The following is a 115,343-nucleotide window of genomic DNA, read 5'->3' as shown; positions in this document are numbered from 1 at the left end:
TTCGTCGTACGGATAGATCCGTGCCTTCGGAATGGTCATGGCACCGGCGCGCTTGACGTGCGGGGTGTTCTGCTTGGAGTGGATCACACTGCGGATCGCGCGGTGCGTGAGCAGGTCCGGGTAACGGCGGATCGGCGAGGTGAAGTGGGTGTACGCCTCGTAATTCAGACCAAAGTGGCCCTGGTTGTCGGCGCTGTACACCGCCTGGCTCAGGGAGCGCAGCATCACGGTCTGGATCACATGGTAATCCGGACGGTCCTTGATGCTGGCCAGCAGTGCCTGGTAGTCCTTCGGCGTCGGGCCGTCCTTGCCTTTGTGCAGGGACAGGCCGAGCTCGCCGAGGAAGGCACGCAGTTTTTCCAGACGCTCCGGCGGCGGGCCGTCGTGCACGCGGTACAACGCAGGGATCTCGTGCTTCTTGAGGAATTCGGCGGTGGCCACGTTGGCCGCCAGCATGCATTCCTCGATCAGCTTGTGTGCGTCGTTGCGCACGGTCGGGCGGATTTCGGCGATCTTGCGCTCGGAACCGAAGACAATCCGGGTTTCCTGGGTCTCGAAATCGATCGCGCCACGCACGTGACGGGCACCCAGCAACACCTTGTACAGCGAGTACAACTGCTTGAGGTGCGGCACCACGCCAGCATATTCGGTACGCAGTGCCTTGGCTTCACTGGTCTTCGGCGTTTCCAGGATGGTGCTGACCTTGTTGTAGGTCAGGCGCGCCTGGGAGTGGATCACCGCTTCGTAGAACTGGTAGTCGGTCATTTCGCCGGTTTTGGAGATGGTCATCTCGCACACCATGGCCAAACGGTCGACTTTCGGGTTCAGCGAGCACAGTCCGTTGGACAGTTGCTCAGGCAGCATCGGAATCACGCGCTCAGGGAAATACACGGAGTTGCCGCGCACCTGGGCTTCGTTATCCAGGGCCGAGCCGATCTTCACGTAGCTGGACACGTCGGCGATCGCGACGAACAACTTCCAACCGCCGGAGAACAGGCGCAGCTTGCCGGGTTTGGCTTCGCAGTAGACCGCATCGTCGAAGTCGCGGGCATCTTCGCCGTCGATGGTAACGAACGGCAAATGGCGCAGGTCGATGCGTTTTTCTTTATCTTTCTCTTCGACTTCCGGCTTGAGCTTGGCGGCTTCCTTGAGCACAGCCTCGGGCCAGACGTGAGGAATGTCGTAGGTGCGCAGCGCAACGTCGATCTCCATGCCCGGCGCCATGTAGTTGCCGACCACTTCAACGATATCGCCCTGTGGCTGGAAGCGCGCGGTTGGCCAGTGGGTGATTTTCACCTCGACGAACTGCCCCACCTTGGCGGCGCCGTTACGGCCCGGGGTAATCAGCACTTCCTGCTGGACCTTCGGGTTATCCGGTACAACAAAACCGATACCGCCTTCTTCGAAGTAACGGCCAACGATGGACTCGTGGGCACGGGACACCACTTCGACGATCACGCCTTCACGGCGACCACGACGGTCCAGGCCGGACACGCGGGCCAGGGCCCGGTCGCCGTCGAACACCAGGCGCATTTGCGCCGGGCTCATGAACAGGTCGTCGCTGCCGTCGTCCGGAATCAGGAAGCCGAAGCCATCGCGATGGCCGGCGATGCGGCCCAGGATCAGGTCGAGCTTGTCCACCGGTGCATAGGTACCGCGCCGGGTGTAGATCAGTTGAGCGTCGCGCTCCATGGCGCGCAGACGGCGGCGCAGGGCTTCGAGCTGGTCCTCGGTGGTCAGACCGAACTCTTCGACCAACTGCTCGCGGCTAGCAGGCGAACCCCGATCGGCGAGATGCGCCAGGATCAGTTCACGGCTAGGAATAGGGTTTTCATATTTTTCCGCTTCACGAGCGGCCTCGGGATCGAGGGACTGCCAATCGGCCATTAGAGAGTTTTCACCTTGTCTATATGCGGGTTAGTTTGGCATAGGCTTAATGAAACGGGAAATTTCAAGCATCCGATAGCGTTTCCAGGGTCACTTGGCCTGCCTTTGAAGCCCCGGAAAGCACCGCCCATAAAATTTAGCGGTTTTTTTCTCCAGAGGGGTTTACAGTTAAAAAGACGCTCCGTATAGTGCGCGCCATCGACGACGCACACACGTTGCCGATACTGCCCAGATGGTGAAATTGGTAGACACGCCAGCTTCAGGTGCTGGTGACCGCAAGGTCGTGGAAGTTCGAGTCTTCTTCTGGGCACCAATTCAAGCTTCAAGGCGACTCACCTTGAAGCTCACAGAAACCCGCGAAAGCGGGTTTTTGCATTTCTGCCCTCCTGAAATACCGCCAGGCAATTACTAAAACAAAAACAGGGGTTTACAGATCAAAACGCGCTCCGTATAGTGCGCCACATCAACAGCGGCAACGCTGAAGATGCTGCCCAGATGGTGAAATTGGTAGACACGCCAGCTTCAGGTGCTGGTGACCGCAAGGTCGTGGAAGTTCGAGTCTTCTTCTGGGCACCAATTCTTGCTTCAAGGCTACGGCCTTGAACCTCACAGAAACCCGCGAAAGCGGGTTTTTGCGTTCCTGGGCCCTGGAAATATTCGAGTCGCTGAAATCGCTATCGCGAGCAAGCTCGCTCCCCCAGTGGATCTCTGTTCACTGCGATCCTTGTGGGAGCGAGCTTGCTCGCGATGAGGCCAGCCCAGCCGCGAGATCAGGCCCGGAACTGCCCCAGGCTTGCCTTCAACTGCGCAGCCAGGCTGTCGAGCACCTTGCCGCTGGCGGTGGTCTCGACCACGGCCTGGGCCGCCTTCTCGGCCTGGGCATGGATGGTTTCCACGCGCCCGCGCACCGCTTGCGCGCCCTGGGCCTGATGAGCTGCGGCCTGAGTCGCCAGGCCGATGGCCGCATGCACCTGCTCGACGGACGCCTGCACCGACTGCTGCAACCGCGCGCTGTCACGAAGCACCAGCAAGCCTTCACTGGCCTGGCGCCCGGCCTGGCCGATAGCGGCGACCGCCTCCCTGGCCCCTTGCTGCAAGGCCACGATGTGCGCCTGGATATCGCCCGTGGAGCTTTGGGTCTTGCTTGCCAACGCTCGCACTTCGTCTGCCACCACTGCAAAGCCGCGCCCGGTTTCCCCGGCCCGCGCCGCCTCGATGGCCGCGTTCAAGGCCAACAAGTTAGTCTGTTCGGCGATGCCGTGAATCACCGTCAGCACCACTTCAATCTGTTCACTCTGTTGCGCCAGCCGCTCGATCACTTTCGCCCCGGTGTCGACCTGTCCGGCCAAGGCCTCTATCAAACCGCCGACCTTGGCCGACGTACGCGTGTTTTCATCGGTGGCCTGGCGAATCTCCACCACTTGCTGCAGCGCCGCCTGCATCGCCTGACTTTCCGATTGAGCCTCGTCCGCCATTTGCGACAGCGCGCGCAGGCTCTCGGCCACCTCATCACGCTGCATCCCCGCCGCCGCATCGGCCCCGGAGTTGCGCAAGGTCATCGCTCCGATTTCCACACCGGTACGCTGGGCCACATCGCCCGCCTCGCGCACGATGGGCTGCAACTTATCCACAAACCGATTGACCGCCGAAGCCATGTCGCCAATTTCGTCCTTGCTGTTGATCTGCACGCGCTTGGTCAGGTCACCCTCACCCGCCGCGAGGTCGTTCATGGCCGCGATCAGCAGCTTCAAGCGATTGACCACCCGACGCCCCAGCACCACGGCCAGCAGCACCAGCACGCCGAAGCCCACCAGCGCCAAGCCCAGGCCGATGCGCCAGCGCAAGGTGCCCGCAGCATCCTGCACAGTGCTGGCGGTATTGGTCTGCATCTGCGTGGCCGTGGCCTGGGCCGACTCCAGGCGACCGCGCATGGCAGTGGCACTGTCGGCCGCCGCCCCCTTGAGGCTGTCACCGACCAATTGGTCGCTGCTGGCGATCAAGGCCGAAAAACGCTGGTCCAGCGCCTTCAGATCGGTTTCAACGGAAGCCGTGGAAACCCCCATCAAGACCTTGCCGATCTCCACGCCATTGGGGTTGATCGAGGCCTCGAGGTAATACACCGATGGATCGCTCTTCGCCGCGTCCAGCACCTTGTCCAGCGCCCGCTCGCCCTTGCCTTTTTCCAGCAGCGCCTTGTTGATCGGGTTTTCCCGGTTCAAGTAGCGCGTCAGGTGCTCGCCCGCGGCGTCGTCATAGATGACGAACAGCACGTTGGGATTGCGCTGGGCCCGACGGGCGAACTCAGAGAGGGTAGGTACGTCGTTATCCCACATGGCACGCGGTGCAACGGAAGCCAGGAGTTGCGCCATATCATTGGCGGAATCCCTCAGGTCTTTCTCCAATGTCCCACGCAATTGCGCCTGCTCGTCCTTCAGGCGAGCGGACAGCCCGGCATTGAGCCGCTGACGGGTATTGGAGGACAGACTGTCCAGGCTCGACGTGACTTCGCGCCCAGCCTGCTCCAGCTCGGCGGAGAGCTTCTGGCTATCCGCCCCCAGCCGCGCACCCAGGTCGGCTTCCAGCGCCGTGACGGTGCTTCGGGTCAGCGCAACGGCCACCAATACCTGCACCAAAAGGGCGATACCCAGGGTAACGAACACAGGCCGCAACAAACGGCTTTGTAACAGTGAGAGAACGGCCGACACGTGAAATCCCTCTACCAAACGCCATTAATTTGATGGCACTCGAGAAAGCGGTGCCTTAATGAAGTTGCAAAGCAAGTGTCGTGCCGCCCGACAGGCAGAAACGAAAAAGGGCCCCAGCGCGGGCCCTTTTTGTTTTACATCAAGAACTTATCAGGCAAACGGATGACGCAGAACGATGGTTTCGTTGCGGTCCGGCCCCGTCGAAATAATGTCGATCGGCGCACCGACCAACTCTTCGACACGCTTGATGTAGTTGCGGGCCGCCACTGGCAGTTCTTCCAGGGTCTTGGCGCCCACGGTCGACTCGGTCCAGCCTGGCATCTGCTCGTACACCGGCTCCAGGCCGATGTAGCTGTCGGCGTCGGTCGGCGCGTCGATGACAGCGCCGTCCTGGTTCTTGTAGCCCACACAGATGTTGATGGTCTCCAGGCCGTCCAGCACGTCCAGCTTGGTCAGGCACAGGCCCGAGATGCTATTGACGTCGATGGCGCGACGCAGGATGACGGCATCGAACCAACCGCAACGACGGGCACGGCCGGTGGTAGCGCCGAATTCGTGGCCACGCTTGGCCAGGAAGGCGCCGACGTCGTCGAACAGCTCAGTCGGGAACGGACCCGAACCCACGCGAGTGGTGTAGGCCTTGGTGATGCCCAGGATGTAGTCCAGGTACATCGGACCGAAACCCGAACCCGTGGCGATGCCGCCGGCGGTGGTGTTGGAGCTGGTGACGTACGGGTAGGTACCGTGGTCGATGTCCAGCAGCGAACCCTGGGCACCTTCGAACATGATGTCCTTGCCAGCACGACGCAGCTCGTGCAGCTCGGCAGTGACGTCGAGCATCATCGGCTTGAGCAGCTCGGCGTATTCCATGCACTCGTCCAGGGTCTTCTGGAAGTCGATGGCCGGTTCTTTGTAGTAATTGACCAGGACGAAGTTGTGGTAGTCCAGCAACTCGCCCAGCTTGGCGGCGAAACGCTCACGGTGGAACAAGTCACCGATGCGCAGGCCACGACGGGCCACCTTGTCTTCGTAGGCCGGGCCGATGCCACGACCGGTGGTGCCGATCTTCAGCTCGCCACGGGCCTTTTCACGAGCCTGGTCCAGCGCGACGTGATAAGACAGGATCAGCGGGCAGGACGGGCTGATACGCAGGCGCTCGCGCACTGGCACGCCTTTTTCTTCCAGCTTGATGATCTCCCGCAGCAAGGCATCGGGCGCCACCACCACACCGTTGCCGATCAGGCACTGTACGCCTTCGCGCAGCACGCCCGACGGAATCAGGTGCAGGACGGTTTTTTCACCGTCGATCACCAAGGTGTGACCTGCGTTGTGGCCACCCTGGTAGCGCACTACGGCGGCAGCATGTTCGGTCAGCAGATCAACGATCTTGCCTTTGCCCTCATCACCCCACTGGGTGCCCAGGACTACGACATTCTTACCCATAACACTTGTCCTCATTCGCGCAAACTTGGCGCCGGCCGCGGCCGGCGGGAAAACTCAAGAAGCCAGCGGCAATACTTGCCAAAGCCCGTTCTGCTGAATCAATTGTCGGTCGCAGTCCGCTTCACGGGCGGCGGCCAAAGGTTGCCCAGGCAAAGCCTGGACGACACGCTGACCCTCACTGCGCAACTGGCAGACTGCCTGCCAGAGTGCCGCATCCGTACTGTCAGGCATCCAGATACCGCCAGACGGTAGCTCGACTTCAGCACGCCCCAGGGTCACCAGGGTTTTCAAATCGGTAGAGAAACCGGTCGCCGGACGGGCACGACCAAAGTCGGCACCGATATCGTCGTAACGGCCGCCCTGGGCAATGGACTGGCCCACGCCCGGGACGAACACCGCGAACACGACACCGGTGTGATAGTGGTAACCGCGCAACTCGCCCAGGTCGAAATACAGCGGCAACTCGGGGAAGCGCACCGACAGACGCTCGGCAATCGCCAGCAAATCGTCCAGTGCTGCCAACACCGGGGCCGGCGCATGGGCCAGGCGCTCACGGGCAGCGGCCAATACTTCACGCCCGCCGCACAGGTCCACCAGCGCCCGCAGCATGCCCGACAGATCGGTCGGCAGGCCCTCGGTCAGGCTGATGACTTCATCGATGGCCTTGCGTTGCAGGGCATCGAACAACTGCTGCTCCACTTCGCCGGACAAACCGGCCGCACGGGCCAGGCCGCGATAGATGCCGACATGTCCCAGGTCCATGTGGACATCCGGCACATCCGCCAGTTGCAGCATGGCCAACATCAGGCTGATGACTTCGACGTCACTGCTCGGGCTGGCATCGCCATACAACTCGGCGCCCAGCTGGATCGGGCTGCGCGAAGACGACAAGGCACGCGGCTGGGCATGCAGCACGCTGCCGGCGTAGCACAGGCGGCTCGGACCTTCACGGCGCAGGGTGTGGGCGTCGATACGCGCCACCTGCGGCGTGATGTCGGCACGAAAGCCCATCTGCCGGCCCGACTGCGGGTCGATCACCTTGAAGGTGCGCAGATCCAGGTCCTGGCCCGCGCCGGTGAGCAGGGATTCCAGGTACTCGATATGGGGGGTGACGACGAACTCGTAACCCCAACTCTGGAACAGATCCAACACCTGCCGACGCGCTACTTCGATACGCGCAGCTTCCGGTGGCAGTACTTCTTCGATGCCATCTGGCAGCAGCCAGCGGTCTACCGTTGCCATTACGCCATTCCCCTATGGTCCGGGCGGCCAGCTTTCGGGCTGGCCTTGAGTGAAGCAGAAAATGCCTGCGCCAGGCGCGCAACTTGGACAAAAAACGCGCAAGAGCGACGTGACGAATGGCCCGCAATCGGCCTCGCCCAGCACTTCCCTCGATAAACCTGTCGAGTCGTTCAACCCGACGCCTGCACCTATAAACCGCAATCGAACGTGCAGACGCAAAAAAGCCGGGAATTTCCCGGCTGCCGCATCATACACACGTTTTCCCAAAGGATCACCCCGCCCGACGCTTTAGCCGCCGGGCGGAGTGTTTCAGGTCAACGTCGCATCAAGGCTTGGACTTTTCCAGGTAGTGGAAGAAGTCGCTGCTTGGGTCCAGGACCAGGACGTCGGATTTGTTCGCGAAGCTTTCACGGTAGGCGCGCAGGCTACGGTAGAACGCGTAGAACTCCTGATCCTGACCATAAGCCTTGGCGTAGATCGAAGCGGCCTGGGCATCACCATCACCACGGACCTCTTCCGATTCACGATAGGCTTCGGCCAGCAGCACGCGTCGTTGGCGATCGGCGTCGGCACGAATACCTTCCGCCAGCTCGTTACCCTTGGCGCGGTGCTCGCGGGCTTCACGCTCACGCTCGGTGCTCATGCGCTCGAACACGCTACGGTTCACTTCCTTCGGCAGGTCGATGGCCTTGACCCGGACATCGACCACTTCGATACCCAGCTCTTTTTCCGCCATGGCATTCAGCGAACGGGTGATGTCGGCCATGAGCGCATCACGCTCACCGGACACCACTTCGTGCAACGTGCGCTTACCGAACTGGTCACGCAGGCCCGATTCCAGACGACGGGACAGACGCTCGTCGGCGATCTGCTTCAGGCCCGAGGTCGCAGTGTAGAAACGCTCGGCATCCTTCACGCGCCACTTAGCGTAGGCATCCACCATCACGGCTTTCTTTTCCAGCGTCAGGAAGCGTTGCGTCGGCGCATCCAGCGTCATCAGGCGAGCGTCGAACTTGCGCACCTTGTTGACGTACGGCACCTTCACATGCAGCCCCGGCTGGACATCCGCCTGGACCACGCGACCGAATTGCAGCAACACCGCGCGCTCGGTCTGAGCCACGATGTAGAAGCAGTTCCAGGCAGCGATCGCCACGACGACACCGACAATAAGGGCGATCAGCGATTTATTGCTCATCAGCGACTCTCCCTGGTACGTGCTTGCTGTTGTTGCAGGTCCACCGCACGGGCATTGCCTTCATTATTGCTGGCCGCCGCCGCGCCGGTCGACGGCGTGCTGGTGTTGCGACCGCTCTCGACCATCTTGTCCAATGGCAGGTACAGCAGGTTGCTCTGGCCGTTCTTGTTGCCGGTCACGAGGACCTTGCTGGTGTTGCTGAAGACTTCCTGCATGGTGTCCAGGTACAGACGCTCACGGGTGACTTCAGGGGCCTTGCGATATTCGGCCACCAGCTTGGTGAAGCGATCGGCCTCACCCTTGGCACGGGAGACCACTTCATCGCGGTAACCGTTGGCATCCTCGATGATGCGCTGGGCCTGGCCGCGGGCTTCCGGCACGACGCCGTTGGCATAGGTTTCGGCCTGGTTGCGCGAACGCTGCTCGTCTTCACGGGCACGGATAACGTCATCGAAGGCTTCCTGGACTTCACGCGGTGCCGCTGCGCTCTGGACGTTGACCTGGGTGACGGTGATACCGGTGCGATAGGTATCGAGGAACCGCTGCAGGCGCTCCTTGATTTCGCTGGCCATCAGTTCACGACCTTCGGTCAGCACCTGGTCCATGGCGGTGGAACCCACCACATGGCGCAAGGCACTTTCGGTCGCGTGCTGCAGGCTGATTTCCGGCTGGTCGACGTTCAGCACGAAGTCCTGCAGGTTGGTGATCTTATACTGCACGGTCAGCGGCACTTCGACGATGTTCTCGTCTTCGGTCAGCATCTGGCCCTGCTTCGTGTACGCCCGCTCACGCGTGACGTTCTCCATGAACTTCTGGTCGATCGGCGGGAAATAGATGTTCAGGCCTGGCCCAACCGTCTCGTAGTACTTGCCGAAGCGCAGCACCACGGCCTGCTCCTGCTCGTCCACGACATAGACCGCGCTGTACAGCCAGACAGCCGCCAACACAACGAGGCCGATGCCGAGCAGGCCGAAACCGCCGCCCTTGCCCGGACGACCGCCGCCCTCGTCACCGCGTTTTTTACCACCACCGAACAAACCGTTCAGGCTTTCCTGCAGCTTTCGGAAGGCCTCGTCGAGATCCGGCGGCCCCTTGCGGTCGCCGTTGTTACGACGCTTGCCACCCCAAGGATCCTGATTATTCGAGTTGCCACCCGGCTCATTCCAAGCCATAGCGCTCTCCATCTGATAAAGCAAAGACGCACCCACGGCGCGCCGACCAATGCTACAGAATGCCTGACACAGCTTTCTCAGGCTTTTATTGCAAAGTGTGTTGCTCGATGAATTCCATCGGTTGCAGCCCTTCGCGGCTGACCAGCCGATTGAGCTCCGCCCGAGGCAGGCGAACAGCCAGCAGGCAGACGCCTTCGTCGTCGTGTTCTTCTTTTTGCACGGCCCCCAGCTCAAAGAACTGGGCTCGCAGCCGGGCGAAACGTTGCGGCAACTTCAGGGTGCCAACAAACAGATCGTTGCCCAACAGCTCGGCCACGGCCTGCTTGAGCAGGTCCAGGCCGGTGCCATCACGGGCCGACAGCCAGACCCGTTGCGGCTTGCCATCGGCATCGCGCTGGATCTGCGGCTCCACGCCTTCGAGCAAATCGAGTTTGTTGTATACCTCGAGGATCGGCAAGTCCTGGGCCCCGATCTCGCCCAGCACCACCATCACCTGCTCGATCTGCAGCATCCGGTCCGGCTCGGCGGCATCGATCACATGCAGCAGCAGGTCGGAGTTGCTCGACTCTTCGAGCGTAGCCCGGAAAGCCTCGACCAGCTTATGCGGCAGGTGACGGATGAAGCCCACGGTGTCGGCCAGCACGATCGGCCCCAGGTCATCCAGGTCGAGCCGGCGCAGAGTCGGGTCGAGCGTGGCGAACAATTGGTCGGCGGCGTAGACGTCGGATTGGGTGACGTTATTGAACAGGGTCGATTTGCCGGCGTTGGTATAACCCACCAGTGAAACCGTCGGGATATCCGCGCGCTTGCGGCCGCGTCGCGACTGCTCGCGCTGGCTGCGGACCTTTTCCAACCGCCCCTTGATCTGGCGCAGGCGAACCCGCAACAGGCGTCGGTCGGTTTCCAGCTGGGTTTCACCCGGGCCGCGCAGGCCGATACCGCCTTTCTGCCGCTCAAGGTGAGTCCAGCCGCGAACCAGCCGCGTACTCATGTGCTCAAGCTGGGCCAGTTCGACCTGGAGCTTGCCTTCATGGGTGCGGGCGCGCTGGGCGAAGATATCGAGGATCAGCCCCGTGCGGTCGATCACGCGACACTCGAAGACACGTTCGAGGTTACGCTCCTGACTGGGCGTGAGAATGTGATTGAAAATCACCAGATCGACCTGCTCGGCCTTGACCAGGTCGCGCAACTCCTCGACCTTGCCACTGCCGATCAGGAACTTGGCGGTTGGCCGATGACGCGGCACGTTGAAAAACGCGACGGTCTCGGCGCCGGCCGAAAGTGCCAATTCCTGAAACTCCTGCGGATCTTCGCGCGCCTCAGGGTCCTGTCCATCCAAGTGAACGAGAATGGCTCGCTCACCACCACCGTGGCGCTCAAAGAACAAAGGAGGCTCCTATCAGGCGTTACCCGGTTCAGCGTCACCGCCTTCGGATTCGGTTGCGCTAGGCAGACGAATTGGACGAACCGGCACCACTGTAGAGATCGCGTGCTTGTAGACCATCTGGCTGACGGTGTTTTTCAGAAGGATGACGAACTGGTCGAAAGACTCGATCGTGCCTTGCAGTTTGATCCCGTTGACCAGATAGATGGACACCCCAACTTTCTCTTTACGTAAAGTGTTCAAGTAAGGGTCTTGTAGCGAATGCCCTTTTGACATGTGCCGCACTCCTTTAAGGATCAATAATAAAAATCGGAATCAGATGGCTTGGGCCGTCACACCCCCAAGGATAGACGGCAATTGCAAGGACTCAGCTCAATATGGAGATGGTCCCGAGGTATTTCAAGGCGCGTGGCAGATTGTCGCAATCGAGACTGTCGAGCCAATGCAGGTCAGTCCAGCTGCGCAGCCAGGTGAACTGGCGTTTCGCCAATTGGCGCGTGGCTATGATCCCACGCTCCTGCATCTCGGCTGACGTCAGCTTGCCGTCCAGGTAATCCCAGACCTGTCGATAACCTACCGCACGTATAGACGGCAACCCGGCATGCAGGTCACTTCGCTCACGCAGGGCTACGACCTCGTCTATGAACCCCTGTTCCAACATTAATGTGAATCTTTGTTCAATTCGCCGATGCAGCACTTGCCGGTTCGCCGGGGCGATGGCCAGATTCGCGACAGTATAGGGCAATTGTTGCAGTCCCGAAGCGGCTGCTTCAGTACTTTGCGCAGATTGTCGCTGGCGCAGGGCGGTCATGCTCTGGCCGCTGACCCGATAAACCTCAAGCGCCCGACTGAGCCGCTGCGGATCGTTGGGGTGAATACGCGCCGCCGATTCTGGGTCGATGACAGCCAATTGCTCGTGCAGGACCTGCCAGCCAAGGCGCGCGGCCTCTTCTTCGATCTGCGCGCGCACTGCGGGATCGGCCGCCGGCATGTCCGCCAGCCCGTCGACCAAGGCCTTGTAATACAGCATCGTGCCGCCCACCAGCAGGGGAATCTTGCCCCGCGCCGTGATCTCGGCCATGGCCTGGAGCGCGTCACGCCGGAAATCGGCCGCCGAATAAGCCTCGGCCGGGTCCAGGATATCGATCAGGCGGTGGGGAAACTCAGCCAGCAGTTCTTTTGACGGCTTGGCGGTGCCGATGTCCATGCCCCGGTAAACCAGGGCCGAATCGACGCTGATCAACTCGCAGGGCAGGACCTTGGTCAATTCGATGGCCAGGTCGGTCTTGCCGGCGGCGGTCGGCCCCATCAGGAAAATCGCGGGTGGCAACGGGCTCATCAACGACCGCGCAGGAACAGTTTGTCCAAGTCGTCCAGGCCCAATTGGGTCCAGGTCGGCCGGCCGTGGTTGCATTGACCGCTGCGTTCGGTGTTTTCCATGTCCCGCAGCAGGCCGTTCATTTCCGGCAGGGCCAGGCGCCGATTGGCGCGGATCGCGCCGTGGCAGGCCATGGTGCCGAGCAGTTCGTTCAGGTGCGCCTGGATCCGATCGCTGGTGCCGTATTCCATCAAGTCCGCGAGCACGTCGCTGACCAGGCGATTGGCCTCGGCCTGTTTCAACAACGCCGGGATCTGACGGATCGCCAGGGTTTCCGGGCCCAGGCGCTGCAATTCGAAGCCCAGGCGCTGGAACCAGGCCACATGCTCTTCAGCGCAATCGGCTTCGCGCTGGCTGACGGCCAGGGACTCGGGCACCAACAGCGGCTGGCCGCTCAGGCCTTCGCTGGCCATGGCGATTTTCAGCCGCTCGTACATGATCCGCTCATGGGCGGCGTGCATGTCCACCAGCACCAGGCCCTGGGCATTTTCCGAGAGGATATAGATGCCTTTGAGTTGCGCCAGGGCATAGCCCAGCGGTGGGATATCGCCCTGGCCGTCGGGCATGGCGGGCGCGCCGGCTTCCGGCAACGGCTTGAAGAACTCGCGATAGGCCGCCTGGGCCTCGGCTGCCGGCACATTGGATTGTGGGCGCGGGGTGTATTGATACTGATAGCCACTGCCAGCGCCGCTGCCGGCCGTGTTGTAGCTCGGCTGAGGCTGGGGTTGCTCCAGCAAGGCATTGGCCGCCAGACGCATTTCGCCCTGGGGGCCGAATTCGCCCGCCTCCAGCCCCGTTGGCCGGACCATGCCAGCCACTGCCGCCGGAGCCGCCAGTTGATCTTCCGGACGCACATCGCCCAGGGCGCGGTGCAGGGTGCCATAAAGGAAATCGTGGACCATGCGCCCGTCACGGAAACGCACCTCGTGCTTGGTCGGGTGCACGTTGACATCCACCACCGCCGGATCGACTTCGAAAAACAGCACGAAGGTCGGATGCCGGCCATTGAACAGCACATCGCGATAGGCCTGGCGCACCGCGTGGGCCACCAGCTTGTCGCGCACCGCCCGGCCGTTTACGTAGAAATACTGCAAATCCGCCTGGCTGCGGGAGAACGTTGGCAAACCGACCCAGCCCCACAAGTGCAGGCCGTTGCGCTCCACTTCGATGGGCAGGGCCTGCTCCAGGAAACCGGCACCGCACACCGCGCCCACGCGGCGGGCGCGGGCGGCGTCATCATGGGCCTCATGCAGGCTGAGAATGGTCTTGCCGTTGTGGCGCAAATGGAAGGCCACGTCAAAACGGGCCAGGGCCAGGCGCTTGATGACTTCTTGCAGATGGTCGAACTCAGTCTTCTCGGCCTTGAGAAACTTGCGCCGGGCCGGGGTGTTGAAAAACAGATCGCGCACTTCCACCGAGGTGCCCACCGGATGGGCCGCGGGCTGGACGCGAGACGCCATGTCGCGGCCCTCGGTCTCGACCTGCCAGGCTTGCTCGGCGTCGCGGGTGCGGGAGGTGAGGGTCAGGCGCGACACCGAGCTGATGGACGCCAGCGCCTCGCCCCGGAACCCCAGGCTCATGACCCGCTCAAGGTCTTCCAGGTCGCGGATCTTGCTGGTGGCGTGACGCGCCAGGGCCAAGGGCAGGTCGTCGGAGGAGATACCACCACCGTCATCGCGCACCCGCAGCAACTTGACGCCGCCCTGCTCGACATCCACGTCGATGCGCCTGGCCCCGGAGTCGAGGCTGTTTTCCAGCAGCTCCTTGATGACCGACGCCGGACGCTCGACCACTTCACCGGCGGCGATCTGGTTCGCCAGCCGAGGGCTGAGCAGTTCGATGCGGGCGGTGCCGCCGATCACTTCGTCACTCATTGCTGGGCCGCCACTTCATTGCCCGGAATGGTCAGGGTCTGGCCGATCTTGAGTTCATCGCTTTTGAGATTGTTGGCGCTGCGCAAGGTGGCGGGCGACACCTGGTAGCGCACGGCAATCATCGCCAGGGTTTCGCCAGGGTTGACCCGGTGATCCCGTGGCCCCTGGGCGATCTTGCCGGAATCCCGCAGCCAGGCGATGTAGGTGCCCGGTGGTGGGTTCTGCTGGAAGAACTGCCGCACGCCGCTGCTGATGGAGCGCGCCAAGGCCTGCTGGTGGCTCGACGTCGACAGCTTCGAGGCTTCGTTGGCGTTGGAAATGAACCCGGTTTCCACCAGGATCGACGGGATGTCCGGCGACTTGAGCACCATGAACCCGGCCTGTTCGACGCGCCGCTTGTGCAGCGGCGTGACGCGACCGATGTTGCTCAGGACCTTCTGGCCGACGTTCAGGCTGGAGGTCAACGAGGCCGTCATGGACAAATCGAGCAGTACACCGGCAAGCATCCGGTCCTTGTCATCGAGACTGACGTTGCCGGCACCGCCGATCAGGTCGGAACGGTTTTCGGTGTCGGCCAGCCAGCGGGCGGTCTCGGACGTCGCGCCGCGGTCGGACAGTGCGAACACCGAGGCCCCGAACGCCGCCTTCGAAGGCGCGGCGTCGGCGTGAATGGAGACGAACAGGTCGGCGCCTTTCTTGCGGGCGATTTCGGTGCGGCCACGCAAGGGAATGAAGTAGTCGCCGGTGCGGGTCAGTTCGGCGCGGAAGCCTTTCATCCCGTTCACCTGGCGTTGCAATTCACGGGCGATGGACAGCACCACGTCTTTTTCACGTTGCCCGCGCGAGCCTGAGGCCCCCGGATCCTCGCCCCCATGACCGGCGTCGATCACCACGATGATGTCGCGCTTGCCGGCCGGGGCCGGTGGCAGCTTGAGCGCCGGCTCGGTCGGGGTCACCGGCACCGCTGGCACCGTGGCAACCTTGGTCGGCGGCGGTGGTGGCGGGTCGGCATCGGCCGGGTTGTCGAACAGGTCCACCACCAGCCGGTTGCCATACTGGGCGTTGGGGGGCAGGGTGAAGCTTTTCGGGGTCACGGTTTTTTTCAGGTCGATGACCACCCGCAGGTCGGTCGGCGTACGCTGGGCCGAGCGCATGGCGGTGATCGGCGTGTTGGCGGTGGCGACGTTCAGTGGCGCCCCCAGGGACGCACCGTTGATGTCGATCACCAGGCGATCCGGGGCGGTCAGGGTGAATACGCTGTGCTGCACCGGACCGGTCAGGTCAAACACCAGCCGTGTGTTGTCCGGCGCCCGCCAGAGGCGAACGCTGTTGACCTTTGTCTCGGCCACAGCATCGACGGCCAGTGCCGTAAGCAACAGTCCTACGACAGCAACCACCGCGCGAAAGCGCATACCAAACCCCATCATCAATTAGTTTTCCAATGCCAAAGCGGCACACCACGACTCACCACGGGAGCCTTGCGGCGTCAGTTTCAGCGAACGCCCGCCGTTCTGCGCGCCAATGGTAATGGTCAGGTCGGGCTTTGGCAAAAAGCCTGCACCCTTCTGGGGCCATTCGATCAGGCACAAAGCGTCATCTTCGAAATAATCGCGGATACCGAGGAATTCCAGTTCTTCAGGATCCACCAGTCGATACAGGTCGAAATGGAAGGCGCGAATGTCACCGAGCTCATAGGGCTCGACCAGGGTGAACGTCGGGCTCTTGACTGAACCGACGTGCCCGAGGCCGCGGATGATGCCACGGGACAAGGTGGTTTTCCCCGCGCCGAGGTCGCCTTCGAGAAAAATCAGGCCGTGGCCGGCGGTGATCTGCGCGATGCGGGCGCCAAATTGTGTCATGGCTTGTTCGTCCGCCACGTACAGGGTTACTTCAGACACGGTGAATGCTCCTCCAACAACTGACGAATGGCCGGGATCAGGTCGGTCGCAGCCAACCCCCGGCCCGAGCGACCAACCTGGGCACCGGCACTGGCGTGCAGCCAGACCGCCAGGCACGCAGCCTCGAAGCCTTCCATGCCTTGGGCCAGCAAGGCCCCGACCACGCCGGCCAGCACATCCCCCAGACCGGCGCTGGCCATGGCCGGATGGCCCTGGCTGCAAACCGCCAGGCGGCCGTCCGGGCTGGCAATCAGGCTGCCGGCGCCCTTGAGTATGACGGTGGCAGTGTATTTCTGGCTCAAGGCATGGGCCGCCGCCGGGCGATCGGCCTGTACCTGGGCAATGGACATTCCCAGCAGCCGCGCCGCCTCGCCCGGGTGTGGGGTGATGACGCAATGCTCAGGCAAAGGGACATCGCCGCCGCTCAGCAGGTTCAGCGCATCGGCGTCCCACACTTGCGGCAGTGGCGCACTGGCCGCCGCCGACAAGAGGCTGCGCCCCCAGGCAGCCTGACCCAGGCCCGGCCCGATCACCAGCACGCTGACCTGTTGGAGCAAGCCCATCAATTGGTTCGCCGAATGGGTGCCCTGCACCATCACTTCCGGCAAACGCGTCAGCGCGGCGGATACATGCTCGTTGCGGGTCGCCAGCGAAACCATGCCCGCCCCGCAGCGCAGGGCGCTTTCGGCACTCATCTGGATCGCGCCACCGAAGCCTCGATCCCCACCGATCAACAGCACGTGACCGAACTTGCCTTTGTGGGAGGTGGCGGCGCGAGGTGCCAGATGCGGCAGATTGTGGGGCAGGAGCAGTCGAGCACTGGCCGGTGCTGCTTCAACCATATCCGGATCGGCGTGCAGGTCATTGAACACCAACTCACCCACCCGGTCCCCTGCCTCGCCGGTGAACAGCCCCAGCTTCAAGCCAATGAAGGTCACGGTCAGGTCGGCCGCCACCGCTGTGCCCAGTACCCGGCCGGTGTCGGCACACAACCCCGAGGGAATATCCACCGCCGCGACCGGCAGGCCGCTGACGTTGATCGTATCGATGGCCCGCGCATAGGGCTCACGCACGTCGCCAGTCAGGCCCGTGCCAAGCAATGCGTCCAGCAGCACGCCACGCAACTCGGCTTCATCCGACCATGACTCCATCGGCACGCCCACCGCCACGGCCTCGGCGTGGGCATTGGCAGCGTCTCCCTGCAATCGCCGGGGCTCGCCCACTGTCAGTACCCGCACCGACCAGCCGCCGCGCCGGGCCAGGGTCGCGACCAGATAGCCATCGCCGGCGTTGTTGCCGTGACCGGCCAGCACGGTCAGCTCCCGGGCCTCAGGCCAGCGTCGGACGATCGCTCGCCACGTGGCACGGGCAGCGCGCTGCATCAATTCGAAACCGGCGGTGCCTGCCGCGATCAGTCGTGCGTCGAGGGCCCGGACCTGCGCGGCGCTGTACAGCGCGTCGGGAAAATCATCTTTAGTGTGCGGCATGCGTCTTCGGGCTCCGATGTCTGGCAGAATTATACGCATCTCAGCTCTGGTTTCTCTCGCCTCATGCCTGCCATTCCCACAGACCTCCCCGCCCTCGCCCAATCCATCAAGGAATGGGGCCGCGAGCTGGGTTTCCAACAGGTCGGCATCAGCGGCCTGGACCTGGCCGAGCATGAACAACACTTGCAACGCTGGCTCGACGCCGGCTACCACGGCGAAATGGACTACATGGGCGCCCATGGCAGCAAACGCTCGCACCCCGAGGAACTGGTGCCGGGCACGTTGCGGGTGGTGTCCCTGCGCATGGACTACCTGCCGGGCGACACACAAATGGCGCAATTGCTCGGCCAACCGGAAAAAGCCTACGTCTCGCGTTATGCGTTGGGCCGCGATTACCACAAATTGATCCGTAAACGCGTGCAGCAATTGGCGGAAAAAATCCAGGCGGTCATCGGCCCCTTTGGCTATCGCGCCTTCGTCGACAGCGCGCCGGTGCTGGAAAAAGCCATCGCCGAACAGGCCGGCCTGGGCTGGATCGGTAAAAACACCTTGGTATTGAACCGCAAGGCCGGCAGCTATTTCTTCCTGAGCGAGCTGTTCGTCGACCTGCCGCTGCCCATCGACCCACCCCACGGCACCGAGCATTGCGGAAAATGCACAGCGTGCCTGGACATTTGCCCGACGAATGCCTTCGTCGGGCCCTACGTGCTCGATGCTCGCCGCTGCATTTCCTACCTGACCATCGAGCTGAAAAGCGCCATCCCCGAAGAGCTGCGGCCACTGATCGGTAATCGGGTGTTCGGCTGCGACGATTGCCAGATCGTCTGCCCGTGGAACCGCTTCGCCCGTCCGTCCGGGGAAAGCGACTTCAAGCCGCGGCACAACCTGGACAATGCCGGGTTGGCGGAGCTGTTCATGTGGGACGAGGACACATTTCTCAGCAGCACCGAAGGTTCACCACTTCGCCGCGCCGGTTACGAGCGCTGGCTGCGCAACCTGGCAGTGGGCCTGGGCAATGCGCCCTCAACGATTCCCGTGCTGCAAGCGCTGGAGGCCCGGCGCGACTACCCGTCGGAACTGGTGCGCGAGCACGTGGCGTGGGCGTTGCGCCAACACGCCGAGCGTCAGACCTCGTCGTTGTAGACGAACTTCGGCATTTCCCAGTGGAAGCGTATCGCCAGGAGCCGCAGCAGGAAGCCGCCGAACAAGGTGATGAGGATCGCCTGTTCGTTCGGCAGTTGCAGGAAGACACACAGCAGGTAACACCACGCCGCGGCGAACGAGACGCTGGCGTAAAGTTCGCGACGGAAGATCAGCGGAATATCGTTGCAGAAGATGTCCCGGAGGATGCCGCCGAACACCCCGGTGATCACCCCGCTGACCGACGCCACCAGCATGCCATGGCCCATTTCCAGGGCCGTCATGCAGCCGATCAGGGTAAAGGCCACCAGGCCCACGGCGTCGAGCACCAGGAACAGCGAGCGCAAATGGCGCATCCAGCGCGCCAGGAACACCGTCAGCATCGCTGCCGCCGTGGTCAGCACCAGGTACTCCGGGTGCTTGACCCAGGTGAGCGGATAATGACCCAGCAGCACGTCGCGCACCGAGCCGCCACCCAGGGCAGTGACGCAAGCGATCAGCACCACGCCGAACCAGTCCATGCCCCGCCGCCCGGCAGACAGGGCGCCAGTCATGGCTTCAGCGGTGATGGCGATCAGATAAAGCATCAGCAACATGATGGCGGTCCGTACGGGAAGGCGCGCAGTCTAGCCAGTTTGGGCAAGCACCAAAAGAGGGCAGTTCCGACATGCCCAACACAGAACCCGTGGCGAGGGGATTTATCCCCGCTGGGCTGCGCAGCAGCCCCTGACACGCTTGACCCAGCGACCTGACACACGGGGTATCAGGTTTTTGGGGCTGCTACGCAGCCCAACGGGGATAAATCCCCTCGCCACAAGAGCGCCGTGCGCTTCAATCAGAACTTGATGAAATGCTTGCGGTAATGCTGCAACTCGGCGATGGACTCGCGGATGTCGTCCAGGGCCAGGTGGCTGCCGCCTTTCTGGAAGCTGTCGCGCACTTCGGGCGCCCAGCGGGCAGCCAGCTCCTTGAGGGTGGAGACGTCCAGGTTACGGTAGTGGAAGTAGCTTTCCAGGGATTTCATGTGGGTATAAAGGAAGCGACGGTCCTGGCAGATGCTGTTGCCGCAGATCGGCGACTTGCCCTTGGGCACCCACTGTTCCAGGAAAGCGAGGGTCTGGGCCTCGGCTTCGGCCATGCTGACCTTGCTCTCGCGCACGCGCTGGGTCAGGCCCGAGCCGCCATGCTGGCGAGTGTTCCACTCGTCCATGCCCGCCAGGATCTCGTCGCTGTGGTGGATCGCGATCACCGGGCCTTCGGCCAGGGTGTTGAGGTCGCTGTCGGTGACGATGGTGGCCATTTCGATGATGACGTCGGTGTCAGGGTTCAGACCGGTCATTTCCAGGTCGATCCAGATCAGGTTCTGCGGGTTTTGCATAGGGAAGCTCCTCGGCGTAGCCACGCAGTTTAGCTTAGGCAGCCCCTTGGGCGTGCTAAACTCGCCGCCGTTTTACCCTATTCGCTGCATTTCTTCATACGGAACACCCATGGCCAAACGCCAACTCAATCGTCGTCAGAACTGGCGCATCGAAAAGATCCAGGGCGAGCGCGCCGCCCGCGCCGCCAAACGCGAATCCAGTGCTGTCGAAGCCCTGGAGGGTGGCGACCTGGGGCCTGAACAGACCGGCCTGGTGATCGCCCACTTCGGCGTGCAGGTCGAGGTCGAAGCCCAGGAAGGCGAACTGGCCGGACAGGTGTTCCGCTGCCACTTGCGCGCCAACCTGCCGGCGCTGGTGACGGGCGACCAGGTGGTCTGGCGTGCCGGCAACCAGGGCATCGGCGTGATCGTCGCGCAATTGCCGCGCCACACCGAGCTGTGCCGTCCGGACAGCCGCGGCCAGCTCAAGCCCGTGGCCGCCAACGTCGACATGATCGTCATCGTGTTCGCCCCGTTGCCCGAGCCCCACGCCAACCTGATCGACCGCTACCTGGTGGCCGCCGAACATGCCGGCATCCGTCCGCTGTTGCTGCTCAACAAATTCGACCTGATCGACGAACACAACGCCCCGGCGCTGAACGCCCTGCTGTCGGTCTATCGGGACCTGGGTTATCCGGTGCTGGAAGTCTCGGCCCATCACGGAAACGGCATGGAACAATTGCAGCGGCAGCTGGACGGGCGCATCAGCGTGTTCGTCGGCCAGTCAGGCGTCGGCAAGTCTTCGCTGGTCAACAGCCTGCTGCCGGAAGTCGAGACCCGCGTAGGGCCGTTGTCCGAGCTGTCCGGCCAGGGCACCCACACCACCACCACGGCGCGGCTGTTCCACTTCCCTGGCGGCGGTGAATTGATCGACTCACCGGGGATCCGAGAGTTCGGCCTGGGCCACGTCAGCCGGAGCGATGTCGAAGCCGGGTTCATCGAGTTCAACGAGCTGATCGGCACCTGCCGCTTCCGCGACTGCAAGCACGACCGCGAACCCGGTTGCGCCCTGCTCAAGGCGCTGGAAGAAGGTCGCGTGCATCAACAACGAATGAACAGCTACCGCTCGATCATCGCCAGCTTGCCGGAAAGCAGTTACTGACCCGCATTTGTGGCGAGGGGATTTATCCCCGCTGGGGCGCGAAGCGCCCCTTTGTATTCCATCCCGAGTATCAGATGAAAAGAGGGGCTGCAGCGCAACCCAGCGGGGATAAATCCCCTCGCCACAGGTTTGCGCTCGCCAGTCAGATCACTGAGCCGGCGGCGCGGCCGGTGTTGGCGCGGCATCGTCGAACAGGTTAAGCCGTTCGCGCAGCTCATGGGCCGGCACGGGTTGCTGGTCTGCGGGCAACGCATTCGGATCGACCGCCGCCCCAGGTGCGTCGGATGGAGCGGGGACTTCACCCGGCGCGCCCTCGCCCGGGGCCGGATCGGGCGCCGGATCGTCGGTTTGTGAGCCCTCGATGGCTTTCTGCGCCTTCTTGGTCAACACCACGATATCGATGCGCCGGTTGACCGGGTTGAATGGGTCCTTGCGGTCGAACAGCGCAGAAGACGCATAACCGACCACCCGTGCCACCTGCTCGTCCGGGTAGCTGCCGGCCACCAGGGCGCGACGGGCCGCGTTGGCGCGGTTGGCGGACAACTCCCAGTTACCGTAGTCACCCTTGCCGATGTAGGGCTTGGCATCGGTATGACCACTGATGCTGATCTTGTTCGGAACGGCCTTGATGGTGTCGGCCATGGCCAGCAGGATGTCTTCGAAATACGGCTTCAGGCGCGCGCTGCCAGAGTCGAACATCGGCCGGTTCTCGGCGTCCATGATCTGGATGCGCAAGCCGTTCGGCGTGATTTCGAACAGGATCTGGTCCTTGAATTTCTGCAGTTGCGGATTCTCTTCGACCTTGTTCTGCAATTCCTGCAACAGCAACTCCAGGCGCTCGCGCTCGACCTGCTCGGCCATGCCCTCGACTTGCTCGGAATCCACCGTCACCTTGTCGGGCTGGGGCTGGGACTTCACCTCGGGGTTGAGGGTGTTTTCCGGCGCCAGGGTCGGCGAACCGCCCAGGTCGATGATGTAGGGCGTGCCGCTTTCGGAAAAGCCGACCGGGTCCTTGAAGTAACCGGCGATGGCAATTTTCTGTTCCGGGGTTGCTGTGGACAGCAGCCACAGCACCAGGAAGAACGCCATCATCGCCGTTGCGAAGTCGGCGAAGGCAATTTTCCAGGCACCGCCATGGTGCCCGCCGGCAATGCGCTTGACGCGCTTGACGATGATCGGCTGGTTATTTTCCATCTTAGCGACCGCGAACCGCTTGTTCTAGCTCGGCGAAGCTTGGACGGTGCGCCGGGTACAGGACCTTGCGACCGAACTCCACCGCCAGCGATGGCGGCATGCCCGAGGCCGAGGCCACCAGGGACGCCTTGATGGCTTCGTAGACGTTGAGTTCTTCCTTGGCATCATGGGCCAGGGAGTGGGCCAGCGGACCGAAGAAACCGTACGCTGCCAAAATACCGAAGAAAGTACCCACCAGTGCCGCGCCAACGTGCAGGCCGATGGACTTCTGGTCGCCATCGCCCAGGGACGCCATGGTCACCACGATCCCCAATACCGCCGCGACGATACCGAAGCCGGGCATGCCGTCGGCAATACCGTTGACCGCGTGGGAGGGGTGCTCCAGGTCTTCCTTGAGGCTGTACAGCTCCATGTCGAACAGGCCTTCGAGCTCATGGGGCGCCATGTTGCCGGACGACATGATGCGCAGGTAATCACAGATGAACGCCGTCATGCGGGCGTCCTTGAGAACGGCGGGATACTTGGCGAAGATCGGGCTGGCGGCGGCGTCTTCGATATCGCCTTCGATCGCCATCATGCCTTCGCGGCGGCTCTTGTTGAGGATCTCGTAGATCAGCCCCAGCACCTCGAGGTAAAAGGTGTGGCTGAAGCGCGAGCTGAACATGCCCAGGGATTTCTTGAGCACGTGCATCGTCATATAGCCAGGGTTGGCCTGCAAGAAGGCTCCGAGGGCCGCGCCGCCGATGATCAAGACCTCGAAGGGCTGGATAAGGGCGGCAATCTTGCCATGGGAAAGCACGTATCCGCCGAGTACGCTCGCGAACACGACAATGATGCCGATAATTTTAGCCATAGATAGAAAGTACTTATTTAAGTCGGGTTCAAGGTCATATTCGGAAGCTGAAAAATCTCTTCTTCTACTTATCGGCAAAACTGCGCCAGACTATAGGCTGTTCTGGCGAAAAGCCAATTTGCCCCGTTCCGGGCGTGGAGAATTCATACGATGATCACGTCCTGCCATGACTAACGAAACCAAGGTTCCAACACCGCGACCGAGCACCCTCGAAGGCTGGGTAAAGCTGCTCAATGGCGTGCACCTGCCCGTGCCCCAGGCCAGCCACGACCTGGTCTGCAAGGCCCTCGCCGACAGCCGCCGCTCATTGCGCGACATCGCCGAGCTGATGCAAGACAGCCCCGCCCTGGCCCTGAGCGTCATCCGCGAGGCCAACCACCATACCCATGGCAGCCTTGCAGAACCTGCGGAAAACCTCGAAGTCGCCATCAACCGCCTCGGCCTCAAGCGCACCGAGGAACTGCTCGCCCGCCTGCCGTCGTTGCCGGGGAACGAAATTCCCATCGCCTTGCGCCAGCTGCAATTGATCAGCCAGCACGCCACGCAACAGGCCAATGGTTTCTTTGCCAGCCGCCTGGCGCGGCTGTGGCAGGACATTCACTGGGGCAGCCTGTTGTTCCTGTCGCCGCTCTGGCCACTGGCCCTGACGCATCCACGGTTGCTGGGGGAGTGGGAGCTGCGGGTCGTCCATAAAGGCGAGCCCGCGCGCAAGGTAGAGCGCGAACTGTTCGGCGTCCGCCTGCTGGAAATCTGCCTGGCACTGGTGGAGACCTGGCGCCTGCCCATCTGGGTGGCGCAAGGTTATCGCCTGTTGCTCAATGAACGCCGCGAACTGGTGAAGGTCCTGCGTATCGCCCGGGACAGCGAACACCCGTTGCGCCAGCAGAATCGCCTGGACGACGACCCGACCCTGCGGCGCTGGCTCAACCAGCCGGCCAACACCGTGTTGCTGGCCAACGGTCTGGCCCTGGCAGCACAACAGGCCTGGGACAGCCCTCACAACGCCCGCTGGCAATACCTCACCAGTTTGTACCTGCAGATATCGATGGATGAGGTCCAGCAACAGTTGCACCAACAAGCCGCCAACAGCGCCCGTCACCACGCCATGCCGGATCTCTGGCACCCGGCCGTGGCGCTGATCTGGCCCTCGGGCAGCCGACGCATCCACCCCGGCTTGCTGCCCCCCGCCCCGCCCAGCACCCAGGACCTGAGCCGGTGGCGCCAGCAATGTTCCGCCATGCTCGTGGAACCGAGCCCCTTCCGCAATGCCATGCACCTGACCACTTCGGCACGGGACGTCCTGGTGGCCTGCGGCATGCGCCGGGTGATGATCCTGATGGCCGACCGCAGCCAGTCCAGCGTGCGCGTGCATCAGACCGCCGGCCTGCCCAGGGAAGCCGCAGCCATGAGCTTTACCATCAGCCAGAGCAAGATATTGCAACGATTGCTGGCCCAACAGGCCCAGGTTCGCCTGAACCCGGACAACAACGCGCAGTTTTCTGCGCTGCTGCCACCGGGCCTGCGCAGCCTGTTCCGCGGTGACCACCTGCTGTTGCGCTCACTGACCTGCAATGGCCGGGTGATCATGCTGGTGGCGGTGGACCAGGGCGGCGGCCCCTTCTCGGACGTCACCGTTCAAGCCTTCGGCAAAACCGTGCAATGCATCGAAAGGGCCCTGCATACCTTTACCAACCGCGGCCGCTGAACTTGCTACAATCCTTTCCCTTTGCGCCCCTGGAGACCTCACATGCCTGACTTCTCTGGCTTGCCGCTGGTGATCGAGCCGAGCGAACTGCTGCCGCGCCTCGACGCCCGCGAACTGATTCTGGTGGACCTGACCAGCGCCGCCCGCTACAGCACCGGGCATATCCCCGGCGCACGTTTTGTCGACCCCAAGCGCACCCAGCTCGGCCAGCCACCGGCGCCGGGCCTGTTGCCGGCCAAGGCCGACCTGGAAGCGCTGTTCGGCGAACTCGGGCATCACCCGGAGGCGGTCTACGTGGTCTATGACGATGAAGGCGGCGGCTGGGCCGGGCGTTTTATCTGGTTGCTGGACGTGATCGGCCACGCCAACTACCACTACCTCGACGGCGGCTTGCTGTCGTGGCTGGACGAAGGCCTGCCGGTGTCCATCGACGTCCCCGCGCCCGTCGCAGGGCCGGTCAGCCTGACGCTGCACGAAGCCCCCACCGCCACCCGCGAATACCTGCAAAGCCGTCTCGGCGCTGCGGACCTGGCCATCTGGGATGCTCGTGGCCCGCTGGAGTACTCTGGCGAGAAAGTCGTCGCAGCCCGGGGCGGACACATTCCCGGCGCGGTCAATTTCGAATGGACGGCTGGCATGGACCCGGCGCGCAACCTGCGCATCCGCCGGGACATGGCGCAAATCCTCGAACAATTGGGCATCACCCCTGACAAAGAAGTCATCACCCACTGCCAGACCCACCACCGCTCTGGCTTCACCTACCTGGTGGCCAAGGCGCTCGGTTATCCACGGGTCAAAGGCTATGCCGGTTCCTGGGGCGAATGGGGCAACCACCCCGACACCCCCATCGAGCTTTGAAGGTTCTTAAGGACAGTTAATGAAAAACCGTTTGTTCATCCTCACTCAATACCTGCTGCCCCACCACCTGCTGTCGCGGTTGGCCGGCTGCATTGCCGAATGCCGCGTGCGCTGGTTCAAGAACGCCTTCACCGCTTGGTTTGCCAAGCGCTACCAAGTGGACATGTCCCAGGCCCTGGTGGAAGACCTGACGGCCTACGAGCACTTCAACGCCTTCTTCACCCGCGCCCTGAAAGACGGCGCCCGCCCACTGGACGACACCCCGGGCGCGATCCTCAGCCCCGCCGACGGTGCCGTCAGCCAGCTCGGCCCGATCGAGCACGGCCGGGTGTTCCAAGCCAAGGGCCACAGCTTCAGCGTCCTGGAATTGCTGGGCGGTGACGCGGCCAACGCAGCACCGTTCATGGGCGGTGATTTCGCCACCATCTACCTGTCCCCCAAGGACTACCACCGTGTGCACATGCCACTGGCCGGCACCCTGCGGGAGATGGTCTACATCCCAGGACGGATTTTCTCGGTCAACCAGACCACCGCTGAAAACGTTCCCGAGCTGTTCGCCCGCAACGAGCGCGTGGCGTGCATTTTCGACACCGAGCGCGGGCCGATGGCCGTGGTGCTGGTGGGCGCGATGATCGTGGCCTCCATCGAAACCGTCTGGGCCGGGCTGGTGACGCCGCCCAAGCGTGAGCTGAAAACCTTCCGTTACGACGAAGCGGCCCGTGGGCCGATCCATCTGGAAAAAGGCGCCGAGCTGGGGCGCTTCAAGTTGGGTTCGACCGCCATCGTGCTGTTCGGCCCTGACCAGGTGAAATGGGCCGAAGACCTGGTGGCCGGCTCACCAGTGCAGATGGGCCAGGGCCTGGCACTGCCAAAGGCTGAGTAAAAGATCAAATGTGGGAGCGAGCTTGCTCGCGATGGCGATATAACAGTCACCTCGATGGCGACTGTCCTGGCGTCATCGCGAGCAAGCTCGCTCCCACAGGGTATCCAGCATAGATAGCGCACCTCCTTCGGCTACAACTGCTAGAGTTGGAACATCACGTTTATTTCCCGCCGGAGCCCGTACACGGCATGAATGAGACCAGCCCTCTCCAGTTATTGCGCGTCCTGACCCCGACACAATCACGCCTGTCGTTCTGCGATGCCACGCCACGGGACCTCAAGCGCTGGATCGCCAACCTGCCCAAGGCCAACATCGGCGAAACGGCCCGCCTGTTGTACCAGGCCCTTGGCGAACTCAACCAACTGCTCACGCCCAGCGACAATCGCCTGCAACTGCTCGAACTGTTGCGTCCCGAGGTGTATTACGTCTGCAAGCATCTGGAGCGGCACTTCCTGCAACAGGCCATCGTGCTGGATGATCGCTCGCGCAAGATCGTCAACCTGTGCCAGGCCCTGCAAACCCAACTGGCGATGGGCTACAAACAGATCGTGGCGCGTATCGCGCCCAAATACACCAAGGACCGGGCGCGCCTGCTGAGCACCGCGCTGCAACGGGCGATGCATGCCCTCAACGGCCCGCTGCTGCGTGCCAGCCAGCTGTACAGCCCTGTGCCCGAAGGACTGTGGCTTGATTTGCACCAGTTGTACCGGATCGCCTGCCTGCACCGCCTGCAACACCTGAGCGTAAGCGACGAACTGGCCAGCCAGGTTCATCAATTGAACCCTGAGCAAACCTATGTCGTCGCCCTGTTGCTGGGCGCTTCACGCAGCAATCAATTGCGCCAGAGCCAGATCGGACGACTGACCGAAGCGCTCGAATCCTGGAGCCAGTGGGTCAAGCTGGACCCCGCCACGGCTGCCGCCAGCCTGTTCGCAGTGGCTCCGCAGCTGGATGTCGGGCCACGTTACCGCGCCAAGTTCCGGGCCGAACAGCAGCCGACCTTGCAGGGCTTCGATCCGCAGCCCCTGGTGCGCGCAATCGCCACCCACCTGGAGCAACCTGCCGATCACGCGCTGCCCATCCCGGGCGGCATGAGTGTCGACACCCTGCACCACCTGCAAGCGGCCTGGGGCGAAGCGGCCGAGCGCAGCTTCCAGCGCACCGAGGGCAACGGCACGCTGACCCTGTGCGTGGGCATGAGCGCGCTGCACTACTACCTCGGCGGCGAACGTTCTTTCAACGAGATCCTGAGAAGCCCCGCCACCCGCAAGGCCCGCTTCGAGGCTTCGCCGAGCAAGACAAACGACACCTGGAAGCAGGCCTACGACGCCGCTCCCGCCGGCGACAGCGACCTGCTGCCCTATGAAGAAATCGAGTACCCGGCCAACCCGAGCGATGACGACGGCAACCAATCCGACAACCAGCATCACTTCCCCACCTACGACCTGCCGATCATCAACCACAGCCCAGGCGGTTATTGCCTCGGCTGGCCCAAGGAAGTGCCGGAACAACTGCAAGCCGGGGAGATGATCGGCATCCGCGACGCCAGCGACCAAGCCTGGAGCGTCGCCGTGGTGCGCTGGATCCGCCAAGTGCGCAACGGCGCCATGCAGATGGGCATCGAGCTGGTCGCCCCCCATGCCCAGCCTTGCGGGCTGCAACTGCTAAGGGAAGAAAACGAGCACGGCCACTACCTGCGCGGGCTGTTGCTGCCCGAGATCAGTGCCGTAGACCTGCCCCCGACCATGATCGCCCCACGCCTGCCTTTCCAGGAGGGCCAGCAGGTATTGATCAACACCAATGGCCAGGAACGCCGTGCAGGCCTGGACCGCAGGCTGACCAGCACCCACAGTTTCAATCAGTTTTCCTATCACCCGGAAGACACAGCCGGGACCGGGGATGGCGCCGACCAGGAGGGGAATTTCGATTCGTTGTGGAAGTCGCTTTGAACAGCCAGCACACAACCCTCTGTGGTGAGGGGATTTATCCCCTCACCACAGATGAATGCCTCCAAAAGGTTGCGACAGACTCGAATCAGAGCTGCCCGTCACGATCCCTGAAGCCCAGCAGGTACAACACCCCATCCAACCCCAGGGTGGAAATCGCTTGCCGGGCCGACTGCTTGACCAGCGGCTTGGCGCGGAACGCCACGCCCAGGCCCGCGATCGCCAGCATCGGCAGATCGTTGGCGCCGTCGCCCACGGCGATGGTCTGCTCCAGGCGCAGGCCTTCTTTTTCAGCCAGTTCACGCAACAGGTCGGCCTTGCGCTGGGCATCGACGATCGGCTCGACGGCCACGCCGGTCACCTTGCCGTCCACCACTTCCAATTCGTTGGCGAACACGTAGTCGATACCGAGCTTGGCCTGCAACTGCTTGGCGAAGTAGGTGAAGCCGCCGGACAGGATGGCGGTCTTGTAGCCCAGGCGCTTGAGTTCGGCGAACAGGGTTTCGGCGCCTTCGGTCAGGCGCAGGGAAGCGCCAATGGAATCCAGCACGCTGACGTCCAGCCCCTTGAGCAGCGCCAGGCGCTCCTTGAAGCTGGCACGGAAATCCAGCTCGCCGGCCATGGCCCGTTCGGTGATGGCCGAGACCTTGTCGCCCACGCCGGCTGCCTTGGCCAGTTCGTCGATGACTTCGGCTTCGATCAGCGTCGAGTCCATGTCGAACACCGCCAGGCGGCGGTTACGACGGAACAGCGAATCTTCCTGGAAGGCGATGTCGACGTTCAGTTCCTGGGCCACGCTCAGGAACTCGGCACGCAGCGCCTGGGGATCGGCCGGCTCGCCACGCACGGAAAACTCGATGCAGCCCTTGCCCTTGTCGGCAGGGGTGTCCAGCGGCATGCGCCCGGACAGGCGGTCGATATGGTCGATGTTCAAGCCATAGTGGGCGGTGATCGAGCTGACGCGCTGCAACTGTTCGGCGGTGACCTGGCGGGTCAACAGGGTCACGATGTGGCGTTTCTTGCCCTGGCCAGCCACCCAATGCCGGTAATCATCCTCGGATACCGGGGTGAAGCGCACCTGCTGGTCGAGCTTGTAGGCCGTGAACAGGATGTCCTTGAGCACGGACTTGCTGTGTTCGGCGTCCGGGATTTCAACCAGGATGCCGAACGACAGCGTGTCATGGATCACCGCCTGACCGATGTCGAGAATGTTCACACCACCCTGGGCCAGAACGCCGGTAATGGCCGCAGTCAGACCCGGACGGTCGCTGCCAGTGATGTTTATCAGGACGATTTCGCGCAAGGCGCACCCCCGCAGGTGGAAAAAAACCGCATTCTACCCACATTCAGTGACCATCGGGCACCGCCAGTGCTTTGCCGGTCATGGGGCTGTCGCTATACTGCGCGTCAATTTCACGGACAAAGAGCCGAGCTCAGTGAACCGGCCCACGCCAGTCAAAACCGACAACTTCTTCCTGCTGATCTTCCGTGCACTGCGCCACCGTCGTGTGCCGATTGCATTGCGCATTGCCAGCCATAACGTCATCCTGGTCGCCCTGGCCCTGGTCATCTATGCCGGCGTGATGGGCTTGCAGTTCAAGCAAGCGATGCACGAACAGGCCGATGCCCTGGGTGAAAGCCTGACCACCCAGACCGCCACGTCCGCCACCGAGCTGCTGGTGTCCAACGACATCCTCAGCCTCAACGTGCTGCTCAACAACCTGACCAAGAACAAGCTGGTGGCCCATGCCGCCATCTACAGCGTGGACAACCGCATCCTCGCCGAGGCCGGACAGCGGCCCAAGCCTGGGCTGCTGGGCGAGTCCGGCGGCATGTACCAGAGCAAGATCACCTTCCAGGACGTAACCGCCGGGCAACTGCGCATCAGCCTGGACATGGACCAGTTCCAGCAACCGATGACCATCAGCCTGCAAAGCATGGGCATCCTCAGTGCGATCCTGCTGGCCCTGGCACTGGCCTTGAGCCTGCGCCTGGGGCGGCACATCTCCACGCCGTTGCTGCAATTGCGCGTCTGGCTGCGGGACATCGACGAACACACGCCGGCCACCCAGCGCCAGGACGAAATCGGCGACCTGGCCCGGCAACTGCACGCCAGCTTCGCGCCGGAACCTGAGCCATTGCCGGATCCTGAAGACCTCGACTACGAGGACGACGAGGCCGAGCCGGGCTTTGAAGTGCGTAACCTGCGCGACCCGGGCTTCGACGAAAGCCAACCGATGCCCGCCGCCAGACCGGCGCCACGCCATGTGGTTCGCACGGTAGAAGACGAGGAAGACGACGATGCCTTCGCCGACCTGCGTGACGAGGCCGTCGACGGGGCGCCTCAATCGCTCGCCAAGCCTGTGGCCTCGAACCTGCCCCAGCACAGCGCCGTACTGGCCGTGCAACTGGGCGCCCAGGATCAACTGCGCCGCCTGCCCCAGGCGCGCCTGAAGGAATTGCTCGAGCGCTACCGCGACTGCCTCGACCAGGCCGCATCGCTCTATCAGGGCGAACTGCACACCCTGAACGACGGCAGCACGCTGATGCTGTTCCACACCGAGGACAGCGGCGACGACTACCTGACCAACGCCATTTGCTGCGGTGAATTGCTGCGCGCCTTGGGCCACCAGTTGCAGATCGAAGTCGCCGACAGCGGCATCACCCTGCAACTGCAATTGGGCCTGACCTTGGGCGATGGCCTGTTCGGCCTGAGCCAGATCGACCTGCTGCTGACCGAAACCGCCCAGGACGCCCTGGCGCTGTCGCAACACAGCCGCAACCTGCTGCTGGTGGAGCGCAAGATCAACGACGACGCCCTGATCCGCCAACGCGCCCGCATCCGCCCCATCGCCAGCCCCGAAGGCGCGTGCTGCGTGGAGCGCTTGATGGAGCCATACCCGTCGATGCTGGAGCGGCAATTGGCGCGGATGCATGAACGCCAGGCCTGAGTCCCAGGACATGAAATGACGAAGCCCGCAGATGAGTGATCGTCTGCGGGCTTTTTGTTGCCTTCAGCGCCGCCATCGCGAGCAAGCTCGCTCCCACAGGGGATCTCTGCAAGCCTCAGACCTGCCGTGGGAGCGAGCTTGCTCGCGATAGGGCCAGCACAGGCACCCGAGAATCCAACGGCCAGAAACGACAAAGCCCGCATCAACGCGGGCTTTGTCGTGTATCCGTTCCAACCATCAGAACCTGAACACTTCCATGTCCGTACGAATCGGCAAGGCCATGGGAATCTTGTCCTTTTCCTTTTCCACCGGTTTGGCCGGAGCAGCCGCGGGCTTGCGTGGCACTTCGGCGACAGGCGGCTGGTTGGCCAGGGGCTTGAGCGACACGGACAATTGTTCGGCCAGGCGCTGCAGGAGCACGCCCTGGGCCTGGACCTGCGCCGCGGTGGTGCCGGCATGCTGCTCCTGCAGATGAACGATGCGGTTCTCACGCACCTTGCCACGGCGGTCGATCAACCGCCATTGGGCATCGAGCACCGCCGGTTGGGCTTTACCCGAATCCAGGCGGGTAATCGACAGCAGCACCTGCACATCCGGCGTGAAACCCTGGGTTGCAGGGGCCAGCACTACACGCTGGCTGTCCAGGTGCCCGGCGACCTGGCGCAGCAGCAACTGATCGATGTCAGAGGACAGGCTGCCGGCCCAACGACCGTCCGTGGCGGCCTGCAGGCTGCCGTCCGGTTGGCGTTGCAACAAGGTTTCACGCTGCAGGTAGTCAGCGATCAGAACCGGGCCGAGCAATACGGCCATGCCTGTGCTTTGCGCAGGCTGGGCCGGGGTTCCGCTGTCCAGTTGGTACAGCGACACCGGCTGGTTCATGCTGCAGCCCGCCAGGCCAAGCAGGCCGGCGAGCCACAAAATAGGTAGGCGCAGAGCAGTCATCGTCCCGTCCAGGTGGCAGCCACAAGGCTTGCCACAGTGAAAAAATACTCGGTCAATATGAAGAACGCTCGGCTACGCCGGCGCTTGAAAGGGCCTATCATCCGTGAATATGCGCGCCGACTCCAGCGCGAAAGCAACGATCTGCGGCATTTAATCGCAGACCGAGCCCTCTAGCACGCCTAATTGAGGTTTTCGACGAGCAGTGCATCGACCCGCTGAAACCCCCTCGGAAGCTTGTTGCCCCGCCGACCACGTTCACCCTTGTAGTGCTCAAGATCGTCTGCCTTCAACGAAAGCGTGCGCTTGCCTGCCTGTAGCACAAGCGTGGCGCCTTCGGGCAACACTGCAATATCCGTGACATATTCTTCACGGCTGGCGACCCGCTCGCCGGAAATACCAATGATCTTGTTGCCCTTGCCTTTACCCAACTGCGGCAGGTCGCTGATCTTGAACACCAGCAATCGCCCTTCGGTGGTGACCGACGCCAACCAGTTGCTCTCCCGATCGGTAACCGGACGCGGCGCAATCACCTTGGCGTTGTTCGGCAGGCTCAACAACGCCTTGCCCGCCTTGTTCTTGGCTTGCAGGTCCTCACCCTTGACCACGAACCCGTAACCCGCATCCGATGCAATGACATACAACCCATTATCATCAGGCATCAGCACGCATTCAAAAGTTGCACCCGGTGGCGGCGTTAAACGACCGGTCAGCGGTTCGCCCTGGCCGCGAGCCGATGGCAAGGTATGCGCCGGCACAGAATAACTGCGTCCCGTGGAGTCGACGAACACCGCGAACTGGTTGGAACGCCCGGCTGCCAAGGCCTTGAAGCCGTCACCGGCCTTGTAGGAAAGCCCCGTCGCGTCAATATCATGACCTTTGGCGGAGCGCACCCAACCTTTTTCTGACAGCACGACAGTCACTTTCTCGTTCGGCAGCAGATCGTGCTCGCTCAGCGCCTTGGCTTCGGCGCGCTCGACGATGGGCGAACGGCGATCGTCGCCGTAGGTTTCGGCGTCCTTGAGCAGCTCGGTGCGTACCAGCTTCTTGAGCTTGGCTTCGCTGCCCAGCAAGGCTTGCAGCTTGGCCTGTTCCTTGAGGAGCTCATCCTGTTCGGCGCGCAGCTTCATCTCTTCCAACCGGGCCAACTGCCGCAGGCGGGTGTCGAGGATGTAGTCGGCCTGGATTTCACTCAGGGCAAAACGGGCGATGAGGCTGGCCTTGGGGTGCTCCTCGGTGCGGATGATGTGGATCACTTCATCCAGGTTGAGGTAGGCAATCAGCAAACCGTCCAACAGGTGCAGGCGACGCTCGACCTTGTCCAGGCGGAATTGCAGGCGCCGGCGCACGGTCTTGACCCGGAATTCCAGCCACTCCACCAGCAATGCCCGCAGGTTTTTCAACTGCGGCTTGCCGTCCAGGCCGATGATATTGACGTTGACCCGGTAGCTGGACTCCAGGTCGGTGCTGGCGAACAGGTGCTGCATCAGCGCATCGTGGTCGACCCGGCTGTTGACCGGGATGATCACGATGCGGCACGGGTTTTCGTGGTCGGATTCGTCGCGCAGGTCGGCCACTTGCGGGGCTTTCGACGGTTTTGCCTGCATCATCGCGGCAATCTGCTCCAGGACCTTGGCCCCGGAAACCTGATGCGGCAGCGCCGTGACGATGATGTCGCCGTCTTCGATGTGGTACACGGCGCGCATGCGCACCGAGCCGCGACCGGTCTCGTAGATTTTCAGCAGGTCGGCGCGCGGGGTGATGATTTCGGCTTCGGTCGGATAGTCCGGGCCCTGGATGTGCTCGCAGAGCTGCTCCACCGTGGCCTTGGGCTCGTCCAGCAGGCGCACGCACGCCGTGGCCACTTCCCGCAGGTTGTGGGGCGGCACGTCGGTGGCCATGCCCACGGCAATGCCGGTGGTGCCATTGAGAAGAATATTCGGCAAGCGTGCCGGCAACACCAGGGGTTCGTCGAGGGTGCCGTCGAAGTTCGGCCCCCAATCCGCGGTGCCCTGGCCCAGTTCGCTGAGCAGCACTTCGGAATAGCGCGACAACCGCGCCTCGGTGTAACGCATGGCCGCGAAAGACTTGGGATCGTCCGGCGCACCCCAGTTACCCTGACCGTCCACCAGCGTGTAGCGATAGCTGAACGGCTGGGCCATCAGCACCATGGCTTCATAGCAGGCCGAGTCGCCGTGGGGGTGGAACTTACCCAGCACGTCACCGACGGTACGCGCCGATTTCTTGTGCTTGGAATCAGCATCCAGCCCCAGCTCACTCATGGCATAGATGATCCGCCGCTGAACCGGCTTCAAACCGTCGCCGATGTGCGGCAAGGCACGGTCCATGATCACGTACATGGAGTAATTGAGGTAGGCATTTTCGGTGAAGTCAGCCAGCGATCGGCGTTCTACGCCGTCTAAGCTGTCTGCAAGAATGTCGCTCATGCGGGCCTCATCAGTTCGTTGTCTGGCGCAGCAGCATGGTGCCGTCGCGCTGGGTAAATTCAAGTTTGTTCAGGGCGCTCATGCCCAGCAGCACTTGCGTGCCACCCAGGCCAGGCGCCACCAGGGCACGGACATCGCGCAAGACGATGTCACCCAATTGCAACCGGTCGATGCGGGTACGGTAGCCCTCGCTCACGCCGTTGGCGGTGCTCAAGGTCACGCCGAAACCTCTTTCCAACTTGAGGCGCTCGGCCAGCTCCAGCGGAACCGCCACGTCGGTGGCACCGGTGTCGAGCATGAAATCCACCGGCTGGCCGTTGATCTGGCCGCTGGCGACAAAATGCCCCTGTCGATTGCCGACCAACTTCACCTCGATAAAACCTTCACCTTTTTGCGAGTACACCTGGGTGTTGGGATTCTGCTGGCGCTGCTCCCATTGGGCAAAAAACCGCGTCGCCAGAAACAGCGCCGCACACCAGGCCAGGATCATCAGTACCCGGCCGGCGCGCTTGCCCGGTGGCTGCGGGCTCAAGGCGAGGCGCTCCAGCCACCGTCGGGCGCGGCAAAGCGCCAGACGATCGGCCGCTGTTCACCATCGGCCCGCGAGCCATTGTTGTTGTCCAGGCCGACCCAAGCCCCCTCGGCGTCCACCACCAGTGCTTCGGCCAGCCCGAAGCGCTGGGGATAACGACGGTTGTCCTGCAACGCCTCGGCGGCGAACGACCAGCAACGCTCGACCTGAGCGGTCTGCGGGTCACGCCGGCAGATCTGATAGGCGTTGCGCTCCAGGGTAAACAGCTTGCCACCGAACAATGACAGGTCGGCGAAATCCCGTGAAACCGCTTTGGCCTTGGGGAACTGCTCGGGCTGCATCTCCAGCCCCGCTTCACTCAGCAACACGCAATTGCCATCGCAGTCCCACACCGTCTGCTGGCGCTTGATCAGCAGCAGGCCGCGGCGTTCGCGCTCGGCTGCCAACCACAGCTGGTCACCGGCCGGGTTGATCGCCAAGCCTTCGAACAATGAATTGAAATGCAGCAACATGCCGCTGGCACGGGCCTGGCGGATCAGGGTAGGGGCGATTTTCAACCACGACGCAGGGCCCGACGGCGGTACCTGCAACACCGCGGCATGGGACTCACTGACCACATAACGATTGCCGGCGCTGTCACAGCTGATGCCTTCGAAATCCAACTCGCCGCCACGCAGGAACGATGCCGCCCAGGTTCGCGACCTCAAGCCCCAGGGCAAACCGCTGTCCGGCGCCTTCGGCACTTCAATTTCAACCACTTCGGCCTGCCAGACCGGCGCCTCGGAGGGCATGAAGCGATAGATCCGGTCATCGTCACGGTCGGACACCGCCCACAGCTCGCCGCCGCACAGTGCCAGTCCAGACAGGTTGCCGCCGCGCATGCCATCGATGGCGCGCTCGGACAGCAGCTTCAATTCCGGCGCAGGCCCTGCGACTACCACCCCCGCCCACAGCCACAACGCCAGGGCGAAACCGTTGCGCATCAGGCCAGCACCTCGGCCAAGTCCCCTTTGGATTCAAGCCACGATTTGCGGTCGCCGGCACGCTTCTTCGCCAGCAACATGTCCATCATTTCCGAGGTCGCTTCGAAATCATCCAAGGTCAGTTGCACCAGGCGGCGGGTGTTCGGATCCATGGTGGTTTCACGCAGTTGCGGCGGGTTCATCTCGCCCAGGCCCTTGAATCGAGTGACCTGCGGCTTGCCGCGTTTCTTCTCGGCCACCAGGCGATCGAGGATGCCGTCGCGCTCGGCTTCGTCCAGGGCGTAGTAGATTTCCTTGCCCAGGTCGATGCGGTACAGCGGCGGCATCGCCACGTAGACGTGACCGGCGTCCACCAGCGGGCGGAAATGCTGGACGAACAAGGCGCAGAGCAACGTGGCGATGTGCAGGCCGTCGGAGTCGGCGTCGGCGAGGATGCAGATCTTGCCGTAGCGCAGCTGGCTCATGTCCTCGGCGCCCGGATCGACACCGATGGCCACCGCGATGTTATGCACTTCCTGGCTGGCCAGCACTTCGCTGCCGTCCACTTCCCAGGTGTTGAGGATCTTGCCCCGCAGCGGCAGGATCGCCTGGAACTCCTTGTCCCGCGCCTGCTTGGCCGAACCACCGGCGGAGTCACCTTCCACCAGGAACAACTCGGAACGCATCGGGTCCTGCCCGGCGCAATCGGCGAGCTTGCCCGGCAATGCCGGCCCCTGGGTGATGCGCTTGCGCTCGACTTTCTTGCTGGCCTTGAGACGCCGGCCGGCGTTGTTGATCGCCAGCTCCGCCAGGGCCAAACCGGTTTCCGGGTTGGCGTTGAGCCACAGGCTGAACGCGTCCTTGACCACCCCGGAAACAAACGCCGCCGCTTCGCGGGACGACAGGCGCTCCTTGGTCTGGCCGGAGAATTGCGGTTCCTGCATCTTCATCGACAGGACGAAGGCGATGCGTTCCCAGACGTCTTCCGGCGCCAGTTTCACGCCACGGGGCAACAGGTTGCGGAACTCGCAAAACTCGCGCATGGCATCGAGCAGGCCCTGGCGCAAGCCGTTGACGTGGGTGCCGCCCTGGGCCGTGGGGATCAGGTTGACGTAGCTTTCCTGGACGCTTTCACCGCCTTCGGGCAGCCACAACAGCGCCCAGTCCACCGCTTCCTTGTTCCCGGCCAGGCTCCCGCAGAACGGCTCGTCGGGCAGGCGTTCGAAACCGCTGACCGCGTCCACCAGGTAAGAGCGCAGGCCGTCTTCGTAATGCCATTCGACTTTCTCGCCGGAGGCCTTGTCCTCGAAACTGACCAGCAACCCCGGGCACAACACGGCCTTGGCCTTGAGCACATGCTTGAGGCGGCTGACGGAAAACTTCGGTGAATCGAAATACTTCGGGTCCGGGGCGAAATACACGCTGGTCCCGGTGTTGCGCTTGCCGACGCTGCCGACCACTTCCAGCTCCGTGGCCTTGTAGCCGTCGGCGAAGGTCATCTGGTATTCATTGCCGTCGCGCTTGACCCGCACCCGCACCTGGGTCGACAAGGCATTGACCACGGAAATACCCACCCCGTGCAGACCGCCGGAGAACTGGTAGTTCTTGTTGGAAAACTTGCCACCGGCGTGAAGCTTGGTGAGGATCAGCTCGACGCCCGACACACCCTCTTCGGGGTGAATGTCCACCGGCATGCCGCGGCCGTCATCGCTGACTTCCAGCGAATGATCGGCGTGCAGGATGACCTGCACCGACTTCGCATGCCCGGCCAAGGCTTCGTCGACACTGTTGTCGATGACTTCCTGGGCGAGGTGGTTCGGCCGACTGGTGTCGGTGTACATGCCGGGGCGCTTGCGCACCGGGTCGAGGCCCGAGAGGACTTCGATGGCGTCTGCGTTATAAGAGCTAGCGCTGGGAGTGGCCATGGGGTCTCGTCGTCAGTGTTCAATGAAAAAGGGGCGATGGGCTCACAGCGACGTGAAGTCGATCGCCTGGTACAAATCGGCGCCAATGCCGGCAAAACTCAACAGCGCCGGCAACTGCTGTGCAAACCCTTGGAAACTGTGGTCGCCGCCGGCCTGGATGCGCAAGGCACAGGCGCGGTAATACTGCTGGGCGTGGCGATAATCCAGCGTTTCGTCCCCGGTTTGCAACCATACCTGATACCGCTGCGGATCCCGGGGCGCCGGCACTTCCAGCTCGGCCAGGGCCGTGACGTGGTCGTGGGTCAATTCCCAGGTTTCGTCGGTGTACAAATTCTTCTGCGTGCCCAGGTAACCGTCGAACATCCGATGCGGGCTGACGGCAGGGTTGATCAACAGGGCCTTGAGCCCGTGGCGCTCGGCCAAGTGAGTCGCATAGTAGCCGCCGAGCGAGCTGCCGACCAGCAGCGGCCGTTCCAGTTGTGCAATCGCCTGTTCCAGCTGACCGATGGCTTGGCGGGGGTGGTGGTGCAAGGCTGGGACTTGTAGGCGGTCGCTCAGGCCCAGTTGCGCCATTACGTCGATTAGCTGGCGGGCTTTGGTCGAGGCTGGGGCGCTGTTGAAGCCGTGGATATAAAGGATCGAACCCGACATTGCCGACTCCCTGGGTGTTGGGCAAAGGCCGGAGTTTACAGGGAGTTTGTGGGGGTTTGGGGGGGATCTGTCCATACAAGACAACACAAAACCCTGTGGCGAGGGGATTTATCCCCGCTGGGGCGCGAAGCGGCCCTTGCAACCGACCCTTCTCTTATAGACCGAGTACATATCCGTTGCTGCGGTAATGGCCACTTAGGGTTCCGCTCTTACAGCGGGTCACTTTCGAAAAGCGCGAAAGTAACCAAAGCGCTTCATGCCCCACCACTCGGCACCTCGCCTAGGCTCGGTGTGCCCTCACTCCGGCATTGCTCCGTGGGCCCGCCGCGAAGGGCCATCCATGGCCCAGCGCGGCTAACCCGGCATCCATGCCGGGTTGCCCACTCCACAATGCCTGCGTTCGGCCAGCGTGGTTAACGGGGCGCCGAGATCAACGTCCACCGCGAGGCGGCCTTATAGCCGACCTGGTTCTTGGTGGGACCGCATTTCTCCTGTGGGAGCGGGCTTGCTCGCGATGGCGGTGGAACAGCTTGCATCAGCGTTGGATGTGCCGCCTTCCCGAGCAAGCTCCCACACAGTTGGATTGAAGTACAGCCGCGAGAGATAGGTCGGCTATAAGCTTGCCTTTTCGTTCCAACATTAGGTTTGTGGCAACCGGCAGTTTTTGGGGGTGCTTCGCACCCCAACGGGGATAAATCCCCTCGCCACAAGGAGTCCGGCTTTATTTCGGATCAACAACATCAAGTGCCCGATTCGCCAATAACTCACTCAGTTCGATCATCTGTTGGACACCTAAAGCAAAATGCCGGCGCGAGCCTTCCAAGTCAAAGGCCAGGTCGCTGAGCATGACGTTGGCGGAGGCTAAGGTTTCACTGAGGTTGGCAAGGAGGGTTTCGGTATCGAGCTTTTTGTTTACCGCAAACACTTGATGGGAATCCGAACGATTCGGGGTATCCGATTTTGGTTTGAGATAAAAGTCCAAAGCTCGCTTGGCTGCTTCATCAAGTTTTTGGGGGTTCTGGCTGGCTTCGGGAGGAATGGAATCGTTTTTTGTTGGCCCAGAGTTATCTTCAAACATGTTGGCGCTCCATTAGGATTGAAATAAAGCTCCTTTTTTTTCAGGTTTCCAGGCCCGTCCGCTGAATTTTCAGCGACGGAAAAAGGTTAGCGACAGCCCTTCCCACCCGGCAACCGCCAGGGCTCGTCGGAAAAATCTGCTTGAACCAGGAGGGGTGTCCGACCATTCCCACAAACCTTGGCCGGCTGTCAGGCCGCCATCGCGAGCAAGCTCGCTCCCACAATGGACCTGCTGTGCCACAAGATCTGTGTACACCAGCGATCCACTGTGGGAGCGAGCTTGCTCGCGAAAGCGGTGGGTCAGCTTGCATCAGCGTTGCATGTGCCGCCGTCTTCGCGAGCAAGCCCGCTCCCACAATTGGATCGGAGTACGACAAAAGAGCCAGGCCGGCTATAAGGCCGCCTCGCGGTGGACGTTGATCTCGGCGCCCCGTTAACCACGATGGCCGAACGCAGGCATTGTGGAGTGGGCATCCCGGCATGGATGCCGGGATAGCCGCGCTGGGCCATGGATGGCCCTTCGCGGCGGGCCCACGGAGCAATGCCTTCGTTCGGGCATGCCGAGCCTAGGCGAGGCACCGAGTGGTGGGGCAAAAGCGTTTTGCTTACTTTTGCGCTTCTCAAAAGTGAGCCGCTGTAAGAGCGGAACCCTAAGTGGCCGTTACCGCAGCAATGGATATGTACTCAATCAGACCGCCATCGCGAGCAAGCTCGCTCCCACAGTTGCGCTGAACTCAATACCCGTTGGACTCATAGTCCGGGGTAAAAGCAAACCCAACCACCCGCTCAACCCCCGTCTCCAACCGCCCATCCGGCAGGAGCCGCAACCACCGATACCCCGGCGCCTGCTCACCCACCGCAAAATCCTCACTCCCCGGCTCGAACTGAATACAGGTCGAAGGCGAAGCCAACAAACGAACCCCCTCGCGCATCCGGTCAACCTCCTGATGCACATGCCCCCACAACACCGCCCGCACCTGAGGAAACCGATCCAACACCGCAAACAGCGCCTCAGGATTACGCAACCCAATCGGCTCCATCCACACACACCCAATCGACACCGGATGATGATGCAGGCACACCAAGTGATGCCGCTCCGGCGCCTCACCCAAGGCATTGGCCAACAGAATCAACTGCTCCTCGGCCAAAAAACCCGGCACCGATCCGGGCACCGCGGAGTCCAGCATCGTCACGCGCCAGTTGCCAATGTCCACCACCGGATCGAGCAACCTGCTCTTGACCGCCGCCTCAAGCATCACCTGCGGCTCATCATGGTTGCCCGGAATCCACCGCACCGGCGCATCGATTCGCGCAGTCAGTTGCCGAAACGCCCCGTAGGATTCCAACGTGCCGTCCTGGGACAAATCGCCAGTGGCAAGCATCAGGTCGATGTTCGGCTGCTGCTTCAGGACCAGGTCAATGACCGCCCGCAAGCTGTCGCGGGTGTTCATGCCCAACAGCGAGGCGTCGGCCTCGGCGAACAGGTGGCTGTCGGACAGTTGGACCAGCAACACCGGCTCGGCGGTGGTCAGGGTGGATACGCTCGGCAAATCGCTCTCTCCCAGGCGCAATCACGCCGTTGCATGAAGCCGCAATTATGCTGGGGGATGATCGAAAGGGGAAACCCGTGAACCGGAACCGGTTCACAACTACCGAACGACTTCGAACTCGTGACCCAGCGCCAGGCAATGACTCAGCCACTCGCCCAGGAACAGGTTCAACTGGGCTTTTTCATCCGGCTGGTGCATTGACGCATTGGGATAAGGATAGATGCCGCGAAAGCGTCGCGCATGCTCGGCACTGACGACTTCGGCCATGCGCGCATCGTGATAGACCTGGACCTCCAGCTGCGGCACCGGCAGCCAGGGCAGGCTGTGCTCCTGGCGCACTTGCAGCGTGGTGGTGTAGGGGCAGGTCTGCAGCACTTCCAGGGCCAGCACCCCCAGCATCTGGTCGCCGTGGGTCACAGCGATACGCCGCGGCGCCGGATCGTTGCGCATGTCCGGCAACAAGCGCATCAGGCGGGCGTAGTTGGCCTCGCAGGCGGCCTGCAACCCCACCAAATCGACGCGATAGCGATCGCGCAGCTTGTTCAGGACCATAACCCCCTCACTTCCTCGCGGTTCAAGGCCAGCCATTGCAGGGCGATGATGCTCGGTGCATTGCAGATTTGTCCGTCGCGCACAGCTTGCAGGGCATCTTCGAAAGACCAGACCTTGACGCGGATATCTTCCGCCTCTTCCGCCAGGCCATGCAGCCCGCCCGCCCCCGTGCTGTCGCAACGCCCCAGGTACAAATGGACGAATTCATCGCTGCCGCCCGGCGATGGAAAATACTTGGTCATCGGCCAGAGCGCAGCGAAGGCAAGCCCAGCTTCCTCCTGCGCTTCACGATGAGCAACTTCTTCCGGTTGCTCGTCCTTGTCGATCAGGCCAGCCACCAGCTCCACCAGCCAGGGGTTGGTGGTCTTGCCAACGGCCCCCACGCGAAACTGCTCGATCAACACCACTTCATCGCGCTGCGGGTCGTAAGGCAGCACACACACCGCGTCATGACGCACGAACAGTTCACGGCTGATATCACGGCTCATGCCACCGGCAAACAACTCGTGGCGCAAGACGAGGCGGTCGAGCTTATAGAACCTCTTGAAGCAGGTTTCACGCTTGACGATGTCCACGGCGTTCGGCGTAGCGTTGGCGAAGTCGGTCATGACAATCCTCGTGTGCAATGGATCAGTACGAGGTTCCAACCTCGGCTTCGCGCCATCCTAACGCGCCCGTACCCTTTGATGCAGCCCCTTTCCACTCATCGGGATGGACGGCAGAAGGTGAAAGAACTCTAATGAGCTTAGTGGCGAACTGATTGTCCTGCTGGCAGTCGAAGCGGGTAACTTTTCGCCTTTCCCTGTTCCATGAAGGACGCCCATGTCGCTTTTCAAAACCGCCTCCGTGGCTGCCATTGCCCTGACCCTGGGCGCTTGCCAAAGCCTGTTCCAACCCAACTATCGCGCACCGCTGGAGACCACCCGCGATGCGTCGGAACAACTGCAGCAAGGCTGCGCCAGCGCCGATTGCCCATTGGTGAATATCGACACCCTGCGCTTTCCCGCCGAGCCAGCCCTGGACGGCATCATCGAAAAACGCCTGCTGCAAATGACCCGCGCCACCCCGGACGCCCCGGTGGCGCCGACGCTGGCCGCCTACCGCGAACAGTTTTTGCGCAACGCCGCGCCGCGCAACAGCAGCTATTTGCAGGCCAAGGTACGCGAGCAACATGACGGCCTGGTGATCATCGAATTGTCCAGCTACCTGGACACCGGCGGTGCCCATGGCACGCCGGGTCGCGGTTTCATCAACTATTCGCGCCAGCAACACAAGGTGCTGACGCTGTCGGACATGTTACTGCCGGGCCAGGAAGAAGCGTTCTGGAAAGCCGCCCAGGTCGCCCACAACAGCTGGCTGATCAGCACCAAGCTGGATCAGGAGCCCGAGTTCGTCAAACAGTGGCCGTTCCAGAAAACCCCGCACATCGCGCTGACCTACGGCGGGGTGATCCTCAAGTATGAAGTGAGCACCATCGCGCCATACGCCTTGGGCCACATCGAACTGAAGATCGCCTACCCACGCCTCAACGGCATCCTCAAGCCCGAGCTGTTCCCCGGCCGTAGCTGAAAGCCCGACCCAACAGCAGTTGCAGCAACCCTGCCAGGATCAGCGACGGCAGGGTAGCGCCGATGTCCGGGTAGACGTTGGCCAGCAGGTGATAAGTGCTCACCCCGCCCAGCCAGGCCAACAGGGCCGGCCAGCGCAACGCGGCTGACACCACTTGGCTGCTGCGCTTGCGCAGGATGAAGTGATCCACCAGGACCACACCGAACAGCGGCGCGAACACCGAGCCGATCAGCAACAGGAAGTTCTGGTATTGCGCCAACGGCGCCAAGCAAGCGATCAAGGTGCAGATGACGCCAATCGCCAAGGCCAGGTGCTCGACCTTCAATCCCGTCAGCATGCCGCTGGACACCGCCGCCGAGTGAATGTCGGCGAAGGCGTTTTCCGACTCGTCCAACAGAATCAGCAGCAGCGGAATGCCCAAGCCAGCACCTGCCAGGGCCAGCAGCAACGCGTTGACTTCACCGCTTGGCGCGAACGCCAGGGTGTAGGCCACGCCCAGGCTCATCAGCCAGAAATTGCCGATGAAAAAACCCACGGCAGTACCGCCGAAGACGTTCCTGGCGCGTTTGCCGAAGCGCGAGTAATCGGCGATCAGCGGCAACCACGACAGCGGCATCGCAATGGCGATATCGAACCCCACCGCCAGCGGCATCGAGCCGTCGCCCGCCTGGGCCCACAGCGCAACCAGATCAGCCTTGGCGAACAGGTTCCAGGTCAACCATATACACGCCGCCAGCAGCAGCCAGATGCCCCATTTGCGCAGGACCTTGCGCACGAACGTCAGCGGCCCGCTCACGGCGAGCAGGGTTGCCAAGGCGCCGAAGAACAGCGTCCACAGCAACGGGTTGGAGCCCAGGCTGCCTTCGCTGAAGGCTCGGGCACCGAGCAGGCTGGCGGCATCGCGCATGACGATGATTTCGAACGAGCCCCAGCCGATCAACTGCAGCAGGTTCAACACTGCCGGCACGCTCGCACCCTTGCCGCCGAGGCTGAGCTTGAGGGCGGCCATGGCCGACAGGCCGGTGTCGCTGCCGATCACCCCGACGGCCGCCAGCAGCAGGACGCCCACCAGCGTGCCGAGGAAAATCGCCAGCAACGAACCGCTCAGGCCCAGGCCCGGCGCGAGCAAGGCGCCCACCTGCAAGACCATCAGGCCGATGCCGAGGGAAAACCACAGGGAAAACAGATCGCGGGCGCCGAACACGCGTTTGTCCAGGGGGACCGCGGCGTCAGGGGAGTAGGTGCTGGGTTGGATGTTCAAGGATTGTTATCTCAGAAGGATACTTGTTGTTTTTTTGGCCGCTATCGCGAGCAAGCTCGCTCCCACAAGGGATCACAGGTGCACACGGATTTTGTGTCCACAGTAGATCCCCTGTGGGAGCGAGCTTGCTCGCGATGAGGGCAGTGAAAACACCGCCCCATCAGCTCACATCACACTTTCTTGTAAAGCTGACTACCTTCCTTCTTGAACCGCTCCGCCTGCTCCGCCAAGCCTTGGGCGACATCGACATCCACCGCTTCAATGCGCTGGTTGGCGGCGTACTCGCGCACTTCCTGGGTGATTTTCATCGAGCAGAATTTCGGCCCGCACATCGAGCAGAAATGCGCCACCTTGGCCGAGTCCTTCGGCAGGGTTTCGTCGTGGTACGAGCGGGCGGTGTCCGGGTCCAGGCCGAGGTTGAACTGGTCCTCCCAACGGAACTCGAAGCGCGCCTTGCTCAAGGCGTTGTCGCGGATCTGCGCGCCCGGGTGGCCCTTGGCAAGGTCGGCTGCGTGCGCGGCGATCTTATAGGTGATGATCCCGGTCTTCACGTCATCCTTGTTCGGCAGGCCCAGGTGTTCCTTCGGCGTGACGTAGCAGAGCATCGCGCAACCGAACCAACCGATCATCGCCGCACCGATACCGGAGGTGATGTGGTCGTAGCCCGGTGCGATGTCGGTGGTCAGCGGGCCGAGGGTGTAGAACGGCGCCTCGTCGCAGCATTCGAGCTGCTTGTCCATGTTCTCTTTGATCAACTGCATCGGCACATGGCCAGGGCCTTCGATCATGCATTGCACGTCGTGCTTCCAGGCGATCTTGGTCAACTCACCAAGGGTTTCCAACTCGCCGAACTGCGCCTCGTCGTTGGCGTCGGCAATCGAGCCCGGACGCAGGCCATCGCCCAGCGAGAAGCTGACGTCGTAGGCCTTCATGATTTCGCAGATGTCTTCGAAATGGGTGTAGAGGAAGTTCTCCTTGTGGTGCGCCAGGCACCACTTGGCCATGATCGAACCGCCACGGCTGACAATGCCGGTGACGCGCTTGGCAGTCATCGGTACATAGCGCAACAACACGCCGGCGTGGATGGTGAAGTAGTCGACACCCTGCTCGGCCTGCTCGATCAGCGTGTCGCGGAACAGCTCCCAGGTCAGGTCTTCGGCCACGCCGCCGACTTTTTCCAGGGCCTGGTAGATCGGCACGGTACCGATCGGCACCGGCGAGTTGCGGATGATCCACTCGCGGGTTTCGTGGATGTGCTTGCCGGTGGACAGGTCCATGACCGTGTCCGAACCCCAGCGGATGCCCCAGGTCAGCTTCGCCACTTCTTCTTCGATGGACGAACCCAGGGCGCTGTTGCCGATGTTGCCGTTGATCTTCACCAGGAAGTTACGGCCGATGATCATCGGTTCCAGTTCGGTGTGGTTGATGTTGGCCGGGATGATCGCGCGGCCCCGGGCGATTTCGTCACGCACGAATTCCGGGGTGATGACTTTCGGCACGCTGGCACCGAAGCTGTGGCCGGCGTGTTGCTGGTCCAGCAGGCCAGCGGCGCGGGCGACTTCCAGCTTCATGTTTTCGCGGATGGCGACGTATTCCATCTCGGCGGTGATGATGCCTTTGCGCGCGTAGTGCATCTGGCTGACGTTGGCACCCGGCTTGGCGCGACGCGGGTTGTTCACGTGGGCAAAGCGCAGCTTGGTCAGCTCGGGATCAGCCAGGCGTTCCTGACCGAAGTTGGAGCTCAGGCCGGCAAGACGCTCGGTGTCGCCGCGGGCTTCGATCCACGAAGAGCGCACATCGGCCAGGCCTTTGCGCACGTCGATGATCACGTTCGGGTCGGTGTAGGGACCCGAGGTGTCGTACACCACCACCGGCGCGTTGATTTCGCCGCCGAAGTCGGTGGGGGTCACGTCGAGGCTGATTTCGCGCATGGGCACGCGGATATCCGGGCGGCTGCCCTGGACATAGATTTTTTGCGAGCGGGTAAAGGGCTGAACCGATTGCTCATCGACCTTGGCCGAATCACTGAGGTTGGTCGCGTTTTTTGCTTTTGTCGTCATCACGGGCTCTCCAGACACACATCCAGGCAGTGGATTTTTGTCGGAGCGAACCTGTAACGAATGGACGCGTCCCTGCACGAAAATGCGGACGCTGTGCTTGCTGCTCGAGTGCGTTCAATAGTCGAACGACATCCCGGACGAAGCACAAGAGGACTCGCCGGGTGACGAGAAATCTTGTTCCCTACGCAGGCGTTAACCTGATCAGGTTCAACGGGATCCGAAATTATTCGATCTCAGCCTCATAGCAAGGCACCCCGACAAGAACCCGGCCAGTCTAGACACAACCACGAGAGAACGCCATCGCCTGGGCAAAAGGCGTGATGAATGGCGCATATACAGGATTGTTGCCGTGAGCAGGCGCAACTACACTCGCTACGCCGCGTTCCTTAATTGCGCACTCTCATTCGTGAACTTTCATTTTATAAAGCAGGGATAGCCTCATGCTGCGCAAACTTTCACTGGCCCTGGCCGTGTCTTGTGCGTCCAACGCAATGGCCTGGGCCGCCGAAGCGCCCTTGACCACCAAAACCGACCTGGTGAGCGTGTATCAGGAAGCGGTGGACAACAACGCCGACCTCGCCGCGGCTCGCGCCCAGTACGGCGCCCAGAAGGAAGTGGTGCCCCAGGCTCGCGCCGGGTTGTTGCCCAACCTTTCGGCCGGTGCCGATCTGAACAACACGCGTACCGAACTTGACCAGCCGGCGATGACGGCCACCCGCAGTTCCACGGTTTACCAGGCGACACTGTCCCAGCCGATTTTCCGCGCCGACCGCTGGTTCCAGCTCCAGGCGGCAAAGTCCGTCGACGAACAAGCGTCGCTGCAACTGTCAGCCACTGAACAAAACATGATCCTGCAAAGCGCCGAGAGCTACTTCAACGTGCTGCGCAGCCAGGACAACCTGGCCTCGACCAAGGCCGAGGAAGCCGCGTTCAAGCGCCAGCTCGACCAGTCCAACGAACGTTTCGACGTAGGCCTGTCGGACAAGACGGATGTGCTGCAATCCCAGGCCAGCTACGACACCGCGCGCGCCAACCGGATCCTCGCCCAGCGCCAGGTCGACGATGCCTTCGAGGCATTGATCACCCTGACCAACCGCCAGTACAACTCGATCCAGGGCATCGTCCACACACTGCCGATCCTGCCGCCGGCACCGAACGACGCCAAGGCTTGGGTCGACACGGCGGCCAAGCAGAACCTGAACCTGCTGGCCAGCAACTACGCCGTCGATGCCGCCGAGGACACCCTGCGCCAACGCAAGGCTGGCCATGCACCGACCCTCGACGCGATAGCCCAGTATAGAAAAGGCGACAACGACGGCCTCGGTTTCACCAACCCGAGCCCCACCGGTCAGCGTTATGGCGGCGACGCCGAGCAACGCACCATCGGCCTGCAATTGAGCATCCCGATCTACAGTGGCGGGCTGACCAGCTCCCAGGTGCGCGAGTCCTACTCGCAGCTCACCCAGACCGAACAGCAACGCGAAGCCCTGCGCCGGCAGGTGGTGGAAAACACCCGCAACCTGCACCGCGCGGTCAACACCGACGTGGAGCAGGTCCAGGCCCGGCGCCAGTCGATCATCTCCAACCAGAGCGCGGTGGAGGCCACGGAAATCGGCTATCAGGTGGGCACCCGCAACATCGTCGATGTGCTCGATGCCCAGCGTCAGCTGTACACCTCGGTGCGCAACTATAACAACGCCCGCTACGATTACATCCTCGACAACCTGCGCCTCAAGCAGGCGGCCGGGACATTGAGTCCGGCGGACCTGCAGGACCTGTCGCGCTACCTCAAGCCCGACTACAACCCGGACCGCGACTTCCTGCCGCCGGACCTGGCCCAGGCGGCAGCGGAGCAGTTGCGCTCGCGGCCGGCGCAGTAGTCCAGAGATATCACTTGCGACAGTAACCTTTTGTGGCGAGGGGATTTATCCCCGCTGGGGGGCGAAGCGCCCCCATTCAAACTGCCTGACACATCGTGCTAGCAGGTTTTGGGGCTGCTTCGCAGCCCAGCGGGGATAAATCCCCTCGCCACAGATACCCTGTCACCACAGATAATCCTCTTGCCACAGAGCGATCATCACCGTCCAGCGAGCAACCGCCCCAACCCCTCCAGCAACCGCTGCAACGCGCCCTGATTGCTGCGCATCACCTTCAACCCCGCCTCGGCCATGCGCTGGGCATCCCGGGGCAGTTCGAACAGGCGCTGGATCGCCAGGGCCAGGCTTTCGGCATCGTCAACTTCCTGCAACGCCCCGGCGGCGCGCAGTTGCCCGGCGATTTCAAGGAAGTTGAACAGGTGCGGGCCGCTGAGCACCGGTTTCGCCAGGGCCGCCGGTTCGAGCAGGTTGTGCCCGCCATTGGGGACCAGGCTACCGCCGACAAACGCGCTGTCGGCCAACGCATAAAGAAACAGCAGTTCGCCCATGGTGTCGCCGAGCAACACCGAAGCCTTGGCGGTAACCGCTTGCCCACCGGAGCGCCGCACCGTGACCAGGCCTTCGCGTTCACACAACTGATGCACCGCGTCGAAGCGCTCGGGATGACGCGGCACCAGGATCAGCAGTGCATCGGGATAACTGTCGAGCAATCGGCGGTGGGCAGCCAGTACCACTTCGTCCTCACCTTCATGGGTGCTGGCAGCGATCCACACCGGACGCTCGGTTGCCTGCCATTGGCGGCGCAAGGCACTGGCGTTTTCCAGCAGTTGCGGGTCGATGGTCAGGTCGAACTTGATCGAGCCGGTGACCTCGACGGTTTCTGCCCGGGCGCCCAACTGGCGAAAACGCTCGGCTTCGGCTTCGGTCTGCACGGCGAAGAGGCTCATCTCGGCGAGCATGGGCCGGGTGAGCTTGGGAAAGCGCCCATAGCCCCGCGCCGAACGCTCCGAGAGCCGTGCGTTGGCCAGGGCCACGGGAATGCCGCGCCTGGCACATTGGTGAATGTGGTTGGGCCACAGCTCGGTTTCCATGATGATCGCCAGCGACGGGCGCACCCGGTCGAGGAAACGCTTGGCGGCGCAGGGCAAGTCGTAAGGCAAATAGCAATGTTGGATGCGCGGCTCGTTGGCGAACATGGCCTGGATCCGTTCCGAACCGGTGGGCGTCATGCAACTGACCGTGATCGGCAACTGCGGATAACGTTGCAACAAGGCCCGGATCATCGGCGCGGCGGCGATACTTTCGCCCACCGACACTGCGTGGACCCAGATGCCGCCCGGCACCATGACCGGCAGGCCCCAGGAGAAACGCTCGCCGATGCGCCGGGCATAAGCCGGCGCCTTGCGGGCCCGCAACCACAGCCGAATCGCTACCAGTGGCAGCCCCAGATAAAACAACGCGCTATAGAGAGTTCTGTTCATGGCCGCGGAGTTTATCGGTTTTTCAGCCGATCGCCTGCAACTGCACGGCAAAACGCTCCGCCAGCCAACGAGCGGCCGGCCCCAGGGGTTCGTCACGGCGCCAGACCAGCTCGACCACCAGGGCCGGCGGGGTCCATTCACTGCTGAGTTCCACCATATCCCCCAGGTACGCCGGGTATTGCACCACATGCCGTGGCAACCACGCCCACCCCAGGCCACTCCTCAGCCATTCGGCCAACACATAGAAACTGTCGGCCCGCCAGACCTGCGGGCTGGCCTGCTCGCTGCCGGGGTAGACGCTGGACTGGGTCGCCATCAACAACTGGCGGTGCCGGGCCATTTCCCGGCAGGTCACATAATCGTGGTTTGCCAGTGGATGGTCCCGGCCACACACCGTGACCATCTCGACACTGCCCAGTACCCGGCGCTCCAACGCCTCGGGGATCTGGTCGTGATAGAACAGCAGGCCGAGGTCGGCTCGCCGCTCCACCAGTTTGCGCGCCACATCGCCCTGGGCGGCGCTGGCCAGTTGCACTTCAAGGGTGGGAAATTGCTCGGCCAGGGCCGCCAGGCTGTCGATGACCGGTTGATAGGGCATGGCTTCGTCCTGGGCCAGGCGCAACGACGCTTCCTGCCCGCGCATCAAGGCCAGGGCCCGGCCATTGAGGCGCTCGCACTGGCGCAGCACTTCCCTGGCCTCCTCCAGCAACGCCACGCCCGCATCGGTGAGTCTGGGCTGGCGACCGCTGCTGCGCTCGAACAGGCTCACCCCCAAGTCATCCTCCAGCAAGGCAATCGCGCTGCTGATGGCCGATTGCGCCTTGCGCTGGTCCCGGGCCACTGCGGAAAACGAACGCTTCTCGGCGACCCCGATAAATAGTCGCAATTGCTCCAGGTTCCATTGCACGTTCACGGATCAACCCATCTCTATTACAGATAGGTAATGACTTTACCGCATCTGGGCGATCTCTAGAATGGCCCCATCGAAAGACGCAACGTCAAAGAGGAGTCGCCCATGAACGCCTACTACTACCTGGCTATCGCCATCTGCGCCGAAGTGATCGCCACCGTATCGATGAAAGCGATCAAAGGCTTGAGTACCCCCCTGCCCTTGCTGCTGGTCATCGTCGGCTACGGCACCGCGTTCTGGATGCTGACGCTGGTGGTGCGCACCGTACCGGTGGGCGTGGCCTATGCGGTCTGGGCCGGGCTGGGAATCGTCATGGTCAGCGTCGCGGCGCTGTTCATCTACGGGCAGAAGCTGGACGTGCCGGCGATGCTGGGGATGGCGCTGATTGTGCTCGGGGTGGTGGTGATCCAGCTGTTCTCCAAGACTGCCGGGCACTGAAAACACGTTGATCATTGAACTGGAACACATTGTGGCGAGGGGATTTATCCCCGCTGGGGTGCGAAGCGCCCCCCACTCAAACCGACGGACACACCGAGTTGCCAGGTGTTGGGGCTGCTACGCAGCCATCGGGGATAAATCCCCTCGCCACAGCCCCTCGCCCCAGTTTTAACCGTGCCCCGGCACAGGTGGCCAAACTCCCTGCAGCGAGTCTGTATACTGCGCCCTCGTCTTGATCACTGAGGTCGCTGCATGCCATCCGTTATTTCCACCGACGTTCTGATTGTCGGCGCCGGAGTCGCCGGTCTCTGGCTGAATGCACGCTTGCGTCGCCAGGGGTTTTCGACCGTGCTGGTGGAGAGCGCCAGTCTCGGTGGCGGGCAGAGTGTCAAATCCCAGGGCATCATCCACGGCGGCGCCAAGTACGCCTTGCATGGCGCCCTGACCGGGGCCTCGGAAGCCATCGCCGACATGCCGCGCCGCTGGCGCGAAGCCCTGAAGGGCGAAGGCGAGCTGGACCTGTCCGGCGTGCGCATGCTGTCCGATGCCCATTACCTGTGGTCCCCCGGCACCCTGGCCGGCAACCTCACCAGCTTCTTTGCCAGCAAGGCCGTGCGCGGACGAGTCGACCAGGTCAAGGGCGACCAATTGCCGCCGGCCCTGCAAGACAAGCGTTTCAAGGGCAAGGTCTATCGCCTGGCCGAGCTGGTGGTGGACGTGCCGAGCGTGATCGCACGCCTGGCGGAACTGGCCGGCGACAGCTTGCTGGCCGGGCAACACATCGAACCGCTGCGCGAAGGTGGCGAGCTGATCGGACTCAAGGTCGATGGCCGCGAGATTCGCGCGCAACGCATTGTCCTCAGCGCCGGGGGCGGCACCGCCGACCTGCTCAACGCCTTGGGCCTGGACCAGCCAGCCATGCAGCGCCGACCGTTGCACATGGTCCTGGTCAAGGGCCCCAGCCTCAAGCCGCTCTACGCCCATTGCCTGGGCGGCGGACCGAAGCCGCGCATCACCGTGACCACTCATCCAGCGGCCGATGGCCAATGGGTCTGGTACGTGGGTGGCGATCTGGCCGAAGGCGATGGCGTGACCCGCGAGCCTGCCGCGCAGATCGCCGCTGCCCAGAAAGAACTCGGCCAGTTGTTGCCTTGGATTGACCTGAGCACTGCGCAATGGGCCACGCTGCGGGTGGACCGCGCCGAACCGTTGCAGTCGGGCCTGACCCGCCCGGACAACGCCTTCCTCGCCGAGCAAGGTCGCCTGCTGGTGGGCTGGCCGACCAAACTGGCCCTGGCCCCGGACTTCGCCGATCGAGTGGTCAACGCCCTGCAACGCGATGACATCCAGCCCAGCCACCCGGCCCCGCTGCCAGACCTGCCAAAGCCGCCCATGGGCGTGCCTGCCTGGGAGCAACTGCTGCCATGAGCCAAGCGACCCTGCACGACCTCTATCGCCCCCTGGGCCATGACGGCCCGCGGGTCTCCCCCCTGGGCCTGGGTACCGTCAAGCTCGGTCGCGACCAAGGCGTCAAATACCCCAACGGCTTCCAGATTCCCGATGACGACGAAGCGCGTATGTTGCTCAAGCTGGCGCGCGACCTGGGTATCAACCTGATCGACACCGCGCCGGCCTATGGTCGCAGCGAAGAACGCCTCGGCCCGCTACTGCGCGGCCAACGCCAGGACTGGGTGATCGTCAGCAAGGTCGGCGAAGAATTCAGCGACGGCCAGTCACGGCACGACTTCAGCGCCGCCCATACCCGGTTCTCGGTGGAGCGCAGCCTCAAGCGCCTGGAAACCGACTATATCGACCTGGTGCTCGTGCACTCCGACGGCAATGACCTGGCAATCCTCAACGACAGCGAGGTCTACCCGACCCTGGCGGCGCTCAAGCGCGAGGGCAAGATCGGCGGCTTCGGCTTTTCCGGCAAGACCGTCGAGGGCGGCTTGAAAGCCCTGGAGCAAGGCGATTGCGCGATGGTCACCTACAATTTGAACGAACGAAACGAAAAGGCGGTCATTGACTACGCCAGCGATCACGGCAAAGCGATCCTGGTCAAGAAAGCCCTGGCCAGCGGCCACGTCTGCCTGAGCCCTGGGGTTGACCCGGTTCGCGCCAGTTTCGAACTGTTGTTTGAGCATCCTGGAGTCGCCAGTGCTATTGTCGGCACCATCAATCCGCTGCACCTCGCCCATAACGTCGCGACCGTAGCCAAGGTCCTGCGTAAACACTGACGCCGCCCTACGCGGCCTGAAGGAAGGAGCCGACATGCCGCGTACGCTCATTAGAAAGAATCCAAGCAACTTCAAGACCCTGCCCCTGTTCGTCGAAGCGACCCCCGAAGGCCTGACCTACCAGAGTGTCGGGATGCCGCTGAATTTCGCCCAGACCTTGCAGCGCCGCCGCCCTGTCGCAGTGGCCGATGCCGAGCGTTTTTCCCTGGAACTGGCGAACCTGGGCGTCTCGGTGCGCCTGACCCTGCATTGGCAGAACCGCGATTATTGGGTACTGGTGCGCCAGCGCCGGCAGGACCGCGGCGATGTGGTGCTCAAGCTGATTTCCGGCTACGTCCCGGCCCACGAATTGAACCTGCCGCTGCTCACCGCCATCAACGAGATTGCCGAAGAGTGCCTGCTGGAAACCCCTGAGGGCTGGCTTGGCGGACGTTTCAACGACACCTGGCTACCGGCCCCCTACGCCAACGCCTTGCATTATCGCGAAGCCTTGCCGTTTCGCCTGACGCCGCTGTCGGGCTCGGCCCGCCCGGTGCGCTGCGCCAACCTGCAACTGATCGAGCGACCACGGGCCTACGTACACCTGCCGACGGCATCGTTGCAATTGATCTATGACTTGCGCCTGGATGTGCCCAAGGAAGCCAAGTCCCTGAGCCTGTTTCACGTCGATGAGCGTTTGGAGGGCGATCAGTTGGTGGCGCGCCTGGACCGCAAGCGACCCGACCTGTACCTGATGCCACTTGAAGATGGCAAGCCGATCGGAGAACTCTATACGCTCAAACGTGATCAGTTGGTCGCGGCCAGTACCCGAGGCCTGCATCTGGCTGAAAGCTTCGCCAGCCAAGAGGGCTGGGTGGTTCGCGACGAACGCATCCGCTGGAAGGATTGGCTCGTGAAACAAGGCTTGGTCGTGCACACGCCTCGTCGCCAAGGCCTGACCAGCTTGCACAAGAAAGCCATGGGCCTGATGCGCATGGTCCGCGGGACGCTACACAAATAGCGTCAACTGGAACGCCGTTTATCCAGATAGGTTCGCCACCGCGCAAACAGATGGAAATAACGATTTTCACGCTTGCCCATGCCACGTTTGGGCGAGAACGATTCTTCGGCGAAGGCGCCATCGATGCGTACCCGTGACGCCGTGGTCGGCAGGGTGCACACCTTGACCCCGGCTTGTTGCAACGCGTATTTGAGCAGCCGCTCGGAATGCAACTGGCGGCCCGTCGCCTCGCAAAAATCGAAAATACGTTCGATACGCTTGCCATAGGCTCGGTAGGCATCACGCCCACAAATAGCGAAACGGTCGTTCAAGCCTCCCCACCATTGCCAGTCCGGAATGTAGGCATTCAATCTGCGTGCATCAGCGTGAGCGAACACATACGCCGGAAGCGCGCTGTGGTAGAAATTGTCAGGACGCACAAACACGACGAAATCCGGATCGAACGGTTCCATCATGGCCGTCACGGCATTCAGGGAATTGAGCTGGTAGATCAGGTTTCTGAGCGAGGCATGCCCATCTCCCCAGGTATCGCCCAAGGACTTGACCCGCTCGAAGTCCCAACGCTCCAGGACGCCTTCGGTGGAGTCGAGGCGACCGGTCATGGTGGTGAACGGTGCGTAGTTGTCCGCTTTCAGTTCACCTTGCTCCCCGGAGCGCGGGTTGCGGATTTCATCGATTTTGTACAGGTGATAAAAGCACTGGACTTCGCTCCCGACAGGGATGTGTGCCAGGACGTTTTCTCGAATAGAGGGAAAACAGATTTCCGAGTTTCTCGGAATACCAAAAAAAGCCAGCGCAACTTTCAACACGCGTCCTGCCCTTGTCGTAAAAAAGAAGTGCCCGGCGGCATCGCATCAGGCGGTTCACTTGCCAATGCGATTCAAGGGCGACGAAACCACCTTTGCCACCAACGGCAGCGTTGCAATGGCACAACACTCACATCAGCCTGGAGTAGCCATTGCCGCTCATAATCCCAAGCGTGTCCGCTCCAGAACTTTCCGGCCTCGTTGGAAAAACCCAACGTCATGATCTGGTATTGATAACCTGCGTGGCCGCGCAACCAATCGAACAGCACCAGTGCATTGAAACCCGTCGAAGGACCGACATAGCGCTTGCCCCCCTCCCTGTTGACCGGGTAGTTCCACAAAGGTGGTAATGGAATGCGCTCCCAATACAAGGCCACGCCAGGCAGTGGCGACATGCTCCCGGTGCATCCCACCAACATTGTGAAACAGCGTGCGTCGGGAAAACCGAACAATCGCTGCACCTCGGCGCTGTAGGGCAGGCCGAAGAAATAGGCGTCGGGGGCATTGAAGCCATGGACGAACACATTGACGCTGTGGGGACTGAGCAGTGCCGACTTTACGCAGGTGTTGAAGGTCACGACCACATCGTCACTGCCGATATCGAGTGCCTGGAAGTCGGCCGCGGTGATCGCTGGGTTATTCGCCACCAGCACCACCCGCGATGCCCTTTCCAAGCAATCCTTCAACGCCTGGGACAAGGCCCCCATCAGCGATTGATGGCCCCCAGGCAATGTATCGAGCGCCATTTCATCACTGATTTGCGGTACACGATCCGCCATGTCGCCTACCCCGGCACCGTCATGCCATAGCGCAGCTTGACCCATCCCCGAACGAACGCCGAAGGGGCCTGCCAGGGACGCATTTCACGCTGGATTTCCTCGGCCAGGGCCCGTCCGACGCGCGCAAACGAATAGCGGCTCTCGGCGAAGGCTTGGCCATTGCGGGCGATCCGCGCGGCCAGTTCCTGGTCACGCTGCAACAGCTCGATCTTCTGCACGGCCTCCTCCTCGGAACGATAGAAAACGGTGTTTTCCATGTCCTCAAAACCCAGCAATCGATCTTCCTCGCCCTGGCTCCAGGCCAATAACACGCAACCACAGGCCATGGCCTCGAAGTTCTTGATCATGAACTCCCCCATTCCCAGGTCGGCGCTGACAAAAATCTTGATGCGATTGAGTGTTTCCAGATACTCGCGCCCCGACTGGGTGCGCGTCACAAGCATGCCTGTGCGTTGTACCAGGGATTCAAGCAGCGCCTTGCGTTGAGCATATTCAGTGCTCTTGAGACTGCCGAGAAAACCAATGGGAATATCGCGGACACTGTCAGTATTGCGCAGCATCTGTTCGTCATAACCTTTGGAAACGAACACCGCATCAATGTTCTCGGCTTGCATCCGGCGAGCCACGACAGCCCCTGACACCAAGGCGCGACAACTGGGCAAGCGGCGATAAAGTCGCGAGTAGACGCCCATGTATTTGCTTTCGCGCATGTAGTTCTGGTAAGCGTCGTGCTCAAGAAAGATCAGGCCCGGGATACATTTCAATACGCTCAATTGCGGGGCCAGGCGCTTGACCCGCGAAAAAATAACCACCCGATCGAAATCTTCGTAATGGACCGAAGCCAGGAACCGGCCAAGCTTCTTTTGCTGCTGCTTACTCAAGCGATAGATAGTGCAGTCGTCACAGTGCTCTCGCACGACTTCATACAGCCGATCGAGGATCACCCTCTGTTCATCCATAACCAGGAGCATGACTTTCATAAGTTAATTAACCACGAAACGAAACAAGCAGAGCCCATGAGCGAGTTCAACCCGCGAAGGCAGGCGTTTGCCATATAAGGTCTTTCCCGGAATGTAAGAGAATTCCTTCAACGGTTGCGAATTTTCTCGACAATAGCCGTTGTCGAACTGTTTTCCACAAGCCCCAATACCTTCACGGTGCCGCCGTAGGCCGTGACAATGTCCGCGCCCACAACCTGATCGATCCCGTAGTCACCGCCCTTGACCAGCACGTCCGGCTTGACCTCGCGCAGCAGGTTTTCCGGCGTGCCCTCGCTGAAACTGATCACCCAGTCCACCGCGCCCAGGCCGGCCAGGACCGCCATGCGCCGGTCAACACTGTTGATCGGCCGCCCCGGCCCTTTGAGGCGGCTGACGGAGGCATCGTCATTGACCGCGACGATCAGACGATCACCTTGGGCCCTGGCCTGTTCGAGGTAGGTCACGTGGCCGGCGTGCAGGATGTCGAAGCAACCGTTGGTGAAGACGATTCTTTCGTTGTGGGCACGGGCGTCGTCAACGGCCAGCAGCAGTTGCTCCAGGCCCAGCACACCGCGCTCGGAGCCCTCCTCGCGCTGGATGGCACGCCGCAGTTCCGGGGCGCTGATCGCCGCCGTACCCAGTTTGCCAACAACGATGCCGGCCGCCAGGTTCGCCAGGGCTACCGCATGGGGCAGTTCTTCACCAGCGGCGATGGCGGCGGCCAGGGTGGAGATCACGGTATCGCCGGCCCCCGTCACGTCGAACACTTCACGGGCACGGGCCGGCAGGTGCAACGCCGGGTGATCGGGGCGCAGCAGGGTCATGCCGTGCTCGCCGCGGGTCACCAGCAAGGCACCGAGGTCCAGGTCCTGCATCAACTGCGCGCCCTTGCTCACCAACTCATGCTCATCAACGCAACCGCCGACGATGGTTTCGAACTCGCTGAGGTTCGGCGTGATCAGGCTGGCGCCCCGGTAGATGGAAAAATCCTTGCCCTTGGGATCGGCCAGGACCGGGATACCACGGGCACGGGCGGCCTGGATCAGCGCCTGGTGGTTTTTCAACGCGCCTTTGCCGTAGTCCGACAACACCAGGACCTTGACGCCTTCGAGCAGGTTGTCGACCTCGGCACCTAGGGCCAGGGGGTCGGTGGCGAACGGCTCTTCGAAATCGATGCGCAACAGTTGCTGGTGACGGCTCATGACCCGCAGCTTGACGATGGTCGGCTGGTGCGCAACGCGCTGGAATATCGCACGTACGCCCGCCCCCTTGAGGCTGTTGGTCAAGCTGTCGGCGGCCTCGTCGTCGCCGGTCACGCCCACCAGGGAGGCCGGTGCGCCGAGGGCGGCGATGTTCAAGGCAACGTTGGCGGCACCACCGGGGCGATCCTCAATGTGCTCGACCTTGACCACCGGTACCGGCGCCTCAGGGGAAATTCGTGAGGTACCGCCATGCCAGTAGCGGTCGAGCATGACATCGCCGACCACCAATACAGGGGCTTGATCGAATCGCGGCATGGACAACTTCATGGAGCATCCCACATACAAAATGAACAGGGCGGGGATATTAGCACAGGGTTGGCGCAAGGCTCTTCTATGGCTGTGACGGGATGCCGGAGGGAAGATCAATCCGTTTTTACAGTAAGGCCAATATTCGCTCACAGGCCTGGGCCAGTTCCACCTTGCTGGTATCGATCTCGCACTCCGGCGCATGTGGCGCTTCGTAGGGGCTGTCCAGCCCTGTGAAATGCTTGATTCGTCCGGCACGGGCTTCGCGGTACAAGCCCTTGGGGTCACGCTGGGCACAGATATCGAAGGGTGTACTTACATAAACTTCCATGAAGGTAGCCTCCGGGAACAACTGCCGGGCGGCTTCCCGGTCGGCGCGAAACGGTGAGATTGCGGCAACGATGACGATCAGGCCTGCGTCGACCATCAAGCGCGCAACCTCGGCAATGCGACGGATATTTTCCTTGCGGGACTCGGCATCCATGCCCAGGCCCCGGCACAACCCTTGACGCAGGTTATCGCCATCGAGCAGAGAGGTGTGCAAGCCCTGCTGGTTGAGCTGCACTTCCAAGGCATTGGCCAGTGTCGACTTGCCCGCTCCCGACAACCCCGTCAGCCAGATGCAGCGGGGACGCTGGGCTTTGATGGCCGCCCGGTCCGCCGGTGTGAGCGCCTGCGTGAAAGGACGAATCTGCACCTGTTGCATCGATATTTTTGACGTTTCATTCATAACCGTTTCTACGCCGTATGATCGCGCGCCCCGACGTGTTGCCCGCAGGAAAGCATAGGCCGAATATGCACACTCCAGCGGATCACAGCCGGGACCCTAAATCAGGCAATATCCTGAGCCGGAGCATCCAGCCCCATAGCATTCAGGCGTGCGTAATAGCCGTTCTGCGCCAGGAGTTCCCCATGGGTCCCACGCTCGACGATGCGCCCCTGATCCATTACCAGAATCAGGTCGGCTTTTTCGATGGTAGAAAGACGGTGGGCTATTACGAGCGTCGTACGACCTTTCATCACCTGATCAAGAGCGGCCTGGATGTGCCGTTCGGACTCGGTGTCCAGCGCGGAGGTCGCCTCGTCCAGAATCAACAATGGGGAGTTTTTCAACAAGGCTCGGGCAATGGCCAGACGTTGGCGTTGACCGCCGGAGAGCAGCACGCCGTTTTCCCCGACCTGGGTGTCCAGGCCTTGAGGCAACTGCCTGATGAAGTCCATGGCATAAGCGTCTTGAGCGGCTTTCTCGATATCGGCTCGCGGCGCACCGGCCAGGTCGCCATAAGCGATATTGTTGGCCACCGTGTCGCTGAACAGCGTTACATGCTGGGTCACCTGGGCAATATGACGGCGCAGGTTCAATAGCTTGTACTGTTCGATTTCAACACCATCGAGCAGTATCTCGCCTTCGTCATGGTGGTAGAAGCGCGGAATCAGATTCGCCAGGGTCGACTTGCCGCTGCCCGAACGCCCTACCAATGCAACCATCTGTCCTGGCTCGACGCTAAAGCTGACGTCACTCAGTACCTGCCGGTCGGTGTCCGGGTAGGTGAAGCTCAGATGACGCACATCCAGCCGCCCGCTGACAGCATCACGCTCGATGGTACCGGTATCGGTTTCCGGCTTGACATCCAACTGCTCAAAAATGCTTTCGGCCCCTGCCACGCCTTTCTGAATGGTGGAACTGACTTCCGACAACTGGCGAATCGGCTTGGGCAGCAGACCGGCCAAGGTAATGTAGGCCACCATGTCGCCCGCCGAGGCATCTCCACGCAAATACAAGACCAGGAACATCAGGACAGCCATGGCGCTGTATATCACTAGTTGCAGCATCGGCGTGTAGATCGCTCCGGTCCGGGTCATGCGCAACTGTTTGTCGGTATTGCCCTGGCTGGCCTGGAGAAAGCGCTTCTGCTCGTAGACCTCGCCACCGAAACTGCGCACGACGCGATAACTCTGGATGGTCTCGGAGGCGACATGGGTCACATCCCCCATCGCGACCTGGATTTTCTTGCTCTGCTTGCGAAACTTCTTGCTCGCGGTACGGACCATGAGCGCAATCAATGGCAGGATCGCCACCATCACCAGGGTCAGGCGCCAGTTCATGAACAACAGTGAGGCGAACAGGAAGATCACTGTCATGCCTTCACGGATAACGACCTTGATCGCATCCGTTGCCGCCCCCGTCACCATGGTCACGTTGAACGTGATACGGGAAATCAGGTGACCCGAGTTATGTTTGTCAAAATAGCGGTTGGGCAGGGTCAACAGGTTGTTGAACAACTGCACCCGCAAGTCATGGACTAGCCCCAGCGAAACCTTGGCCAGGAAATAATTGCCCAGATACGAGCCCAATCCCTGCCAGGCGGCAATGACGATGATCAGCAGCGGCACCGCCTGTAATAACTGCAGGTCGCGCAGGTAAGGGACCGTCGGAAACAGCACCGCGTTCGGATTGGAAAGGCCGTCGACGAAATACTTGAGGATGTAACCAAGCATCGGCTGGGTGGAAGCGAAAATCAGGAACCCGACGATACTCAGCCCGAACAAGCCTATATAGGGCTTCACGTAGCCAAGCAGGCGGAAATAGATTTTCAAGCTCGAAGGGCTTGCGGGAAGACTGGAGTCGGCCATATCACGCGAATATCGATAAAAAGGACGCTGACTTTAACACAGCTTCTTCGGTGTTCTGGCAAACCGCTAAGGCTGTTATTGTTACGCGTCTGCAAAACACCAAAAAGCCATCACCACGAATGGCCAACCGATTTCAGGAATGAATTCCGAAGCATGTTATCCAAGCCCCTCGCCACGTCCCATAGAGTTTTCGACTTCATCTGCCAGTGGATTCTTCCGCTTGGTTTCCTGCTTCTTCTGTGCGCCTTGTTCTTTCTGCCAGGGCGCAGCCAACACCATAAATTATTCTACGGCTTGTTCAGCATCCCGGCCTTGATAGCCCTGTGCCTGAGGCCGAGCGCCCTGAAGGAACTGATCCGCGAGCCGATTTTCATTGCACTCCTGATGTTCGCGGGGTGGGCGCTGATCAGCTTGTCGTGGGCACCCGGGAGCGAAACTATCGCGCGCCCGATCAAAATCGTATTGCATACCACATTCCTGTTCGTTGGCTGCTATCTGCTGGTGCGCCATCGCAGCGACCTGCTTCACCCTCTGCTGTTCTGTGCGGCGACCGTCGCTTTGATCGCCTCGCTCTACAATTTGTATGTGTTTGCCCAGATCTACCGACCGGGGATGCGACTGATCGGCGGTGGCGCTTTCGACAATCCACTGCTTGCTTCACACCTGTATGGGTTCTTCTGCGTTTACTGGTTAAGCCTGAGCATGCTCTGGAAAAATCGCCATATTTTCTGGCTGACCGTCCCCGCGGCCCTGGTCATGTTCACCGCGGTCGTCGCAACCGGCTCACGGACCCCTTTGGTCGCATTGTGCGCCGCCGCTATCTGGATAGGCATCCTTTGCTGGAATCGTCGCACGATGATCCTGTTCGGTTTCCTGGTCATTGGCGGCGGCATCGCACTCGTCTTGTTTAACGAGATGATCCTCGCCCGCGGGGACTCGTACCGCTTCGAGATCTGGCAAATCATCTTGCAGGCGATCGCCCAGCATCCCTGGATCGGTCACGGCTACGGTGCCGACCTGGAGGTGGATCCCGGCATAGGCTACATGCTCGCGGAGCCTCACAACTTTGCCCTCGGCGTCCTGTACTACGTCGGGATTGTCGGCTTTCTTCCATGGATTTTTTTCCAGGCCTGGGGATTGCTGAGCAGTTGGCGTTATCGGGCTCACCCCCTGTTGGTGATCGCATCCACGTGGCTGGTATACGGCATGGCAGCAGGACTGACTGAAGGAGGGGGCATTCTTTCCAGGCCGAAGGAGCATTGGTTCCTGTTGTGGATCCCACTGGCCCTGATCGCCGCCTTGAGCATCAATTACCGCGCCAGGCGCTTGCTGGTCACGCCCGTGCAACGACTGACACCGCACGCCCTTAACAGCCTTACCGCGGGCGCACAGGTCATCGAGTCCGACGGGTTGGGACCAAAAGTCCTGCGCCTGGAGGGGGGAGATTTCCTCAAACTGTTTCGAGTACGCCGCTGGTACACCTCGGGGGGCTTCAATCCTTATTCCGAGCGCTTCGCGGTGCACAGCCAACAATTGCGGAACCTGGGAATACCGAGTCCGAAAATCCTCCACGTGTACCACCTGAATGACGGCAGCAGCGCGGTGCACTACGTTCCCCTGCCAGGAATGACCTTGCGCCAGGCGCTGCAAGATACCTCTACGCCGGCGGAACGCCACACCTTGGTCGAACGCTTTGGTAAATTCATGGCGCTCCTGCACGAACGAGGCGTTTACTTTCGCTCGCTGCATCTAGGCAATGTGCTGGTCCTGGAAAACGGTGAATTCGGCCTGATCGATGTAGCCGACCTGCACCTCTATCCGTCGTCTCTCAGAATCGCCCTTCGCCAGCGCAACCTGCGCCACCTGCAGCGCTATAAGGAAGATCACGGCTGGCTTTTCGAACAACATCTTGAGGCGCTGCTTGACGGTTACGCCATGGTTGCCTCAAAACCGGCAGTGGATAACCTGCAAAAGCGTATTTTGTCGAGGAGCAGCCCGGCCGGGTCATGAGCCCCCCTCGAACACCAATCCTTTAGCCCAGGTCGCTCTTGAGCACTGAATGCTGCGGCCCGGTCCTTCCAGAGGCGCCGATTGGGGCTCAGTGTTTTTCCAGCGGACAAAAAAACAGGCGACCCAGGCCTCGCCAGGTTTTTTTGTTCCAGGCCCGGAAAGGAATCTGCGCTAGCAATTCGCGAGCGAATGCGTGGTCGCGGTTGGACGTTTTCAGGAACATGGAATTGAGGAACTTGTAGCGCACCTGGTCATAAAGCGGATGATCGCTAAACAAGGCATAGGTGTTCAGGATGCTCTCGGTCATGAACCGATGGTTCTTGTAGGAGTTGGTCGCGTGCTTGCGATAGCGCGCCATCAAGACGCTCAGGCCGTCGATAAAATAGCCGGCATGGGTCACTTTCAGTTCGATCAGCAAGTCTTCCAGGCGAATCTGCGGATCGAACCCACCCACCTTTTCCAGCGCCTCGCGACGAATCATCAGGGTCGGCGCCGGTGGATAGGGTTTGCGCTCCATGAACATGTCTTCGAAATCCAGGCGTCGGAAGGGCACCTCGCGATTCTGACGACTCTCGGGAAACAGATTTCCGTCGGCATCGATCAGCTCGATATTACCCGCACAGATACCAACCTCAGGCTTGCCGTCCATGTAGGCCACCTGAACGGCAATCCGCTCGGGCAGCATAATGTCGTCGGAACCAAACGGCACGACCAGGCTGCCACGGCAGCGGGCGATCGCTTCGTTCAGCGTGTTGGTCAGCCCCTGGTTCTGCTGGACTCGAAAGTCGAAGCCGTGGACCGCTTGCAAGCGCTGGATACGTTCGACGCTGTCATCAGTGGAACCATCATCGATTACCAGCAGCTCTATATTCGGGTAGGTCTGCCCCAGGACACTGAGTATGCATTCCTCAATGTATCGGCCATGGTTATAAGACGCGATGATCACGCTTACGAGAGGTTGCGCGGCACTCATGGCTGTTCCTTTTTCGCGTCATTCAGGCCGGTCTCGATCAATTCAAGGTATTGTCGGCGGAATACTTCGATGTCGTGCTGCTCGACCAGGTACCGGTAGGCTCGCTCGCCACAAGCCTTGAGCTCGGCATCAGACAGCCCCAGGTAGGTATCGAGTGCCGTTATCAGGCTCGGCACATCGGCGGGCGTTACCGCCAGGCCTGCGGCACCTTGAATCAAAGGCAACATCGCCGGTACGTCCGAAGCGATCACAGGTAGATGTCCACTCATGCCCTCCAGCAGGGCCAAACCCAAGCCTTCGGCCAGGGAGGGCATGGTCCAGATATCGAAGGCTCTCACGTACTGCAGGGCGTTTTCCTTGAAGCCCAGCAGATGGGCACGATCCCTCAGGCCCAACTGATCGATCTGCGCCGCCAGCTTGGACTGTTCTCGTCCGGCACCGATGATCGCCAGTTGGGCCGTGGGGTATTTGTCCTTGAGTGCGGCAAAAGCCTGCAACAGGTAGGTATGCCCCTTGACCGGCACCAATCGACCCAACGCGCCAACCAGCCTCACCGAAGGACTGATACCCAACAGTTCACGGGCGCGCTCGCGCGGTTGCTGCAAGGCCTCTGCTTGTTCGATATCAATGGCGTTGGTGATGGCGTATGTGTTGCGATCAGTAAAACCGCAACGACAGTCCAGCAAATACTGCTTGACGGCCGGTGACACACCGACGAATCGCCAGTGGCCATCCACCAGCCGCTGCGTCTGGCGGCGACGGTAAAATCGATCGTACTCCCCGAATCCGTGGGAGATGCCGATGCACAGCGGGATCTTCAACCATCGATTGAGCTGCAACATCATGTTGACGGGCTTGAAACGATTGCACACGACCACATCGAACTTTTCCCGACGGCAGAACTGGTACAACTGCCACATCGCACGAAGGCGCATCCCCTTGAGGGCCTTGTCGGAAAACTCGAAATAAACCGAACGGTCGGCCCGGCTGACGGGTTCGCCGGGCTGCGGGCGTCCACGCAAAAAAGCCGCTGTCACCTCGTAGCGTTCATCCGGGAGGGCCTTGACGATCTGTTCCGCAAGATCAGCGAAATCATGCTGCTTAACGTTGTAATCCGGCTGCAACTGCAGCACCTTCAACCGCTGACTCATAATTCTCCTTGATGGAAACCTGCCGCATCAATCACCCAGGCAGGCAATGTCGCCAACCGTTGTATCCCGGCGGGATCCGGCTCGGGCAAGACCGCCCACTCGTTGCGCTTCCAGCAGACGAAATGAAAATAAGGGAACACACGGTCCCCATCCCGATCATTCGTCAGGCAGCCATTACGCCAGTACCAGCGAAGGGGGAAACGCTCCGAACCGTCATGCCATTTTATGCAACCACCCGGCGTGCTGAACGCTTCCGTGAACTCACTGCGTCGGCGCCACGGGTTGAATTGACCCACCAGGGTAAACAGCGGTTCGGGAAAGTTCTTGCGCCACAGGAAAATACGACTGAACGCACCTTCGTCGAGCGCGTGGTGCTGGTCGTCGGTAAAACGCTCTTTCCAGTTTTTGATCAGCTTGAATACCTCACGCGCCCGCGCTGTGTTGCGTATCAAGCACAAATGCCCGGCGACTCGCCGCTCATGGGTCGAAAGCAAATCGTGACCGACCAAGCGTTCAGCAGTGAAATATTGTCGAAGATTGCCGTACACCACGTCGATATCGCCAAAGGCCCAAAAATCGTAGCCTTCCAGACGATCGACATGGATGTGGCCGAGGGCAGGTTTGATATCACACAACTTATAGGCCTGCTTTGGCCTGAACTCGATGCCCAATCGCCGGGAAACCAACTGGCAATAGGCTTCGAACGTGGTGCTTTCGATCGTCACGTTAGGTGGAAGATTTTCCGGCTCGCCACAATCGCTGAACAACAGCCAATCAATATCGGCGTTACGCCGGCAGCTTTCGAGAAACAATGGCATCCAGAACGGCCAGCGTCCGAAATACGGAATGATAAAAAGAATACGCGGGCATGGATTGATCACAGCAAGCTCACATTCACCAAGGACGAAGGACGCTGGAGGTCGTTTGCGTCATTTATGTGTTACCTGTGCTTCACAGGTGTCAGCAGCCAGAGAAGCTCGTGGCGCCTGACCGATTTGCGGAAAAAATCGTTCTCGCCATACACAGACCTCACTCTACGGGTCAGGCCATACTGGATCCAGCGCCTCAACCGTCGCTTCAGCGGCGCAGGCGGCTGCAGGTCATGCATCATCCCCAGAGCCATGGCCTTGTCCTGCTGGACGGCCAGTGATAGAGGCACGCTCAGGGGTTGCATCAACTGACTGGGATCAAAGACCGGCGGCAATGCAACACCTTCTCCGGCACTCCCCATCGGCCAGCGATCATTGTCATGTAGATGGTTGGCGTAGCCCAACAGCGTGGTCGGCTGCCACTCCAGGCCTTCGAGGGCTTGCAGGACGGCATGATGGGCGCAGAGATGATCGGGATGCGGATCAAGGGTCGGATGCGGCAGCACAATGACCTCGGGACGCGCCTTGAGCAGCAGTTCGCGCAGGTCCGCCAGCAGGTTGTTCCAGGTCGGTGCGCCGTCGGCATCGCCGGGCAGGGCGAAGGGGTTCAACTGGCGGAACAGCCGGGTATCGCTCAGGCCCGCCTCACGAGAACCCTGGGGCTGGCTCGGCGCGGCTTGCATGGCCGCCAGTTGCAGGCAGAAGTAACCCAACTGCACACAGTGCGCTTCAGGCACCCCGGCCCAACGCGGTATGGCAATGCTGTCCCAGGCGCGCAAACGGCCCTTGAGCCGCGCGGCTTCGACGCCATCCAACCCCATCTTCCGATAATGCTCGGCCTCTATCTCACCCGCAGTCAGGGTCACGATCCAGGCCTCGTCAGCCTGGCTGTACAAGCCGAAGGCAGCCAGTTCGGCATCATCGGCGTGAGGCGCGATGACCATCACCCGTTGACGTTGCACGGGCGGCGGCGTGAAGGACCACAGCGTCGGCTCGCCCAGCAAACGGCAATGGCGCCCGCGCAGGCGCAGCTCGCCCCGGGACAACGCGACGCCCTGCTCGCTGAGGTTGAGGTAGCGCAGGCCGTTGACCCCGCGCTCGAACGTTTGCAAGTCCCTTTCACCGCCCGACAACTCGACGAGCGGGTCGATGAAGCGTCCCAGCCAGGTGCTCTTGATCCGCAGCGCAAGAATCAGCGTCGCGCCATCATCGAGCATAACGCCTTCGTCCAAGCGTAGCCGCCCGGCATTCAAATGCACCTTGGGTTGCTGGGTGAACGGCGCAAAGCTGTACTGGTAATCGTCCCGGGGCGAATAGAACAGGTGATCGGCGAACCATGCTTCGTGGGCGATCCAGCCCAGCACAGCCAGTACCAGAGGCAGCCACCAGGCCACCATGACGCCTAGCACCACCAACACCACCAGGGCGAGCAACAACCCCACACGCTTGTTGCGGCGATGGCGCCTGAGCAATTGTTGTTTACGACTCATGGGTGGGTTCATACGGTAAACACCGGCACGGGGTTACACCAACGGTCCTTGTATTCCCGGTCCGCCCGGCCGAACGAAAAACGCAGCGGCTTGCCGGCGGCACGGGCATGTTCCCAGGCGCTTTGGGTGTTGAGGAAGCTCAGCACGCTGCCGGGGCTGAATTCGCGGGTCTGCGGGTCGACGCCACCGTTGATGTACTCGACGCTGATCCACTCGGGCGCTTCGACGCGATACACCAGTTGGATGGCAATCGGCGCATCGTTGAGAAAGATCACCGAGCCGATCAGCCATTCGCGCAGCAACTCGATCACCTCGCCCATGCGCTCGGCACCGGTGGCCGCAAAGCCCCAGCGACGCAGGAACAGGTCGCAGTAGATCGAGGCCAGCTCGGCGCTGGAAAACTCGCCGACCGGCCGCACCACCCCGCCCGCCTCTTCCAGCAGACGCAGTTCACGGCGCTGGTTGTAGCGAAATTTCTTGGACAGCTCTTCCGGCGTGCGGGCCATGGCCAGTTGTTCCTGCTGCAACTTCAAGCCGCTGAAGCGCCCCTCGTTGAGGGCCGACAGGTAACGTCCGCGATGACGCAACGGGGCTTGGGCATCGGGCGCCGCCGGCAAGATCAGCTCGGCATTGCCCAGGTCGAACAAGCCCTTCTTGCCGCTGCGCTTGAGCACGTCCTTGGACAGTGCCAGGTCGCGGCCCCAGGTCGGTATGGCCGCCTTGAGCTCACCGCCCTGCTCGAACGCCAGGTAACGCACGGGAATCCCGGCCAGGGCTGCCAGGCGCTCGACCACCAGGGGATGGGTGGCTACGCTGCCGCCAAAACGCTGCCAGGCCTGGGCATAAATGGATGCATCGACGGCGGTCCAGCCACGCTCGCGCCAGCCTTGAAATCGATTGAACATCAGGGCCTCGGCGCCAGTTCGGTGACTTGGGGCAAACGCCAGAATGCCTCGCGTACAGCGCGGTCCGAGAAGCGTTCGCGCAAGCGGTCGAGCATCAGTTCGGCGCATTGGCGACGCTGCAGATCATCCATGGCCGCCAAGTGTTGCAGCCCCTGGGCCATGTGCTCGGCGTCGCCTAGCGGAAACAGGATGCCGACGCCTTCGACCACTTCCTTGGCACCGCCGCAGGCAGTGGCCAGCAACGGTACGCCGGCAGCCATGGCTTCGAGCAGCACCATGCCGAACGGCTCATGGTCGGAGCTCAGGGCAAACACATCAAAAGCGCGGAAATAACAGCGTGCCTCGGGCACCTGACCGAGCAACAGCACGCGGTCGGCGATGCCCAGCTCCAGCGCCAACGACCGAAGCGACTGTTCCCGACGACCCTCACCGAGAATCGCCAACTGGCTGTTGGCGGGCAGATACGCCAGCGCCGCCGCAAAACCGCGCACCAAGGTGGCTTGATCCTTGTCCGGGTGCAGGCGGCCGACATTGCCGACAATCCATGCATGCGCGTCCAACCCCAGGGCCCGCCGCGCCTCTTCCCGAGAGACCAGGGCGGCCTGCGTGGCGTCGAGGTCGATGCGGTTGTAGAGGGTCTGGATGCGGGCGGGCGGCCATTTCGCCAGGCAGCGGCGTATGTCGTCGCGCACCGCATCGGAAACCCCGAGCAGGCTCAGGCGCTTGCGAAAAACATGGGCAAACAGCCGACGGGTACGCCGCCGGTAATCACCAAAGGCATGGTGCACGCCGATAACCGGCAGGCGGGTACCCAGCAGGGCGATGTAGATCGGCTTGAAGCGATGGGCAATGCAGAAACTGAAATTGCGCGAGGCGGCGATCTTGCGCAGATCGCCGATGGCGCCCAGCTTCAGGCCACGAATGGCACTGGAGCTGTACTCCATGAACAGCACCTCGTCCGAGGCACACGCCGCGGCGATGTGCGCATCCGCCGCCCCGGTGAGGAACACCGTGGTCACGCGATAACCAGTCCCCGCAAACAGGCTGGCGTACTGACGGGCGCAGTCCAGGAACGGCCCGTCATAACCGTGGCAGAACTGCAGCACATGTCGCTCAGCCGAGCGTGTCATAAGCGTCCACGCCGTCTTTGACCACCAGGATGTCTTCCATGATCAAGTACTGCAGGTCGGAACCGAAGAACATGTTCAACGCGTCGGTCGGCGAGCAGATCATCGGCTCGCCACGACGGTTGAGCGAGGTGTTCAGCGACACGCCGTTACCGGTCAGGACTTCCAGGGCCTTCATCATGTCGTAGTAGCGCGGGTTGTATTCGCGCTTGAGCACCTGGGCCCGGGACGTGCCGTCTTCATGGACGACTTCCGGCACGCGGGTTTTCCATTCTTCGGCCACTTCGAAGGTGAAGGTCATGAACGGCGCCGGGTGATCGACCTTGATCATCTGCGGGGCAACGGTGTCGAGCATCGACGGGCAGAAAGGCCTCCAGCGCTCGCGGAACTTGATTTGTTCGTTGATTCGATCGGCCACGCCACTGGCGCTTGGGCACCCGATGATCGAGCGACCACCCAAGGCACGCGGACCGAACTCCATGCGGCCCTGGAACCAGGCCACCGGGTTGCCGTCGACCATGATCCTGGCGATGCGCTCGGGGGTGTTGTCGATCTTGCGCCATACAGGCTTGCTCGGATGACGGGCGCACGCGGCGATCACGTCTTCGTTGCTGTAGGCCGGGCCGAGGTAGACGTGTTCCATCTTCTCCACCGGCACGCCACGGGCGTGGGACACGTAAGCCGCAGCACCCACGGCAGTACCGGCGTCGCCGGAAGCCGGTTGCACGAACAGCTCCTTGACGTCGTCACGGGCGATGATTTTCTGGTTCAGCTTGACGTTCAACGCGCAGCCACCGGCGAAGGCCAGCTTGCCGGTTTCCTTGAGCACATCGCCCAGGTAGTGGTCGATCATCTGCAGCGCAAGCTTCTCGAACAGCGCCTGCATGCTGGCGGCATAGTGAATGTACGGCTCGTCGGCGATGTCGCCTTCACGTTTCGGGCCGAGCCACTCGATCAGCTGCGGCGAGAAGTAGAAGCCCTTGCCCTTTTCTTTATAGCGACGCAGGCCAATCACGTTGGCGTAGTCGGTGTTGATCACCAGCTCGCCGTTTTCGAACGAGGCCAGGCGCGAAAAATCGTATTTGCTGGCATCGCCGTAGGGCGCCATGCCCATGACCTTGAATTCGCCGTCGAGCATTTCAAAACCGAGGAATTCGGTGATCGCGCCGTACAGGCCGCCCAGGGAGTCCGGATCGTAGAACTCCTTGATCTTGTGGATCTTGCCGTTTTCGCCGTAGCCGAAAAAGGTCGTGGCGTACTCACCCTTGCCGTCGATGCCCAGGATCGCGGTTTTTTCCTGGAAGCCCGAGCAATGGTAGGCGCTGGAGGCGTGGGCCAAGTGGTGCTCGACCGGTTCGATTTTGATTTTTTTCGGATCGAAGCCCAATTGCTCCAGGCACCAGACGATCTTGCGGCGATAGCGCTTGTAGCGACGGTTGCCCATCAGGATCGCGTCGAGGGCCCGGTCCGGGGCATACCAGTAACGCTTGGCGTAGTGCCAGCGCGCCTCGCCGAACAGGCTGATCGGGGCGAAGGGGATCGCCACCACATCCACGTCGGAAGGCTTGATGCCGGCCTGCTCCAGGCAGAACTTCGCCGACTCGTAGGGCATGCGGTTCTTTGCATGTTTATCGCGTACGAAGCGTTCTTCCTCGGCCGCCGCGATCAGCTTGCCGTCTATGTACAGCGCTGCGGAAGGATCATGGCTAAGGGCGCCGGACAGGCCAAGAATCGTCAATGCCACAGGGTCTAGCCTCTTATGTCTGCATACGGGCGCCAAGCGCCGCGAAAGATGGATGTGCCGCGCGCCAAAGGGCGGGGCAGCTAAAGGGCGGGATTATAGCTTAAAAGCGGCCTTAAGCCTCTAGCGGTGAGTGGGCGGCTTGGGGCGTACTGTTTAGAGAGACCACGGCAACCAGCCCTAAGGACTGGTGGCGAGGGGATTTATCCCCGCTGGGTTGCGCAGCGACCCCAAAACCAGTTGAACGTAATCAACCTGACACACCCAGGAGGCCGATTTGGGGCTGCTTCGCAACCCAGCGGGGATAAATCCCCTCGCCACAAAGGCTGTGTCCGACTGTCAAAGTACATTGTCCGCTAGGGTGAGGCGCTATCGACGGTTTTGGGCAGCCGCTGATCGATCACCCGATACAACGCACTGCCCTGCGGCCAGTTGCGCATGAACCGCGCACGATCCCGGGCGTAGGCCGGGGCGAAGCTGGCCTGGGTGCGGTGCTGGCACATGGAGTCAAGGTCGATCAGTGCCCAGCGGTCATGCTGCCAGAACAGGTTGTGGCCCTTGAAGTCGCCATGGCTGATGCGTTCGCGGATCAGGTCGGCGAACAAGCAATCCAGCGCCAGCAACTCGGCCTCGGGCGCTTCACCGTTCTCCACGTAAGGGCCGAAGCGCTCGATGATGTCCGGCCCCGCCAGGTGCTCGGTGACCAGGTACGCACCGCGACGCAGCCACAGGAAGCGCTTTTCCAGCAAGGCCAGGGGCTTGGGCGTGGCGATGCCGAGGAAAGCCAGGCGATGGCCTTCGCGCCAGGAATGCCAGGCGCGGCTCGGGCGCCAGAAGCGCTTGAGCCAGTGGGCGAAGTTCTTGATGTTGTAGCGCTTGATCACCAAGGTGCGACCGTTCGCCTCGACTTTGCCAACGCTGGCTGCACCGCCGGTCTTGTACAGATGGCCCTGGTCGAGCAACGCATCGGCCTGCTCCAGCACCGGCGTCATGGCCGCTTCCTCATCGCGCCGAATCGCACGCAAACCGAAGGCCCCGCGCCGCACGCTGAACAGGCTGCACTCGCGCCCGACTTTTTCGAGGAAATCCTTCAGGCGCCAGGCCTGCACCTTGTCGATCTGTTTTTGCAGCGTTTCCATGGGCAGCGCGTGTTCGGCGTTGCCCAACAGGTAATACACCAACAGCTCTTCATTGAACGGCTGAAGGGATTTGGGAAGCTGGGCGAAAAACACCCCCAGGTTCTCCAGGACTTTCTGCCGCGACAACGGTTGCCCCGGGACTTCGGCGCGGATGCCGGCACCGTCGATCAAATAGAGCTTGCCGCCGTGGCGCAGCAGATTGTCCAGATGCAGGTCTTCCTGCCACAGGCCCTTACCATGCAATTGCGCAATGGCGCCCAAGGCTTCGGCCAGCACCGCCGTCTGTTCGTCAGCCAGCAGAGGCAGGTGTTCGACCTGCTGCCAGGCATCGCCCAGGCTCTCGGCGCCCTCGAGCAATTCGAACAACAACCAGCCGCCTTCCCCTGCCTTCAGGCCATCGGCCAGCAGTTGCGGCGTGGTCAGCCCTTGCTCAGCCAGCAGGCGCACACCTTGCAGTTCCCGCTGGAAGTGCCGGGCGGCCTTGTTGCCCACCAACAATTTGGCCAGCACCGGCCGACCGCGCCAGATCCCCGCACCGACGTAACGCTGCCCCGGCAACACGCGCAACAGCGAAAGCAGTTGCAATTGCGCCGGGCCGGCGGCGTCGGCCAGCTCCAGGCTCAATGGCAGGCTGGGGCTGCGGCCAGCACGCTTCAATTCGGACAACTGCATCAACGGCCTCCCTTGTGGCTGCGCCGAGCGTTCAGGCGGGTCATCCAGCTGTCGACCAGCCCAGCGTCGAGCGGCTGATCCAGGTAGCTGGACAGCAATTGGCGCACATCGGCATCACTCCAGATGGACGCGCGCCGCAGCAACGGCTCCAGGTCCTTGACTCGATCACGCTGGCCAAACAGCAACGGCCGGGTCTTTTCCAGGTCGATCAATTGCGCTTGGTAACCGCCGGCGGTGGTTTGCAGGAAGATGTGTTTTGGATAGAAGCACCCGTGCACCTGATGCCTGCCGTGCAGGCGCCGCGCCAACTGCCCGCAGGCATTGAGGATGGTGGTGCGCTGCGTCGCCGTCAGGCTCGGCCAACGCTGCAATAGCGAGTCCAGGTCGTCCCAGCCATCCAGGGCGCGGGTCAGCAGGATCGCCCGGACCTCGCCATCCACTTTGCGCTGGCCGTAGAACACCGCTTGCAGGGCCGGAATACCCAGCTGCCGATAACGGCTGATGTTGCGAAACTCCCGGGAAAAACTCGGCTCGCCCAAAGGGTGGGACCAGGTGCGGGTCAGGTAATTGCTCTGGCGCTTGAGGTAATAACCCTGCCCCTCCAGCTCCAGCCGGAACACGCTGCTCCAGCCATCGCCCGAGGTGTTGGGTTCGTCTACCGCATCCAGTTGCCGCGCCCACAAGGCCTCGAAGCTGTCCAGGCCATGGCGTTGCAACAACGCCCGGTCTTCAGCGGCCAGAAAATCAGTCATTCACGCCCCTCGAAAAATCTCACCACATGACGGATGCGTTTCTTGTCGCACGCATCGAGCCGGTCACGCTGGCGGTATTGCAGGTAAAAACGCAGGCGCTGCGTGGCCGACAAATGGTATTTGGCCACTTTATCCAGGCACGCCAAGTCCTTGGTGATACGGTACTTGAGCCAGAAACCGCGCCAGAAGTCCCCGTTCGGGCAATCGATCAGAAACAGCTGCGAGCGGTCGTCGATCAACAGGTTGCGCCACTTCAGATCGTTATGGGTAAAGCGGTGCTCGTGCATGGTCCGCGTGTAGCAGGCCAATTGCCGGCTCACACCATCGACCCAGGCACGATCAGCCAGCCTCGGATCTTGACGATCGGCCAAGGCCGAGAGGTCTTCGGTATGGGGCAATTCGCGGGTGATCAGGGCACCACGGGCGTAGCTCGCGCCGTTTCGCTCCAAGCCCCACCCCACCACTTCGGCGGTGGGGATCCCCCACTTGGCGAAGCGCTTGAGGTTCTGCCATTCGGACTTGACCCGTGGTTTACCCAAATAACGCCGCAAGCCTTTGCCAGCCCCGACGTAGCGCTTGACGTAGTAGTTCACGCCATTGCGCTGCACCCGGATCACCTCTGACAACGGATCACGGGTCAAACGCTCCCCTTGCAACCCGAACACGGCCTCGAGACTGCCAAAATCCTCCGCCAGCTCGGCGTATTCCGGCTCCAGATTCCAACCCGACATCAGAGCGCATCCCCGTACCGCTGCTTGCGGGCATACAGCTTGTTGGCCTTGCCTTCGAGCCAGGCCAGCAGCGACGCTTCTTCGGCAAGGACCTGCCGCAGCGGCTGCTGGAAATAGCCTTTGAGAAAACGCAGCTTGTCGCGGCGGGTCAGGCCGATGTCCAGCGCCGAGAAATACAGCGCCGCCAGGTCCTTGTTGCGCCAGCGAGTGGTGATGGCGGGACGGGTCTGGGCGCGGTGCAGGTCGATCACCGAGAGTTTGAAATCCCCTGGCGTCACCGGTTTATCGGTGTGCAGCAGGAAGTGGCAGATGTAGCAGTCACGATGATTGACGCCAGCACGGTGCATCATGCCGGTCATGCGCGCCACCTCGGCGATCAGCGCACGCTTGAGCGTCGGCTGCGGTGGCTGCTTGACCCAGTCGATGCTGAAATCTTCGAGGCTGACGGTCGGCGCCAGCTCTTGGGTGACGATGAACGAGTGCTGGTCCGCCGGGTTACTGCCCTTCTCACCGTAGGCGACAGCGGTCATGGTCGGCACGCCGGCTTCCTGCAAGCGCTGGATCGCCGTCCACTCCTGCCCTGCTCCGAGTACCGGCAGCTTGGCGGTGAGCAGGTTCTTGAAGATCTCGCCCCAACCGATACCACGGTGGATCTTCACGAAAAAACCGCGACCGTCCACCTCCGTGCGCAACGTGCGTCGGGCTTCCAGTTCGCGATAGACCTCGCCCTTGAGCGCTTCGACTTCGGCGAACGCATCGCGCCCGGCCCAAAGACTCTTGAACGGTTCGGCCAGCATCAACTTCATCGTGCGTGCTCCGCCAATATCACATCGGCCGCGTGCTGCGGCATGCTGTAGAGGTCGGCCGTCTCGGCGAAGGCCAGACCGTTGCGGCTCCAGGCCGCCCGTGCTTGGGCGTCGTTCAACATGCGGCCCAGGTAGTCGGTGAGCTGGGCTTGTTCGAACGGCTCGTCCAGCACCAGGCCACTGTCGGCCTCGGCGATGTAATGGGCGTACCCACACACCGCACTGACCAGCACCGGCAACCCGGCCACGAGCGCTTCGAGCAGTACGGTGCCGGTGTTCTCGTTGTACGCCGGATGGATCAACAGGTCAGCCCCCAGCAGGAAACGCGGGATGTCGCTGCGCCCCTTGAGAAACCGCACGTTGTCGCCCAGACCCAGCGTGGCGCTCTGTAGTTGGAATACTTTGGGGTCGTCCTGGCCGATTACAAACAGCCGGGTGCGTTTTCGTAGTTCGGCTGGCAGCGCGGCCAGGGCCTTCAGACTGCGATCCACGCCCTTGGTCTTGAACCCGGAGCCAATCTGCACCAGCAGCAGGTCGTCGTCGGCCAGCCCGAATTCGGTCCGGAACGCGGCGCGGATCTCGTCGGCGTCGGCGGGCCGTCGGCGGTCCTGGGCGATGCCCGGCGGCAGCAGGTGAAAACGTTCCAGCGGCGTGCCGTAGTGCTTGATGAACAGCGGCTGCTGGACTTCGGAAATCATCAGTACGTCGGTCTTGGCGTCCTTGGCGAACACGGCCCGCTCGTACTCGGCAAAATGCCGGTAGCGGCCCCAGCGCCGGTACAGCGAATTGCGCAGGTTCTGCGCCTTGTCTTCAAAACAGCCGTCGGCGGCGTAATACACGTCCAGGCCCGGCATTTTGTTGAAACCGATCAAACGGTCCACCGGACGCTTGGCCAGGTCGGCTGCCATCCATGCGCTGAGTTTTTCGTTACGGCGATGATTGAACAGCGCCTTGACCGGTGCCACCAGCACCTCGAAGCCGGGCGGTACGTCGCCCTCCCAGATCAGCGTGTAGACACGGATCTGGTGACCGCGTCGCTGGCATTCCAGGGCAATGCGCATGAAGTCACGCTGCAAGCCGCCGAAGGGGAAGTACTTATAAAGGACAAAAGCCAATTGCATCAGCGCGGCTCCTCAGCCAATAACGTGCTCAGGTGGCTGGCAACACGCTCGGGGTTCAGACGCGTGAAGCACAGGGGCTGCTCGCGTTTCAGGTCAAACCGCCGGGCATCTTCGGCGGTCGGCGGGTAAGTGCATTGTTTCTGCATGCACGGCGCGCAAGGGAAATCACTGGCGAGGTGAATCTGGCCCTTGCCGTAGGCGCCAGTCAGCACCGGGTTGGTCGGGCCTAGCAGTGAGATGGTCGGCACGTCCAGGGCCGCGGCCAGATGCCCAAGGCCGGTGTCCACGGCCACGCAGGCCTGGGCCCCGGCAAGCACCTTGCCCATGCCGCCGAGGTTCAGCTTCGGCAGGACCAAGGCATTGCGCAACCCACTGGCAATGCGTTCGGCACGGGCCTTCTCGGCTGGATTGCCCCACGGCAGCTTGACGACCACGCCGAACTGCCCCATGCGCTCGGTGAGCTGGCGCCAGTAAAGCTCGGGCCAGTGCTTGGACTCCCAGGTCGTGCCGTGCAGGAACACCACATAGGGGTAGGGGCGTGGCAACTCCACCAGCCGGTCGATGTCGAGGCCATAGCTGCCCTGGGTTTGCGGCAAGTCATAGCCCAGCGCCAGGGCGAACAGCTGGCGCACACGCTCGACCGCATGCTGACCCCGGGCCACTGCCAGGCGGCGGGAGTAGAAACGCGCGGCCAACGGTTCCCGGGCTGAATCCTTATCCAGGCCGGCGATTGGGGCCTTGACGTAGCGAGTCAGCCAGGCGCTTTTCAGAAGCCCCTGGGCGTCGATCACCAGGTCGTACTTTTCGGCGCGCACGCTCTGCTTGAAACGCCGCCACTCGCCGCTCTTGAAGGTTTGCCAGAGGTTCTTGCGCCAGCGACGGATCGCCACCGGGATGACCTTGCCCACGGCCGGGTGCCAGGTCGGAATCTCGGCAAAACCTTCTTCCACCACCCAATCGAACTTGATGCCCGGAATCGCCCGCGCTGCGTCGGTCAGCGCCGGCAGGGTGTGGACCACATCCCCCAGCGACGAGGTCTTGATCAGCAATACCCGCAAGTTACCGAACCTCCACGGGAGTGCCCTGCAAACGCGCCAAGGCCTCGTTCACCGACAGTGGCATGAGCTGGCGCAGGCAGTTGTAATGGCCGAAACGGCAGGTGCGGTCGAAGCACGGGCTGCACTCGATGCCCAGGCGCACGACTTCGACCTGGTCGGCCAGCGGCGGCGTGAAGCCAGGCGAGGTGGAACCGTAGACGGCCACCAGTGGACGGTTCAGGGCTGCGGCCACGTGCATCAGGCCCGAGTCATTGGACACCACCGAATCGGCGCAGGACAGCAAGTCGATGGCCTCAGCGAGGGAGGTGTCGCCACTGAGGTTCACCGACTCTTCCCGAAGGCCTGGGATCAGCCGCGAGCGGATGTCCTCGCCCACCGGGTGATCTTTTTTCGAGCCGAACAGCCAGACTTGCCAGCCTTCGCGAATCTTCGCCTCGGCAACCTGGGCGTAGTGCTCCGCCGGCCAGCGCTTGGACTCGCCGAACTCCGCCCCTGGACACAGGGCCAGCACCGGACGATCCAGGCTCAGGCCGAACTTGGCCAGCGCCGTCTCGCGGGTGACCGGGTCGATCTGCAGGTTCGGCCGTGGATACGGCTTGGGCAACTCGGCGCCCGGCGCGTAAGCCAGGGCCATGAAGCGCTCGATCATCAGCGGGTAACGGTCTTTGTCCAGTGTGCGCACGTCGTTGAGCAGGCCGTAGCGAAACTCGCCACGCCAGCCGGTGCGCTGAGGGATGCCAGCGAAAAAGGGCACCAGCGCCGATTTCAACGAGTTGGGCAACAGGATCGCCTGGTCGTACTGACCGGCCAGGGATTTGCCGATGCGCCGACGGGTCGCCAGTTCCAGCGCGCCGTGGCCGAGCGGGAAGCTCAAGGCCTTGCGCACTTGGGGCATGCGTTCCAGGATCGGCCGGCTCCACTCGGGAGCCAGGACGTCGATTTCGCACTGCGGATGACGCTGCTTCAGGCACTGGAACAGTGTCTGCGCCATCACCATGTCACCGACCCAACTGGGCCCAACGATCAGAATATTCATGTGCTTTCCAAAAACGATACGGGGAGGCCTACGCCTCCCCGCCTCGAGAATCACTGTGGCTTAGGTCGTTGCCTGTTGCCCTAATCTACAACACACCACCAATCCATTGTGGGGGCGAGCTTGCTCGCGATGAGGCCGGTACATTCAACATCAATGTCGCCCGACACTCCGCTATCGCGAGCAAGCTCGCTCCCACAGGGGGGCTGCATAGGTTTCAAGTACCGTGCCGCACCACAAATCCACTGTGGGGGCGAGCTTGCTCGCGATGAGGCCGGCACATTCAACATCAATGTCCTCTGGCACTCCGTCATCGCGAGCAAGCTCGCTCCCACATTTAAATACTCAGCTCAGCCCCAGCTCCCGCCAGATCCGCATGACCTGCCGGCGCTCATCCACGAACTGGTCGCCTGCAATCACCCCGGCGTCTTTCTGCAAGGCCTGGCGGTGGGCAGCGGAGCGGTAGGCCTTGTAGGCTTCGCGCAACAGCGTGGCATCTTCGGCCGCCATCAGCCCGACCTCTTGCAACCCGTCCAGGATGCGGATGTTATCGGTGTAGCGCACCAGCGATGGATGCTCTTCGGACCACGCCAAGGCCGCGTATTGCACCATAAATTCAATATCGACGATACCTCCGGCATCCTGCTTGAGGTCGAAGGGCGCCGAGGCCTCGAAGGCATTCGGCGCGGTCCCGGCGGCCGTGGCCTTGCTGCCAAGGTTGTCGCGCATCTTGGCGCGCATCTCGCTGACCTCCTGGCGCAGCGTCGGCAAGTCGCGCTTGCGCCCCAGTACCTGGACGCGGACCTTCTCGAACGCCTGGCCCACGTCCTGGCTGCCCACCAGCACACGGGCCCGCACCAACGCCTGGTGCTCCCAGGTCCAGGCCTCGCTCTCCTGGTAACGGGCAAACGCCCCGAGGGAACTGACCAGCAGCCCCGACGCCCCCGAGGGCCGCAGGCGCATGTCCACTTCATACAACTGCCCGGAATTGGTCTGGGCCGTCAGCAGGTGAATGATCCGCTGGCCGAGCCGGGTAAAGAACTGCGCACCGTCGATGGGTTTCGGACCGTCGGTTTCCGCCTGTGGATCGCCATCGTGGATGAACACCAGGTCCAGATCGGAACCATGTCCCAATTCCAGGCCGCCGACTTTCCCATAACCGACAATAATGAAGCCCGGATCGCACAGGCTGCCGTCGGTGCGCAATGGCACGCCGTGCTTGGCGGCCGTCTGGCGCCAGGCCAGGGCCAGTACTTGCTCGAGAATCGCCTCGGCCAGCCAGGTCAGGTAATCGCTGACCTTCATCAGTGGCAGGCTGCCGGCGATTTCCGAAGCCGCCACCCGTAGGCGGTGAGCCAGCTTGAAATGCCGCAATGCCTCCATTTGCTGCTCCAGATCATCCTCGGGGATGCGCGTCAGGCGCTCACGCAACTCCGCGGCCAATTCCGGCGCCAGGGGTGGCTTGAACAGCCGTCCCTCGTTAAGCAACTCATCGAGCAACAGCGGGAAACGGGTGATCTGCTCGGCAATCCACGGGCTCGCCGCACACAGCGTCAGCAAGCGCCGCAAGGCGCCGGGGTTTTCCGTCAACAGCACCAGGTAGGCCGAACGGCGGGCCACGGCTTCCACCAAGGGCAGCACCCGCTCCAGCACCAGGTCCGGATCGGCATGCTCCACGGCCTGGGCCAGCAGGCGCGGAATGAACGCATCCAGGCGCTCGCGTCCCAAGCGCTGCATGGCGCGCAGTTGCGGGCTGCCGCGCAGGACGGCCAGCGCCTTGAGAGCCTTGGGTGCATCGACGAAACCGCCTTCTTCCAATTGACGGCACGCCGCCTCTTCATTTTGGCTGTCTTCCCACAACGGCAACCATTCGCCGCCTACCGCCATTTCGCTTTCGCCGCCCTCTTCCTCATCCGGATCGGCAATGACCTGGCCGAAATGCCAAGCCACACGCCCACGCCAGTACATCAACTGCTCGTGAAAGGCCGACCAGTCGGCAAAACCCAGCATGAAGGCAATGCGCGCCTGGTCCTGCGGGCTGTCCGGGAGCATCTGGGTCTGCCGGTCGGCGATGGCCTGGATGGCATGCTCGGTATAGCGCAGGAACTCATAGCCCTGGCGCAGCTCATCGACCACCTTGGCCGGCAGATACCCCTGGCCCTCCAGGGTGCTCAACACTTTGAGCAGCGGGCGCTGCTGCAGACTCAGGTCCCGCCCCCCATGGATCAACTGGAACGCCTGGGCAATGAACTCCACCTCGCGAATGCCACCCGAGCCCAGCTTGATGTTGTCGGCCATGCCCTTGCGCCGCACCTCCTGCTGGATCAGTTGCTTCATGGTGCGCAGCGCTTCGATGGCGGAAAAATCCAGGTAACGGCGATAGACGAACGGGCGCAGCATGTCGAGCAGTTGCGCGCCGGCCACCTGGTCGCCGGCCACCACCCGTGCCTTGATCATGGCGTAGCGTTCCCAGTCGCGCCCCTGGTCCTGGTAATACTGCTCCAGGGCGTTGAAGCTCAACACCAGCGCACCGGCCGAGCCGTAGGGGCGCAAGCGCATGTCGACGCGAAACACGAAGCCGTCGACGGTCATCGGGTCCAGGGCCTTGATCAGGCGCTGGCCGACGCGGATGAAAAACTCCTGGTTATCCAGCGGCCGCTTCACACCCACGGTTTCGCCGCCCTCGGGGTAGGCGAAGATCAGGTCGATGTCCGACGACAGGTTCAGTTCCACCGCCCCCAGCTTGCCCATGCCCAGGATGACCATCTGCTGCGGCTCGCCGCTGCGTCGTCCGGTGGGCGTGCCGAATTGCTGGCTGAGGCGCCCGTACAACCAGTGGTAAGCCTGGTCGATGCAGGTGTCGGCCATGTCCGAGAGATCGCGACAGGTCTGGACCAGGTCGGCCTGGCGGGTCAGGTCGCGCCAGATGATCCGCACCTGCTGGCGAGTGCGCTGGCGGCGCAGGACGCGGCCCAGTTCGTCTTCGGTTTCGGCGGCCTGCACCGCGGCACCGATCTGCGCGCGCATTTCACCGGGCGCCAGGCTACGGTCCAGTTCGCCGCTGCGCACCAGTTCCAGTAGCATCACCGGGTCGCGGACACTCTGTTCGATGACGAAGTCGCTGGCGGCGGCAATACGGTTGAACGCCTCCCAGCGCTGCGGGGTCCAGGCCGACAGCCCGTGATCGTCGTCGAGCAAGGCGACCACCGCACGGAACGACTGCTCGGCACGGGTGACCAATGACTGGAGAATGGCCGGTACCATTTCCGGTATTGGGGCAAGCGAGGGCAGGCTCATGGTCTATCCTTGATCGGCGCGGGAGAGGCTGGATGTAGTGTTTTTTTAAAAGACACTACCTGATCGACTGTCGAACAAAGATGATAAATAGCTGAAAATCTGATTTTATTGGCAGCCGGCATCAAGTTTTTACCTGTTCGAGTTGGCTAAAGACCAACAGTAACGATTATTCTCACAACGAAACGAGGGGCCATACGCCGCTCATGTGTAGTTTTACTACTCGTCTATACATTCGAAAGGCTGAAACGGCCGACGATTTGTAGTAAAACTACACGCCGCCGAAACAACCTTCGGCAATCCAAGAATTTATATCGTCTGCCCACAAGGCCAGTCGCAAACTCAGGCAACCGATTCTGGTAGCCTTTCCGCCCTGGAGCAAGCCATGCAAGACCTCGATCCCGTCGAAACCCAGGAATGGCTGGACGCCCTGGAATCGGTTCTCGACAAAGAAGGCGAAGACCGTGCTCACTATCTGATGACCCGTATGGGCGAACTCGCAACCCGCAGCGGTTCGCAATTGCCCTACGCCATCACCACGCCGTACCGCAACACGATCCCCGTTACCCACGAAGCACGCATGCCTGGCGACCTGTTCATGGAACGCCGCATTCGCTCGCTGGTACGCTGGAACGCGTTGGCCATGGTCATGCGTACCAACCTGAAAGATTCTGACCTGGGCGGTCACATCTCCAGCTTCGCCTCCAGCGCGACGCTGTATGACATCGGCTTCAACTATTTCTTCCAGGCCCCAACCGATGAACACGGCGGCGACCTGATCTACTTCCAGGGTCACGCATCGCCAGGCGTCTACGCCCGTGCGTTCATGGAAGGCCGCATCACCGAAGACCAGATGAACAACTTCCGCCAGGAAGTGGACGGCAACGGCCTGTCTTCGTACCCGCACCCTTGGCTGATGCCGGACTTCTGGCAGTTCCCGACCGTTTCCATGGGCCTGGGCCCGATCCAGGCGATCTACCAGGCGCGCTTCATGAAGTACCTGGAAGCCCGTGGCTTCATCCAGCCAGGCAAGCAGAAAGTCTGGTGTTTCATGGGTGACGGCGAGTGCGACGAGCCGGAATCCCTGGGCGCTATCTCCCTGGCCGGCCGCGAGAAGCTGGACAACCTGATCTTCGTCATCAACTGCAACCTGCAGCGCCTCGACGGCCCGGTTCGCGGCAACGGCAAGATCATCCAGGAACTCGAAGGCGTGTTCCGTGGCGCCCAATGGAACGTCAACAAAGTCATCTGGGGCCGTTTCTGGGACCCACTGCTGGCCAAGGACGTCGACGGCATCCTGCAACGTCGCATGGACGAAGTCATCGACGGCGAGTACCAGAACTACAAGGCCAAGGACGGCGCGTTCGTCCGTGAGCACTTCTTCAACACGCCTGAACTCAAGGCGATGGTTGCCGACTTGTCCGACGACGAGATCTGGAAACTCAACCGTGGCGGCCACGACCCGTACAAGGTCTATGCGGCGTATCACGAAGCGGTCAACCACAAAGAGCAACCAACCGTCATCCTGGCCAAGACCATCAAGGGTTATGGCACCGGCGCCGGCGAAGCGAAGAACACCGCGCACAACACCAAGAAAGTCGATGTCGACAGCCTGAAGCTGTTCCGCGACCGCTTCGACATTCCGGTCAAGGACAGCGAGCTGGAAAACCTGCCGTTCTTCAAGCCTGAAGAAGGCAGCGCCGAAGCCCGTTACCTGGCCGAGCGCCGTGCCGCCCTGGGTGGTTTCGTGCCCCAGCGTCGCGCCAAGAGCTTCAGCGTTCCGACCCCGCCACTGGAGACCCTCAAGGCGATCCTGGACGGCTCGGGCGACCGTGAAATCTCCACCACCATGGCCTTCGTGCGGATCCTCGCGCAACTGGTCAAGGACAAGGAAATCGGCCAGCGCATCGTTCCGATCATCCCGGACGAAGCCCGTACCTTCGGCATGGAAGGCATGTTCCGCCAGTTGGGCATCTACTCGTCCGTCGGCCAGCTCTACGAGCCAGTCGATAAAGACCAGGTGATGTTCTACCGCGAAGACAAGAAGGGCCAGATCCTCGAAGAAGGCATCAACGAAGCGGGCGCCATGAGCTCCTTCATTGCCGCCGGTACTTCGTACTCCAGCCACAACCAGCCGATGCTGCCGTTCTACATCTTCTACTCGATGTTCGGCTTCCAGCGTATCGGCGACCTGGCCTGGGCGGCCGGCGACAGCCGTACCCGTGGCTTCCTGATCGGCGGCACTGCCGGCCGGACCACCCTCAACGGTGAAGGCCTGCAGCACGAAGACGGCCACAGCCACATGCTGGCCGGGACCATCCCGAACTGCCGCACCTATGATCCGACCTACGGCTACGAGCTGGCGGTGATCATCCAGGACGGCATGAAGAAGATGACCGAAGAGCAGCAGGACGTCTTCTACTACATCACCGTGATGAACGAGTCCTACCAGCAGCCAGCCATGCCGGCCGGCGTCGAGGAAGGCATCGTCAAGGGCATGTACCTGCTCGAGGAAGACACCCGCGAAGCGGCTCACCACGTCCAGCTGATGGGCTCCGGCACCATCCTGCGCGAAGTGCGTGAGGCAGCGAAGATCCTGCGTGAAGAGTTCAACGTCGGTGCCGACGTCTGGAGCGTCACCAGCTTCAACGAACTGCGTCGCGACGGCCTGGCCGTAGAGCGCAGCAACCGCCTGCACCCTGGCCAGAAGCCAAAGCTGAGCTACGTCGAAGAGTGCCTGAACGGCCGCAAAGGTCCGGTCATCGCCTCTACCGACTACATGAAGCTGTTTGCCGAGCAGATCCGCCAGTGGGTTCCTTCCAAGGAATTCAAGGTGCTGGGCACCGACGGTTTCGGCCGTAGCGACAGCCGCAAGAAGCTGCGTCACTTCTTCGAAGTCGACCGTAAGTTCGTTGTGTTGGCAGCCCTGGAAGCCCTGGCTGACCGTGGCGATATCGAACCTAAAGTGGTGGCCGAAGCCATCGCCAAGTTCGGCATCGATCCGGAAAAACGCAACCCACTGGACTGCTGAGGAGAATTTTCGTGAGCGAACTCATTCGCGTACCTGACATCGGCAGCGGTGAAGGTGAAGTAATTGAACTGTTTGTGAAGGTCGGCGACCGTATCGAAGCCGACCAGAGCATCCTGACACTTGAATCGGACAAGGCCAGCATGGAAGTGCCTGCGCCGAAGGCCGGTGTCATCAAGAGCCTGAAAGTGAAGCTGGGCGACCGCCTGAAAGAAGGCGACGAACTGCTGGAGCTGGAAGTCGAGGGCGCCGCTGCGGCGCCTGAAGCGCCCGCCCCTGCCGCTGCCCCGGCCGCTGCTGAAAAGCCGGCCGCCGCACCGGCTGCCGAAGCGGCTCCGGCGCCAGCTGCTGCGCCTGCCGCGGCCACGGTCCAGGACATTCATGTCCCGGACATCGGCTCGTCGGGCAAGGCCAAGATCATCGAAGTGCTGGTCAAGGTCGGCGACACCGTCGAAGCCGACCAGTCGCTGATCACCCTGGAGTCCGACAAGGCCAGCATGGAAATCCCATCGCCGGCCGCCGGTGTGGTGGAAAGCGTCGAGATCAAGCTGGAAGACGAAGTTGGCACCGGTGACCTGATCCTGAAGCTGAAAGTAGCGGGGGCCTCGGCACCTGCCGCGCCAGCCCCGGCCGCTGCGCCTGCCGCCAAGGCCGAAGCAGCGCCAGCCGCCGCACCAGCGGCCAAGGCCGAAGCGGCTCCCGCTCCTGTCGCCGCCGCGCCTGCGCCAAGCGGTGCCAAAGTGCACGCCGGCCCTGCGGTGCGTCAGCTGGCCCGTGAATTCGGTGTCGAGCTGTCGGCCGTCGGCCCAAGCGGCCCTCACGGTCGTGTGCTGAAAGAAGACGTGCAAGCCTACGTCAAGGCCATGATGCAGAAGGCCAAGAACGCACCGGCCGAAGGCGCCACCGGCGGCGCGGGCATTCCGCCGATCCCGGCGGTGGACTTCAGCCGCTTCGGCGAAACCGAAGAAGTGGCCATGACTCGCCTGATGCAGATCGGCGCGTCGAGCCTGCATCGCAGCTGGCTGAACATCCCGCACGTGACTCAGTTCGACCAGGCCGACATCACCGAGCTGGAAGCTTTCCGCGTTGCGCAGAAGGCCGTGGCGGAAAAGGCCGGCGTGAAGCTGACCGTGCTGCCCCTGCTGCTCAAGGCCTGTGCGCACCTGCTCAAGGAACTGCCGGACTTCAACGCCTCCCTAGCCCCGAGTGGCAAGGCTGTGATCCGCAAGAAATACGTGCACATCGGCTTTGCCGTCGACACCCCGGAAGGCCTGCTGGTACCGGTCATCCGCAACGTCGACCAGAAGAGCCTGCTGCAACTGGCTGGCGAAGCCGCTGCCCTGGCCGAAAAAGCCCGGAACAAGAAGCTCACCGCCGACGACATGCAAGGCGCCTGCTTCACCATCTCCAGCCTCGGCCACATTGGCGGCACCGGCTTCACGCCGATCGTCAACGCGCCGGAAGTGGCGATCCTGGGTGTTTCCAAGGCCACCATCCAGCCGGTCTGGGACGGCAAGGCCTTCCAGCCGAAGCTGATGCTGCCACTGTCGCTGTCCTACGATCACCGTGTGATCAACGGCGCCGCCGCGGCGCGCTTCACCAAGCGCTTGAGCGACCTGCTGGGCGACATCCGCACCATCCTGCTGTAACACCGGACGGCCCTCCCTTGGGGAGGGCCATTCGGAGCACCGTTTTCCGAGCGCCACGCTCGTACCTCAACCCCGTCCATTTGGCGGGGCTTTTTTTGCCTGGCCACCAGGAGCAAGGCGCGCAACCCCTGGGAAAGCAAAGCTTGCTCCCACAATTCTCGTGGCGCTTGACTGACGAGCACCAGGCTCTACGCCGGTAAACTTTCCTACCTCTCCCCGCCTGAATGACTACGCCTTTTATTAGTCATTGCCCACAATCCGCGCCCCCTCGCCTAACAACATTCATTGCCCGTCGCGCCTTAGCATCGGCACAGCGACACCCTGCGTTCGCGCGCACCTTCTTAATACGCTGCATTTCGAATGGATTCGAATATGTTCATACCTACTGTCGGCCCGATTGTTGGCCACACCACGCCGGAGCACGCGCGGATATTCCTGCGCGGCGATCACGGCAAAAACCCGACATTCGCCGGTGTTCGCTACCGACGCCAAGGCAACACCGCTTGGTCGAAGGGCTATTTCGTTCAACTGAAGGCCTACCGTGACATGTCCGATGTCATCGTATTGAAAGGCCTGCAACCCGACACCGCCTACGAATACCAGGCCGGCTGGCTCAGCCCCTTGAGCCCGCCCTCTACCGTGGAAACCCTCCAGGAACTGCCGCTGCAGTGGCCCCGCAACACCTATCGCTTGCGCACGCCGGCTGTCCAAACCGATACACCTCGCGCCTACATCGTAGGTTCTTGCCGCTACTTGCGAATCACCGCCGGCACGCCGTTGCTCCCCGGGCTCGGGGATCGCACCTTCGCCGGCATCAATCGCATCGTGGAGCAGGCCGACCCGCCGATCAGCGCGGTGCTGATGATCGGGGACCAGGTTTACCTCGACGACTTGAATGTCATCGGCCCGGACCGAACCTACAAGAATATTCTCGCCAGATACCGAACGGTATTTACCCTGCCGCACATCAGGAAGCTGATGTCTGGCACGCCGACCTACATGATCCTCGATGACCATGAAATCGAAGACAACTGGCCCGCCAGGAGAACCGCCCGCGACGACGTCCTCTATGCCAATGCCATGAGCGCTTATGGGCTTTACCAGGCCAGCCACGGGCCAGCCCATGCGCTGTCGGACGACGGAACATTGAGCAAGTCGTTGACCCGCTACTGGTATACCTTTGCCCATGGCGATATCCAATGGTTCGTCACCGATAGCCGGACGCAACGCAACCTGTCGGTGGACGATCGGCGCATCCTCGACGCGGAACAGGAACAGTGCCTGCTCGAATGGCTCGTCAACAGCACCGCCCGGGTCAAGCTCGTGGTCACCAGTGTCATGTTCTTCCCTGACCGCCGGCGCAACGACGGCGATGCCTGGCAGGCTTTCCCGGCACAACGCCTGCGCCTGCTGGACACTGTCCGCCGTCATCGGATCAAAAACGTGGTGTTCATCTCGGGTGACGTCCACGGCTCCATGACCAGCCGCCTGCGTCACAGCCAGGATCCTGATTTCGAGGTCAACACGGTCGTATCCTCGCCGTTCTACAACAGCAAATTGCTGCCGTTTGCAAAAGCCGCGGATTTTATTTTCCACAGGCCCATGGTCCGCACCGACAGCGGTGAGTACCGCTATGAACTGACCAGCCACGTGGTGAGCCAGGATAACTTCGCCCGCCTGCAAGTCTCGGCGCAGAGCCTTCAAGTCACCTTCCACGACCGTGACGGCAAGCCCTTGCAGACGGTCGATATCCCGCTGCGATGACCGTCCATGCCCTCTGATCGGCTGGCGACTGGAGAAATCCCTTTGTCGGCCGATATAAGGTTTATAGCACTTGGCCTTCATCTCTCTTGTCAGCCAGTGCCGCAATGATGCAACCTTGCGCCAATCCGTAATAACGAGGGCGTCAGCCCGGCGCGATCAGCATTTTCGAAGCGAGTTTCCCCATGAAAAGCCAACCCGATGCCGCCAGCCGTATGGCGGCCGAGGTAGTGACGCAGTTACCGGTGCCCGCGCGGCTCGGCATGCTGCGTTTCGAACGGCTGAATGAAGCTAGCTGGGCGCTGTTGTTTCTCGACCCCAACTGCGAGCGACACTTCGGCCTGCCAGCGGTAGAGCTGTGCTCGCTGGTCAGTTCGCCCTACGCCAGCCTGATGGAACCCGAAGCGCGCTATCAATTGCACGACGCTGTCCAGCAACAACTGGCCCAGGCCGCGCACTACCAGATTCGCTACACACTCCACACCGCCAAAGGCCCGATGAACGTGCTGGAGACGGGCGAAGCCTACAAACAGCACAATCGTCACCTGCTGCGCGGTTACCTGCTGGTGGTGGATAATTTGCTGCAAAGCGAACCCTCCATGCCGGCCCTGGACCTGGAAACCCAGAACTCGCGCCTGCAGATCGCCCTGGAACTGAACCAGCGCGCCCAGCAAGAGCAGCTTCAGCATCTGGACCGGGTGCGCGCCCAACAGGACCTGATCCTGCTGCTGACCCGTCAACGCTACAGCGCCAACAACTCCCTGCTCGAAGCCGCCGAACTCATCACCCGCAGCGCCTGCGACATCTACCAGATCGACTGCGCCAGTATCTGGAACCTGGACGACGGCAAACTGGTGCCGATTTCCGCCTACAACCGTGCCTCCCAGGAGTATTTCCTGCCGGCGACCATCGACGCCAGCGAGTTTCCCGACTACATGGAGGCGCTGCAGACCTGTCGCGCCATCGACGCCCACAATGCGATGCGCGACCCGCGTACCCGGGAAATGGCCGAGAGCCTGCGTGCCCGTGACGTCAATGCCATCCTCGACGCCAGCGTGCGCATCGACGGCCAAGTGGTGGGCGTGCTGTGCCTGGAACAAGTGGGTGCCACCCGCGCCTGGCAGTCGGATGAAATCGCCTTTGCCGGCGAGCTGGCGGACCAGTTCGCCCAGGTCATCAACAACCATAACCGACGCACCGCCACCAGCGCCCTGCACCTGTTCCAGCGCGCCGTGGAGCAGAGCGCCAACGCGTTCCTGCTGGTCAATTGCGACGGCGTGGTGGAGTACGTCAACCCGAGCTTCACCGCAATCACCCAATACACCACCGAGGAAGTCCACGGCCAACGCCTCTCGGAACTGCCGGCCCTGGAAAACCTCAGCGAACTGCTGTTCGACGCGCCCTCGGCACTGGCCCAAAGCAATAGCTGGCAGGGCGAGTTCAAGAGCCGACGCAAGAACCTGGAGCCCTACTGGGGCCAACTGTCGATTTCCAAGGTCTATGGCGATAACCGCGAGCTGACCCACTACATCGGCATCTACGAAGACATCACCCAGACCAAGCTGGCCCAGCAGCGCATCGAGCGCCTGGCCTATACCGACAACCTGACCAACCTGGGCAACCGCCCGGCGTTCATTCGCAACCTCGATGAGCGCTTTGCCCGAGACAGTGATTCGCCCATCAGCCTGTTGCTGGTGGACATCGACAACTTCAAGCGCATCAACGACAGCCTCGGCCACCAGACCGGCGACAAACTGCTGATCAGCCTGGCCCGGCGCCTGCGCAACAGCTTGAGCCCCAGCGGCAGCCTGGCGCGATTCGCCAGTAACGAATTCGCCGTACTGTTGGACGACACCAGCCTGGAAGCCGGGCAGCAGATCGCCAGCCAATTGCTGATGACCCTCGACAAGCCGATGTTCGTCGATAACCAACTGATCAGCGTGACCGGCTCCGTGGGCCTGGCCTGCGCGCCGCTGCACGGCCGCGATCCGCAGACCTTGATGCGCAACGCCGGTCTTGCCCTGCACAAGGCCAAGGCCAACGGCAAGCATCAGGTCCAGGTCTTCACCGAGGCGTTGAACGCCGAGGCGAGCTACAAGCTGTTCGTGGAAAACAATTTGCGTCGCGCCCTGACCCAGAACGAACTGGACGTGTTCTACCAGCCCAAGCTGTGCCTGCGCAGCGGCCGCCTGCTGGGCATGGAGGCATTGCTGCGCTGGAACCATCCGGAAAAAGGCATGATCCGCCCGGACCAGTTCATCAGCGTGGCCGAAGAAACCGGCCTGATCATCCCCATTGGCAAATGGATCGCCCGCCAGGCCTGCCGCATGAGCAAACAGCTGACCGCGGCGGGCCTAGGCAACCTGCAAGTGGCGATCAACCTGTCACCCAAGCAGTTCTCCGACCCGGACCTGGTCGCGTCCATCGCCAGCATCCTCAAAGAGGAACAACTGCCGGCCCGGCTACTGGAACTGGAGCTGACCGAAGGCCTGTTGCTGGAAGCCACCGAAGACACCCACTTGCAGCTCGACCAGCTCAAGCGCCTGGGCCTGACCCTGGCCATGGACGATTTCGGCACCGGATATTCGTCCCTGAGCTACCTGAAGAAATTCCCGATCGACATCATCAAGATCGATCGCAGCTTCATCCATGAGATCCCGGACAACCAGGACGACATGGAAATCACCTCGGCGGTGATCGCCATGGCCCACAACCTGAAACTCAAGGTCGTGGCCGAAGGCATCGAAACCGCCCAGCAACTGACATTCCTGCGGCGTCACCGCTGCGACGTCGGCCAGGGCTACCTGTTCGACCGGCCAATCCCTGGCGCTGAGCTGATCGAAAAGCTCACGCGCTACCCGCGCGGGCCTCTGGTCTGACAGCAACGTATAGCTTGCGGCGGCTTTTCTGAGGCACACTGACGGTCTATTTCGCTCAAATTCAATCTGACTGAGAGGACTGATCATGGTCTTGCGCTCGGAAATCCTGGTGAATAAAAACGTGCTCCCAACTCAAGAACAAGCCCTGCCTGGCCGTGAAACCCCAATGTCCGTACCGGACAAACACTTCGTCCTCGACGCCCCCCTGCTGGGCCCGTTTGCCATGGACGTGGATTTCGCCATCTTCGGCCTCGGCTGCTTCTGGGGCGCAGAGCGCAAGTTCTGGCAGCGCGAAGGCGTGGTCAGTACAGCGGTGGGTTACGCCGGTGGTTTCACGCCGAACCCGACGTATGAAGAAGTCTGCTCGGGCCTTACTGGCCACAGTGAAGTGGTGCTGGTGGTCTATGAGCCCGCGAAAGTGAGCTACGAGGCGCTTCTGAAGATGTTCTGGGAACTGCACAACCCGACCCAGGGCATGCGCCAGGGGAACGACATCGGCACCCAGTACCGGTCGGTGATCTATGCCACCAACCCGGCCCAACTGGCCGCGGCCAAACACAGCGAGCAAGTCTTCCAGGCTGAATTGACCAAGGCTGGCAAAGGCACCATCACCACCGAAATCGAAGAGGCACCGACGTTCTATTTCGCCGAGACCTATCACCAGCAGTACCTGGCGAAGAACCCTGAAGGCTATTGCGGGATTGGCGGGACCGGCGTGACCTGCCCGATCTGACTAAAAGCCTGCTCGCGACAGCGGTGGATCTGGGGCGGTGATGTTGAATGTGCCGCCGTCATCGCGAGCAAGCTCGCTCCCACAGGTGCGTACACCCTGGACCCCATGTGGGAGCGAGCTTGCTCGCGATAGCGCCCTTCCGGACGCCAGCGAAACATCACTCAGCGATCAGCCAATCCATCTGCCACCCGCCCTGGGTCTGCCCCAGCTTTTTCGACAGCCATGGCAGCAGCTCACGCAACTCTTCTTCCAACCCCCACGGCGGGTTGGCAATCGCCAGGCCGGAGCCGTTCAGGCTGTTGGGCGTCGCCAGCGGGTGTACCAGCAGTTCTACGCGCAACAGCTTCGGCGCGCCTGTGCCGGCCAGGTCCTGGTAGAAGCGGCGCAACATCCGCTGGTCCTTCACCGGATACCAGATCGCCGCCACCGTCTGGCGCATCCGACCAATGGCCTCCTTGAGCGAGGCGGCGCAGCGCTGCATCTCGTCAAGCTGCTCGAAAGGTGGATCGATCAGCATCAGCGCGCGTTTTTCCGCCACCGGCAGCAGCGCCCGCGGCACATGCCAGCCTTCACCCAGGTGCACAGCCACGCGACGGTCGCCTTTCATGTTGTCCTTGAGCAGCACGCCGTCTTCCGGGTGCTTCTCGTTGAGCAGCACACGGTCCTGGGGCCGGGTCAGGCGCCGCGCCAACTCCGGCGAGCCCGGGTAGTAACGCAGTTGCCCATCCGGGTTCATCTCGTGCAGCACTTTCATGTAATCGGCGGTCAACGGCGGCAGGTCATCGTCGCCCCACAACCGCGCAATGCCTTCCAGGTACTCACCGGTACGGTTGGCCTGGTCACCCTGCAAGTCGTACAACCCGATGCCTGCGTGGGTATCAAGGTAGGCGAAGGGCTGTTCCTTGCGCGACATCAACGCGATGAGGCGGGTCAAGGTCAGGTGTTTGAACACATCGGCGTGATTGCCGGCGTGGAAGGCGTGACGATAATTCATGGCGGCTCCTGCGAAGGGCGACGAGTTTACCTTGAAGCGCGTCGAACGTCAGGGGTTGGCAGCCCGGCGGACACACCACTATCAGCCCAGCTCCCGCAGCAAGTACGCCTGCAATCGCGCTTTTGGAGCGGCGGCCGGCTTGGATCGCTCGAAAAAGTGAACAATCTTGCGCCGCAGGATGGGGTGCCCGACCCGCTCTAACAGATCCGGACGCTCTTCCCCCAGCCACATGAGCACGTTATCCACCAGACAGTCCGTCGGCGCCTCGGTCAGGGTGTCCAGCAGCGCCTCGGGCACCTCCCACCAGGGAAAAGCCCGCGCCGGACGCTGAATGTGTCCCACGACCTCAAGGGACTGACCGTTGATCAGGCAACGACTGATCACCGGCAAGAGCTGCCCGGCGTCCACCGCCGTCGATTGCAGGATCGCACGCATAAACCGCCCATCCCAAAAGCGCAGGAAAACCGCCTGGCCACCCGGCAGCAGGACCTGGGTGAGGCCTCGCAAATGTTCGGCAACGGCGTCCTGATCGGCACACGACACCGCCAGCCACCCCCAATCGAACGAATCGGTGGCCGCTATCCAATCAAGAAACCCACCGTCCGCGCGAACAAGCCCTACATAGGGCATGACCGATTCCCACTCGGCGTACGGCGTGTCGGCCCAGATCGGTGTAGGTGTGGAAGGCATCGAGCGCCGCCAGGCCGACAAGGCCCCGGCGCTGCTGGCATTGCTGAAAATAGCGAACAGTTGCTCGGACGCCTGCAACGGATAATCTTCAAGCCAGGCGCGGGGTGTTTGACTGCTGCTCATGGACGCTCCTGTACGTCGACAGTTTTGTGAAAGGCCGATGGCACCCCGCAGCCGCCACTTCTGCAACGCTCACACGCCTCGCAGAACGGCGCCGAGCCTTGAAGGCTGAGGATCTGCGCCAGGGAAAGCCGAGGCGCCGCCACTGGAACCCACTTCCCGGCGCTGCCCGGCGAAACCGCTGCCGCGCCCATGACCGCCATCGGCGCCCCACCGACTTCGATTGGCACGCTGCTGAAAATCCCACCGGCACCGATGTTGATCCAATGGCCGCCGGCCTGGAGGGTCACACTGGCGCCCGCTTCCAGGACCACTTGCCGGCCGGCGCTGAGATGAAACTGCTGACTGGCGTTCAGGACCTGGCTGGTCACGCGAATATGCCGCTCGCCGTAGACCCGCAAATGGTCGTCCTGGCGAACTTCCACCTGACGCCGACCATGGGTAACACGCTGCTCATCGGCCTTGAGCTCGTGCCGCGCCGTGCCGGTGACGACAATGTTGCGCTCGTGATCGACCTGCACCCGCTGGTCGTGCAGCACATGTTGGGTCCAGTTTCGCTGGGCCCGCAGGTAGATCTCCTCGGCCCCCTTGCGGTCCTCGATACGCAGTTCGTTATAGCCTCCCCCGCCAGGGCTGCTCTGGCTGCGCCATAGGCTGCGGGTCTTGTCTGCCGGCAGGTCCAGCGGCACCGGGTTGGCGCCATTGGGCAGGCAACCCACCACCAGAGGCTTGTCCACGTCGCCATCGATGAACCCCACCAGGACTTCCATGCCGACCCGGGGAATCATCACCGCACCGTAGTGATCATGGGCCCAACCCGCGGCCACTCGCAGCCAGCAACTGGAATGCTCGTCGTGGATGCCGTCGCGATCCCAGGCCAGTTGCACCTTGACCCGCCCGAATTCATCGCAATGGATTTCGCTGTCCACCGGCCCGGTCACCACCGCTGACTGATACCCACGGGCACAGGGCTTTTCGTGCTGCAAGGGCGGCCGAAAGACCACGTCCCATGGCGTGGCGAGAAAGGAATTCCTGTAGCCCTGGAATGCATCCGGGCTGTCGCAAGCTGTTTCTTCAAGCACCTGGGGTTGGCGGCCATGGTGGTCGATATGGGTCAGGAGCCAGAGATCGTTCCACTGTTCCCTGGGATGGCCCTCGATGCGCATGAAATGTCCGCTGACGAAGGCGCTTTCATCGCTGCTGCCCTGCGCCACGCGATGATCGGCGCCATGACGCTCCAGGGCGCGCCGGGCCAGGTACTTGCCATCGTCACGGTCACAGAACCCGCCGGGGTAGCGATAGTCCTCGAGCGCCGGGCGCTGCCGATTGTCGAGGTGGGTTTGCAACGCCAGGCCGGGGTTGCGGAAGTCGTAGTCACGCAACGTCACGGCCGTGGTACGGGTCTGGAGTCGCACAGCCAAGCGATTGATGGCCGGCTCGTTGGCAGGCATGCCGCTGTCCGGCAGGTACAACGTCGACTCGGACAGGCGAGGAAACGCGGTCTGGTCATCACCGAACACCAGCAGATGGCCATCCGGCCGATGCCGAAAGTGATAATGGATGCCGACTTCGGCGCAGATTCGCTCGATGAACGCCAGGTCACTCTCGCCATACTGCACACAATATTCACGCTCGGGATATTGCCCGCCGAGGATGAACTGGCAGGCTCCCGCCAGGATCCCATGGTCCTTCAATACCCGGGCGACGATATCGGGCACGCTCAAGTGCTGGAAGATCCGTTGGTTGAAGCGGTGGCGCAAATAGGCCAGGCGTGGCACCAGGCTGATCTGGTACCGCGTCAGGCGCCTGCCCGAATCGCCCTGGACCACGCTATAGACCTGACCGTGTATGCCACGCTCCCGGCCATCGAGCCCCAGGAACGCCTGTCGATGCAGGAGTTCTTCCAGTACCAGGTCACAGCGCTCGCTGACCAGTTCCACGTCAAAGCGATAGGGTTGGCTAATGGTTTCCTTGCCCTTGAACTCAAGCACCTTGAGCTCGTTCGGCCCGCTGTCGAGCGTCAGCGTGAATCGCGGTAGGTTGGCAGGCGGGAACATCCGATGTGCCTCTGCTGAATGGAGACGAGCGATTCTGCACGAGCCATAAGGACGTGTATTGGAGGCGAGGAAAAACAGATTTGCCCTACATCCCAGAAGCTAAAAGCTGCAAAGCGTGATGCATTTTCCGATAGACATTCGAAGCATCGCGGCCACCCACAGTCTTCCTACACCTGAATCAGCCGTTTCTAGCAATGTGCTCGATTTCTGGACGGCGGTGGGCGTGATAACGTGCCCCAGGTCGCAAAAAAGCAAAGGACGCATGGCATGACGACACGCTACGCAAAAATCGCAATGATCCTGGCACTCGCCGTATTCGCCTTCCTGACCGTGTTCAACAACATCACGGACTACCGCTCCAACTTCAATTTCGTCCAGCACGTACTGAGCATGGACACCACCTTTCCCGACAATGCCTCCCGGTATCGCGCCATCGATCAACCCTGGATGTGGCATGGTGCGTATTGGCTGATCATCCTCGGTGAAGCGCTGACGGCGGGGCTTTTGGGCTATGGCGCAGTGAAACTATGGCAGGCACGCCGGGCCGAGGCCGGGGTGTTCGCCCGCGCCAAACGATGGACCGTGGCCGGCTTGACGGTCGGTTTCTTCGTCTGGTTCTTTGGTTTCATGGTCGTTGGTGGCGAATGGTTTCTGATGTGGCAATCAGAAATCTGGAATGGCCAAGACGCTGCTTTCAGGTTCTATATGGCGATCCTGGGCGTGTTGATCTTTCTCAACCAGCCTGACGCCGAGATGAAGTGATAGGGATCCGTGGCGAGGGAGCTTGCTCCCGCTGGGCTGCTTAGCAGCCCCTTCTTGTGAGCGCTTCGCACTCAAGCGGTAGCAAGCTCCCTCGCCACAATGGATCACCCGCGGGCTCGAAGCCGCGCTGAAGGCCTTACTGGTTCAGGCGGAAGTCTTTCTCGGCCGCTTCGAAGCGCTGCACCATACCGGCAGTAGGCGAACCCATCTTGCTGACGAAGTAGATAGCCAGGCTGGCGAAGATGAAGCCCGGGATGATTTCGTACAGGCCCAACAGTTCGAAGTGCTTCCAGACGATGACGGTAATCGCACCCACCAGGATGCCGGCCAGTGCACCGTTGCGGGTCATGCCTTTCCAGATCACCGAGATCAGCACAACCGGGCCGAAGGCGGCGCCGAAACCGGCCCAGGCGTAGCTCACCAGGCCCAGTACGCGGTTTTCCGGGTTGGCGGCCAGGGCAATGGCGACCAAGGCCACCAGCAGGACCATGATACGACCCACCCAGACCAGTTCCATCTGGGAAGCGCCCTTGCGCAGGAACGTCTTGTAGAAGTCCTCGGTCAAGGAGCTGGAGCACACCAGCAACTGGCAGCTCAAGGTGCTCATGACAGCAGCCAGGATAGCCGACAGCAGTACGCCAGCCACCCATGGATTGAACAGGATTTTCGCCAGTTCGATGAACACACGCTCAGGGTTTTCGGTCACGGGACCGGCCACGTCAGGGTGCGCCGAGAAGTAAGCGATACCGAAGAAGCCCACGGCTACGGTGCCGGCCAGGCACAGGATCATCCAGGCCATGGAGATGCGACGCGCCTTGGCGATCGACTTGACCGAATCGGCGGCCATGAAACGCGCCAGGATGTGCGGCTGGCCAAAGTAACCCAGGCCCCAACCCATCAGCGAAATGATGCCGACAAAAGTGGTGTTTTTCAGCATGTCGAAGGACGTAGGGTCTTTCGCTTCGATCGCCAGGAACGTGGTGTCCACGCCACCGGTCGCCAACAGTACGATGATCGGCGTAAGGATCAGCGCGAAGATCATCAGGGTGGCTTGTACGGTATCGGTCCAGCTCACGGCCAGGAAGCCGCCGATGAAGGTGTAGGCAATCGTTGCCGCGGCACCGGCCCACAGCGCAGTCTCGTAGGACATGCCGAAGGTGCTTTCGAACAGACGGGCGCCAGCCACGATGCCGGAAGCGCAGTAGATGGTGAAGAACACCAGGATCACCACCGCAGAGATGATCCGCAGCAGGCCGCTCTTGTCTTCGAAACGGCTGGCGAAGTAATCCGGCAGCGTCAGGGCGTCACCGTTGTGCTCGGTCTGCACCCGCAGGCGACCGGCCACGAACAGCCAGTTGAGGTAGGCACCGATGATCAGGCCGATGGCGATCCAGCTTTCCGACAGGCCCGACATGTAGATGGCACCCGGCAAACCCATCAACAACCATCCGCTCATGTCGGAAGCACCGGCGGACAATGCCGTGACCACGCTGCCCAGGCTGCGACCGCCCAGGATGTAATCGGACAGGTTATTGGTGGAGCGGTAAGCCATCAGGCCGATCAGGACCATGGCTGCGATGTAGATCACGAAAGTGATCAAGGTGGGATTGCTAACACTCATGAGTTACGCCCTGGCTTTGTTTTTATGATGCGGTGGCAGTTGAAAGCGCCGACAACGCGAACGTTGTAGCGACGACTTGCGGTTCCGCGAATTTATGACTGATGTTTCCCCAGGAAAGCCATCAGCCGATGCCCCACGGCTTTGAGCCGGTTGCACCTTGGCTGCGAATGCTATTCAACAAATCAAATAAGGTGCAACCAGTTTCGCTCGAATAAGTTGCACCTGATCGGTTTTGTCGCTGAATAGCCGTTTTTTGCTCCCTTTTAGTGCAGTCGCAGACGTATCTCTATAAGTCAAAGCACTAAGCCGGTGCAGTGTTGGCGACACCCTACTGGCTTCCGGATGAGCTGCCTGTCATTTCAAGAAAAAAAGGGTTGCACCCGGTTGCACCTCACTCATCCCACAGCTAATCTTGCCGCCAGCTGATGCCACGCCATACGTGGTGAACATGAGGATAAAAATATGGCTACCACCACCCTTGGGGTCAAACTCGATGACCCGACCCGCGAACGCCTCAAGGCGGCCGCAACCTCGATTGATCGTACGCCGCACTGGTTGATCAAGCAGGCAATTTTCAATTACCTGGAAAAACTCGAGGGTGGTGCAACCCTGACCGAGCTGAACGGTTCCCCCCGTACCGACAGCGATGATGCGGGCGATGTGCAGGTCGACCACGCCCACCAATGCTTCCTCGAATTCGCCGAGAGCATCCTGCCGCAATCGGTCCTGCGCGCCTCCATCACCGCCGCCTACCGTCGCCCTGAGCCGGAAGTGGTGCCGATGCTCATCGAGCAGGCGCGCCTGCCGGTGGAAATGGCCGAAGCCACCAACAAGCTGGCGGCTTCGATTGCTGAAAAACTGCGTAACCAGAAAAGTGCCGGCGGCCGTGCCGGTATCGTCCAGGGCCTGCTGCAGGAGTTTTCCCTGTCGTCCCAGGAAGGCGTGGCTCTGATGTGCCTGGCCGAGGCGCTGCTGCGCATCCCGGACAAAGGCACCCGCGATGCGCTGATCCGCGACAAGATCAGCACCGGCAACTGGCACCCACACCTGGGCAACAGCCCTTCGCTGTTCGTCAATGCCGCCACCTGGGGCCTGTTGCTGACCGGCAAGCTGGTCGCCACCCATAACGAAGCGGGCCTGACTTCCTCCCTGAGCCGGATCATCGGCAAGAGCGGCGAGCCGATGATCCGCAAGGGCGTCGACATGGCCATGCGCTTGATGGGCGAACAGTTCGTCACCGGCGAAACCATCGCCGAAGCCCTGGCCAACGCCAGCAAGTTCGAATCCAAGGGTTTCCGCTATTCCTACGACATGCTGGGTGAAGCCGCACTCACCGAACATGACGCCCAGAAGTACCTGGCCTCGTACGAACAAGCCATTCACTCGATCGGCAAAGCGTCCCATGGCCGTGGGATTTATGAAGGCCCGGGCATCTCCATCAAGCTCTCGGCCCTGCACCCGCGCTACAGCCGCGCCCAGTACGAGCGCGTCATGGACGAGCTGTATCCGCGCCTGCTGTCGCTGACCCTGCTGGCCAAGCAATACGACATCGGCCTGAACATCGACGCCGAGGAAGCCGATCGTCTCGAACTGTCCCTGGACCTGCTCGAACGCCTGTGCTTCGAGCCGCAACTGACCGGCTGGAACGGCATCGGCTTCGTGATCCAGGCCTACCAGAAGCGTTGCCCGTATGTGATCGACTACGTCATCGACCTGGCCCGTCGCAGTCGCCACCGCCTGATGATCCGCCTGGTAAAAGGCGCGTACTGGGACAGCGAGATCAAGCGCGCCCAGGTCGAAGGCCTGGAAGGCTATCCGGTCTACACCCGCAAGGTGTACACCGACGTGTCCTACATCGCTTGCGCGCGCAAGTTGCTGTCGGTGCCGGAAGTCATCTACCCGCAGTTCGCCACGCACAACGCCCATACCCTGTCGGCCATTTACCACATCGCCGGTCAGAACTATTACCCTGGCCAGTACGAATTCCAGTGCCTGCACGGCATGGGTGAGCCGCTGTACGAACAAGTTGTAGGTAAGGTTTCCGATGGCAAGCTGAACCGTCCGTGCCGCGTGTACGCACCGGTCGGCACCCACGAGACGCTGTTGGCCTATCTGGTTCGCCGCCTGCTGGAAAACGGTGCGAACACCTCGTTCGTCAACCGCATCGCCGACCAATCGATTTCCATCCAGGAACTGGTGGCCGATCCAGTGGCCAGCATCGAGCAGATGGCGACCCTGGAAGGCGGTTTCGGCCTGCCGCACCCGCGCATCCCACTGCCGCGCGACCTGTACGGCAGCGACCGCGCCAACTCCAGCGGCATCGACCTGGCCAACGAACATCGCCTGGCGTCGCTGTCCTGCGCCCTGCTGGCCACCGCTCATAACGACTGGAAAGCCGTGCCGATGCTCGGTTGCGCTGCCAGCGAAGAAACCCCCGCAGCTGTGCTGAACCCGTCCGATCACCGCGATGTGGTCGGCCATGTGCAGGAAGCCACAGTTACCGACGTCGACAACGCCATCCAGTGCGCCCTGAATGCCGCACCGATCTGGCAGGCCACGCCACCGGCCGAGCGCGCCGCGATCCTCGAACGTGCCGCCGACCTGATGGAAGGCGAGATCCAACCGCTGATGGGCCTGCTGGCCCGCGAAGCCGGCAAGACCTTCGCCAACGCCATCGCCGAAGTACGTGAAGCCGTGGACTTCCTGCGCTATTACGCGGTGCAGGCGCGCAACGATTTCACCAATGACGCCCACCGCCCTCTGGGTCCGGTGGTCTGCATCAGCCCGTGGAACTTCCCGCTGGCGATTTTCAGCGGCCAGGTTGCCGCCGCACTGGCCGCCGGCAACCCGGTACTGGCCAAGCCCGCCGAGCAGACGCCGCTGGTGGCTGCCCAGGCGGTGCGCTTGATGCTCGAAGCCGGTATTCCGGAAGGCGTCCTGCAACTGCTGCCAGGTCGCGGCGAAACCGTCGGCGCCCGCCTGGTGGGTGACGAGCGGGTCAAAGGCGTGATGTTCACCGGTTCCACCGAAGTCGCGCGCCTGCTGCAACGCAACATTGCCGGTCGCCTGGACAACCAGGGCCGTCCGATCCCGCTGATCGCCGAGACCGGCGGCCAGAACGCCATGATCGTCGATTCCTCGGCCCTGACCGAACAAGTGGTCATCGATGTGGTGTCGTCGGCCTTCGACAGTGCCGGCCAGCGTTGCTCGGCCCTGCGGGTACTGTGCCTGCAAGAAGACTCCGCTGATCGCGTGATCGAAATGCTCAAGGGTGCCATGGCCGAATCGCGCCTCGGCAACCCCGAGCGCCTGTCGGTGGACATCGGCCCGGTGATCGACGCCGAAGCCAAGGCCGGCATCGAGAAACACATCCAGGCCATGCGCGACAAGGGTCGCTCCGTGTACCAGATGGCGATCGCCGACAGTGACGAGTGCAAGCGCGGCACCTTCGTGATGCCGACCCTGATCGAGCTGGAAAGCTTCGATGAACTGCAGCGCGAGATCTTCGGCCCGGTGCTGCACGTTGTGCGCTACAAGCGCAAGGAACTGGATCAGTTGATCAACCAGATCAACGCCTCCGGCTACGGCCTGACCCTGGGCGTGCACACCCGCATCGACGAGACCATCGCCAAGGTCATCGACAATGTGCATGCGGGCAACGTCTATGTGAACCGCAACATTGTCGGTGCCGTGGTCGGTGTACAGCCGTTTGGTGGCGAAGGCCTGTCGGGCACCGGCCCCAAGGCTGGCGGTCCGCTGTACTTGTACCGTCTGCTGTCGACACGTCCTACCGATGCGATCCAGCAATCCTTCGCCCGTGGCGATGCCCTCGCGGCACCGGACCTGCGTTTGCGCGAGGCCATGGGCAAACCGTTGGCGGCGCTGCAGGACTGGGCCGACAGCCAGAAACTCGCCGAACTGAGCGCCTTGTGCGTGCAGTTCGCGGCCCAGTCGCAAAGCGGTATTACCCGCCAGTTGACCGGCCCGACCGGCGAACGCAACAGCTACGCCATCCTGCCCCGCGAGCATGTGCTGTGCCTGGCCGACGTGGAAGGCGATCTGTTGACGCAACTGGCGGCCGTACTGGCCGTGGGCGGCTCGGCTGTGTGGCCGGAAACCGACACCAGCAAGGCCTTGTTCGCACGCTTGCCGAAAGCGCTCCAGGCACGCATCCAGCGGGTCGCCGACTGGACCAAGGACGAGGTGCTGTTCGACGCGGTCCTGCACCACGGCGATTCGGATCAACTGCGCGGCGTTTGCCAGCAGGTGGCCAAGCGCGCCGGTGCCATCGTCGGCGTCCATGGCCTGTCCCAGGGCGAAACCAGCGTGGCGTTGGAACGCCTGGTGATCGAGCGGGCCTTGAGCGTCAACACCGCCGCGGCGGGGGGTAACGCTAGTCTGATGACTATCGGTTAAGCGCGACATTCGCTGAGCATCGGCAATAGATGCTCAGCCCACCGACCCTGTGGGAGCGAGCTTGCTCGCGATAGCGACCTGACAGCCAACATCTTTGTTGTGTGTGAAATCGCTATCGCGAGCAAGCTCGCTCCCACATTTTATCCGCGTCAGATCACCCCCTGCGTTCTGCCACTCCATCACCCAAATCAATCTTGCTGTTCACCCTCCTGCCTCGCACCTAGACTCGGCCCATCCCAAAAAAAGGTAAGCCGCCATGTCCGAGACGCTGCTCAGTTCCCGCAATCTGGCTTTCGAGCTGTATGAAGTCCTCGATGCCGAGGGTCTGACCCAGCGCGAGCGGTTTGCCGAACACAACCGGGAAACCTTCGACGCAGCCCTCGGCACTGCCCGCAGCATCGCCGAGAAATTTTTCGCGCCCCATAACCGCAAGAATGATGAAAACGAACCGCGCTACGAGAACGGACAGGCGATTCTGATTCCCGAAGTAAAGCCGGCGGTGGACGCCTTCCTGGAGGCGGGTTTCCTCAATGCCGCGCGCAGCTTCGACGCCGGCGGCATGCAGTTGCCGACGTTGCTGTCCCAGGCCTGCTTCGCGCACTTCCAGTCGGCCAATGCCGCGTCGACCTCTTATCCGTTCCTGACCATGGGCGCGGCGAACCTGATCGAAAGCTTCGGCAGCGAGGAGCAGAAGCAACGCTTCCTGCAACCGATGATCGACGGTCGCTTCTTCGGCACCATGGCGCTGACCGAGCCCCATGCAGGTTCTTCGCTGTCGGATATTCGTACACGCGCAGAGCCGGCGTCCGACGGCACCTATCGACTCAAGGGCAACAAAATCTTCATCTCCGGTGGCGATCATCCGCTGTCGGAAAACATTGTGCACATGGTCCTGGCGAAACTGCCGGACGCGCCGCCGGGTGTGAAGGGCATTTCGCTGTTTATCGTGCCCAAGTTCCTGGTCAACGACGACGGCAGCCTCGGCCCGCGCAACGATGTGCTGCTGGCCGGGCTGTTCCACAAGATGGGCTGGCGCGGCACCACCTCTACCGCGCTGAACTTCGGCGACAACGGCGAATGTGTCGGTTACCTCGTAGGCAAACCGCACCACGGCCTGAGCTACATGTTCCAGATGATGAACGAGGCGCGAATCGGCGTCGGCATGGGTGCGGTGATGCTGGGCTACGCCGGCTACCTGTACTCCCTCGAATACGCCCGCGAACGTCCGCAGGGCCGGCTGCCCGACAGCAAGGACCCGACCACCGCCCCGGTGGCGATCATCCAGCACGCCGACGTGCGCCGCATGCTGCTCACTCAGAAGGCCTACGTCGAGGGTTCGTTCGACCTGGGCCTATACGCGGCACGGCTGTTCGACGATACCACCACCCTGGACAGCGAAGCCGAACGGCGGCGCGCCCATGAACTGCTGGACCTGCTGACCCCTATCGTCAAATCCTGGCCCTCGGAGTTTTGCCTGAAGGCCAACGAACTGGCGATCCAGATTCTGGGGGGCCACGGCTACACCCGCGAATACCCGGTGGAGCAGTATTATCGCGACAACCGCCTGAACCCGATCCATGAAGGCACCCATGGCATCCAGTCCCTGGATCTGTTGGGCCGCAAACTGGCACAGAACGGCGGCGCCGGGCTCAAGCAGTTGATCCGCCTGGTGGCCGACACCACTGAGCGGGCCCAGGCACACCCCTCGTTGACGCCGTTGCGCCAGCCGCTGGAAGCATTGGTGGCACGCCTGCAAACCGTCACCCTCGGGCTGCTGACGGACCTGGCCCAGGGCAAGGTGAACAGCAGCCTGGCCAACTCGGCCCTGTACCTCAAGGTGTTTGGCCATATGGTGATTGGCTGGCGCTGGCTGGAACAGGCGATTCGTGCCGAGGAGGGCTTGGCCAAGGGGAATACCGCGGACAGCGACTTCTATAAAGGCAAGCTGCAAGCGGCGCGCTACTTCCTGACCTGGGAAGTGCCGGGTTGTCATCATGAGCTGGCGATTCTTGAGGCGCGGGATGATACGTGCCTGGGGATGCGGGATGAGTGGTTCTGAGCCAGCGCTTGTGGTGCGGCTGACATCCAATCGCGAGCAAGCTCGCTCCCACAAGAATTCCAAGTGGACGCGACATCTGCGTTCACCACGATCCATTGTGGGAGCGAGCTTGCTCGCGATTGGATGTATCAGGCAAATCAATTGCACCTGACATACCGCCTTCGCGAGCAAGCTCGCCCCCACAATCAGGTCGTCGCCAGCCCTTGGCCTTCAGGCCTGCTGGATCGTCTTGGCAATCACATCGACCGTGGCGCTGACTTGCTCTTGGTAACGGTCGAGTTCCGCTTGATGTTGCTTCTGCATTTCCATCTGCTGCGAACACAGGTTCATGGCCGCCAGCACCAGCAAGCGATCACCGATCAGCGTCGGGTATTTCCTTTTCGTATCGGCCAGTGCGGCCTTGAGCATCGAAGCGGCGTCCAACAGGGCCTGTTCCTGCCCGGCCGGAGCCTTGATCGAATAGTCCTCTCCCAGGATCGAGATGACCGTCACCCCATCGGCGCCGTGCTTCATGCGCTGACAGGACCGGCGCTGGCGCGCTCGATCAGGGCCTGGATGCGGGCGGCGGTGGCGCCGTGCAACTCTTCCTGCTCCATCAGGCTCAGTTGCAGGCTTTCGTTTTCATCCTTGGCCCTGGCAAGTTCCGCGCTCAGGGTTTCGTTCAGGCCGGTGAGGTTCAGGTTCTGTTGCACCAGGTCGTTGACCAGTTGCTCCAGTTGGCTGAGGGATGCTTCCAACATATTGATTTCCAGGCTTTTCCAAGGGGCGCGTACGATAAAGAAAAGTCACCGCCGATGCCACGCTTTACACGGTGGCGGTGCTTCGCTCGCGAGCTGTAGAGACTGCGATTCGGGAATCTGGTTCCTACCCTTCGTCGCACGGTAAGGGTGGCCCTGCGACAAAAGCGCCCACCAGCCTCAAGACTTTAGTCGTATGACCGATAAGTCAGGGAACAGCAGTCACAGCCCCGCACGGACGCATCTTCTTCCGGTACTTTCCATGTCCCTACGTAATATGAACATCGCGCCGCGGGCGTTCCTGGGGTTTGCCTTGATTGGCGCCCTGATGCTGGCCCTTGGGGTATTCGCCCTGAGCCAGATGAGCAAAATCCGTGCATCCGGCCAAAGCATCGTCCAGAACAGTGTGCCAAGCATCAAGGCCCTGGATGAGTTCACTTCGCTGACCCTGCGCCTGCGCGTGTTGTCCTACCGCTTGCTGGTCAACCGCGAACCGGATGTCCAGCAGAAAACCTTCAGCCTGTTCGAGCAACGCAACCAGCAGATCCAGGCCGCTCAAAGCGCCTATGAAAAGCTCATCAGCTCCCCCCAGGAGCGGGCCGCCTACGATCAATACGTTCAATTGCTGGGCCAATACCGTCAGCTTGAAGAGCGGATGAAAACCCTTTCGCGCAACAATCAGATCGAGGAGTTGCGAGCGCTGCTCAACACTGAATTGCTGGGTAACTCCGACGCCATCAACGCCGCCATCAATCACTTGGTGGACATCAACAACCAGCAAGCCGAAGCTCTCGATCAGAACGCGACGCAACAATATTCGACGGCGTTCAATTGGGTGATCGCGCTCCTGGTCATCGCCACCGGCCTGACCCTGCTGTTCGCCTGGCTGCTGACCAACAGCATCACCAAGCCGATTGCCAACGCGCTGGATGCCGCCGAAGAAATCGCCAAGGGCAACCTGACCCGCCCGATTGTCGTCGATGGCAGCGACGAAGCCGGTCGCCTGCTGCGGGCAATGTCGACCATGCAGGAAAAACTGCGCGACACTTTGCAGCGGATCTCCGGTTCGGCCACGCAACTGGCCTCCGCCGCCGAAGAGCTCAACAGCGTCACCGACGAAAGCGCCCGGGGCCTGACCCAGCAGAACAACGAAATCGAACAGGCCGCCACGGCGGTCAACGAGATGACCAGTGCCGTGGAAGAAGTCGCGCGAAACGCGGTCAGCACCTCCGAAGCCTCGAAAGACGCCACCGCATCTGCTGGCGACGGTCGCGACCTGGTGCAGGAAACCGTCAGCGCCATCGAACGCATGAGCGCCGACGTGCAAAGCACCGCCACGTTGATTGGTAATCTGGCGGACGAATCCCGCGACATCGGCAAGGTACTGGACGTGATCCGCGGCCTGGCCGACCAGACCAACCTGCTGGCCCTGAACGCCGCCATCGAAGCCGCCCGGGCCGGTGAGGCCGGTCGTGGTTTTGCCGTAGTGGCCGACGAAGTACGCGCCCTCGCCCATCGCACCCAGCAGTCGACCAGCGAGATCGAGCGCATGATCGGCAGCATCCAGAGCGGCACCGAACAGGCCGTGGACTCGATGCGCAACAGCACCGAACGCGCCGAGTCGACCTTGAACATCGCCCGCGGCGCCGGCATGTCCCTGGACACGATCAACACCGCCATCGTCGAGATCAACGAGCGCAACCTGGTGATCGCCAGCGCCGCCGAAGAGCAGGCCCAAGTGGCCCGTGAGGTGGACCGCAACCTGGTGAACATCCGCGACCTGTCGGTGCAATCGGCCACCGGCGCCAACCAGACCAGCGCCGCCAGCGCCGAACTGTCGCGCCTGGCCGTGGACCTGAACAGCATGGTGGGGCGCTTCAGCCTTTAAGGCCCTACCTGCCTTCGTGGCGAGCGCTTCCTGTGTGAGCGCTTCCTGTGGCGAGGGGATTTATCCCCGATCGAGTGCGAAGCGCTCGCCATCGATCTCTATGGCGGCAAAGATCTCGGGGCTGCTTCGCAGCCAACGGGGATAAATCCCCTCGCCACAAAGGGCGGTGCCAATCTCATGGCCGTCGATGGCTATCCAAGGCTTCACCGCTCCCTCATCCAAAAGCTTTTTGACAGCATCACATTTCAACAGGTTAGAATCGCTGGCACGCAGACTGCATGGTCAGTCTGCGCCCGTCCCCCAGTTTTCCCGGAGTAACGCCTTTGACTGCGACGACCATCAACAGCCTGTTCTTGATCGGCGCGTTGCTGGTAAGTGCGAGCATCCTGGTCAGTTCTCTTTCGTCCCGCCTGGGCATCCCGATCCTGGTGATCATCCTGGCCGTGGGCATGGTGGCCGGTGTCGACGGCGCCGGTATTCTTTTCGACAACTACGCCACGGCCTACCTGGTCGGCAACCTTGCCTTGGCCGTTATCCTGCTGGACGGCGGCTTGCGCACGCGGGTATCGAGCTTTCGCGTGGCCCTGTGGCCAGCGTTGTCGCTGGCCACAGTCGGGGTCTTGATCACCACCGGGCTGACGGGCCTGGCGGCGGCGTGGCTGTTCAACCTGAACCTGATGCAAGGTCTGCTGATTGGCGCCATCGTCGGCTCCACCGATGCCGCGGCGGTGTTCTCGCTGCTGGGCGGCAAGGGCCTGAACGAGCGGGTCAGCGCCACGCTGGAGATCGAGTCCGGCAGCAACGACCCCATGGCGGTGTTCCTCACCGTGACCTTGATCGGCATGCTCGCCAGTGGCGAAACCGGCCTGCATTGGAACCTGCTGGGGCACCTGGTGCGCGAGTTCGGCATCGGCGCGGTGATCGGCCTGGGCGGTGGCTGGCTGATGCTGCAACTGGTCAATCGCATCAACCTGGCCAATGGTCTCTATCCGATCCTGGTCATCAGCGGCGGCCTGGCCGTGTTCGCCCTGGCCAACGCCCTGCACGGCAGTGGCTTCCTGGCGGTGTACTTGTGTGGCCTGGTACTGGGCAATCGCCCGGTGCGCAGCCGCCACGGCATCCTGCACATGCTCGATGGCATGGCCTGGCTGGCGCAGATCGGCATGTTCCTGGTGCTGGGGTTGCTGGTCACGCCCCACGACCTGCTGCCCATCGCCCTACCCGCCCTGGGCCTGGCGTTGTGGATGATCCTGTTTGCCCGCCCGCTGTCGGTCGTGGTGGGCCTGCTGCCGTTCAAGGCATTCCACGGTCGCGAAAAAGCCTTCATTTCCTGGGTCGGCCTGCGCGGCGCGGTGCCGATCATCCTGGCCGTGTTCCCGCTGATGGCCGGCCTGCCCCATGCCCAGCTCTATTTCAACCTGGCATTCTTCATCGTGCTCGTCTCGCTGCTGGTACAGGGCACGAGCCTGCCGTGGGTCGCCAAGTTGCTGCATGTCACCGTTCCGCCGGAACCGCTGCCGATTTCCCGGGCCGCGCTGGAAGTGCACGTCACCAGCGAGTGGGAGCTGTTCATCTATCGACTGGGCGCCGAGAAATGGTGCATCGGCTCGCCCCTGCGGGACCTGAAAATGCCCGAAGGCACCCGCATCGCCGCCCTGTTTCGGGGTCAGAAACTGCTCCATCCGTCGGGTAGTACAGTGTTGGAAGTCGATGATTTGCTGTGTGTTATCGGCCATGAACACGATCTGCCGGCCCTTGGAAAACTGTTCAGCCAAGCGCCGCAACGGGGTCTGGATCTGCGCTTCTTCGGCGACTTCGTACTCGAAGGAGACGCCCAGCTGGCCGCGGTTGCAGCGCTGTACGGGTTGAAACTGGACGGCATCGATCCGGACATGTCCCTGGGGCGCTTCATTGCCCAGAAAGTCGGTGGCGCGCCGGTGGTCGGTGACCAGGTGGACTGGAACAACACCCTGTGGACCGTCGCGGCCATGGACGGGAACAAGATTGGCAAAGTGGGCGTCAGATTCCCCGAAGGAAGTCGCCCGGGTCCCGGCTTGTTCCTCTAAACTGCTCCCACTCTCACTTGCTCGACCGGTCTTTATGCCTACCCTGCGCACCTTTTTCGCCATCGCCCTGCTGGGCTTGAGTCTCTCCGTCTGCACAGTGCAGGCCGCTGATCTTCCCACCAGCACTTCGGTGCAGGCCAGCCTGGACAAGATTGCCGACCGCAAACTGCCGGAAGCCGACCAGAAGGCCCTGCAGGCCGTCTTGCAGAACACGCTGACGCAGCTCAACAACAAGGCCGATTACGAACAGAAACTGCAAGCGCTCAAGCAGCAACTGGCCACTGCGCCCAAGCAGAACATCGAGAACCAGCGCGAGCTGGCGCGGCTCAAGGGCACCGCGGTGGTCCCAGTGGCGCAACGCTACGCCAACCTGCCGATTCCCCAGCTCGAGCAAATGCTCACGGATCGCTCCACCCAGCAGAGTGATCTGCAAAAAGCCCTGGCCGATGCCAACAGCTTGATCATCACCGCCCAGACCCGCCCCGAGCGCGCCCAAGCGGAAATTGCCAACAGCCAGACCCGCATCCAGCAGATCAATACCATCCTCAAGGCCGGCCGGGACGCCGGCAAGACGCTGAGCGCCGAGCAGCGCGACCAGCTCAACGCCGAGTTGGCGGCGCTCAATGCCCTGATCCCACTGCGCCGCCAGGAACTGGCCGGCAACAGCCAACTGCAGGACCTGGGCAACGGCCAGCACGATCTGCTGATGGAAAAGATCGCCCGCATGGAGCAGGAAATCCAGGACCTGCAGAACCTGATCAACCAGAAGCGCCTGGCCCAGTCCCAGGAAACAGTGACCCAGCAATCCATCGAAGCCCAGAAGGCCGGTGGCAGCAGCTTGCTGGCGACCGAAAGCGCGGCCAACCTGAAGCTCTCCGACTACCTGCTCAAAAGCACCGACCGCCTCAACGAAGTCACCCAGCAGAACTTGCAGACCAAGCAACTGCTGGACAGCGTGACCCAGACCGACGCCGCCCTGGACGAGCAGATCAGCGTGCTCAAGGGCAGCCTGCTGCTCTCCAAGATCCTCTACAAGCAGCGCCAGACCCTGCCGCGCCTGAAGCTGGACCAGAACCTGGCCGACCAGATCGCCGACATCCGCCTGTACCAGTTCGAAGTCAACCAACAGCGTGAACTGCTGAACAACCCCAGCGCTTACGTCGACAACCTGCTGGCGTCCCAGCCGTCGGAACAAGTCACACCGCAACTGCGCAAGACCTTGCTGGAACTGGCACTGACCCGCGTCGACCTGCTGGAACGCCTGAACCGCGAGTTGAGCGCGGTGCTCAACGAATCCATCACTTTGCAGCTCAACCAGAAGCAGTTGCTCAGCACCGCCCAGAACCTGCGGGCGACCCTCGAAGAGCAAATGTTCTGGATTCCCAGCAACAAACCACTGGATGTCGAATGGCTGCGTGCCGTGCCGACACGCCTGGAAAAACAGATCGACTCGCTGCCCTGGGCCTCCAGCCTCAGTGAGCTGGCCGATGGCCTGACCCAGCGACCCCTGCTGTTCCTGCCCCTGGCGCTGCTGATCGGGGCCCTGCTGTGGCGGCGCAAGCACCTCTATGCTCGCCTGAACAAGGTTCACCAGGACGTTGGCCACTTCAAGCGCGACAGCCAGTGGCACACGCCCCAGGCGATCCTGATCAATATCCTCCTGGCCATGCCGGTGGCGTTGGGGCTGACCCTCTGCGGCTATGCCTTGCAGATCGACGCCCGCGGCCAGAACGCCAACCTCGGCGCGGCGCTGCTGCAGATCGGCCAGGCCTGGCTGGTGTTCTACACCGCCTATCGGGTGCTGGCGCCGGGCGGCGTGGCCGAGTTGCATTTCCGCTGGGAGAAACCCCAGGTCGAATTCCTCCAGGGCTGGATCCGCCGGCTCGGGCTGGTGGTGCTGGCGCTGGTGGCCGTGGTGGCCGTGGCCGAGTTGCAACCCTCGACCCTGGCCGATGACGTACTCGGCATGCCGGTGGTGCTGACCTGCTACGCGCTGATGGCGTGGTTGCTCAGCCGCCTGTTGCTCAGCAGCCCGACCCACAAGAACACCTCGCTGTTCCGCAAGGCCGTCGGAGTGCTGTTCACCGCGCTGCCAATCGCACTGTTCGTGGCGGTGTGCTTTGGCTACTACTACACCGCGCTGAAACTCAGCGACCGCTTGATCAACACCCTGTACCTGCTGATGTTCTGGCTGGTGATCGAAGCCACCTTCGTCCGCGGCCTGTCGGTGGCGGCGCGGCGCCTGGCCTACCAGCGCGCCCTGGCCAAGCGCCAGGCGGCCAAGGAAGCCGGCGACGGCGAAGCGGTGGTCGAGGAGCCGACCCTGGACATCGAGAAGGTCAACGAGCAGTCCCTGCGCCTGATTCGCCTGGCCCTGCTGGGCGGTTTCATCGCCGCGCTGTACTGGGTCTGGTCGGACCTGATCAGCGTGTTCTCGTACCTGGACAACATCACCCTCTACGAATACACCAGCGGCACCGGCGCCAACATGAGCATGGTGCCTATCAGCATCGGCGACATGCTCGGGGCACTGATCATCATCGGCATCACCTTCGCCCTGGCGCGCAACCTGCCGGGCCTGCTGGAAGTGTTCGTGCTGTCGAAGCTGAACCTGGCCCAGGGCAGTGCGTATGCCACCACCACGCTGCTGTCCTACGTGATCGCCGGCGTCGGCTTCGTCACCACCCTGTCGACCCTGGGCGTGAGCTGGGACAAACTGCAATGGCTGGTGGCCGCGCTGTCGGTGGGCCTGGGCTTCGGCATGCAGGAGATCTTCGCCAACTTCATCTCCGGCATCATGATCCTGTTCGAACGCCCGGTGCGCATCGGCGACACCATCACCATCGGCAACCTGTCGGGCACGGTGAGCAAGATCCGCATTCGTGCGACCACCATCACCGACTTCGACCGCAAGGACATCATCGTCCCGAACAAGACCTTCATCACCGGGCAACTGATCAACTGGTCGCTGACCGACACCGTCACCCGGGTGACCCTGAAACTGGGCGTGGACTATGGTTCGGACCTGGAGCGGGTGCGTGAACTACTGCTAAAGGCCGCCCGCGAGAACCCACGTGTGCTGAAGGAACCGGAACCGATCGTGTACTTCCTGAACTTCGGTGAAAGTACCCTGGACCATGAACTGCGCATGCACGTGCGCGACCTCGGTGACCGCAACCCGGTGCTGGACGAGATCAACCGCTTCATCAATCGGGAGTTCAAGAAGGAGCACATCAACATCTCCTTCCGGCAGATGGAAATCTATCTGAAGAACCTGCAAGGCCAGGAATACAAACTGGTGCCTGCCGAGCCCGACAAAAAGTCCATCCCGCCCGTGCCGTCGGCTGTCGCCAGCATCAAGCCGGTGTCCGAGCCACCGCAAGGCAACCTCGACTGATGACGGGTTGCCTGCGGGCGTCCCGCCGGAGACGGCTATGAAAACGCTGGAAACGCTGACCTTCGATAACCGTTTCGCCCGCCTGGGCGACGGTTTCTCGACCCATGTCCTGCCCGAGCCCATCGACAATCCACGGCTGGTGGTCGCCAGCCCGGCCGCCATGGCGCTGCTGGACCTGGACCCGGCCGAAGCCGAGACAGCGCTGTTTGCCGAGATCTTCGGCGGCCACAAGCTCTGGGCCGAAACCGAGCCACGGGCGATGGTGTATTCCGGGCACCAGTTCGGTCATTACAACCCGCAATTGGGCGACGGCCGCGGGTTGCTGCTGGGCGAGGTCTACAACGAGGCCGGCGAACACTGGGACCTGCACCTCAAGGGTGCCGGCCAGACGCCGTTCTCACGGATGGGCGACGGTCGCGCGGTGCTGCGCTCCTCGATCCGCGAATTCCTCGCCTCCGAAGCCCTGCACGCCCTCGGCATCCCCACCACCCGGGCCTTGTGCGTGATCGGCTCCGACACCCCGGTGTGGCGCGAAAAGCAGGAGCGCGCCGCCATGGTGCTGCGCCTGGCCCCCAGCCATGTGCGCTTCGGGCATTTCGAATACTTCTATTACACCAAGAAACCCGAGTTGCATGCGGCCATCGCCGAGCATGTATTGAACCTGCATTTTGCCGAATGCCGCGAGCAACCAGAGCCGTACCTGGCGATGTTCCGCGAGATCGTCGAGCGCAACGCCGAACTGATCGCCAAATGGCAGGCCTACGGCTTCTGTCACGGCGTGATGAACACCGACAACATGTCGATCCTGGGCATCACCTTCGACTTCGGGCCGTTCGCCTTTCTCGACGACTTCGATGCCAACTTCATCTGCAACCACTCCGATGACCAAGGTCGTTACTCATTCAGCAACCAGGTGCCCATCGGCCAATGGAACCTCAGCGCCCTGGCCCAGGCCTTGACGCCGTTCATCAGTGTCGAAGCCCTGCGCGAGACCCTCGGGTTGTACTTGCCGCTGTACCAGGCCCACTACCTGGACCTCATGCGCCGCCGCCTCGGCCTGACCTGCGCCGAGGAAGATGACCAGACACTGGTGGAACGTTTGCTGCAATTGATGCAGAACAGCGGCGTCGATTACAGCCTGTTCTTCCGCCGACTGGGCGACCAGGCCCCCGAGCAGGCCGTCGCGACGCTGCGTGATGACTTCGTCGACCTCAAGGGTTTCGATGCCTGGGGCGAGCTTTACATCGCTCGCGTCAACCGAGACGGCGCTGTCGATCAAGACCAGCGCCGCACCCGCATGCACGCGGTGAACCCCCTGTATGTGCTGCGCAACTACCTGGCGCAGAAAGCCATCGACGCCGCCGAATCCGGCGACTACGACGAAGTCCGCCGCCTGCACACGGCGCTGAGCAAGCCGTTCGAGGAACAACCGGGCATGGACAGCTACGCGCAACGTCCGCCGGAGTGGGGCAAACACCTGGAGATCAGTTGCTCGTCGTAACCCAGCCCCTCGGCTGAAATCACCGCCTAACACATGCCTGCCTGGACCGCAGACATGACTACCTTGTGGCGAGGGGATTTATCCCCGCTGGGCTGCGCAGCAGCCCCAAGACAGGCAATGCGGTGCAACAGATGAACCGCGTCCGCCGGGTGACGACTGCTTCGCAGCCGAGCGGGGATAAATCCCCTCGCCACAAAAGCAGGACGGTGTTTTAAGGGAGCATC

General features: G+C 62.0%; 86 protein-coding genes, 2 tRNA genes, 2 pseudogenes and 1 riboswitch (2 of these 91 running past the window's edge). Of the genes and pseudogenes, 29 read left to right on the top strand and 61 right to left on the bottom strand.

Features of this window, described 5'->3' with window-relative positions; all coding sequences use genetic code 11:
* A protein-coding gene (gene rnr, locus ACMTA2_RS03985) for a ribonuclease R (protein WP_413793808.1) crosses the window boundary here: on the bottom strand, nt 1-1,887 show its 5' portion. It extends 744 nt beyond the left edge of the window; only the first 1,887 of its 2,631 coding nucleotides appear in the window; it begins with the start codon at nt 1,885-1,887; the stop codon falls past the left edge of the window.
* Nucleotides 1,888-2,113: 226 nt separating this feature from the next.
* Here rnr and ACMTA2_RS03980 point away from each other — a divergent pair.
* A tRNA-Leu gene (locus ACMTA2_RS03980) sits at nt 2,114-2,200 on the top strand.
* 176 nt (nt 2,201-2,376) lie between these two features.
* A tRNA-Leu gene (locus tag ACMTA2_RS03975) sits at nt 2,377-2,463 on the top strand.
* 194 nt (nt 2,464-2,657) lie between these two features.
* Here the strand turns inward: ACMTA2_RS03975 and ACMTA2_RS03970 are convergent.
* The 13 genes and pseudogenes from ACMTA2_RS03970 to ACMTA2_RS03910 form a co-directional block, all read right to left on the bottom strand.
* Entirely contained in the window at nt 2,658-3,362 is a 705-nt protein-coding gene (locus ACMTA2_RS03970; RefSeq protein WP_371128541.1) for a methyl-accepting chemotaxis protein, read from the bottom strand.
* 201 nt (nt 3,363-3,563) lie between these two features.
* A pseudogene (locus ACMTA2_RS03965) lies at nt 3,564-3,617 on the bottom strand (hypothetical protein); the annotation flags it as partial.
* Between the two features lie 1,125 nt (nt 3,618-4,742).
* Nucleotides 4,743-6,035 (bottom strand): adenylosuccinate synthase, encoded by a 1,293-nt coding sequence (locus ACMTA2_RS03960; protein ID WP_003186407.1) that lies wholly within the window; start codon nt 6,033-6,035, stop codon nt 4,743-4,745.
* Between the two features lie 54 nt (nt 6,036-6,089).
* Nucleotides 6,090-7,277 (bottom strand): ATP phosphoribosyltransferase regulatory subunit, encoded by a 1,188-nt coding sequence (locus ACMTA2_RS03955; RefSeq protein ID WP_413793807.1) that lies wholly within the window; start codon nt 7,275-7,277, stop codon nt 6,090-6,092.
* Nucleotides 7,278-7,602: 325 nt separating this feature from the next.
* A complete protein-coding gene (gene hflC, locus ACMTA2_RS03950; protein WP_053117908.1) occupies nt 7,603-8,472 on the bottom strand; it encodes a protease modulator HflC in 870 nt (289 codons plus the stop codon).
* The gene (gene hflK, locus ACMTA2_RS03945) at nt 8,472-9,644 is read right to left on the bottom strand and encodes an FtsH protease activity modulator HflK (protein WP_413793806.1); all 1,173 of its coding nucleotides are present in this window, start codon (nt 9,642-9,644) and stop codon (nt 8,472-8,474) included. The genes hflC and hflK overlap by 1 nt, the downstream gene beginning before the upstream one ends.
* 85 nt (nt 9,645-9,729) lie before the next feature.
* On the bottom strand, nt 9,730-11,031 hold the full coding sequence (gene hflX, locus ACMTA2_RS03940; RefSeq protein WP_003197227.1) for a ribosome rescue GTPase HflX: 1,302 nt from the start codon (nt 11,029-11,031) through the stop codon (nt 9,730-9,732).
* A gap of 12 nt (nt 11,032-11,043) precedes the next feature.
* Nucleotides 11,044-11,304, bottom strand: a complete 261-nt coding sequence (gene hfq, locus ACMTA2_RS03935) for an RNA chaperone Hfq (protein WP_003186419.1) — start codon at nt 11,302-11,304, stop codon at nt 11,044-11,046.
* Nucleotides 11,305-11,395: 91 nt separating this feature from the next.
* Nucleotides 11,396-12,367, bottom strand: coding sequence for a tRNA (adenosine(37)-N6)-dimethylallyltransferase MiaA (miaA, locus tag ACMTA2_RS03930; protein ID WP_413793805.1), 972 nt, complete (start codon nt 12,365-12,367; stop codon nt 11,396-11,398).
* Complete coding sequence (gene mutL, locus ACMTA2_RS03925; protein ID WP_413793804.1) at nt 12,367-14,280, bottom strand: DNA mismatch repair endonuclease MutL; 1,914 nt, start codon at nt 14,278-14,280, stop codon at nt 12,367-12,369. Before mutL ends, miaA begins: the two co-directional genes overlap by 1 nt.
* Complete coding sequence (locus ACMTA2_RS03920; protein ID WP_413793803.1) at nt 14,277-15,707, bottom strand: N-acetylmuramoyl-L-alanine amidase; 1,431 nt, start codon at nt 15,705-15,707, stop codon at nt 14,277-14,279. The genes mutL and ACMTA2_RS03920 overlap by 4 nt, the downstream gene beginning before the upstream one ends.
* Before the next feature lie 3 nt (nt 15,708-15,710).
* Complete coding sequence (gene tsaE, locus ACMTA2_RS03915; protein WP_413793802.1) at nt 15,711-16,178, bottom strand: tRNA (adenosine(37)-N6)-threonylcarbamoyltransferase complex ATPase subunit type 1 TsaE; 468 nt, start codon at nt 16,176-16,178, stop codon at nt 15,711-15,713.
* Nucleotides 16,166-17,665 carry an NAD(P)H-hydrate dehydratase gene (locus tag ACMTA2_RS03910; protein ID WP_413793801.1) on the bottom strand — a complete coding sequence of 500 codons (1,500 nt, stop codon included), beginning with the start codon at nt 17,663-17,665 and terminating at the stop codon, nt 16,166-16,168. The genes tsaE and ACMTA2_RS03910 overlap by 13 nt, the downstream gene beginning before the upstream one ends.
* Before the next feature lie 63 nt (nt 17,666-17,728).
* Between ACMTA2_RS03910 and queG the strand changes: the two genes are divergently transcribed.
* A complete protein-coding gene (gene queG, locus ACMTA2_RS03905; RefSeq protein ID WP_413793800.1) occupies nt 17,729-18,808 on the top strand; it encodes a tRNA epoxyqueuosine(34) reductase QueG in 1,080 nt (359 codons plus the stop codon).
* On the opposite strand, the gene ACMTA2_RS03900 is transcribed toward queG, so the two are convergent.
* Nucleotides 18,790-19,404 (bottom strand): trimeric intracellular cation channel family protein, encoded by a 615-nt coding sequence (locus ACMTA2_RS03900; RefSeq protein ID WP_170866829.1) that lies wholly within the window; start codon nt 19,402-19,404, stop codon nt 18,790-18,792. The two genes, queG and ACMTA2_RS03900, sit on opposite strands and share 19 nt — an antisense overlap.
* 236 nt (nt 19,405-19,640) lie before the next feature.
* Complete coding sequence (orn, locus tag ACMTA2_RS03895) at nt 19,641-20,183, bottom strand: oligoribonuclease (protein WP_413793799.1); 543 nt, start codon at nt 20,181-20,183, stop codon at nt 19,641-19,643.
* A gap of 109 nt (nt 20,184-20,292) precedes the next feature.
* Here orn and rsgA point away from each other — a divergent pair, with 109 nt between their 5' ends.
* Nucleotides 20,293-21,324 carry a small ribosomal subunit biogenesis GTPase RsgA gene (gene rsgA / locus ACMTA2_RS03890; RefSeq protein ID WP_413793798.1) on the top strand — a complete coding sequence of 344 codons (1,032 nt, stop codon included), beginning with the start codon at nt 20,293-20,295 and terminating at the stop codon, nt 21,322-21,324.
* Nucleotides 21,325-21,471: 147 nt separating this feature from the next.
* Here the strand turns inward: rsgA and motB are convergent, their stop codons facing one another.
* Together motB and motA are read right to left on the bottom strand one after the other, a co-directional pair.
* The gene (gene motB / locus ACMTA2_RS03885) at nt 21,472-22,518 is read right to left on the bottom strand and encodes a flagellar motor protein MotB (RefSeq protein ID WP_413793797.1); all 1,047 of its coding nucleotides are present in this window, start codon (nt 22,516-22,518) and stop codon (nt 21,472-21,474) included.
* A gap of 1 nt (nt 22,519) precedes the next feature.
* Nucleotides 22,520-23,371 (bottom strand): flagellar motor stator protein MotA, encoded by an 852-nt coding sequence (gene motA / locus ACMTA2_RS03880; RefSeq protein ID WP_058546517.1) that lies wholly within the window; start codon nt 23,369-23,371, stop codon nt 22,520-22,522.
* A 166-nt stretch (nt 23,372-23,537) separates the two neighbouring features.
* On the opposite strand from motA, the gene ACMTA2_RS03875 reads away from it, so the two are divergent.
* The 4 genes from ACMTA2_RS03875 (at nt 23,538) to ACMTA2_RS03860 (ending at nt 28,766) form a co-directional block, all read left to right on the top strand.
* Nucleotides 23,538-25,076, top strand: a complete 1,539-nt coding sequence (locus ACMTA2_RS03875) for an HDOD domain-containing protein (protein WP_413793796.1) — start codon at nt 23,538-23,540, stop codon at nt 25,074-25,076.
* Nucleotides 25,077-25,118: 42 nt separating this feature from the next.
* Nucleotides 25,119-25,934: a thiosulfate sulfurtransferase gene (gene rhdA / locus ACMTA2_RS03870; protein WP_413793795.1), complete on the top strand. Its 816-nt coding sequence runs from the start codon at nt 25,119-25,121 to the stop codon at nt 25,932-25,934.
* A gap of 19 nt (nt 25,935-25,953) precedes the next feature.
* Nucleotides 25,954-26,817 (top strand): archaetidylserine decarboxylase, encoded by an 864-nt coding sequence (gene asd, locus ACMTA2_RS03865; protein WP_413793794.1) that lies wholly within the window; start codon nt 25,954-25,956, stop codon nt 26,815-26,817.
* 188 nt (nt 26,818-27,005) lie between these two features.
* Entirely contained in the window at nt 27,006-28,766 is a 1,761-nt protein-coding gene (locus ACMTA2_RS03860; protein WP_413793793.1) for a cyclic-di-GMP receptor FimW-related protein, read from the top strand.
* 85 nt (nt 28,767-28,851) lie between these two features.
* On the opposite strand, the gene serB is transcribed toward ACMTA2_RS03860, so the two are convergent.
* Nucleotides 28,852-30,066 carry a phosphoserine phosphatase SerB gene (serB, locus tag ACMTA2_RS03855; protein ID WP_413793792.1) on the bottom strand — a complete coding sequence of 405 codons (1,215 nt, stop codon included), beginning with the start codon at nt 30,064-30,066 and terminating at the stop codon, nt 28,852-28,854.
* Nucleotides 30,067-30,199: 133 nt separating this feature from the next.
* Between serB and ACMTA2_RS03850 the strand changes: the two genes are divergently transcribed.
* Nucleotides 30,200-31,714, top strand: coding sequence for an AhpA/YtjB family protein (locus ACMTA2_RS03850; protein ID WP_413793791.1), 1,515 nt, complete (start codon nt 30,200-30,202; stop codon nt 31,712-31,714).
* Between the two features lie 237 nt (nt 31,715-31,951).
* On the opposite strand, the gene ACMTA2_RS03845 is transcribed toward ACMTA2_RS03850, so the two are convergent.
* The 10 genes from ACMTA2_RS03845 to ACMTA2_RS03800 form a co-directional block, all read right to left on the bottom strand.
* Nucleotides 31,952-32,656: a PqiC family protein gene (locus ACMTA2_RS03845; RefSeq protein WP_413793790.1), complete on the bottom strand. Its 705-nt coding sequence runs from the start codon at nt 32,654-32,656 to the stop codon at nt 31,952-31,954.
* A gap of 179 nt (nt 32,657-32,835) precedes the next feature.
* Nucleotides 32,836-35,100 carry a DNA topoisomerase IV subunit A gene (parC, locus tag ACMTA2_RS03840; RefSeq protein ID WP_413793789.1) on the bottom strand — a complete coding sequence of 755 codons (2,265 nt, stop codon included), beginning with the start codon at nt 35,098-35,100 and terminating at the stop codon, nt 32,836-32,838.
* A gap of 10 nt (nt 35,101-35,110) precedes the next feature.
* The gene (locus tag ACMTA2_RS03835) at nt 35,111-35,632 is read right to left on the bottom strand and encodes a retropepsin-like aspartic protease family protein (RefSeq protein WP_413793788.1); all 522 of its coding nucleotides are present in this window, start codon (nt 35,630-35,632) and stop codon (nt 35,111-35,113) included.
* Nucleotides 35,629-36,615, bottom strand: a complete 987-nt coding sequence (locus ACMTA2_RS03830) for an esterase-like activity of phytase family protein (RefSeq protein ID WP_413793787.1) — start codon at nt 36,613-36,615, stop codon at nt 35,629-35,631. The genes ACMTA2_RS03835 and ACMTA2_RS03830 overlap by 4 nt, the downstream gene beginning before the upstream one ends.
* On the bottom strand, nt 36,615-38,519 hold the full coding sequence (gene parE / locus ACMTA2_RS03825; RefSeq protein ID WP_413793786.1) for a DNA topoisomerase IV subunit B: 1,905 nt from the start codon (nt 38,517-38,519) through the stop codon (nt 36,615-36,617). The genes ACMTA2_RS03830 and parE overlap by 1 nt, the downstream gene beginning before the upstream one ends.
* Nucleotides 38,520-38,561: 42 nt before the next feature.
* Nucleotides 38,562-39,170: a YqiA/YcfP family alpha/beta fold hydrolase gene (locus tag ACMTA2_RS03820; protein WP_413793785.1), complete on the bottom strand. Its 609-nt coding sequence runs from the start codon at nt 39,168-39,170 to the stop codon at nt 38,562-38,564.
* A 721-nt stretch (nt 39,171-39,891) separates the two neighbouring features.
* A complete protein-coding gene (locus ACMTA2_RS03815; RefSeq protein ID WP_413793784.1) occupies nt 39,892-40,248 on the bottom strand; it encodes a DUF6124 family protein in 357 nt (118 codons plus the stop codon).
* 733 nt (nt 40,249-40,981) lie between these two features.
* The gene (cpdA, locus tag ACMTA2_RS03810; protein WP_413793783.1) at nt 40,982-41,797 is read right to left on the bottom strand and encodes a 3',5'-cyclic-AMP phosphodiesterase; all 816 of its coding nucleotides are present in this window, start codon (nt 41,795-41,797) and stop codon (nt 40,982-40,984) included.
* A 99-nt stretch (nt 41,798-41,896) separates the two neighbouring features.
* Entirely contained in the window at nt 41,897-42,349 is a 453-nt protein-coding gene (locus tag ACMTA2_RS03805) for a DUF1249 domain-containing protein (protein ID WP_003186471.1), read from the bottom strand.
* Nucleotides 42,340-42,957, bottom strand: a complete 618-nt coding sequence (locus tag ACMTA2_RS03800; protein ID WP_413793782.1) for an NUDIX domain-containing protein — start codon at nt 42,955-42,957, stop codon at nt 42,340-42,342. The genes ACMTA2_RS03805 and ACMTA2_RS03800 overlap by 10 nt, the downstream gene beginning before the upstream one ends.
* A gap of 214 nt (nt 42,958-43,171) precedes the next feature.
* Here ACMTA2_RS03800 and ACMTA2_RS03795 point away from each other — a divergent pair, with 214 nt between their 5' ends.
* Nucleotides 43,172-43,918: a DUF3298 domain-containing protein gene (locus ACMTA2_RS03795; RefSeq protein WP_413793781.1), complete on the top strand. Its 747-nt coding sequence runs from the start codon at nt 43,172-43,174 to the stop codon at nt 43,916-43,918.
* Here the strand turns inward: ACMTA2_RS03795 and cytX are convergent.
* Together cytX and thiC are read right to left on the bottom strand one after the other, a co-directional pair.
* The gene (cytX, locus tag ACMTA2_RS03790) at nt 43,887-45,179 is read right to left on the bottom strand and encodes a putative hydroxymethylpyrimidine transporter CytX (protein ID WP_413793780.1); all 1,293 of its coding nucleotides are present in this window, start codon (nt 45,177-45,179) and stop codon (nt 43,887-43,889) included. The two genes, ACMTA2_RS03795 and cytX, sit on opposite strands and share 32 nt — an antisense overlap.
* Nucleotides 45,180-45,349: 170 nt before the next feature.
* On the bottom strand, nt 45,350-47,239 hold the full coding sequence (gene thiC, locus ACMTA2_RS03785; RefSeq protein ID WP_092443845.1) for a phosphomethylpyrimidine synthase ThiC: 1,890 nt from the start codon (nt 47,237-47,239) through the stop codon (nt 45,350-45,352).
* 161 nt (nt 47,240-47,400) lie between these two features.
* A riboswitch (TPP riboswitch) is annotated at nt 47,401-47,506 on the bottom strand.
* Between the two features lie 173 nt (nt 47,507-47,679).
* Here thiC and ACMTA2_RS03780 point away from each other — a divergent pair.
* Complete coding sequence (locus ACMTA2_RS03780; RefSeq protein ID WP_413793779.1) at nt 47,680-49,119, top strand: TolC family outer membrane protein; 1,440 nt, start codon at nt 47,680-47,682, stop codon at nt 49,117-49,119.
* Nucleotides 49,120-49,316: 197 nt separating this feature from the next.
* Here the strand turns inward: ACMTA2_RS03780 and waaA are convergent, their stop codons facing one another.
* Both waaA and ACMTA2_RS03770 read right to left on the bottom strand, forming a co-directional pair.
* The gene (gene waaA, locus ACMTA2_RS03775; RefSeq protein WP_413793778.1) at nt 49,317-50,597 is read right to left on the bottom strand and encodes a lipid IV(A) 3-deoxy-D-manno-octulosonic acid transferase; all 1,281 of its coding nucleotides are present in this window, start codon (nt 50,595-50,597) and stop codon (nt 49,317-49,319) included.
* Nucleotides 50,598-50,619: 22 nt separating this feature from the next.
* Entirely contained in the window at nt 50,620-51,510 is an 891-nt protein-coding gene (locus ACMTA2_RS03770) for a LysR family transcriptional regulator (RefSeq protein ID WP_413793777.1), read from the bottom strand.
* A gap of 102 nt (nt 51,511-51,612) precedes the next feature.
* On the opposite strand from ACMTA2_RS03770, the gene ACMTA2_RS03765 reads away from it, so the two are divergent.
* From ACMTA2_RS03765 to ACMTA2_RS03750, 4 genes are all read left to right on the top strand, one after another.
* Nucleotides 51,613-51,945 carry a DMT family transporter gene (locus tag ACMTA2_RS03765; RefSeq protein WP_003197153.1) on the top strand — a complete coding sequence of 111 codons (333 nt, stop codon included), beginning with the start codon at nt 51,613-51,615 and terminating at the stop codon, nt 51,943-51,945.
* A 252-nt stretch (nt 51,946-52,197) separates the two neighbouring features.
* A complete protein-coding gene (locus ACMTA2_RS03760; protein ID WP_413793776.1) occupies nt 52,198-53,373 on the top strand; it encodes an NAD(P)/FAD-dependent oxidoreductase in 1,176 nt (391 codons plus the stop codon).
* Entirely contained in the window at nt 53,370-54,182 is an 813-nt protein-coding gene (locus ACMTA2_RS03755) for an aldo/keto reductase (protein WP_413793775.1), read from the top strand. The genes ACMTA2_RS03760 and ACMTA2_RS03755 overlap by 4 nt, the downstream gene beginning before the upstream one ends.
* Nucleotides 54,183-54,216: 34 nt before the next feature.
* On the top strand, nt 54,217-55,182 hold the full coding sequence (locus ACMTA2_RS03750) for a metal ABC transporter ATPase (RefSeq protein ID WP_413793774.1): 966 nt from the start codon (nt 54,217-54,219) through the stop codon (nt 55,180-55,182).
* A gap of 2 nt (nt 55,183-55,184) precedes the next feature.
* Here the strand turns inward: ACMTA2_RS03750 and ACMTA2_RS03745 are convergent, their stop codons facing one another.
* From ACMTA2_RS03745 to msbA, 6 genes are all read right to left on the bottom strand, one after another.
* The gene (locus tag ACMTA2_RS03745; protein ID WP_072340073.1) at nt 55,185-55,991 is read right to left on the bottom strand and encodes a hypothetical protein; all 807 of its coding nucleotides are present in this window, start codon (nt 55,989-55,991) and stop codon (nt 55,185-55,187) included.
* A gap of 71 nt (nt 55,992-56,062) precedes the next feature.
* Complete coding sequence (locus tag ACMTA2_RS03740) at nt 56,063-56,767, bottom strand: hypothetical protein (RefSeq protein WP_413793773.1); 705 nt, start codon at nt 56,765-56,767, stop codon at nt 56,063-56,065.
* A 5-nt stretch (nt 56,768-56,772) separates the two neighbouring features.
* A complete protein-coding gene (locus ACMTA2_RS03735) occupies nt 56,773-57,747 on the bottom strand; it encodes a glycosyltransferase family protein (RefSeq protein WP_413793772.1) in 975 nt (324 codons plus the stop codon).
* Nucleotides 57,748-57,854: 107 nt separating this feature from the next.
* Nucleotides 57,855-59,276: a bifunctional D-glycero-beta-D-manno-heptose-7-phosphate kinase/D-glycero-beta-D-manno-heptose 1-phosphate adenylyltransferase HldE gene (gene hldE, locus ACMTA2_RS03730; protein WP_413793771.1), complete on the bottom strand. Its 1,422-nt coding sequence runs from the start codon at nt 59,274-59,276 to the stop codon at nt 57,855-57,857.
* Between the two features lie 106 nt (nt 59,277-59,382).
* The gene (gene cysC, locus ACMTA2_RS03725; RefSeq protein WP_413793770.1) at nt 59,383-59,985 is read right to left on the bottom strand and encodes an adenylyl-sulfate kinase; all 603 of its coding nucleotides are present in this window, start codon (nt 59,983-59,985) and stop codon (nt 59,383-59,385) included.
* Nucleotides 59,986-60,086: 101 nt separating this feature from the next.
* Nucleotides 60,087-61,889, bottom strand: a complete 1,803-nt coding sequence (gene msbA, locus ACMTA2_RS03720) for a lipid A export permease/ATP-binding protein MsbA (protein ID WP_413793769.1) — start codon at nt 61,887-61,889, stop codon at nt 60,087-60,089.
* Between the two features lie 153 nt (nt 61,890-62,042).
* Here msbA and ACMTA2_RS03715 point away from each other — a divergent pair, with 153 nt between their 5' ends.
* Nucleotides 62,043-63,899 carry an O-antigen ligase family protein gene (locus ACMTA2_RS03715; RefSeq protein ID WP_413793768.1) on the top strand — a complete coding sequence of 619 codons (1,857 nt, stop codon included), beginning with the start codon at nt 62,043-62,045 and terminating at the stop codon, nt 63,897-63,899.
* A gap of 88 nt (nt 63,900-63,987) precedes the next feature.
* Here the strand turns inward: ACMTA2_RS03715 and ACMTA2_RS03710 are convergent, their stop codons facing one another.
* From ACMTA2_RS03710 to glnE, 15 genes are all read right to left on the bottom strand, one after another.
* Nucleotides 63,988-64,872 carry a glycosyltransferase gene (locus ACMTA2_RS03710; protein ID WP_413793767.1) on the bottom strand — a complete coding sequence of 295 codons (885 nt, stop codon included), beginning with the start codon at nt 64,870-64,872 and terminating at the stop codon, nt 63,988-63,990.
* Nucleotides 64,869-66,023 (bottom strand): glycosyltransferase family 4 protein, encoded by a 1,155-nt coding sequence (locus ACMTA2_RS03705; RefSeq protein ID WP_413793766.1) that lies wholly within the window; start codon nt 66,021-66,023, stop codon nt 64,869-64,871. The genes ACMTA2_RS03710 and ACMTA2_RS03705 overlap by 4 nt, the downstream gene beginning before the upstream one ends.
* Nucleotides 66,020-66,904 (bottom strand): DUF6625 family protein, encoded by an 885-nt coding sequence (locus ACMTA2_RS03700; RefSeq protein ID WP_413793765.1) that lies wholly within the window; start codon nt 66,902-66,904, stop codon nt 66,020-66,022. Before ACMTA2_RS03700 ends, ACMTA2_RS03705 begins: the two co-directional genes overlap by 4 nt.
* 59 nt (nt 66,905-66,963) lie before the next feature.
* Entirely contained in the window at nt 66,964-68,382 is a 1,419-nt protein-coding gene (locus ACMTA2_RS03695) for a PIG-L deacetylase family protein (protein ID WP_413793764.1), read from the bottom strand.
* Between the two features lie 8 nt (nt 68,383-68,390).
* A complete protein-coding gene (locus tag ACMTA2_RS03690; protein ID WP_060739465.1) occupies nt 68,391-69,287 on the bottom strand; it encodes an antimicrobial resistance protein Mig-14 in 897 nt (298 codons plus the stop codon).
* On the bottom strand, nt 69,287-70,417 hold the full coding sequence (locus ACMTA2_RS03685) for a glycosyltransferase (RefSeq protein WP_413793763.1): 1,131 nt from the start codon (nt 70,415-70,417) through the stop codon (nt 69,287-69,289). The genes ACMTA2_RS03690 and ACMTA2_RS03685 overlap by 1 nt, the downstream gene beginning before the upstream one ends.
* Nucleotides 70,401-72,158, bottom strand: a complete 1,758-nt coding sequence (locus ACMTA2_RS03680) for a carbamoyltransferase family protein (RefSeq protein WP_413793762.1) — start codon at nt 72,156-72,158, stop codon at nt 70,401-70,403. The genes ACMTA2_RS03685 and ACMTA2_RS03680 overlap by 17 nt, the downstream gene beginning before the upstream one ends.
* Before the next feature lie 353 nt (nt 72,159-72,511).
* Nucleotides 72,512-73,966 (bottom strand): lipopolysaccharide kinase InaA family protein, encoded by a 1,455-nt coding sequence (locus tag ACMTA2_RS03675; RefSeq protein ID WP_413793761.1) that lies wholly within the window; start codon nt 73,964-73,966, stop codon nt 72,512-72,514.
* The gene (locus ACMTA2_RS03670; RefSeq protein WP_413793760.1) at nt 73,966-74,718 is read right to left on the bottom strand and encodes a lipopolysaccharide kinase InaA family protein; all 753 of its coding nucleotides are present in this window, start codon (nt 74,716-74,718) and stop codon (nt 73,966-73,968) included. The genes ACMTA2_RS03675 and ACMTA2_RS03670 overlap by 1 nt, the downstream gene beginning before the upstream one ends.
* Nucleotides 74,715-75,449: a lipopolysaccharide kinase InaA family protein gene (locus ACMTA2_RS03665; protein WP_413793759.1), complete on the bottom strand. Its 735-nt coding sequence runs from the start codon at nt 75,447-75,449 to the stop codon at nt 74,715-74,717. The genes ACMTA2_RS03670 and ACMTA2_RS03665 overlap by 4 nt, the downstream gene beginning before the upstream one ends.
* Nucleotides 75,449-76,255, bottom strand: a complete 807-nt coding sequence (gene rfaP, locus ACMTA2_RS03660; RefSeq protein ID WP_413793758.1) for a lipopolysaccharide core heptose(I) kinase RfaP — start codon at nt 76,253-76,255, stop codon at nt 75,449-75,451. The genes ACMTA2_RS03665 and rfaP overlap by 1 nt, the downstream gene beginning before the upstream one ends.
* Nucleotides 76,252-77,376 (bottom strand): glycosyltransferase family 4 protein, encoded by a 1,125-nt coding sequence (locus ACMTA2_RS03655; RefSeq protein WP_413793757.1) that lies wholly within the window; start codon nt 77,374-77,376, stop codon nt 76,252-76,254. The genes rfaP and ACMTA2_RS03655 overlap by 4 nt, the downstream gene beginning before the upstream one ends.
* A complete protein-coding gene (waaC, locus tag ACMTA2_RS03650) occupies nt 77,376-78,434 on the bottom strand; it encodes a lipopolysaccharide heptosyltransferase I (RefSeq protein WP_413793756.1) in 1,059 nt (352 codons plus the stop codon). The genes ACMTA2_RS03655 and waaC overlap by 1 nt, the downstream gene beginning before the upstream one ends.
* 1 nt (nt 78,435) lies before the next feature.
* Complete coding sequence (gene waaF / locus ACMTA2_RS03645) at nt 78,436-79,470, bottom strand: lipopolysaccharide heptosyltransferase II (protein ID WP_413793755.1); 1,035 nt, start codon at nt 79,468-79,470, stop codon at nt 78,436-78,438.
* A gap of 342 nt (nt 79,471-79,812) precedes the next feature.
* Entirely contained in the window at nt 79,813-82,764 is a 2,952-nt protein-coding gene (gene glnE, locus ACMTA2_RS03640) for a bifunctional [glutamate--ammonia ligase]-adenylyl-L-tyrosine phosphorylase/[glutamate--ammonia-ligase] adenylyltransferase (RefSeq protein ID WP_413793754.1), read from the bottom strand.
* Between the two features lie 382 nt (nt 82,765-83,146).
* On the opposite strand from glnE, the gene aceE reads away from it, so the two are divergent.
* From aceE to msrA, 5 genes are all read left to right on the top strand, one after another.
* On the top strand, nt 83,147-85,792 hold the full coding sequence (gene aceE / locus ACMTA2_RS03635) for a pyruvate dehydrogenase (acetyl-transferring), homodimeric type (RefSeq protein ID WP_413793753.1): 2,646 nt from the start codon (nt 83,147-83,149) through the stop codon (nt 85,790-85,792).
* Between the two features lie 11 nt (nt 85,793-85,803).
* Nucleotides 85,804-87,438 (top strand): dihydrolipoyllysine-residue acetyltransferase, encoded by a 1,635-nt coding sequence (aceF, locus tag ACMTA2_RS03630; RefSeq protein WP_413793752.1) that lies wholly within the window; start codon nt 85,804-85,806, stop codon nt 87,436-87,438.
* A 372-nt stretch (nt 87,439-87,810) separates the two neighbouring features.
* Nucleotides 87,811-89,202, top strand: a complete 1,392-nt coding sequence (locus ACMTA2_RS03625) for an alkaline phosphatase D family protein (RefSeq protein ID WP_413793751.1) — start codon at nt 87,811-87,813, stop codon at nt 89,200-89,202.
* 182 nt (nt 89,203-89,384) lie between these two features.
* Entirely contained in the window at nt 89,385-92,078 is a 2,694-nt protein-coding gene (locus tag ACMTA2_RS03620) for a putative bifunctional diguanylate cyclase/phosphodiesterase (protein WP_413793750.1), read from the top strand.
* 85 nt (nt 92,079-92,163) lie between these two features.
* Entirely contained in the window at nt 92,164-92,811 is a 648-nt protein-coding gene (msrA, locus tag ACMTA2_RS03615) for a peptide-methionine (S)-S-oxide reductase MsrA (RefSeq protein ID WP_413793749.1), read from the top strand.
* Between the two features lie 157 nt (nt 92,812-92,968).
* Here msrA and ACMTA2_RS03610 read toward each other — a convergent pair whose 3' ends face one another.
* From ACMTA2_RS03610 to ACMTA2_RS03600, 3 genes are all read right to left on the bottom strand, one after another.
* A complete protein-coding gene (locus ACMTA2_RS03610) occupies nt 92,969-93,805 on the bottom strand; it encodes a 23S rRNA (adenine(2030)-N(6))-methyltransferase RlmJ (RefSeq protein ID WP_413793748.1) in 837 nt (278 codons plus the stop codon).
* An 81-nt stretch (nt 93,806-93,886) separates the two neighbouring features.
* The gene (locus ACMTA2_RS03605) at nt 93,887-94,618 is read right to left on the bottom strand and encodes a DUF4123 domain-containing protein (RefSeq protein ID WP_413793747.1); all 732 of its coding nucleotides are present in this window, start codon (nt 94,616-94,618) and stop codon (nt 93,887-93,889) included.
* Nucleotides 94,615-96,672 (bottom strand): type VI secretion system Vgr family protein, encoded by a 2,058-nt coding sequence (locus ACMTA2_RS03600; RefSeq protein ID WP_413793746.1) that lies wholly within the window; start codon nt 96,670-96,672, stop codon nt 94,615-94,617. The genes ACMTA2_RS03605 and ACMTA2_RS03600 overlap by 4 nt, the downstream gene beginning before the upstream one ends.
* A gap of 267 nt (nt 96,673-96,939) precedes the next feature.
* Here ACMTA2_RS03600 and ACMTA2_RS03595 point away from each other — a divergent pair, with 267 nt between their 5' ends.
* Complete coding sequence (locus ACMTA2_RS03595) at nt 96,940-97,434, top strand: DUF2165 family protein (RefSeq protein ID WP_413793745.1); 495 nt, start codon at nt 96,940-96,942, stop codon at nt 97,432-97,434.
* Nucleotides 97,435-97,570: 136 nt separating this feature from the next.
* Here the strand turns inward: ACMTA2_RS03595 and putP are convergent, their stop codons facing one another.
* The gene (gene putP, locus ACMTA2_RS03590; RefSeq protein ID WP_413793744.1) at nt 97,571-99,055 is read right to left on the bottom strand and encodes a sodium/proline symporter PutP; all 1,485 of its coding nucleotides are present in this window, start codon (nt 99,053-99,055) and stop codon (nt 97,571-97,573) included.
* 462 nt (nt 99,056-99,517) lie between these two features.
* On the opposite strand from putP, the gene putA reads away from it, so the two are divergent.
* On the top strand, nt 99,518-103,471 hold the full coding sequence (gene putA, locus ACMTA2_RS03585) for a trifunctional transcriptional regulator/proline dehydrogenase/L-glutamate gamma-semialdehyde dehydrogenase (protein WP_413793743.1): 3,954 nt from the start codon (nt 99,518-99,520) through the stop codon (nt 103,469-103,471).
* A gap of 256 nt (nt 103,472-103,727) precedes the next feature.
* Complete coding sequence (locus ACMTA2_RS03580) at nt 103,728-105,530, top strand: acyl-CoA dehydrogenase (RefSeq protein ID WP_413793742.1); 1,803 nt, start codon at nt 103,728-103,730, stop codon at nt 105,528-105,530.
* Between the two features lie 210 nt (nt 105,531-105,740).
* Here ACMTA2_RS03580 and ACMTA2_RS03575 read toward each other — a convergent pair whose 3' ends face one another.
* Together ACMTA2_RS03575 and ACMTA2_RS03570 are read right to left on the bottom strand one after the other, a co-directional pair.
* Complete coding sequence (locus tag ACMTA2_RS03575; protein ID WP_003197073.1) at nt 105,741-106,043, bottom strand: cell division protein ZapA; 303 nt, start codon at nt 106,041-106,043, stop codon at nt 105,741-105,743.
* A complete protein-coding gene (locus tag ACMTA2_RS03570) occupies nt 106,040-106,270 on the bottom strand; it encodes a hypothetical protein (protein WP_413793741.1) in 231 nt (76 codons plus the stop codon). The genes ACMTA2_RS03575 and ACMTA2_RS03570 overlap by 4 nt, the downstream gene beginning before the upstream one ends.
* A gap of 193 nt (nt 106,271-106,463) precedes the next feature.
* Between ACMTA2_RS03570 and ACMTA2_RS03565 the strand changes: the two are divergent.
* The 5 genes and pseudogenes from ACMTA2_RS03565 to selO all read left to right on the top strand — a co-directional run.
* Nucleotides 106,464-107,300: pseudogene (locus tag ACMTA2_RS03565) on the top strand (MCP four helix bundle domain-containing protein); the annotation flags it as partial.
* Nucleotides 107,283-108,155 carry a methyl-accepting chemotaxis protein gene (locus ACMTA2_RS03560; RefSeq protein ID WP_413795587.1) on the top strand — a complete coding sequence of 291 codons (873 nt, stop codon included), beginning with the start codon at nt 107,283-107,285 and terminating at the stop codon, nt 108,153-108,155. The pseudogene ACMTA2_RS03565 and the gene ACMTA2_RS03560, both read left to right, overlap by 18 nt.
* A gap of 323 nt (nt 108,156-108,478) precedes the next feature.
* Nucleotides 108,479-110,221: a potassium/proton antiporter gene (locus ACMTA2_RS03555; RefSeq protein ID WP_413793740.1), complete on the top strand. Its 1,743-nt coding sequence runs from the start codon at nt 108,479-108,481 to the stop codon at nt 110,219-110,221.
* Between the two features lie 34 nt (nt 110,222-110,255).
* Entirely contained in the window at nt 110,256-113,618 is a 3,363-nt protein-coding gene (gene mscK / locus ACMTA2_RS03550) for a mechanosensitive channel MscK (protein ID WP_413793739.1), read from the top strand.
* 37 nt (nt 113,619-113,655) lie between these two features.
* On the top strand, nt 113,656-115,119 hold the full coding sequence (selO, locus tag ACMTA2_RS03545; RefSeq protein WP_413793738.1) for a protein adenylyltransferase SelO: 1,464 nt from the start codon (nt 113,656-113,658) through the stop codon (nt 115,117-115,119).
* 222 nt (nt 115,120-115,341) lie between these two features.
* Here the strand turns inward: selO and ACMTA2_RS03540 are convergent, their stop codons facing one another.
* On the bottom strand, nt 115,342-115,343 hold a 2-nt sliver of the coding sequence (locus ACMTA2_RS03540) for a helix-turn-helix domain-containing protein (protein WP_413793737.1). It continues 400 nt past the right edge of the window; a 2-nt sliver of its 402-nt coding sequence is all that appears in the window; its start codon lies off the right edge, out of view; its stop codon straddles the right edge of the window (only 2 of its three bases are visible, at nt 115,342-115,343).

The organism is Pseudomonas medicaginis (assembly GCF_965119365.1).
Lineage (GTDB): Bacteria > Pseudomonadota > Gammaproteobacteria > Pseudomonadales > Pseudomonadaceae > Aquipseudomonas.
This window is presented reverse-complemented; position numbering and strand designations above follow the sequence as displayed.

Excerpts from the sequence above, each read along its gene's own strand:
- mscK (WP_413793739.1), top strand. The coding sequence starts at position 110,256 with ATGCCTACCCTGCGCACCTTTTTCGCCATCGCCCTGCTGGGCTTGAGT.
- parE (WP_413793786.1), bottom strand. The coding sequence starts at position 38,519 with ATGGCCACTCCCAGCGCTAGCTCTTATAACGCAGACGCCATCGAAGTC.
- ACMTA2_RS03570 (WP_413793741.1), bottom strand. The coding sequence starts at position 106,270 with ATGTTGGAAGCATCCCTCAGCCAACTGGAGCAACTGGTCAACGACCTG.
- ACMTA2_RS03920 (WP_413793803.1), bottom strand. The coding sequence starts at position 15,707 with ATGATGGGGTTTGGTATGCGCTTTCGCGCGGTGGTTGCTGTCGTAGGA.
- ACMTA2_RS03715 (WP_413793768.1), top strand. The coding sequence starts at position 62,043 with ATGTTATCCAAGCCCCTCGCCACGTCCCATAGAGTTTTCGACTTCATC.
- ACMTA2_RS03605 (WP_413793747.1), bottom strand. The coding sequence starts at position 94,618 with ATGAGCAGCAGTCAAACACCCCGCGCCTGGCTTGAAGATTATCCGTTG.
- motA (WP_058546517.1), bottom strand. The coding sequence starts at position 23,371 with ATGGCTAAAATTATCGGCATCATTGTCGTGTTCGCGAGCGTACTCGGC.
- waaA (WP_413793778.1), bottom strand. The coding sequence starts at position 50,597 with ATGAACAGAACTCTCTATAGCGCGTTGTTTTATCTGGGGCTGCCACTG.
- asd (WP_413793794.1), top strand. The coding sequence starts at position 25,954 with ATGAAAAACCGTTTGTTCATCCTCACTCAATACCTGCTGCCCCACCAC.
- rfaP (WP_413793758.1), bottom strand. The coding sequence starts at position 76,255 with ATGAAGTTGATGCTGGCCGAACCGTTCAAGAGTCTTTGGGCCGGGCGC.
- ACMTA2_RS03805 (WP_003186471.1), bottom strand. The coding sequence starts at position 42,349 with ATGGTCCTGAACAAGCTGCGCGATCGCTATCGCGTCGATTTGGTGGGG.
- orn (WP_413793799.1), bottom strand. The coding sequence starts at position 20,183 with ATGCAAAACCCGCAGAACCTGATCTGGATCGACCTGGAAATGACCGGT.
- putA (WP_413793743.1), top strand. The coding sequence starts at position 99,518 with ATGGCTACCACCACCCTTGGGGTCAAACTCGATGACCCGACCCGCGAA.
- miaA (WP_413793805.1), bottom strand. The coding sequence starts at position 12,367 with ATGAGCCCGTTGCCACCCGCGATTTTCCTGATGGGGCCGACCGCCGCC.
- ACMTA2_RS03690 (WP_060739465.1), bottom strand. The coding sequence starts at position 69,287 with ATGTTCAATCGATTTCAAGGCTGGCGCGAGCGTGGCTGGACCGCCGTC.
- ACMTA2_RS03780 (WP_413793779.1), top strand. The coding sequence starts at position 47,680 with ATGCTGCGCAAACTTTCACTGGCCCTGGCCGTGTCTTGTGCGTCCAAC.
- ACMTA2_RS03735 (WP_413793772.1), bottom strand. The coding sequence starts at position 57,747 with ATGAAAGTCATGCTCCTGGTTATGGATGAACAGAGGGTGATCCTCGAT.
- ACMTA2_RS03860 (WP_413793793.1), top strand. The coding sequence starts at position 27,006 with ATGAATGAGACCAGCCCTCTCCAGTTATTGCGCGTCCTGACCCCGACA.
- ACMTA2_RS03910 (WP_413793801.1), bottom strand. The coding sequence starts at position 17,665 with ATGCCGCACACTAAAGATGATTTTCCCGACGCGCTGTACAGCGCCGCG.
- ACMTA2_RS03955 (WP_413793807.1), bottom strand. The coding sequence starts at position 7,277 with ATGGCAACGGTAGACCGCTGGCTGCTGCCAGATGGCATCGAAGAAGTA.
- ACMTA2_RS03665 (WP_413793759.1), bottom strand. The coding sequence starts at position 75,449 with ATGTCGGGTTGGAATCTGGAGCCGGAATACGCCGAGCTGGCGGAGGAT.
- glnE (WP_413793754.1), bottom strand. The coding sequence starts at position 82,764 with ATGAGCCTGCCCTCGCTTGCCCCAATACCGGAAATGGTACCGGCCATT.
- ACMTA2_RS03815 (WP_413793784.1), bottom strand. The coding sequence starts at position 40,248 with ATGTTTGAAGATAACTCTGGGCCAACAAAAAACGATTCCATTCCTCCC.
- ACMTA2_RS03620 (WP_413793750.1), top strand. The coding sequence starts at position 89,385 with ATGAAAAGCCAACCCGATGCCGCCAGCCGTATGGCGGCCGAGGTAGTG.
- parC (WP_413793789.1), bottom strand. The coding sequence starts at position 35,100 with ATGAGCGACATTCTTGCAGACAGCTTAGACGGCGTAGAACGCCGATCG.
- ACMTA2_RS03765 (WP_003197153.1), top strand. The coding sequence starts at position 51,613 with ATGAACGCCTACTACTACCTGGCTATCGCCATCTGCGCCGAAGTGATC.
- aceE (WP_413793753.1), top strand. The coding sequence starts at position 83,147 with ATGCAAGACCTCGATCCCGTCGAAACCCAGGAATGGCTGGACGCCCTG.
- ACMTA2_RS03675 (WP_413793761.1), bottom strand. The coding sequence starts at position 73,966 with ATGCAGTTGTCCGAATTGAAGCGTGCTGGCCGCAGCCCCAGCCTGCCA.
- ACMTA2_RS03600 (WP_413793746.1), bottom strand. The coding sequence starts at position 96,672 with ATGTTCCCGCCTGCCAACCTACCGCGATTCACGCTGACGCTCGACAGC.
- ACMTA2_RS03970 (WP_371128541.1), bottom strand. The coding sequence starts at position 3,362 with ATGGCGGACGAGGCTCAATCGGAAAGTCAGGCGATGCAGGCGGCGCTG.
- ACMTA2_RS03960 (WP_003186407.1), bottom strand. The coding sequence starts at position 6,035 with ATGGGTAAGAATGTCGTAGTCCTGGGCACCCAGTGGGGTGATGAGGGC.
- ACMTA2_RS03655 (WP_413793757.1), bottom strand. The coding sequence starts at position 77,376 with ATGCAATTGGCTTTTGTCCTTTATAAGTACTTCCCCTTCGGCGGCTTG.
- ACMTA2_RS03705 (WP_413793766.1), bottom strand. The coding sequence starts at position 66,023 with ATGAGTCAGCGGTTGAAGGTGCTGCAGTTGCAGCCGGATTACAACGTT.
- hfq (WP_003186419.1), bottom strand. The coding sequence starts at position 11,304 with ATGTCAAAAGGGCATTCGCTACAAGACCCTTACTTGAACACTTTACGT.
- ACMTA2_RS03755 (WP_413793775.1), top strand. The coding sequence starts at position 53,370 with ATGAGCCAAGCGACCCTGCACGACCTCTATCGCCCCCTGGGCCATGAC.
- ACMTA2_RS03710 (WP_413793767.1), bottom strand. The coding sequence starts at position 64,872 with ATGAGTGCCGCGCAACCTCTCGTAAGCGTGATCATCGCGTCTTATAAC.
- ACMTA2_RS03560 (WP_413795587.1), top strand. The coding sequence starts at position 107,283 with ATGTCGACCATGCAGGAAAAACTGCGCGACACTTTGCAGCGGATCTCC.
- msbA (WP_413793769.1), bottom strand. The coding sequence starts at position 61,889 with ATGGCCGACTCCAGTCTTCCCGCAAGCCCTTCGAGCTTGAAAATCTAT.
- hflK (WP_413793806.1), bottom strand. The coding sequence starts at position 9,644 with ATGGCTTGGAATGAGCCGGGTGGCAACTCGAATAATCAGGATCCTTGG.
- ACMTA2_RS03830 (WP_413793787.1), bottom strand. The coding sequence starts at position 36,615 with ATGCGCAACGGTTTCGCCCTGGCGTTGTGGCTGTGGGCGGGGGTGGTA.
- ACMTA2_RS03685 (WP_413793763.1), bottom strand. The coding sequence starts at position 70,417 with ATGACACGCTCGGCTGAGCGACATGTGCTGCAGTTCTGCCACGGTTAT.
- hflC (WP_053117908.1), bottom strand. The coding sequence starts at position 8,472 with ATGAGCAATAAATCGCTGATCGCCCTTATTGTCGGTGTCGTCGTGGCG.
- ACMTA2_RS03610 (WP_413793748.1), bottom strand. The coding sequence starts at position 93,805 with ATGAATTATCGTCACGCCTTCCACGCCGGCAATCACGCCGATGTGTTC.
- rsgA (WP_413793798.1), top strand. The coding sequence starts at position 20,293 with ATGGCCAAACGCCAACTCAATCGTCGTCAGAACTGGCGCATCGAAAAG.
- motB (WP_413793797.1), bottom strand. The coding sequence starts at position 22,518 with ATGGAAAATAACCAGCCGATCATCGTCAAGCGCGTCAAGCGCATTGCC.
- selO (WP_413793738.1), top strand. The coding sequence starts at position 113,656 with ATGAAAACGCTGGAAACGCTGACCTTCGATAACCGTTTCGCCCGCCTG.
- putP (WP_413793744.1), bottom strand. The coding sequence starts at position 99,055 with ATGAGTGTTAGCAATCCCACCTTGATCACTTTCGTGATCTACATCGCA.
- mutL (WP_413793804.1), bottom strand. The coding sequence starts at position 14,280 with ATGAGTGACGAAGTGATCGGCGGCACCGCCCGCATCGAACTGCTCAGC.
- ACMTA2_RS03750 (WP_413793774.1), top strand. The coding sequence starts at position 54,217 with ATGCCGCGTACGCTCATTAGAAAGAATCCAAGCAACTTCAAGACCCTG.
- ACMTA2_RS03740 (WP_413793773.1), bottom strand. The coding sequence starts at position 56,767 with ATGGCGGATCGTGTACCGCAAATCAGTGATGAAATGGCGCTCGATACA.
- ACMTA2_RS03795 (WP_413793781.1), top strand. The coding sequence starts at position 43,172 with ATGTCGCTTTTCAAAACCGCCTCCGTGGCTGCCATTGCCCTGACCCTG.
- ACMTA2_RS03695 (WP_413793764.1), bottom strand. The coding sequence starts at position 68,382 with ATGAGTCGTAAACAACAATTGCTCAGGCGCCATCGCCGCAACAAGCGT.
- hldE (WP_413793771.1), bottom strand. The coding sequence starts at position 59,276 with ATGAAGTTGTCCATGCCGCGATTCGATCAAGCCCCTGTATTGGTGGTC.
- ACMTA2_RS03760 (WP_413793776.1), top strand. The coding sequence starts at position 52,198 with ATGCCATCCGTTATTTCCACCGACGTTCTGATTGTCGGCGCCGGAGTC.
- ACMTA2_RS03800 (WP_413793782.1), bottom strand. The coding sequence starts at position 42,957 with ATGACCGACTTCGCCAACGCTACGCCGAACGCCGTGGACATCGTCAAG.
- msrA (WP_413793749.1), top strand. The coding sequence starts at position 92,164 with ATGGTCTTGCGCTCGGAAATCCTGGTGAATAAAAACGTGCTCCCAACT.
- ACMTA2_RS03625 (WP_413793751.1), top strand. The coding sequence starts at position 87,811 with ATGTTCATACCTACTGTCGGCCCGATTGTTGGCCACACCACGCCGGAG.
- thiC (WP_092443845.1), bottom strand. The coding sequence starts at position 47,239 with ATGACGACAAAAGCAAAAAACGCGACCAACCTCAGTGATTCGGCCAAG.
- ACMTA2_RS03575 (WP_003197073.1), bottom strand. The coding sequence starts at position 106,043 with ATGAAGCACGGCGCCGATGGGGTGACGGTCATCTCGATCCTGGGAGAG.
- waaF (WP_413793755.1), bottom strand. The coding sequence starts at position 79,470 with ATGAATATTCTGATCGTTGGGCCCAGTTGGGTCGGTGACATGGTGATG.
- ACMTA2_RS03845 (WP_413793790.1), bottom strand. The coding sequence starts at position 32,656 with ATGACTGCTCTGCGCCTACCTATTTTGTGGCTCGCCGGCCTGCTTGGC.
- queG (WP_413793800.1), top strand. The coding sequence starts at position 17,729 with ATGCCTGCCATTCCCACAGACCTCCCCGCCCTCGCCCAATCCATCAAG.
- ACMTA2_RS03820 (WP_413793785.1), bottom strand. The coding sequence starts at position 39,170 with ATGTCGGGTTCGATCCTTTATATCCACGGCTTCAACAGCGCCCCAGCC.
- rhdA (WP_413793795.1), top strand. The coding sequence starts at position 25,119 with ATGCCTGACTTCTCTGGCTTGCCGCTGGTGATCGAGCCGAGCGAACTG.
- ACMTA2_RS03670 (WP_413793760.1), bottom strand. The coding sequence starts at position 74,718 with ATGACTGATTTTCTGGCCGCTGAAGACCGGGCGTTGTTGCAACGCCAT.
- cysC (WP_413793770.1), bottom strand. The coding sequence starts at position 59,985 with ATGAATGAAACGTCAAAAATATCGATGCAACAGGTGCAGATTCGTCCT.
- ACMTA2_RS03595 (WP_413793745.1), top strand. The coding sequence starts at position 96,940 with ATGACGACACGCTACGCAAAAATCGCAATGATCCTGGCACTCGCCGTA.
- ACMTA2_RS03875 (WP_413793796.1), top strand. The coding sequence starts at position 23,538 with ATGACTAACGAAACCAAGGTTCCAACACCGCGACCGAGCACCCTCGAA.
- ACMTA2_RS03580 (WP_413793742.1), top strand. The coding sequence starts at position 103,728 with ATGTCCGAGACGCTGCTCAGTTCCCGCAATCTGGCTTTCGAGCTGTAT.